Source organism: Desulfofundulus thermocisternus DSM 10259 (genome assembly GCF_000686645.1).
GTDB lineage: Bacteria > Bacillota > Desulfotomaculia > Desulfotomaculales > Desulfovirgulaceae > Desulfofundulus > Desulfofundulus australicus.
In genome coordinates this window covers 1-87,629 of record NZ_JMLG01000003.1, presented here as the reverse complement: position 1 = coordinate 87,629, position 87,629 = coordinate 1, and the positions used below count along the sequence as shown (strand labels likewise).

Sequence of the window (87,629 nt, the reverse complement as noted above, 5' to 3'; positions counted from 1 at the left end):
GCCGGGCCAGGCCCGTGCCGCGGACAGGATGTCCGCGGAGGCCACCTGAACACAGGATGTGTGAATGTGGCCGGTACCCGCCGAAGACCGGAGCCGGGGCCAAAAGGCCCGGCCAGCGAAACGACCGGGAGCGACGAGTAAAACCGGGGCACACACCAGGAGTACTTTGTCGACAGCTTGAGGTTTCGGTGATGCCGAAACTTTTTTTATATTCCGGGTGAAATGCACGCGGATACCCCCCTTGACTTCAAGCCTGACCGGGTTTACAATAGGCCAGAGATTTCAAGGGAGGCGGTAGTACCATGTGCAGGATAGTAATTATTGGTGGTGTGGCTGCAGGCCCTAAAGTAGCAGCACGGGCCCGGAGGCTCATGCCGGATGCTGAGATCACCATTATCGAGCGGGGCCGCCTTATTTCTTATGCCGGCTGTGGTATGCCTTTTTATGTCGGCGGTCAGGTCAAGGACTTTAACCAGTTATTCGCTACATCGTATGGCGTAATCAGGGACGAGCATTACTTCATGAACGAAAAAGGGGTGAAAGTGCTCACCCGTACGGAAGCCAGGTCCATCGACCGGCAGAAAAAAGAAGTGACCATTGTAAACCTGGATACCGGGGAAACCGGTACCATCCCCTATGACAAGCTGGTGCTGGCCACCGGTTCCACCCCGTTTGTTCCTCCTATCCCCGGCCTGGATTTAAAAGGCGTTCACCGGCTTAACCATCCCGATGACGCCAGGAAAATTGTGGAGCAGCTGGATGGGGTAAACGAGGCGGTAATTGTGGGGGCGGGGCTGATAGGTATGGAGGCAATGGAGGCCCTGCTCAGGCGGAAGATCTTCGTGTCGGTGGTGGAACTCAAAGAGCAGATCCTGCCCGGCGTGCTCGACCCCGACCTGGCAGCGGTACTGGCTTTCCGCCTGGAAGAGGAAGGCGTGGAGTTCCACCTGGGCAGGAAAGTAATGCGCCTGGAAGGTGATGAAGAGGGGCGGGTCTGCCGGGTGGTGACCGATGGCGGCACCCTGGATGCCCAGATGGTGATTGTGGCCGTGGGCGTAAGGCCCAACGTGGAACTGGCCAGGGCTGCCGGCCTTACCATTGGGGAAACGGGAGCCATTGCGGTAAACGAATACCTGCAGACCAGCGACCCGGATATCTATGCTGTGGGGGACTGCGTGGAAAACCTGCACCTGGTTTCCGGGCGGAAGGTATACATCCCTCTGGCTTCCACGGCCAACCGCCAGGGGCGGGTGGCCGGTGACAACCTGGCCGGCAGGAAGAGCAGGTTCAAGGGCGTGCTGGGTACCTCCGTGCTGAAGGTATCGGGCTGGAATGTGGGCCGTACCGGCCTGGGCGAGCAGCAGGCCCGGGAGCTGGGATATGATGTGCTCACCGCCCTCAACGCCACCCATGACCGCACCCATTACTACCCCGGTCATGACAACCTGCTCATAAAACTGGTGGTGGATAAGAAGAGCCGCAAGTTACTGGGTGCCCAGGCCATTGGCGGGGGCGACGTCATCAAGCGTATAGATGTGGTGGCCACGGCCCTGTATTTTGGGGCTTCGGTGGACGACCTGTTCGATGTGGATCTGGGTTACGCCCCGCCCTTCAATACTCCCATTGACCCGGTTCAGCACGGGGCCAACATTGCCCGGAACAAGGCGGATGGCCTGGCCAGGACCATCAGCGCCCGGGAGCTTATGGAAAAGCTGGAGCGGGGAGATGATTTTGTCCTCCTGGATGTGCGCACCCCGGAACAGTACGCGTACCGGCATATTGAGGACGAGCGGGTAATGCTGGTGACCCTGGGCGATCTGCGCCGCCGCATTGAGGAAATACCCAGGGACAAGGAGATCGTTACCCTTTGCGCCCTGGGGGTGCGGGCATATGAAGCCATGCGCATTTTAACCGGCGCCGGCTTCAAGGACGTTAAATTCCTGGAAGGCGGCCTGCAGGCCTGGCCCTACGAGCTGGAATAAGTCAGGCAACCGGATATGCAATAGCTGACTAAAGACCCTTCACCTGTGGTGAGGGGTCTTTTTTTGACAATTTTTTGGGGTATAAAAACTTGTCCCTCCAAATATTTATGAACCAGGAAGGGAGGGACAACCATGATCGGTACACCCCTGCTTCGCCCGGTCAGGCCGGCGCAAACCCGGCCCGTGGAGGAAGTATTAACGGTGCTGCCCGTTCAGCTGCGCAACCTGATTACCAGGCTGCCTCCGGAGATCCTGGAACAGCTGGAAGAAATTCGCCTGCGCCAGGGGCGCCCCCTGGCTCTCGGGCTGATTCACCGGGATGCATTTCTCAGCCCGGAGGGCAACCTGGTGAGCGATCCTGAACAGGCCTACCGGGTGAGCGCCGGTGATCTGGAGCGTACCCTTCAGCTTATTACCGGGTCATCCCTCTATGCCCTGGAGGAGGAGTTGCGCAGTGGTTACATTACCCTGCCCGGGGGGCACCGGGTCGGCCTCACCGGGCGCGCGGTAATGGAAGGGGGCCGGGTGAGGACCTTGAAGTATATCAGCTCCCTCAATATTCGCATTTCCCGCGAAGTGCCGGGTCTGGCCACCCCCCTTTTGCCCTACCTGATTGACCGGCAGGTAAAAAGCATCTACCATACCCTGATTTTTTCCCCTCCCCGCTGCGGGAAGACCACCATGCTGCGGGATATCATCCGCCAGCTGAGCAACGGTGTACCCGAGCTGGATCTTCCCGGTCTTACAGTGGGGGTGATCGACGAGCGTTCCGAGCTGGCCGGCTGTTACCGGGGGGTGCCCCAGCGGGACGTGGGGGTGCGCACCGATGTACTGGACGGCTGTCCCAAGGCGGAGGGCATGATCATGCTCCTGCGCTCCATGGCTCCCCAGGTGATCGCTACCGATGAAATTGGAAGGGAAGAAGATATAGCTGCCCTGGAAGAAGTGTTCCATGCTGGGGTAAGGGTACTGGTTACTGTACACGGTGCTTCCCTGGCTGAACTGGCCGTTCGTCCGGCCCTGCAGCATCTTTTTAAGCTAAAGGTAATTCAGCGTTTTGTCCTTCTGGGCCGTTCCCGGGGCGTGGGGACGGTGGAGGACATCCTGGACGGCCGGACCATGCGTTCACTGGGGGTGAGGTGATGCTGAAAATCCTGGGCTGTGTGTTAATTCTCCTGGCCGGTGGCGGGATGGGGGTAACCATGGCCGGTTATTATGCCCGCAGGCCGCAGGAACTGCGCAGCCTGCAGGCTGCCTTAAAGATGCTGGAAACGGAGATTACCTACACTGCCACCCCGCTCCCCGAAGCGCTGGGCCGGGTGGCGGAGCGGGCGGGCCCGCGGGTGGCTTTGCTGTTCAACCGGGCCCGGGAAGAGCTCATGTCACCGGCAGGCTGCACGGCACGTGAAGCCTGGGAGGAAGCGCTGAAGGCTTTTTACCCCACCAGTGCCCTGGCCCCTTCCGATCTGGCTGTTCTTCGCCAGCTGGGACCCGCCCTGGGCATTTCCAGCATGGAGGATCAGAGCAAGCACCTGCGCCTGGCCATGGAACAGCTGGGCAGGGAAATGGCGCAGGCCGAGGAAAAGGCTTCCCGCTACGTTAAGCTCTGGAACTATCTGGGCTTTCTCGGCGGGCTGGCCCTGATTTTGATGCTGTACTGAAAAGGGGGAGCTGCCATGGGTTATGATATCAACCTGATTTTTAAAATTATCGGTATAGGAATTCTGGTCGGTGTGGCCCATTACGTCCTGAAAAATTCCGGTAAAGAAGATTACGCCGTTATTGCTACCCTGGGCGGGCTCGGGATTGTGCTCATCTGGGTGGTACAGCTGCTGGGGGGGTTCTTTGACCAGGTGAGGTCGGTGTTCAAGCTGTTTTAAAGGAGTGGCGCCCGTGGAGATTATGCAGATTGTCGGCCTGGGGATAGTGGCGGCAGTGCTGGCGGTTACCATCCGGCACAATAAACCGGAAATGGCCATGCTCTTGAGCATTGCCACGGGAATCATCCTTTTCATGCTGGTTCTGGGTAAGATTGGCTCGGTGATTGATGTGCTCAGGGATCTTGCTTCCCGGGCCAATTTAAACATGGTTTATCTGGGGACGATTCTTAAAATCGTGGCCATCGCCTACATTGCTGATTTCGGGGCCCAGATTTGCCGGGATGCGGGGGAGGGAGCGGTGGCTTCCAAAATAGAATTTGCCGCCAAAGTTCTCATCCTTGTCCTGGCGGTACCCATAATGATTGCCGTACTCCAGTCCCTCCTGAAACTCGTACCCTGAGGTGATGGGGATGCTCCGGCCCTTCTCGTTAATGGTGCTCTGCATGTTTTTGGTGCTCTGTCCCGCTGCCGCCCTGGCCCTGCCGGAAAGCCCGGCCGGAAGTGCTCCTTCCCTGGAGCCGGCCCTCACGTCACCCGATCTCAGCGGGGTGGAGGATTATATCAACACCCTGGATGCCGAAATTAAGGAAGCCCTGCCCGGATTCCATTTTAAAGAAATGGTTATAAAACTGGTCAATGGGGAACTTGATTTAAGCCCCGGGGAGATTTTAAAAAACCTGCTTTCCTATCTGTTTCGTGAAGTGGTGGCCAACTCCGCCCTCCTGGGTAAACTGGTGGTTCTGGCTGTTATATGCGTGGTACTGCAAAATTTCTCCACCGCCTTTGACCGGGGGACTACCGGCCAGCTGACCCATATGGTTACCTACCTGGTGCTGGTTACCATTGCCATAGGTTCTTTTGCCCTGGCGGTGCAGACGGGCAGGGAAGTGGTGGACAAGATGGTTACCTTCATGCAGGCCCTGATGCCTGTCCTGCTTACCCTGCTGGTGGCACTGGGCGGGGTGGCTACGGCAGCCATCTTCCATCCCGTAATTCTGGTCAGTATCACCTTAATTGGGACCCTGATCAAAAACCTGGTTTTACCCCTGGTATTCTTTTCGGCGGTACTGGGGCTGGTCAGCCACCTTTCCCCCCGCTTTAAGGTTTCCGGCCTGGCGGGCCTGTTGCGGGGTGCTGCCGTCGGGATTCTGGGAATAATGGGGACAGTTTTTCTGGGCCTGCTGGCCGTCCAGGGAGTGGCAGGGGCTGTAGGCGACGGGGTAATCCTGCGCACGGCCAAGTTTTCCATCGATGCCTTTATTCCTGTGGTGGGAGGGATGTTTTCCGATGCCCTGGAAGCGGTGATCAGCTCATCCCTGTTAATTAAAAATGCTGTGGGTATTGCCGGAGTGGTGGCGGTGGTGATGATCATGACCCTGCCGCTGGTCAAGCTCATTTCCCTGGCCTTTATCTATAAACTGGCTGCTGCTTTAATTCAACCGGTGGACGATTCCCAGGTGGTTTCCTGCCTTTCGGACCTGGGTAATAACATAATTCTCATTTTCGCCACTGTGGCTACGGTGGGCCTGCTCTTCTTCTTCGCCATTGCCATTATGGTGGGGGTGGGTAACCTGACCGTCATGCTGCGCTAGGGGGGAGGGATGGTGTGGAGCTTATCCGCCAGCTTGTTCAGAACCTGATCGTTATCGTGGTTCTGGCAGTTTTTCTGGAAATGCTGCTGCCGGCCAGCGACATGCGGCGCTACGTAAAAATGGTCATGGGGTTACTGATTATCGTGGTAGTTTTGCAGGCCATAGGAGGGATAGTCCGGGGGGACTGGCAGCGCCACCTGGAGCCGGCTATAAATGCTGCCCCGTCGGGGGTTCCGGACCTGAAAGAGATTCTGGCCGCGGGGCAGCGTTTGAAAGACGGACAGGAGCAAAAAGCTCTGGAGGAGTACCGCCAGGGCCTTTCCCGCCAGATTGTTGCCCTGGCGGGTTTGAACAGCGAGGTTCAGGTGGTAAAGGCCCGGGTGGAAATTTATACGGATCCCGGGGACAGGCATTACGGGCAGATCCGGGAAGTTTTTCTGTTGCTGGCTGCAGCCCGCCCCCGTATTCAGGAACAGGGTTCCGGTCGGGGTGAGCAACTGGTGGAACCGGTAACCATTGATGTCGGGGAGCGGGCACAGCCGGTTCAGGGAGAGGTAAACGCAAAACCGGGGCCGGAAGCGGAAAAAGCTGCAGCCCGGCTGACCAGGGTGGTGGCCGATTTCTATAACCTTTCACCTGATCAGGTCAAGGTGCAATGGGTGAGTTGATTTAAGGGGGGCTGGTAAAAATGTCTATCTGGGAAGCCTGGAGGAAGTTTCTGGGTAACCGGAAGGAGGGGGATCTTCCGCCGAAAATAACACGCCGTCAGCTTGGATTGCTGGGAGGACTGGTTGCCCTGGGAGTTCTCCTTCTTGTTCTGGGGAGCATCAGTCCACCGGGGAAGGATGGGGTGCCCGCAGGTGAGGAGAACAACCGGGCAGTACAGGAAAGCCCGGCCAAACAGGGGGATGGCTCCACCATGGCGCGCCAGGAAGCAGCCCTTGAAGCAAAGCTGAGGGAAATGCTTGCCCAGGTGGAAGGGGCTGGAGAGGTGAAGGTAACTGTACGCCTGGCCAGTTCCAGCCGGGAGGAGTATGCCGTAAACACCACCACCGGGCGCAAAACCACCGAGGAAAAAGACCAGGCGGGTGGAACCAGGGTCACCAGTGAAGATACCGGCAGCGACCAGCTGGTTTTAATTCGCTCCGGGCAGGGTGAGGTGCCGGTGGTGGAACAGGAAATTGCTGCCCGCGTGGCCGGGGTGCTGGTGGTGGCCGACGGGGCCGGGGATCCCCTGGTGAAGGCCCGGCTCTTCGAGGCCGTGCAGGTGGCCCTGGGTGTTGAGCCGCAAAAAATTCTGGTCTTACCAAGGGAAAGGGGGAAAATTTGATGCGCACCATCCTGATTCAGAAACGAACCCTCCTGGCCCTCCTGATGGGATTGCTGGGGCTGACTTTGCTTGTTCTGGGCTGGCACGGTGCCCCGGAGCCTTTTAAACGGCAGGATGAAGGGGCACCGGTATCTGCCGGGAATATCACTGCCGAACAGGGGATGGCGGATAAAACCTCACCCGGTTCCGGTCCGCGGGTTGCGGATGCTTCCAGCCGGGGTACAGCCTTCTTTGTGGAATACCGCCTGGATCGGGAACGGACAAGGGGGCAGCAGCTGGAACTGCTGCGGGAAATCATCAACAATCCCCAGGCAGCACCTGAAACCCGGAAAACTGCTCAGGAACGGCTGCTGGTTATCAGCCAGAGTCTGGCCCGGGAAGCAGAGGTGGAGAATTTGCTCCGGGCCAGGGGGTTTGGAGATGCTGCCGTATCCCTGGATGGCCGGGGTGCTACCGTGGTAATCCAGGCCAGCAGTATCTCCGCTGAGGAGGCTACCCGCATTGCTGAACTGGTATCCAGAGGGACAGGGGTGGCGGAACAGGATGTGGTAATCATTCCGGTACCAGGTTCCTGATCTAAAAACGTGTTTCAATTCTGCCCCGGGCGGGTCCCCGGGGCTTTTTAAGGCCAGAGTCTACCGGGATGACAATGGGCGAAGGGAGCAGGAGTTTTATCTTATACGTAAAATTATTTAAGTAAAGGTCATACGGGTACGATCACAAAAACAGATACCGGTTGCGGCGGGGCCGCTCCCCGTTCCCGGAAATGAAGGAACGTGTTATTAACTGTCAGGAGAGGGGGGTAGGGAGATGTTAAAAGCAAAAGATATGACCATGGAGCAGATTACCCATACTTTTTGCAGCTGGTGCAAATACAGGCGTGTCAGCCTGGGCCAGACTTACTGGGAGTGCGGCCTGCAGGAAAAAGATCTCCAGGAACGCTGCCCCTACAGGAAGGCAGTGCGCAAAGAGGAAGAAGGGGCGAATTAAAAGGACTTATTAAACATTTCCGCCCGGCCTGGCCCGGCCAGCGAAACGACCGGGAGCGACGATTAAAACCAGGGCACATTCCAGAAATACCTTGTCTATAAACTGATTCCGGCTTTTATGCCGGAAAATCTTTTCCCGGGCGGGACCGCCCAGAGAGGATACTGCTGATCCCGGCGGTGGCCGGTGTGTGGGGGTGTACCGGTGAGGCAGCTTTTTGACGATAAGGCCGGAACTTACGATGAATGGTACCTGACTCCCGCAGGTCGTTTTGTGGACCGGGTGGAAAAGGAGGCGGTGCTGGGCTACCTGGAGCCGCGCCCGGGAATGAGCGTTCTGGATGTGGGTTGCGGGACGGGTAACTATTCCCTGGAACTGGCCCGGAGGAAATTGCTGGTGACGGGCCTGGATATTTCCACGGCCATGCTGGAAAAGGCCCGCGCCAGGGCCCGGGCCGAGGGGCTGCCGGTGGAATTTGTTTGGGGTGACGCCATGCAGCTGCCTTTCCCGGATAACAGTTTCGACGGCGTTATTTCCGTTTCCGCCCTGGAGTTTGTACCGGAACTGGAGGCGGCTCTGCAGGAGGCTTACCGGGTTCTCAGGCCCGGGGGCAGGCTGGTGGTGGGGTTGATTGGCGGGGACAGCAGCTGGGGCCGTTATTACAGGGAGAAGGCGCGCCGGGACCCGGGTAGTGTTTTTAACCGGGCCCGGCTGTATAACCTGAGTGAACTGCGCCGGGCCATGCCGGGTGCCGGGGTTCGTGCCCGGGCGGTCCTTTTCACTCCGCCCGGTTTTGATTATGAGCAGGAGGAAGCGGCCTGGCAGGTAGAACGTGCTGCCGTTGCGGCAGGTCGTGAAGATGGCGGGTTTATCTGTGCGGTATCTTCCAAGATTTAGGACCCCCTCTTTGAGAAGGGGGTTATTGGTTTATTTATCAGAATATTCAGATGTCCAGTTGTTAAATATATTGTATACTTGTGTAAACCCTATTTCCGGAAACTAAAAATTTAAATATAATAACATCAAACCAGTTAAATAAAAAAACCGCAAGTTCAGGTTGTTTTCAAGCAACCTGAGTATTTTTTGTATAGCCATGTTTCTGGGGGAGGTTTCCATGGGTTTAAAGATCACCGATACTACCCTGCGCGATGGTCACCAGAGTCTTTGGGCTACCCGGATGCGCACCAAAGATATGCTGCCCATCCTGGAAAAACTGGATGCGGTGGGCTATCATTCCCTTGAAGTATGGGGCGGGGCCACTTTTGACGTGTGCATGCGTTACCTGAATGAAGACCCCTGGGAGCGCTTGCGCACCTTGAAAAAATACATCAAACGCACCCCTTTACAAATGCTTTTGCGCGGGCAGTCCCTGGTGGGATACCAGCACTATCCCGACGACGTGGTCGAAGCCTTTATCAATAAGATGGTGGAAAATGGTATTGATATCATCCGCATTTTCGATGCCTTAAACGACCTGCGCAACTTTGAAGCACCCATGCGTGTGGCTTCAAGAACGGGGGCACATATCCAGGCGGCGGTGGTTTATACCATCAGTCCGGTGCACACCACCGAACATTACGTGGAGACGGCAGTCAGCCTGGCCCAGATGGGTGCCCATTCCATCTGCATAAAGGATATGGCCGGGCTGCTTACGCCATATAAAGCTTATGAACTGGTTAAACTGATTAAAGAGCGGGTCGGCCTTCCCGTGCAGCTGCACAGTCACTACATCGGCGGCCTGGCCCTGGGGGCCTACCTCAAGGCTGCCGAGGCGGGGGTGGATGTGGTGGATACCGCCTCCGTACCCCTGGCCTTTGGTTCATCTCAGCCTCCGGTAGAAACGGTGGTGCGGGCGCTGCAGGGCACGCCGTATGATACGGGCCTGGATCTCCACCTGCTGTTTGAAATTGCTGCTTACTTTGAGGACCTGCGCAAGTCACTGGGGTACGAGCGCGGGGTGACCCGTATCAACGATATGCGGGTTTTCGAGCATCAGGTGCCCGGCGGGATGATTTCCAACCTGGTTACCCAGCTGGAGGAGCAAAAAGCCCTCCACCGCCTGCCCGAGGTGCTGGAAGAAATTCCGCGGGTAAGGGCAGAACTGGGCTACCCGCCCCTGGTTACTCCCACCAGCCAGATTGTGGGTACCCAGGCCGTGCTGAACGTTCTTACCGGGGAACGCTATAAGCTGATCCCCGGTGAGGTTCGTGCGTATGTTGAAGGGCACTACGGCCGGCCGCCGGCGCCGGTGGATCCGGAGGTGGCGAGAAAGATACTGGGGGATAAAAAACCCATAACCTGCCGCCCCGCCGACTTGCTGGAACCCAAAATGGATAAAATAAGGGAAGAGATTAAGGACCTGGCCAGGTCGGAAGAAGATTTCATTTCCTATGCCCTGTTTCCCCAGGTGGCAAGAAAATATTTTGAGAACCGTAACCGGTCCGCAGATCCTGCCGTGCCGGTTAACGGCAACCAGGGTCCCAAAACCGGTCGCAAGGAGGATGGTACCATGAACTTGCAGGAAATCAAGGAGCTGATTAAACTAATTGACCAGACGGATATTGCCGAGCTGTCTCTGGAGAGTGCAGGGGTAAGGGTGGCCATACGGAAAGCCGGTGCCCAGGGAATTATACCGGCACCGGAAAAGGAAGCACCCCCTGTACCAGTACAGGCCAGGGAAGCGGCGGCGCCGCCGGCACCGGAGCCGGAGAAGAATGTGGATACTTCCGGTCTTACCGTTATCAGGTCGCCCATGGTGGGAACTTTTTACCGGGCCCCGGCTCCGGATGCGCCGCCTTTTGTCCAGGTCGGGGATCAGGTGACGAAAGGCCAGACTTTATGTATTATTGAAGCCATGAAATTGATGAATGAAATTGAATCGGAAGTGTCCGGTGAGATTGTGGATATTCTGGTGGAAAATGGTCAACCGGTGGAGTACGGGCAGGAGCTGTTCTTGATTCGGGAAAAGTAGATGGGTAGGGAGCAGATATGTTTAAAAAAATACTGATCGCCAACCGGGGAGAAATTGCTTTGAGAATCATCCGGGCCTGCCGGGAAATGGGTATAAAAACTGTTCTGGTATACTCCGAAGCTGACCGCGATAGCCTGCCGGTGCGCATGGCCGATGAGGCTTATTGCATAGGCCCGGCCCCGGCATCCAGGAGCTATCTCAACATCACCAATATCATCAGCACGGCCATGGTTTCCGGGGCGGATGCCATTCATCCCGGTTATGGTTTCCTGGCAGAAAACGCCGGGTTTGCGGAGATTTGCGAGAGTTGCGGTTTGACTTTTATCGGGCCACCGGCTTCCGCCATGGAAAAGATGGGGGCCAAGGCTGTGGCCAGGGAAACGGTTTTAAAAGCCGGGGTGCCGGTCGTACCCGGCTCCCCCGGTGTGCTCCGGGATGTCCGGGAAGCCCTTGAAGTGGCTGAAAAAATAGGCTATCCGGTGCTGGTTAAGGCATCTGCCGGTGGTGGCGGCCGGGGTATGCGGGTGGCCCATGAACCCGAGGATTTAATCCAGGCGGTCCAGATGGCCCAGGCGGAGGCCCAGGCGGCCTTTGGCAACGCCCAGGTTTACGTGGAAAAGTATGTGGAGGAGCCCCGTCATATTGAATTTCAGATCCTGGGCGACAGGTACGGCCACATCGTTCATTTGGGAGAACGGGACTGCTCCATCCAGCGACGCAACCAGAAGATGATCGAAGAATCCCCCTCCACGGCTTTAACCCCGGAATTGCGTCAGAAGATGGGCGAAATGGCAATAAAAGCCGCCCGGGCAGTGGGTTACTATAGCGCCGGAACAGTGGAGTTTCTGCTGGATAAACACCAGAACTTTTACTTCATCGAGATGAATACCCGGATTCAGGTGGAGCACCCGGTTACCGAGATGGTTACCGGCATAGACCTGATTAAGGAACAGATACGCCTGGCAGCAGGAGAACCCCTGGGTTATAACCAGGAAGACATTCAGATCCGGGGCTGGGCCATTGAGTGCCGGATTAACGCTGAGGACCCCGCCCGCAATTTTGCTCCTTCCCCGGGGGTAATTACTGCTTACCTGCCTCCCGGGGGCCCGGGGATCCGCCTGGACAGTGCGGCCTATCCCGGGTGGAAGGTGCCTCCTCATTACGATTCCCTGATTGCCAAGCTGGTTGCCTGGGGCCAGGACCGGGAAGAGGCTATTGCCCGGATGCAGCGGGCCCTGGGCGAGTTCGTCATCGAGGGAATCAAGACCACCATTCCTTTCCACCAGCGGGTGCTGCATAACGCCTTTTTCCGCCGGGGTGAAATTTATACCAATTTCATTCAGCGCCGTATTCTGATGGGTTAACTGGTTGCGGATGGCCTTTTTATTTTGATATAATGGGGTGACCAGGGTAAAATGTGACAAATGGAGGGGGTACAAAGCTGTGGAGAATAAGGAAGTTGTGGTACGGGAAGAACAGACCGGATTGGGTTCGATCCGCATTGCCGATGAGGTGGTACGGATTATTGCCGGCCTGGCCGCCACTGAGGTTCCAGGCGTAGCTGGAATGAGCGGTGGGGTGGTTGGCGGTATAGCCGAGATGCTGGGCCGGAAGAACCTGTCCAAAGGCGTCAAGGTGGAAGTGGGCGAAAAGGAAGCGGCGGTAGATCTGTATGTTATTGTCAATTACGGCACCCGCATTCCTGATGTAGCCCTGCAGATTCAGGAGAATGTCAAGAGAGCCATAGAGGCCATGACCGGTTTAACGGTAGTGGAAATCAATGTCAATGTCCAGGGAGTGGCCTTCAGCCAGGAAGGTAAAGAGGAGGAACACCGGGTACGTTAGGGTTTCAAATGGGTCAAAGCGCCACCCGGTTAGCCGGGGGAGGGTATATTTTTGAAGGAAGGCAGCTGGCGTACCCAGGAGTATGCATTGGGAAAGTACCGTTGATTGCGGGGGTAGCCGGGCAATTAGTTCCGGCAAATGAGGGAAATATAAGCGTGGGAGGTTGCGCCTTTGATGGGGCCCTTTGACCGCGGCCTGCTGGTTATCTATACTTTTGTTATAACAGTTGCCCTGGCCTGGGCTGCCGCTGTCGCAGCCGGTTTTATCCCTCCCTACCGGATCTTGAGCTGGCTGGGCACGGTCGCCGGGCGGCCGGAAGTTGCCTTCACTTTCCTGGGGCTGTCAATTTTAGCCGGTGCCCGTCTTTTCTGGGTGGGGGTGCGCCCGCGCCGCCGCCAGGCGGTGGTTCATGAGGCAGCCCTGGGACAGGTGCGCGTTGCGCTAACTGCCATCCAGGACCTGGTGGAAAAGGTGGCCCTGGCACAAAATGGGATACGTGAGGCTACGGCCAGGGTTTACCCGGGTAAAGAGGGCATCCGTATCGGTATCCGGGTGGCGGTTACCCCGGATATAAATATTCCCGCAACTGCCGCCGTGGTGCAGGAAGAGGTAAAGAAACGGGTGCTGGAGGTTACCGGGGTGACGGTGCAGGATGTTGCCTTTACGGTTAGAAGTATATCCGCCCGTAAACCCCGGGTGGAATAAATGGGGTGTTACCAGATGGATGCATATGCCCTTGTGGAACTGTGGAGGAAACATAAAGGTAAGATTACGGGTATCATCCTGGGCCTTGCCTTTGGCTGGTTTGCCATTACCTATGGCCTGTTAAAGGCTGTATTTGTAAGCGCCTGTGTGGTTGCCGGGTACTATATCGGTAAACATCTGGATGAAAGGGTAAACTTTAAGGAGATATTTTCCCGGTTGTTTCAGGAGAGATAAACTTCAGATAACAGGAGGTAGTTTATGGGCAGGAGGCAGGCCAGGGAAGCAGCGCTACAGGTTCTCTACCAGGTGGACGTGGCCCGGATTGACCCTGAAGAAGCACTTGATTACTTACAAAAGATGGCATTTCCGGTTACTGACGATACGAAGGAAAATAACAAACCGGCTTCCTTGAGCTCAAGGGATATGCTTTTTGCTCGTGAACTGGTTACCGGCACCCTGGCCCACCTGAAAGAGTTCGACCTGATTATTTCCCGTTTGAGCCAGGACTGGCCCCTGTACCGTATGGCGGCGGTGGACCGGAATATTATGCGCCTGGCGCTTTATGAAATATTTTTCCGCGAGGACATACCCGGTAGTGTGGCGGTAAATGAGGCGGTGGAACTGGCCAAAACATTTGGGGGTACTGATTCCAGTCGTTTTGTTAACGGCATCCTGGGCCGCGTGGTAAAGGATCCGGCGGCTTTTTATCCGGTGCAAGAAGGGGGTTAAATCCCCTTTTTAATTATTTTAAGATTTGTTCATAAATAACAGCAGGCAGCAGGAATTTAACGCCCCAGCGAGAATTATTAGATAATTGTTTCATAGCGTTTTTATAAATAATATGAATAGCAGAGGGAGGGGGAGGCTTATTAATGTTCAAGATTTTGGATAAACAGGTCTTTTCTCCTGTGATCAAGCAGATGATTATTGAGGCGCCCAGGGTGGCCAGGAGATGTCAGCCGGGTCAGTTTGTTATTTTACGCATTCATGAAGAGGGTGAACGTATTCCCCTGACCATTGCGGACTTTGATCGGGAAAAGGGCACCATTACCATTGTATTCCAGGAAGTTGGCAAAACCACCAGGCAATTGGGAACACTGGAAGCGGGAGATTATATCAGGGATTTCGTAGGACCGCTGGGAACCCCTTCCCACATTGAGAATTTCGGCACGGTCATATGTGTTGGCGGCGGTGTGGGGATAGCCCCGGTATTTCCCATTGCCCGGGCGTTGAAAGAAGCGGGTAACCATGTGATCAGCATCATCGGTGCGCGGACCAGGGATCTCCTTTTCTGGGAGGACCGTATGCGGGAAGTATCCAGCGAGCTTTTTGTGACCACCGATGACGGTTCCTATGTGCGCAAGGGCTTTGTTACCGATGTTTTGAAAGAGGTAATTGAGGATCGGGGTAAGGATAACATCAACCTGGTACTGGCCATCGGTCCCCAGCCCATGATGCGGGCCTGCTGCGATGTCACCAGAGATTACGGAATTAAAACCATTGTCAGTCTGAATGCGCTGATGGTGGATGGTACGGGGATGTGTGGTTGCTGCCGGGTAACCGTGGGTGGCCAGACCAGGTTTGTTTGTGTGGATGGCCCGGAATTCGATGGCCATCAGGTGGATTTTGCTGAACTGGCTCGTCGTTCGGCCACCTTCCGGGCAGAAGAACAGCGGGCACTTGAGCGCCATACATGCCAGTGCGGATGTGGAGGTGGCAAATAATGGCCGAGAAGAAGGAAATAATCCCCAGGAAGCACCCCATGCCTTCCCAGGACCCTCTTGAGCGGATCCGGAATTTCAATGAAGTGGCCCTGGGTTATGACGAGGAAACAGCGGTGGCGGAGGCCAAACGCTGCCTGCAATGTAAAAAGGAGCCCTGCCGGCAGGGCTGCCCGGTGGAAGTGGATATTCCTGCTTTTATCAGGCTGGTAGCCCAGCGGGATTTTGCGGGCGCCATTAAAAAGATTAAGGAAAAAAATGCTCTTCCCGCCGTTTGCGGCCGGGTTTGCCCGCAGGAAAACCAGTGCGAAAAATACTGCACCCTGGGTAAGAAACACGAGCCCGTTGGTATCGGGCGGCTGGAACGTTTCTGTGCCGACTGGGAGCTGGCCCGGGGTGTACAGCCCCAGGAAGTGGCCCCGCCCACTGGTTTTAAGGTGGCGGTGGTTGGTTCCGGCCCGGCCGGCCTTACCTGTGCCGCTGACCTGGCCAAGCTCGGTCACAGGGTAACCATTTTCGAAGCTCTCCACGTTGCCGGTGGGGTGCTCATGTACGGCATTCCCGAGTTCCGTCTGCCCAAGCGGGTGGTGCAGGCAGAAATAGAAAACCTGAAAAAACTGGGAGTAGAAATTGTAACCAATGCGGTGGTGGGCAAGTTTGCCACCGTGGACGATTTGATGGAGGAAGAGGGTTTTGATGCCGTATTCATCGGTACCGGTGCCGGGCTGCCGTATTTCATGAACATTCCGGGGGAAAACTCCTGCGGTGTTTATTCCGCCAATGAATTTCTCACCAGAACAAATTTAATGAAGGCCTATCTCTTCCCCGAGTGGGATACACCCATTAAAGTGGGCAGAAAAGTAGCCGTAATTGGCGGCGGCAATGTGGCCATGGATGCGGCGCGGACCGCCCTGAGGCTGGGAGCGGAGGAATCCTGGATTGTTTACCGGCGCTCGGAAAAGGAGCTTCCTGCCCGTCACGAGGAAGTGGAGCATGCCAAGGAAGAAGGAATCAAGTTTGCCTTTTTAACAAACCCCGTGCGCATCCTGGCCGACGAGAACGGGTGGGTGAAGGGCATGGAGTGCCTGCGCTACGAGCTGGGTGAACCCGACGAGTCCGGCCGGCGGCGGCCTGTGCCCATTCCCGGTTCCGAGTTTGTTATGGAAGTGGACACGGTGGTGGTGGCCATCGGCCAGGCGCCCAACCCGCTGGTACCCAGGACCACCCGGGGCCTGGAGCTGGGTAAAAAAGGCAACATTGTGGCCGACCCGCAAACCGGGGCCACTTCCAAGCCCGGCGTGTTTGCCGGCGGCGATGTGGTAACCGGTGCTGCCACCGTCATCCTGGCCATGGGAGCGGGACGGGTTGCAGCCCGTTCCATCCATGATTACCTGATGAAGAAGAAAGCATGAATATTTGACGATAGCGGCGGTCTATCCGGCAGCCGTTGCTGACTGTGGGGTGGCCGCCGCTGCAAAAAATAAATGGGGAAGCACAGGCTGAATGCTCAGGGTATTTACTGTAAGCGAACTAAATGGTCATATCAAAAACCTCCTTGATAACGATCCGCTCTTGCTGAACCTCTGGGTAAAAGGGGAGATTTCCAACTTTAAACAGGCGGCCAGCGGACACCTGTACTTTACCCTGAAGGATGAATTCAGCACCATTAAAGCGGTGATGTTCCGTTCCCGGGGGCGTCGCCTCCTTTTTACCCCGGAAGACGGGATGTCCGTACGGGTGCGGGGTTATGTTTCCGTATATCCCCGGGACGGTACCTACCAGTTGTATGTGGAAGAAATAGAACCGGAAGGCACGGGTGCCCTTTACCTGGCCTTTGAACAGTTAAAGCACAGGCTGGAAAAGGAAGGCCTTTTTGCCCGGGAGCATAAAAAAAAGCTGCCCCTGTTACCGCGCCGCATTGGCATTGTCACCTCTCCCACGGGGGCGGTACTGCGGGATATGGTCAGAATTATCCGGCGACGCTGGCCGGGGTTGCAGATCGTGTTTGTCCCCGTGCAGGTACAGGGGGAAAGCGCTCCCCGGGAGATAGCCCGGGCCCTGTACTGGCTGAACCGTATGGAGGCCTGTGATGTAATTATTGTGGGCCGCGGGGGCGGATCCCTGGAAGAGTTATGGGCTTTCAACACCGAAGTGGTGGCCCGGAGCATTTTTGCTTCTACCATACCGGTGGTTTCCGCAGTCGGTCATGAAACCGATTTTACCATTGCCGACTGGGTGGCAGATGTACGGGCTCCTACTCCCTCGGCAGCGGCGGAAATGGTGGTTCCGGTCCGGGAGGAAATGGCCCGCTATCTCGGGGTTCTGGAAGGGCGCCTGCTGCGGGCCGTGCGGGAAAAATTGCAATTCTACCGGACGAGGCTGGATAGCTGCTGCCGGAGCAGGGTGTTCCGTTTCCCGGTGGATATTCTCTGCGGCTCCCGGGGGCAGGTGGTGGATGATTTGTACCGCCGCTTGACCCGGGCCATGGAGCAGTACCGCCAGCACCAGCAAAGCCGCCTGGCCCTGCTGTCGGGCCGCCTGCAGGCCCTGAGCCCGCTGGCCACCCTTGCCCGGGGGTACAGCATCTGTACCCGGTTGGACACGGGTATGGTGGTGCGGCAGGCCGGGGAGGTTAAACCCGGGGACAGGGTAAAGGTGGAGCTGCACCGCGGCCGGCTGAGTTGTAAGGTTGAGGAAGCTGTTATGGAGCAGGAAACTGATTAAGGAGCCGGTAATTTTTGCGTCCCGGGAAGGCTCCTGAAAACAGGTTGTAAATGGCAGGTAATAACCAGGTTTCCATACCAGGTTATTTTTAACAGAGAAAATGTAAAAGGGGGAGGCCAAATATGGCAGCGACACTTATTGATGGGAAAAAGGTAGCGGCAGAAATCAGGGAAGAAGTGAAGGCTGAAGTGGCCCGCTTGAGGGAGCAGGGTATAGTTCCCAAGCTGGCCGTGGTCCTGGCCGGTGACGATCCGGCATCCGTGGTTTATGCCCGGTCCAAGGAAAAATCCTGTTCCAATGTGGGCATTGATTTCGAGCTTTTCACCCTGCCCGGCAATGTGCCCGAGGAAGAAATCCTGGCCCTCATCGACCGTTTGAACAAGGACGACAGTGTGCACGGGATTATGATTGAACTGCCCCTGCCCAAGCACATAAACAAGCAGCGGGTGCTGGAGGCTGTATCACCGAAAAAGGACGTGGACGGCGTCCATCCCATTAACCGCGGTTACATCTTAAGCGGTGGGGATGGCTTGTTCCCCGCCACCCCCCAGAGCTGCATTGAAATCATGCTCCGCAGCGGCATCGAGATCAAGGGGAAAAATGCTGTCATAGTAGGCCGTGGCGAAACGGTCGGCAAACCTCTCATCTTTATGATGCTCAACCAGAATGCCACCGTAACCGTTTGCCATACCAAAACCGCTGATCTGGCCTACCATACCCGCCAGGCCGATATCCTTATTGCTGCTGTCGGCAAGCCCAGGATGATCAAGGCCGACATGATCAAACCCGGTGCTGTAGTGGTTGACGCGGGTATCAACCAGGTGGAGGGCGGCATTTGCGGTGACGTGGACTTTGAAAACGCCAAGGAAGTAGCCGGGGCCATTACTCCTGTGCCCGGCGGTGTGGGCAGCCTGACCACGGTATTAATTCAAAAGAACGTGTTAAAGGCCATCAGGCTGCAGGGGAAAATTTAAGGAGGTGTTCCGGATGAGTGAAATTTTTGATTCCTCTTTCCGCAAGATCCTGGCAGTGGCGGCATCGGATGCTCCCACTCCCGGCGGGGGCAGCGTTTCTGCTATGGTGGGTGCTCTGGGGGTGGCCATGACGGCCATGGTGGGAAACCTTACCGTGGGCAAGCCCAAGTTTGCAGACGTGGAACCCCAGGTCAAGGAAATTACCGGTGCGGCTTACTTTATCATGAATAAGCTGGAAAAACTGGTGGCAGCCGATATCGCCGCCTTCGGCAAGTTCATGGAAGTTTACCGGATGCCCAAAAATACTGAGGAGGAGAAAGCCAGGCGGGACGAACTGATGCAGAAGGCCTTGAAAACGGCCACTGACACTCCTATGGAGGTGGCCCGTACCCTCCTGGAGGCCCTGCAGATTACCGAGCGACTGGCCAGGATTGGCAATAAGATGGCCATCAGTGACGCGGGCGTGGCTGCCTATGTGTGTGAAGCAGCCATCAATGCAGTCCTTTTGAGTGCCGACATCAATATTCCCATGATTAAAGACGGGGATTACGTCAGGAGTATCCTGGAGGAAAAAGAAAGGATTGTTTCCGAGGCCAGACGGTTGAAGGATTCTGCTGTCGCCGTTGTCCAGGAAAGAATGAAATAAAGAACATTCTTCCTGCATTTCAGGACAGGCGGGTCCGCCGGTAACAGGCGGGCCCGCTGGCCGTTAGATACCGCCGCCTGATTATCGGGGCGGCGGTCGTTCCCCGCCGCCGGTGCTGGAGACCATGTCCCTCCGGGGAGACTGCCGCCTTTTTGGTTTCTGGTTTTGCGGCCGTATTTACCTGGCTAAAAAAACGTTACCTCGTTTAGCTTGATCCAGCCCAGCAGGTCCAGCAGATCCGCCAGTTGATCAAATAATTGCTTTTGTTCTTCCAGGGAAAGCTCTTCAATTGCCCGTACCAGTTCCTCTACCCGGGACATATTTTCACCCCCCTTACTCATACGATAACCAGGGGCGTTTACCCTGTCAATTGGCCTGTCCTGCGGGCGTACAGGTCTTTGCGCTGCCGTATGTTTGTGGTAAGATAAGGGCCAGGAGGTATGAACCATGCCCGCAACCCGGCCCCGTTACCGGGTCTATTCGGATTTTTTGAAGGAAAAATTCGGGGGCAAGGTTTACAAATTGCCCATTAACCTCCCCGGGACCTGTCCCAACCGGGACGGTACTGTCGGTACCGGCGGCTGCATTTTCTGCGACGAAGAGGGAGCGGGTTTTGAATGCCTGCCCAGCACCCTTTCGGTGGAAGAACAGCTGGCCGCCAACCGGGATTTTTTCCGCAGGCGCTACAAGGCCGATAAATTCATTGCTTACTTTCAATCTTTTACCAACACTTACCTGCCCTTTGACAATTTCCAGAAATATGTGCTGGCTGCTGCCGCAGGGGAAGATATGGTGGGCATTTCTATTTCCACGCGTCCGGACTGTATTACCGACCGGTACCTGGACTTCCTGGATGAGATAGGACAGGAGAAAAACCTGGTCATGGACATCGAGCTGGGACTGCAAACAGTTAACTACCATTCGCTGTTGCGGGTGAACCGTGGTCATACCCTGGCCGAATTTATCGACGCGGTACAGCGCATCAAGAAGAGGAAGCTGGAAATATGCGTTCACCTGATTCTCAACCTGCCCTGGGATGATCCGGTTGATGTGATTGAAAACGCCAAGATTCTTTCCGCCCTGCAGGTCCAGTATGTAAAATTGCATTCCCTCTATGTTGTCCGGGATACAGTACTGGGAGAAATGTACCAGCGCGGGGAGTTTAGCATCATTCCCCTGGAAGAATATGTGGACCGGGTGGTAACGTTTCTGGAATACCTGCACCCCGATATTGTCATTCAGCGCCTGGTGGGCCGCGGACCCTACGACCGGGTGCTCTTCTCCAACTGGGGAGTGAGCTGGTGGCAGGTGAAACAGAGAATCGAGGCCCGGCTGGAGGAACTGGATACCTGGCAGGGGCGGTTATGCGACTATTTGAATGGCCCGGCATTGCGGAAAAGGTTTCCCTGCGAACCATAGTCCGGCAAAGCGGGAAAGCACCGCATGCCGGCTACAAAAGCGAGGTATGGCCATGAAAAAACTGACCTTTGAAGAAGCGCTGGCCAGGCTGGAAGCAGTGGTACGGGAACTGGAAGAAGGACAATTACCCCTGGAAAAATCCCTGGCCCTTTTTGGGGAGGGGATTACCCTGACGCGCTTTTGCCATCAGGAGCTGGAGAAAGCGGAGGAACGAATTTCCATCCTTACCGCCGGTGATAAAGGCGAGCCGGTGTTGAAAGATTACGATCCCAGTCTGGTTGATCTGCTAAATTCCGAGAGGAAGGAGTAATATTTTGGATTTTCTAGCCGAACTGAAAGCCAGGGCAGCCCTGGTGGACCGGGCACTGGATGAATTCTTACCTCCGGAGGATGCGTACCCGCCGGTAATTCACCGGGCTATGCGCTACAGCCTTTTTGCCGGGGGTAAACGGCTCAGACCGGTACTGGTCCTGGCGGCGGCTGAAACGGTGGGTGGAGACCCGGTAAAAGTGTTGCCCGCGGCCTGTGCCCTGGAGCTGATCCACACCTATTCTTTAATCCATGATGACCTGCCGGCTATGGACAACGATGATTTCCGGCGGGGAAAGCCCACCTGTCATCGTGTTTTCGGCGAAGCGATAGCCATCCTGGCCGGAGATGCCCTGCTCACCTACGCCTTTGCTCTTCTTGCCCGGAATGCCCGGGAACAGCTGGCCCCGGTGGAGCGGGTGATACAGGTTATCGGGGAAGTAGCGGTAGCTGCCGGCACTCCCGGCCTTATCGGCGGGCAGGTGGTGGATACCCTGGCTACCGATGATACTGTAGATGCCGCCACCCTGGAATACATCCACCGCCATAAAACCGGTGCGCTGTACCGGGTATCCGTACGGGCAGGAGCCATTCTGGCCGGTGCGGGGGAAAAGCAACTGGAGGCCCTGACTGCTTATGCTGAAAATCTGGGCCTGGCTTTTCAAATCCAGGACGACATCCTGGATGTGGAGGGTGATCCGGTCAGGCTGGGCAAACCCGTGGGCAGCGATAAAAGAAATAAAAAGGCCACCTACCCTGCTTTGTTCGGGCTGGACATGGCCAGGGCCAGGGCGAAGGAAGCGGTGGAGGAAGCTCTTGCCGCCCTTGAGCTGTTTGACGAACGGGCCGGTTTTTTACGGGAGCTGGCCCGGTTTGTAGCTGCGCGGGATTTTTAGAGTTTTATGGAGATTTCAAGTGCTTAAATGACCTTTGGGCGTTTTATATGTTGGTGGCAGGCAATTGTTAACCGGGGATTCTCCTGGAGGTTAGCAGTTCCATTTGCTTTCGATTCCGGGCTTATGTTATAATGCAATTCCAGAGACAAAAATGGGATAAGTGACGCAGTATCCTAGTCAGGTATGCCTTTTTTGAAGACGGGCCTAAAAATCCGTCGCGGGCACATCGATGAAGTTCCTGGTGCTGGCTGCTGACGCCCAGTCGGGGGCTGGTACTGGGAGTTAAGGAGTGAGGGCGAGCCGCAAAGGCATGCGGGCGTGGACCCTTACTCCGCGGAGACCCAAGTGCGTGGGAAAGCTGAAATGCCGTACTATGGCTTGGGGTGTGAACCTGCACGTGGTGAAAGCTGCGTGCAGTGTAGCCTGCCTTGAGTGGCAGCGGTGGATGTCACCGGTAGCCGTTACCTTATAACCCCATGGGCCCAGGGAGAGGTAGCGGCGGACTGAAACCGTTGCTGCAAAAGAGGCTAGAAAAAGGCCATCCTGTCGAGGAAAACTCCTAGGCTGTCCGGTGAATACCGGGGCAGTACGGGGATTGCAGTGTGGTCTAAGTGGTAATCCAGCCCCGGATACGGCAACGTCCCGGAGGCAGCCCGAAGGGGGAACCGCCGGCCTGGCGACAGCCGGTGGCTGCCTGGGAAAACCTGCTGGACCTCAAGCCACAACATTTACCCGTATTGCTGTCACTTGTCCCGCGGTACCTTTTCTCTTTTCCATTACCGTATGGGGTGACTGTATTTGGGAAACAATAAATCTACCGTTTCAGGCCGGTACGTACTTGCGGTAAGTACGGCCTCTTTTTTACTGGCCATATTATTTTTTTGGCTTTCCGAGTTATTATCGGGTAAAGTTAAAAGTCTTTTTTTATCTTTTCTATTTTTAGTTATAATTATACTGATCGGCATAATGGCCGATATAGTGGGTACGGCAGTAGCTGCCGCTGAAGAATCCCCTTTCCACGCCCGGGCGGCCAAACGGGTCCGGGGGGCGAGGGAAGGGGTTTACCTGATCCGGAATGCGGACAGGGTGGCCAATATATGCAATGATGTTATAGGTGATATTGCCGGGACGGTAAGCGGTGCCCTGGGCATTGCCCTGGTTCTGCAAATCCTGCTTCACTGGAAGGGTATCAACCAGATCTTGTTGAATATGCTAGTTACCGCCTTTATTGCAGCTTTTACGGTGGGTGGCAAGGCGGCGGGAAAGCGCATAGCCATTTCCCGGGCCAATGAGGTAATTTTTCTGGCTGGCAAAGTGCTGGCAGCATTCGAGCAACTGACGAAAATTAGCCTGACCGGGAAAAAGGGGCGTGCAACACGTAAATAGGCCGGGTTTGATAAGGAAAGGTGAAAGATGAAGAAGTTGCTTGCCAAAATTAATTCTCCAGCGGATTTGCGTGCACTGGATATTAATGATTTACAGCAGCTTGCTTTTGAAATCCGGCAGGAGATTATTGAAACCGTGGCCAGGAATGGTGGCCACCTGGCTCCCAATCTGGGCGTGGTGGAACTTACCCTGGCTTTACACCGGGTTTTCCAAACCCCCCGGGATAAAATTATCTGGGATGTTGGCCACCAGTCCTATGTGCACAAGCTGGTTACCGGTCGCCGGCCGGTTTTCCATACCCTGCGCCAGTTTGGAGGTATCAGCGGCTTTCCCAGACCTCAGGAGAGTGAACATGATGCCTTCGGCACCGGGCATAGCAGTACCTCCATTTCCGCAGCTTTAGGCCTGGCGCTGGCCCGTGATCTGAAGGGGGACAATTACTCTGTAGTGGCGGTGATTGGCGACGGGGCAATGACCGGAGGCATGGCTTTTGAAGCCTTAAATCATGCCGGTCACCACAAGACAGGCCTGATCGTGGTGTTAAATGATAACGAGATGTCCATTGCCCCCAACGTGGGAGGGCTGGCCAGGTACTTGAGCCGCCTCCGTACCGATCCCATGTATTCCAGGGGTAAGGAGGAGCTGGAACAATTATTAAAACGCATCCCGGCCATCGGGCCGCGGGTAATTAAAGTGGTAGACAGGATAAAGGATTCCCTGAAATACCTGGTAGTACCGGGCATGTTTTTTGAGGAACTCGGTTTTATCTATCTGGGGCCCATTGATGGTCACGATATTCAGACCATGATCAGTGTCTTCCAGCAGGCTAAAGCCACCCGGGGCCCCGTGCTGGTGCATGTGCTTACCCGCAAAGGGCGGGGATACCGGCCGGCGGAAGAGAATGCCGGTAAATTTCACGGTATTGGTCCCTTTGAAATTAAAACGGGCCGGGTAATTAAAAAACCGGGACAGCCACCTTCCTACACCGAGGTATTTGGACGCTCACTGGTGGAACTGGCACGGCAGGATGAGCGTATAGTGGCCATTACAGCGGCCATGCCGTCGGGTACCGGCCTGGATCAATTTGCCGCTGCTTTTCCGGAAAGGTTCTTTGATGTTGGTATTGCCGAGCAGCACGCCGTTACCCTGGGGGCAGGCCTGGCTGCAGGTGGTTTGAAACCCGTGGTGGCTATATATTCAACCTTTCTGCAGAGGGCCTACGACCAGGTACTTCATGATGTTTGCCTGCAAAACCTGCCCGTTACCTTTGCCCTGGACCGGGCAGGCCTGGTCGGCGAGGATGGAGCCACCCACCACGGCGTATTTGATTTTGCTTACCTGCGTTCTATTCCCAACCTGGTGCTAATGGCCCCCGGGGATGAAAACGAACTTCGCCGCATGTTAAAGACGGCCCTGGAATATCCCGGACCGGCGGCACTGCGTTACCCGCGGAGTGCCGGTACGGGATGCCCTCTGGACGAAGAAATCCTCCCCCTGCCTGTGGGAAAGGCTCAGGTGCTGCGGGAAGGGGATGACGTAACCCTGCTGGCAGCAGGCAGCATGGTTTCCGTGGCCGGTGAGGCTGCCATGCTTTTAGAACAGCAGGGTATCCAGGCTGCGGTAATTAACGCCCGGTTTATCAAGCCCCTGGATGAAGAGTGTATCAGCCGTTATGCCCTGCGTACCAGGCGGGTAGTGACCATTGAAGAGCACGTTTTGCAGGGCGGGTTTGGCAGCGCTGTACTGGAACTGCTTGGAGACAGGGGATTGCGTAACGTCCAGGTGGTTCGCCTGGGTATACCGGATGAGTTTATCCAGCACGGTAGCCGGGAAATACTGCTGGCCCGCTGCGGCCTGACCGTGGAAGTGCTGGTTAATACCGTTATCAAGATGCTGGGAGCACACAGGAAAAAAACCAGGGTTAAAATTGGAGTGCAGTGACCATGACCATTGCCAGGCAGCGCCTGGATATGCTGCTGGTGGAGCGGGGGCTTTTCCCCAGCAGGGAAAAGGCCAGGGCAGCCATTATGGCCGGACAGGTGCGGGTTGATGGACAAACGGTGGATAAGCCGGGGCGAATGGTAAATCCTGCGAGCTGGATTGAGGTCACCGGTCGGATGCCTTACGTCAGCCGGGGCGGTTTGAAGTTGGAAAAAGCCATTCACAGTTTTCAGCTTGATTTTACCGGCCGGGTGGTTCTGGATGTAGGGGCTTCCCATGGGGGATTTACCGATTGTGCCCTGCAGCATGGTGCGCGCCTGGTTATTGCCGTGGATGTTGGCTACGGCCAGATGGCCTGGAAACTACGGAACGACCCCAGGGTGGTTCTCTTCGAGCGTACCAACATTCGCTACCTCAAAAAAAGCGAGCTGCCTTGCCTGGCGGATATTGCCGTGGTGGACGTTTCTTTTATTTCTTTAGAAAAGGTTTTACCTGTGCTGCAGGAGCTGACCACCGATAGCGCCCTGGGTGTAGCACTCATCAAACCACAGTTTGAAGCCGGCCGGGACAAGGTGGGGAAAAAAGGAGTGGTACGCGATCCGGGGGTGCATCAGGAGGTTATCTCTGCTGTTTGCCGTGTCATAAATAACCTGGGCTGGGGCGTTCGCGGCCTGGATTATTCACCAATTAAAGGGCCGGAAGGAAATATAGAGTTCTTGGTATGTTTTGATAAGAACGGTCCGGACCGGGTAGATATTCCCTCGACTATTCCGGTGGTGGTAGCCAGGGCCCACGCAGAACTGAACGGGGGCAGTTGAACAAACAGCCATTTGCCGTCCTGCCCTGGCAAAGGAGTGAGCCAATGAGAAACATCGGCTTGGTGGTTAACCTGGGCAAGCAAGAGGTTGCTCCCCTGGTAGAACAAATTATTGACTGGCTGACTGCACGGGGGTGCCGGGTGGTTATGGCCCATGATACGGCCATTGCTCTTGGCCACCCTGAAATGGGCCTTCCCCGGGAACAGCTTGTGCAGATTGCTGAAGTCATGCTGGTGCTTGGCGGTGATGGTACCCTGCTGCGCTGTGCCCGGGAAGCCGCTCCCCGGGGGATACCGCTTCTGGGAATTAATTTTGGTCACCTTGGTTTCTTAACTGAAATCGATGCTCCAGAACTCTGGCCGGGCCTGGAAAAGCTGCTGGCCGGCCGGTACAGCGTTGAGGAGCGGATGATGCTGGAGGCCAGGGTTTTACGGGGAGGCCAGACGGTTCAGCAGGTTACAGGTTTAAACGATGCGGTTATTACCAAGGGAGCCTTCGCCAGGCTTATTTTCCTGGAAACATATGTGGATGAGCATCTTGTGACGACCTACCCCGCCGATGGTTTAATTGTGGCCACTCCTACCGGTTCCACGGCTTATTCCCTATCTGCAGGTGGTCCTCTGGTTACGCCGGAGCTGGATCTGATGGTGGTTACCCCCATCTGCCCCCATTCCCTCTGGGCCAGGCCCCTGGTCATCAAAGCCACCAGCCAGGTTAAGGTGATTATCCGTTCAAAACAGGGAGAGGTCATGTTGACGGTAGATGGCCAGCAGGGTTATAAACTGGAATTCAATGATATGGTGCTCGTCCGGCAGTCGGCTCACCGGGCCCGTTTAATACGGCTGAAAAAACGCAGTTTTTTCTACCTCCTGCGTCAAAAATTGAGTGAAGGTGAACGCCTGAATGGTTTTTAAATGCGATAGTGCCGTGCAATGGGCGCAAGGTTTTATCAGTCCCGTGCTGGTACCGGGTTGTCTGGCGGTGGATGCCACTGCGGGTAACGGCCAGGATACTCTTTTTTTAGCCCGGGGTGTGGGGAGGCAGGGGAAGGTTTTTGCCTTTGATATTCAGGCCCGGGCCCTGGAGAAGACCAGGGAACAGCTGGCCGGGGCGGGCCTGCTGGACCGGGTGACTCTACTGGCTGTGGATCACCGGGAAATGTCCGCCTACGTTCCCGGCGGGGTGAAAGCGGTAATGTTTAACCTGGGCTACTTACCCGGTGGTGACCACCGGATCATTACGCGGCCCGATTCCACCCTGGAAGCCCTGAAGGCGGCACTCTCCCTGCTGGCTGCGGGGGGCCGCATTTCCCTGGTCGTCTATACTGGACATCCGGGGGCAATGGAGGAACTGAAGGCTGTGGAGGAGTTTACCCGGGATCTTCCCCCCCACCAGTATGCGGTGGTGAGGCTGTCCTTCTGGAACCGGTCTTCCAGGGCACCGGTGGTTATTCTCCTGGAAAAGGCAGGTGCTGGAAAGTGAAAGCCCGGCGGCAGAGGTTAATCCTGGAGATTATCCGCCAGCAGGTTATCGAAACCCAGGAAGAGCTGGCGGAGGCCCTGCGGGCAGCCGGGTTTCCCGTTACCCAGGCTACAGTGTCCCGGGATATCCGGGAGCTGGGGCTGATCAAGGTTCCCGCCGAGGGCGGTATTTTTCGTTATGCCGCTCCGGGTGAAGCACCTCCTTTAAAACGGGATGAACGGCTCAAGAGGCTCCTGCGCACTTCGGTACAGCTCATCGATTACAGTGAAAACCTGGTGGTGATTAAAACCCTGCCGGGTGAGGCGCAGGGCGTTGCTTCGGCCATCGATCAGGCGGCCTGGCCGGAAATCATCGGTACCGTGGCTGGCGATGATACCATTTTAGTTATAGTCAAACCCAAAAAAAAGGTTTCGGCAGTGCTGCAGCGTTTAAATGAGCTGGCCAGGGGGTGAGGACGTGCTGGTATCCCTGGATATTCAGGATTTCGGCCTTATTGACCGGCAGAGCATAGAATTCACTTCCGGGTTGAACGTACTTACCGGGGAAACGGGTGCGGGCAAGTCAATTATTGTGGAAGCCCTGCAGGTAGCGCTGGGCGGCAGGGCCTGGACGGAATTTATCCGCACCGGAAAAGATAAGGCCAGGATTACTGCAGTTTTTGAAATTCAACCGCTGGCGGCGCTTAAGGAGAAGCTGGGGACGTGGGGAATTTCGCTGGAAGAAGACGGGATGCTGGTCATGACGCGGGAATTGAGCCGCAATGGCCGCCACACCTGCCGGTTGAACGGGCAGCTGGTTCCCCTGAGCATCTTCCGGGAAGCAGGACAGCATCTTGTGGATATCCACGGGCAGCATGAGAGCCAGTCCCTTTTTAACCCCGACCGGCACAGGGACCTCCTGGACCGGTTTGCCGGGTTATGGTCCCTGCGGCAGGAAGTGGCGGAAATTTATCACCGGTGGCGTGAGCTGTCATCCCGGCTGGAAGAACTCCGCAATAACACCAGGGACCGGCTCCACCGCCAGGACTTGCTGGCCTATCAGGTGCAGGAGATTGATAACGCTCACCTTTCTGCCGGGGAAGAAGAAGCGCTGCTCCAGGAACGGATACGCCTGGCCAATGCCGAAAAGATGACCGTCCTGGCCGGTCGTTGTTATCAGGCCCTGCACGGTGGTGAGGAAGGTTTGCCGGCGGCAATGGATCTGCTGGGTCATGCCTGCCGGGACCTGGAAGAATTGTCCCGGTTCGATCCCGGGCTTACGTCGTTGAGCTCAGTTTTGCGGAACGTTTTATATCAGGTGGAGGATGTGGTGCGGGAGCTGGCCCGGTACCGGGAGGAGCTGGAATTCAACCCCGGACGCCTGCAGGAGGTGGAGGAGAGGCTTTCCCGCATCGGCGAGCTCAAGCGGAAATACGGTAACAGCGTGGAGGAGATCCTGCGTTATCGGGAACAGGCAGCAGCCGAACTGGAAACACTCACCCTGGCCGGGGAAAACATGGCGGCCCTGGAGGAGGAGGTTGAAAGGTGGGCGGAGCGCTGGCAAAGTAAAGCGCAGGAGCTTTCCCTGGCCCGCCGGGAGCAGGCCCGGTTGCTGGAAGAAGCGGTAATGCGGGAGCTGGCCGACCTGGAAATGAATAAAGTTGCCTTCCAGGTGCAATTCGAGGAGCTGAAGGAGGCCTCTGCAGCCGGGCGTGAGCGGGTGGAGTTTCTTATTTCCCCCAACCCCGGGGAACCCTTGCGCCCGCTGGCCAGAATTGCTTCCGGTGGTGAGCTGTCCCGGGTGATGCTGGCCCTGCGCGCCATCCTGGCCGGGGTGGATGAATTGCCAACCCTGGTTTTTGATGAGGTGGATGCAGGTATTGGCGGAAGGACCCTGGTGTCCGTAGCTGAAAAGCTGGCCGGCCTCGCCGGTCATCGCCAGGTGATCTGCGTTACCCATGCCCCCCAGATAGCCAGCTTTGCCCTTACCCATTTCAGCATTTTCAAGGAAGTCCGGGCCGGGCAAACCATAACCCGGGTAAAGAAACTGGATGGGGAGGAACGCCTGGGGGAACTGGCCCGCATGCTCGGCGGACATGAGGCAGATACCCTGGCCAGGGATCATGCCCGTCACCTGCTGGAACAGGCCAGATTAAAAAATGCCCGTAAAAAAAATTGTTAAAGCACTTAAATATTTATTTTTAAATTTTCAAAGCCAGAACGACATCCCAAGCCCATTTACGGGCTTTTTTGTTTTTTAAAAGCAAATAAACCATTGTCGGCACATTTAGTCAGAATAAATGACATTATCTCGGGCTATCTTAAAAATGCACATTATTATTTAAAATTTTATGCCTTATCTGGAATGGAGGTGAGGCAAAATTATCGGGGAGGCGATAAATTCTGAGCAGAAAAAGACTTGTCTTTACCATGGCTGTTTTACTTCTGATAGCGGGTTTTCTGGGTTTAAATATGACCGTTAAGGCTTTATTTATGTCCTTTGGAACAAATGTGGCCATAGGCGACCCCCTCTTACCCCGGGGATTACCCGTAAAATTCTTTAAAGTAAAAATTTTATCCGGGCAGCCCCGGATCACCTGGAATCCCGGCCAGGGTATCGTACCGGTAGCCACCGTTCCCGGAAGGGTGGATATGCAGATTAAACTTCTGGGACTTATTCCCCTGAACCATATGGTGGTCAATGTAGTGCCTGCCGTGAGGGTTGTTCCCGGCGGGCATTCCATAGGCGTCCTGCTTCATTCCCGGGGAGTTATGGTCGCAGGGCATGCCGTTATAACCGACCCGCAGGGTAACAAGCATAATCCTGCTCTGGAAGCAGGGATTTTAAACGGAGATATAATCCTGAAAATAAACGGCCGCCGGGTACAGAGCGAACAGCAGGTGCGCAGTGAAATAAGCCGGTGTGGTCAGACGGGCAGCCCGGTTACCCTGGAAATAAAACGGGGCCAGCGCGTCTTTACCACGCGGCTGAACCCGGTCTTCTGCGCGGAAACAAAAAGATATCGTATAGGGCTTTATGTGAGGGATAGTGCGGCCGGTATTGGCACCCTGACATTTTACGAACCAAAAAGTAAAAAATATGGAGCCCTCGGTCACGTGATTACCGATTTTGAAACAAACCGCCGGATCGATCTTGAAGACGGCCAGATCGTGGAGGCGGTGGTGCAGGGGATCCGTCCCGGTCGCCGGGGCCAGCCCGGTGAAAAAATCGGGTTATTTACCGGCGACGGATTGACAGGGAATATAGAAAAAAATACATCCTATGGAATTTTTGGTTCACTGCGCCAGCCCCTGGCCAACCCCCTCTACCCGCAGCCAATTCCCGTGGCCCTGGTTTACCAGGTGAAGAGGGGCCCCGCTGAGATTCTCACCGTTTTACGGGGAAATCGAATTGGTAGATATTCTGTTGAAATATTACAGGTAATGCCTCAGAACAGGTGGGAAGGTAAGGGTCTGGTGATAAAAGTTATTGATCCCGAGTTATTGCGCCAGACCGGTGGAATTATTCAGGGAATGAGTGGCAGTCCCATCATCCAGAACGGCAGGATTGTAGGTGCCGTAACCCATGTTTTTGTAAACGATCCTACCCGTGGTTATGGTGTGCTTGCCGAATGGATGATCTATGAGGCAAACTTGCTACCAAAAGATAAAAAAGTTGCTTGATCTACAGCTTTTTTCGACTAAGAACCATATTATGTTCCTAGGTAGTCATTTAGTGTCATATATTAACAAAAATAGTAAATAAATTATTTCCTTCGTTAGGAAGGAGATTTTTTTTATGCGTCGAAATTGCCTATAAATACCATTATAGAGAAAATTATTTTATTTGTTCAGGAGGCGGGATTTAATGGTGAAAAAGACCGTTAAGGTGTTAATTGCTGATGATAATCGAGAGTTTTGCGAATTACTCAAAGAATTTATCCATCAACAAGAGGATTTTGAATTAACAGGTATAGCATATAATGGATTAGAGGCCCTGGAGTTAATAAAACAGCAAAAACCCGATATTGTTGTCCTTGATATCATTATGCCTCACCTGGATGGTATTGGTGTGCTGGAGAAGTTGGGAAATACTTCGCCCCGCCCCAAGGTAATAATGCTTACTGCTTTTGGACAGGAAAGCGTAACCCAGCGGGCAGTGGAGCTGGGAGCTGATTATTATATATTAAAACCCTTTGATTTCAGTGTTCTGGCAACGCGTATCCGGCAGCTTGCCGATGGCGTTAATGTCTCCCAGTACATATCTCCAAATAAAACTAAAAATCTCGATGTGGCGGTTACGAATATCATTCATGAGATGGGCGTTCCGGCCCATATAAAGGGATATCACTACTTGCGGGATGCCATCCTGGCAGTAATTAACGAGGTCAACCTGCTGGGGGCAGTGACCAAAGAACTTTACCCCATGATTGCCCAGAAATACCAGACCACACCCAGCCGGGTGGAAAGGGCCATCCGTCATGCCATAGAGCTGGCCTGGGATAGAGGGAACGTGGAAATGATGACCAAGTTTTTCGGCTATACAATAAATTTACAGAGAGGCAAGCCCACCAATTCTGAATTTATAGCCATGGTAGCGGACAAGCTTAGACTGGAGGCTAAAGTAAGTTAAAGCAGCCGGGAACCTGACCTACGGTCAGGTTTTTTTGCGAAACAGGGCCTTTTCTTGACTGGCTGTCACAAAAACTGTAAAATGTTAGAGAAATATTAAGGCGGTGAGATTATATGCACGTCAGGGGTATTGCCCGGGTGGACAAGCGGACGAAACACCTGGTCAAGCGCCTGGGGCCTCATGAAATAGCTGTTATCAACCATCCTGAGCTGGATGATGTGGCTGCCCGTTCCCTGGTGGAAGCCCGGGTACGGGCGGTAATTAATGCTGCCCCCTCTTTGAGCGATAAATATCCCAATCATGGTCCCCTGACTCTGGTCCAGGCAGGTATAATCCTGGTGGATAATGCCGGGGAGGGGATTATGGAACTGGTGGCGGAAGGGCAGGAAGTGGAGATTGTTGATGGCGTGATTTTCTGCCAGGGCCGCCAGGTGGCCTCCGGTCATATTCTCACTGCCGAGGAAATCAAACAAAAAATGGCACTGGCCCAGAAAAATATGGGCAATGTCCTTTCCCGTTTTGTGGAAAATACCCTGGAACATGCTCGCCACGAAATGAGCCTGATCAAGGGCGAGTACCAGCGGCCCTCTTTGCGTACTTCCTTCAAGGGAAGGCACGTGCTAATTGTGGTGCGGGGGCATAACTATAAGGAAGATCTCAGGGCCATTAAGTCTTACATTGATGAAATGCACCCGGTGCTGGTGGGCGTGGATGGGGGCGCCGACGCCCTGATCGAGTTTGGCTACCAGCCCGACGTCATCGTGGGGGATATGGACAGCGTTTCGGATAAAACCCTTCGTTCAGGGGCGGAGCTGGTGGTGCATGCCTATCCTGACGGTCGCGCTCCCGGGTTGCAGCGGATACAGCAACTGGGGTTAAAGGCGGCAATTTTTGCTGCTCCCGGGACCAGCGAGGATATAGCCATGCTCCTGGCGTATGACGGGGGAGCGGAATTAATAGTGGCGGTAGGTACCCATTTTTGTGTGGAGGACTTTTTGGAAAAAGGACGGCAGGGCATGGGGAGCACTTTTCTGGTGCGCCTGAAGGTGGGGTCGGTACTGGTTGATGCCAAAGGAGTGAGCAAGCTTTACCGCAATCGTCTCAAAGCCAGGTACCTGGCCCAGATTGTTCTCGCGGCCCTTTTACCCGCCGGCGTGGTTATTATTATTTCCCCGGCGACCAGGGAGCTTTTGCGCCTTTTATATATCCAGTTCCGCCTGTTGCTGGGGATATAGGTTGGTGGGATGATGATAATAGATTTAAAATATCATATTGCTTCCCTGGTGGCCGTTTTTCTTGCCCTGGGGATTGGCATACTGGTGGGCAGTACCCTGCTCGGGAATGATGCTTTAACCCGCCAGCAAAAGCAACTGGCGGATAAACTCATGTTGCAAATGGAGCAGCTCCGGGAAAAAAACGAAGCGGTGGAAGCACGGGCCAGTGCCCTGGAAATGGACAACGAAAGGCAAAAACAGTTCGAAAAGCAGGTGCTGCCGGTTCTGGTACGCGAGCGTTTGAGCGGCTACCGGCTGGCCATTATCGAAACAAACAGTTATGGATTTCCCGATGATCTTATTGCCACCCTGCGCCTGGCCGGGGCTGAGGTGCAGTCCATTACCACGGTGTTGAATGGTTTTTATATAGATGGCAACAGGCAGGCACTGGAGAAAAAACTGGGCTGGAGTAACCTGACTGATGAGCAACTGACCACCCGCCTGGCTGCGGAAATTGCCCGGGGACTGGTTAAAGGAAAGAATAAGGCAATGGAGGTCCTGGTGGAGGAGGATCTGCTTAAAATCAGCGGGAATTATGGAGTTCCCCTGGATGGTGTGATTATCATCGGCGGCAGCCAGGATCGCAAAATGGTCAGGGTTCAGGCCCTGGATTTGCCCCTGATCGATACTCTCTTGCAATACAAAGTGCCTGTCTACGGCGTGGAAGAAACCGGTGTCCTTTACTCCTATATGCAGGACTACCAGAAAAAACGCATTACTACTGTGGATAATATTGATACCATTCCCGGTCAGGTGGCTCTGGTATATGCGCTTACGGGCAAGCCGGGGCATTATGGCGTTAAACCTACCGCCCAGAAGTTTCTGCCCGAACTGGACGAAGGGGGACAGCCTGCTGATGGAAAAGGAACCAGCGGTATCGGTACTGATTCCCGCCTATAATGAGGCTGGACGGATCGGGGATACGTTGGAGGCTGTTTTATCCATTCCCGAGGTGGCGGAGGTGGTGGTGGTTGATGATGGTTCCACCGATGCCACGGCCGAAATAGCCCGGGCCTGCGGTGCCCGGGTAATCAGTCTTGAGCGCAACAGGGGCAAAGGTGAAGCTTTAAACCGGGGAGTGCCCCTCTGCACCCGGGATGTTATCCTGCTTATAGATGCCGACCTGGGAGCCAGTGCCGTGCAGGCCAGGAAGTTGCTGCTCCCCATCCTGGAAGACGAGGCCGATATGACGGTGGCCTGCTTCCCGGCAGCCAGGCGCAGGGGTGGATTCGGCCTGGTCAAGGGCCTGGCCCGGGCCGGGATCCGGTGGTATACGGGCCTGGTTATGGATGCCCCTTTGTCCGGGCAGCGGGCCCTGAAGCGGGAAGTGCTGCAGCATTTGCTGCCCTTTGCTTCCGGCTTCGGGGTGGAAGTGGGTATGACCATTAAAGCAGCCCGCCTGGGTTTCCGGGTCCGGGAAATTCCCGTGGTTATGACCCACCGGGAAACCGGGAGAGATTTAAAAGGATTTATCCACCGGGGAAAGCAATTCTGGCATGTGGCCAGGGTTCTCTGGCAGGCCAGAGGTTAGTTATAATAATGTCGTTGTAATATACCCTGGTCCATGGCGCGAGGTGTTTTTATGCCCTTGCAGATCACGGCTTTTTCATTTCCGGCTGCCCTGGTTATTACCATTTTTCTGGGAGCCATGTTCACCCGTCTTTTCCTGCCGGGGCTGATGGGGATGATTGTGGAAGCGGGTTTTGTACGCCCGAATTTCAGGGGTGAGGTTATTCCCCTGGGTGTGGGCCTGGTTTTTTCCCTGGCCACCGTGGCTTGTATAGTGATTCTCTACCCGTTTTTGCCGGGTCAGCTCCAGTTTTCCGCCCTGGCTTTTTCCCTGGCCCTGGTTGCCTTCACCTGCCTGGGGCTGGTGGATGATGTGTGGGGCTCCCGCAGGGACAGCGGTTTGAAAGGGCACCTGCGCAACCTCCTGCAGGGAAGGCTGACCACCGGAGCCCTCAAGGCCCTGGCCGGTGGAGGGGTAAGCCTTTTTCTGGCCACAGCAACCGGTCCCCTGGCCTGGGTACCGGTTAATGCTTTAACCCTGGCCCTGTCCGTAAATACCATCAACCTGCTGGATTTGCGTCCCGGCCGGGCGGGAAAGGGTTTTCTTCTGGGTTCCATCCTCCTGTTTGCCGCTGGCTGGGGACAGTGGTCGCTGGCATTCCTGGGCGCACTGGCGGGCAGCGTTATGGCCTACCTCACCGTGGATTTGAAGGCCAGGGCAATGATGGGGGATACGGGAGCAAACGCCCTGGGTGCCGCTCTGGGGCTTACGGCAATATGGGTATTGCCGGATGGTGTTAAGCTGGTTTATCTGGGGCTGCTCATTGTACTGCATGTGGTGGCCGAAAAATATTCTCTCACCGCCCTCATAGCCCGCAGCCCGCTGCTGGATCGCCTGGACCGGTGGGGCAGTGACCGGGAGTAAGCGGGGGTGAGCATTTTTTGTTACAGGGGGTAGGAGAAACGTTATTGCTGTCGAATTGTTTTGCATGGGGTGGTCCCTGATGGGCGCGGAGATGAAGAGAATAACCATTTTCACCGGCCACCTGGGGAGCGGAAAGACCGAACTGGCCATTAATTTTGCCCTTTCCCTGAAGGAACGGGGTTTACCCGCATCCATAGTCGACCTTGATGTGGTAAACCCTTATTTTCGTACCCGTCTGATAAAGGAAAAACTGGAGCAGCTGGGTTTAACTGTAATTTGCCCCCGGGGTGAGTGGATGAGGGCAGATTTACCGGCTCTACCTCCGGACATCCTTGGGGTACTGGAGGATCCGGCCCGGTACGGGGTTTTTGACGTGGGTGGTGATGATGTGGGGGCAACTGTTCTGGGGAGATTCAGGCCCCTGCTGCCTCCCGATGATTACCACCTGTGGCTGGTGGTTAACGCCTGCCGCCCTTTTACCAGGAGTAAGGACGATATTATCAAAATGCTGAAAAGTATCGAAAAAGCCTGCCGCCTGCAGGTGACGGGGCTGGTGAGTAATACCAATCTGGGGGCAGCTACTGGCTGGCAGACCATCCTGGAAGGGCACCAGGTGGTGCAGGATGCGGCCCGCCTTTTAAACCTGCCGGTGGTTATGGTGGCGGCGCGCCGGGATTTGGTGGAGAAGCTGCGGGCTCACCTTCCACCCGGATTTCCTGTGTTTGCATTAAATCTTTTCATGCAGGCTCCGTGGCAGGAGATGTAAGGTATTAGGAGGGAGATCTTTGGCTAGCGCACGGGTTACATTTAGGGAAGAACGCTGTAAGGGATGCGGACTTTGTGTTATTTTTTGCCCGAAGGGTATCATAGCCCTGGCCGAACATATCAACGGCATGGGGTTTCACCCGGCTACTGTTAAGGATCAGAGCAAATGCACCGGGTGTGCCACCTGCGCTCGCATGTGCCCTGATCTGGTGATTGAGGTGGAAAGGGAGGTGACCCGCGTTGGCTAAGGTTCTGATGAAAGGAAACGAAGCTATCGGGGAGGGTGCGGTCAGGGCAGGCTGCCGCTATTTTTTCGGTTATCCCATTACACCCCAGAGTGAACTGCCCCATTATCTGGCCAAACGCCTGCCGGAGGTGGGTGGGGTTTACCTGCAGTCGGAAAGTGAAACGGCTGCCATTAATATGGTCTATGGGGCTGCCGGGGCGGGTGCCCGGGTAATGACCTCTTCGTCCGGCCCCGGTATCAGCTTGATGCAGGAAGGCATTTCCTACCTGGCCGGGGCAGAATTGCCCTGTGTTATTGTAAACATGATCCGGGGTGGCCCGGGCCTGGGCAATATTGCTCCTGCCCAATCGGATTACTTTCAGGCCACCAGGGGCGGTGGTCACGGGGATTACCGGGTGATAGTTCTGGCCCCCGCTTCGGTGCAGGAGATCATTGATTTGATGCGACTGGCCTTTGACCTGGCGGACCGGTACCGCAATCCGGTGATGGTAGCAGGTGACGGCATCCTGGGACAGATGATGGAGCCGGTGGAGCTGGGAGAGGAAGAAGATGTTCAAATTCCCCCCCGGCCATGGGCGGCCGCCGGGCGGATGGGAGGAGAAAAAAAATTAATTAATTCCCTGTATATTGTTCCTGAAGAGCTGGAGCAGCATAACCTGAAACTGGCCCGGAAATACGCCTTGATTGCCAGTAAGGAACAGCGCTGGGAGGAATACCGTCTGGATGGGGCAAGACTGGTGCTGGTGGCCTTTGGAACTGTTGCCCGCATCTGTAAAGCGGTGGTGGACCGTTGCCGGGAAGAGGGTCTGGCGGTCGGGCTCATCCGGCCCATTACCCTGTGGCCCTATCCCCAGAAGGCATTCGAACCGCTGATGGGGAAAGTGGACAGCTTCCTGGTTGTGGAAATGAGCCTGGGGCAGATGGTGGAGGATGTGCGCCTGGCCGTAAATGGCCGTCACCCGGTACATTTCTACGGTCGCTGCGGCGGTATGCTTCCCGTGGCGGCAGATGTGGTTCAGGAAGTGAAAAAACTGTATGGGGGGGAAGGCAATTGATGAAAAAAGTTTTTACCAGGCCCCGGTCGTTGAAGGATATCCCCACCCATTACTGTCCCGGATGCACCCATGGTATTGTCCACCGCCTGGTGGCCGAGGTAATTGATGAGCTGGAGATTTTTGACCGTACCATAGGTGTGGCTCCGGTGGGATGTTCGGTTTTTGCTTATAATTACTTTGATTGCGATATGTTTCAGGCTTCCCACGGCCGTGCCCCGGCCGTAGCCACGGGAATCAAGCGGGTTCTGCCCGACCGGGTGGTCTTCACCTATCAGGGAGATGGTGACCTGGCGGCCATTGGAACGGGGGAGATCGTTCATGCCGCGGCCCGGGGAGAGAAATTTACAGTAATTTTTATTAATAACGCCATTTATGCCATGACGGGGGGCCAGATGGCTCCCACCACACTGCTGGGCCAGAAGACCACCACCACTCCTTACGGCCGGGATAAGGATATCAACGGCTACCCGGTAAAGATATCGGAAATGCTCAGCGTGCTGGATGGTACGGCCTACGTGGCCAGGGTATCCGTCCATGATCCGGCCCATGTGATCAAGGCCAGAAAGGCCATCAAACGGGCCTTCGAAGTGCAACTGGCCGGCCTTGGCTTTTCCCTGGTCGAGGTGCTCTCTGCGTGCCCCACTAACTGGGGATTATCCCCGGCGGAGGCCTTGAAATGGCTGGCTGAAAATATGATTCCCTACTATCCCCTGGGAGAATACAAGAAACCTGCGGAGGTTGGTTAAAATGTATGAGGCGATTTTAATTGCCGGCTTCGGAGGACAGGGGGTCCTATCTACAGGACAGCTCCTGGCTTATGCCGGCATGCTGGAAGGTAAGCACGTATCCTGGATACCCTCCTACGGTCCTGAGATGCGGGGCGGGACGGCCAATTGCGGCGTGACCATTTCCGATTCACCCATCAGTTCTCCGGTGGTTAGCGAACCCACTTCTCTAATTGTGATGAACCGCCCTTCCCTGGAGAAATTTGAGGAAAGTGTGGTTCCCGGGGGATTGCTTCTGGTCAACAGCTCCCTTATTGATATCAAGGCTACCCGTAAGGATATCCGGGTATATTATATACCGGCCAATGAACTGGCCGAAGAGCTGGGCGATGCCAGGGTTGCCGGCAACGTTATTCTGGGAGCATTGCTGGAACTGACGGGAGTTGTTTCCCTGGACGCGGTGGAAAAATCGCTGCGGGAAGTTCTACCCGCGCACCGGCACAAGCTTATTCCCCTCAACCGCCGGGCGCTGGAAACGGGTGCCGCCCTGGTCCGGCGTTCAACCGCCGTCCGGGCGGGGTAAGTGGCTGCTGGCGAAATCAATTATGGAGGGGTACTGATGGTTAATCGGGACAGGATCCTGGCCGAGTTCCTCGAACTGGTTCAGGTGGACAGTGTCAGCGGGCAGGAAAGGGCAATGGCGGACCTGCTGGCGGCCCGTTTGCAAGAACTGGGGCTGGAAGTAGAAGAGGACCGGGCCGGGGCCGAAACGGGAGGAGAAGCCGGTAACCTGATTGCCACCCTGCCGGCCCGGGGTCCGGAACGCCCCCTTTTGCTGGTAGCGCACATGGATACTGTGGAACCGGGCCGGGGCATTAAGCCGGTGGTGGAGAACGGGATTGTCCGTTCGGCCGGGAATACCATCCTGGGGGGCGATGACAAGGCCGGCATAGCGGCCATTTTAGAGGTGCTCCGGGTTATCGTGGAGCAAGAGCTTGCCCACGGCGGGCTGGAAGTGGTGTTTACCATCGGGGAAGAGGTGGGCCTTTTAGGGGCCAAACACCTGGATACCGGCCGGTTGCGTTCCTCGATGGGCTATGTTCTGGATTCCAGCGGACCGGCGGGAACCATAGTGGTGCAGGCTCCCACCCAGGATAAGATCGAGGCGGTTATCCATGGCCGGGCAGCCCATGCGGGGATTAATCCGGAGGATGGAATTAACGCTATTGCGGTGGCCGCCCATGCCGTGTCTCGCATGCAACTGGGGCGTATAGATGAAGAAACCACGGCCAACATCGGGGTAATCTCCGGGGGCAAGGCCACCAACATTGTTCCCGCTTACTGCCGCCTGGAAGGGGAAACCAGGAGCCTGGACGGGGGCAAGTGCCGTGCCCAAACGGCGGCCATGGTGGAGGTCCTCGAAAAAACAGCGGCCCAATTTCATGCCCGGGTGGAGATAACCACCACCACCCTTTACCCCGAGTTCAAACTGGATGAATCCCATCCTGCCGTTGTGCTGGCGAAAAAAGCGGCGGAAAGGCTGGGCCTGGTCCCGCAGCTTATTAAGACCGGCGGGGGCAGTGACGCCAACATTTTGAATTCCCGGGGCATAACCTGTGTCAACCTGGGAATTGCCATGCAAAAGGTCCATACCACCGAGGAATTCATCCGGGTGGAGGATCTGGCTACCAATGCCCGTTATCTCCTGGAAATCATCCGGATGATGACGGCATAGCTACAGGGGCGGGAGGAAAATGATCCGCATACGTACGGGGGAAGTTTTAGCAATTCAGGACAGGCGGCCGGGTCTGACGGAAATCCTGGTCAGGGTGGAAGGTAAGGAAGAGCGGGCCATCAATTATGACCTCCTCACCGGTCCGGTAAAACCGGGGGATATGGTGGTGCTTAATACCACCGCTGTCTATAAAAAGCTGGGTACCGGAGGTACCCATTTTGTTATGGCCAACCTGGCCAGCCCGGTACGTGATGTTTCCCCGCGGGGACATATTATGAAAGCCCGCTATACCCCCTCCCAGGTTAAAGTGCTGGCTGTGGAAGAGGAAGATCATCCCGGAAGCAGCAGCTTCAGGGCGGCCGATTCCCTGGACGGTATTCCGGTGGTTATAGCTTCCCTGCACAGCATGATTGCTCCGGCAGCGGCGGTAATTCACTGGATCACCCGTGGCAGGGCCCGGGTGGTCTATGTAATGACCGATGGAGGTGCCCTGCCCCTTCCTTTGAGCCGCCTGGTATTTCAACTGAAGGAAAAACAGCTCCTGGCGGCTACTGTGACCTGCGGCCACGCTTTTGGCGGCGATTATGAAGCCGTTACGGTATACAGCGGTTTGCTGGCTGCCCGGAGTGTAGCCCGGGCGGATATTATTATTGCGGCCATGGGTCCCGGTATTACCGGCACATCTTCCACTTTTGGCTTTACCGGGCTGGAACAGGGGGAGCTGGTCAATGCCGTACATATCCTGAAAGGACAGCCGGTAGCGGTGCCACGCCTCAGTTTTGCCGACAGCCGTGAACGCCACCGGGGATTGAGCCACCATACCAGGACCGCCCTGGGCCGGGTGGCCCTCGTTCCCTGTACCGTTCCCCTGCCTGTCCTGGGGGATGAAAAGCGCGCCCTGGTGTGGCGGCAGCTCCGGGAGAGCGGTATCCTGGACAGGCACCGGGTGGTCGTTGTGGAAGAAAACCCCACCCGGGAAGCCCTGCGGAGTTACGGGATCAACGTTACCACCATGGGACGGGATATGGATGAGGACCCGGAATTCTTCCTTGCCGCGGGGGCAGCGGGGGCTTATGCCGCCGGACTGTTTTTAAAAAATGCCGCCTCAATGCAGGGAAGCCCTGAGTGTGGTGTGCGGCGTATTCCCGGAGTATGGCAGTAATCATTCTTACCTTACCCACCAGCACAAAACCCTGTTTGCTGAAAAAAATTTGCACCGGCTTTGCCTCCTTCTGACTGCCTCGGGGCGGCTTCCCTTCACCGTTTTGTGCCGGGGCCGGCTGAACTGCGGCGTTGCGGTTTTCACGTCCGGCCCGGCGGGACAGCCGCCCTTCTGGTTTTCTGGCCCGGCAACAGTATCCTGCAACAGGGTACTGTTGAGTTTAAATATATGCCCGGGTATTTAATGGTATAACACAGCTCGAGGTGAGATCTTGGTACCCGTAGTAATCCTTACCGCTAACGCCAGTGGAGCTGCCTGGGCCGGAAAACAGGGCCTGGTGGTCCTGGTGGTGGATGTTATTGACATGTCCACCAGCCTGGAAGCAGCGCTGGATGAGGGTGCGGCGGCGGTTCTGGGAGCCAGCCCGGATGCAGCTGTCCCCCCGGTTCCCGTTGATCCCCTGGGGGTAGGCCGGCTGGCAGGAGAGAAGGCCCGGGAGCTGAATACCGGTGTGGTGGTGATAGCCGAGCCGCGCACCGGGCCCGAGGAGCGCCGCCGGGGGGCCGTTAAAAAGGTTCTCGGTGGCATTGCTGCCGCCGGTGCCAGGCTTGAGGCTGTAATACCCAATCTGGGTGCCGCTGTTGCTGAACTGGCTGACTTCAAAGGAAAGGTGGTGGTGGCAGCCACCGGCTCGGGGGGAGTAGCTTTTGACGCTGCATTAACGGCCGGGGCGCCGGCTGTAATGGCGGGAACGGTGGCCCGGACACGTCACAAGAAAGGCAGGGATCCGGCGATGGCAGCTGCCAGGCGCACCGTAGCAGCCGCCAGAAGCCTGGGTCGGGGTGTTGCCGTGGTTGCCGCCAGCAGCAATTCAGTGGAGGACCTGCTTGCTGCCCGCTACATTTATGACCTTATCCTCGAGCTTTTTTAATTTTCCCCTTCCCCAATCATATACTCCCTTTTCCTGCCATATATATGAGCATGGACAGGTTTGAAGGGAGGGGGAGTTTTGTTCGATGTTTTCCGCCATTCCCTGCGCAGCAACTGGCCCCTTTGCCTGCTGGTATTAATTTTTTTTCTTCTGGGTCTGGTTTGTGGTGCCCTGAACCTCAACTTCCTTTCCCCGGAACAGCTCCAGGAACTTCACGATTACATAGATACATTTATTAAAGAGGCCCGGAATCTAAACCTGGAAGCGGGCCGGGTAGCCTGGGAGGCCATGTACGGCAAGATGCTCGCCGTGGCCGTTCTGTATCTTTTGGGCTTGACGTTTATCGGCATTCCGGTTATTCTTGCTCTTATTTTTTTAAAAGGTTTTGCCCTGGGTTTTACCATCGCCTATCTCAATTATCACCTGGCCTGGAGCGGGTTGCTCCTGGTTCTGGCCTGTATAATCCCGCAGCACGTGCTTTACCTGCCCGCCCTGTTTGTGGCTACGGTAGCTTCTCTTTCTTTTGCCGTTGTGCTCTTTCCCCGTCCCACCAGTACCTGGAGCAGGATCTGGGGTTCCTTCGCCCGTTATACGGCCGTGATGATGGTGGCTCTTGCCGTGGCGGTAGGAGCGGGACTGGTAGAAGCTTTTCTAACCCCCTGGCTGGCCAGGATGGTTGCCGGGATCCTGAATTAAAGAAGGCGAGGGAGGGGAACCGGAAAGATGATGGTTATTATATTTCTAAAATCGTTGAAGCGCAAAATTATGTTCTGCCTGCGTATGCTGGTGGTCCTGGCCATCCTTGCCGTACTCTGCGGGCATATTTACAGCCTGATAAGATCGGGGGGTGCGCTGGACCAGCCCCGGTCCACTTCCCCCGGTACTTCCGTTTACAATCCCACACTTGGTCCCATTGATGCAGGCCGGGGCACGTTTATGGACCGGCTGTTTGATTATCTGCAGGAATATTACCGGGGAAAACATGGTCGTTGATACCTGCTTAAAATTTTAAAAAATAGAAGAAAGGAATTGGTTTTCTTTTGGAGAAAAGTATTTTATGCGACGGCGGTGTTTTGCCCGAGTTCCAGAAAGTGCCGCTGGATTTTATTAACAAATTGTTCTAGTGGAGGGATTTATTTTTGCCAGCCAGGGTTTTCTTGGCCGATATGCGGGCCAAACAGAAGGAAAATCTCCTGGACAAGGTGGAGAAGCTTTTCCGGCAGGCAGGCATGGAAAAGCTTATTGCCCCCAGGGATCTGGTGGCCTTTAAAATTCATTTCGGTGAGCGGGGCAATACGGGATATATACGGCCCCAGTTTATCCGCCGCCTGGTGGACAGGGTTAAAGAGCTGGGGGGGAAGCCCTTTCTTACCGATGCCAACACCCTGTATGTGGGCAGCCGTTCAAATGCGGTGGATCACCTGCAAACAGCCATTGAGAACGGTTTTGCCTATGCCGTGGTCGGAGCCCCCCTGGTCATTGCCGACGGGTTGACGGGCAAGGATTACATTAACGTGCCGGTTAATTTAAAGCATTTTAAAGAAGTAAAAATTGGCAGTGCCCTTGTTCATGCAGATGCCCTTCTGGTGGTAAGCCATTTCAAGTGTCATGAACTGACCGGTTTCGGCGGTGCTCTCAAAAATATCGGGATGGGGTCGGGTGCGCGCAGCGGAAAGCAGATGATGCATTCAGATGTCCTGCCCGATGTGAACCCTGAAAAGTGTGAGGGTTGTGCCAGGTGTACCCGCTGGTGCCCGGCAGGGGCCATTACCCTGTCCAGGGAAACTAAAAAGGCAGTTATCGATCATGAAAAGTGCATTGGCTGCGGGGAATGTACGGTTACCTGCCCTGTAGAAGCCATAGACATTAACTGGAAGACGGAGCCGGAGGCAATCCAGGAAAAAATTGTGGAATATGCTGCCGGGGTGCTGCAAAATAAAAAGGGGAAAGCCGGCTTCATCAACTTCGTAACCAATGTGTCGCCTGAATGTGACTGCGTAAGCTGGACCGACGCACCCATTGTGCGGGATATCGGTATCCTGGCTTCACTGGATCCGGTGGCGCTGGATCAGGCCTGTGCCGATCTGGTTAACGGGGAGAAGGTTTTGCCCGGCTCCCGTTTGGAGGGACGGGAGGTGCAGGATGTATTCCGTGCCCTGTGGCCCCGGGCAGCCTGGGAGCGCCAGCTAACCTACGGGGAAGAAATTGGTCTGGGTACCCGTGAATATGAACTGATAAAAATTTAATGCCTTTAAATGTTCCTGGAACCTTCCCCCTTCTGGTAACGTCTATAGGGATATAAGTGATTAACTTTTAAGATACCAGTGCGGGGAAGGGATCATTTATGGATCAAAAAATCTCTCTGGGCCTGCTGGCAGTGCTGCTCCTGATTATGCTTTTCATTTTGGCGTTAATGCACTCACCGTACCCACCTTTAGAGGATTCCGCGGCCGGTGGGTTGATGCAGGGTATGCTTACCTTCAGGCTCATGATGTGCTGATGTTTGGATACCCGTCCACAGGAACTCTGGTTTTAAGCCAGAGTCCTTTTTGTTTGGGAAACAAGAAGGATTAAAGGACCAGTCGTGGAAATAACAAGGATTAAAAGTTTATACGGGAGCGATAGGCTTTGGAAGATCTGGTTGATGCCTTCATTCATTATCTGGCGGTGGAAAAGGGGCTGGCTCGAAACACTACCAGTTCTTACCGGTTCGATTTGAACCAGTACTGGTTATTCTGCCAGGCCCAGCAGCTGGATCCCCTGAAGGAAGGTCGCGGTGCCGTGATGGCATACCTGCTCAAGTTGAAAAAAGACGGGCGGGCTCCCTCAACTGTATCCCGGCACCTGGCGGCCTTAAAGTCATTTTACCGTTTTCTGGTGCAGGAAGGGGTGATATCCGCCGATCCTACAGCAAATCTGGAGTCGCCCCGCCTGGCCCAGCGGCTGCCGAGGGTTTTAACTCCGGAAGAGGTAGACAGGCTCCTGGCGCAGCCCCGTACCTCCTCGGCTGCCGGCCTGAGAGATAAAGCCATGCTGGAACTGCTCTATGCCACCGGCCTGCGGGTAAGCGAGCTGATCTCTCTGGATCTGGCCGATGTTAATCTGGAGCATGGTTTCGTGCGCTGTTTTGGCAAGGGTTCTAAAGAACGCATAATACCCCTGGGTTCCGTAGCTGCCTTTTATGTATCCGAATACCTCAAACGGGCCAGGGCAAAACTAACCAGGGGCCGCAGTACCCCGGCCCTTTTTATCAACCAGCAGGGGCACCGCCTCACCCGTCAGGGTTTCTGGAAAATAATCAAGAAGTATGCCCGCCAGGGACGCATCACCAAGGTTATCACTCCCCATACTTTACGACATTCCTTTGCCACCCATTTATTGGAAAACGGTGCCGATCTGCGGTCGGTTCAGGAACTCCTCGGTCACGCTGATATTGCCACCACGCAAATATACACCCATTTAACCCGTACCAGGTTGCGGGAGATTTACGATCGCGCCCATCCCCGGGCGCAACGGCAGCAGAAATAAAAGGAGCTGGTTCATTTGCAGGCCATCATCAACCGGCTTACCCTCATTGTTCTTGATAGTGTGGGTATCGGAGAACTTCCCGATGCCGAAAGATATGGAGATAGAGGAAGCAACACTCTGGCCAATACTGCCCGGGCGGTAGGTGGGCTCAACCTGCCCAACCTGGGCCGCCTGGGCCTGGGAAATATCCTGGCAATTGAAGGAGTTCCGCCGGTGAAGCAACCCCTGGCTGCTTACGGGCGGATGGCCGAGGCTTCGGCGGGCAAGGATACCACTACCGGTCACTGGGAAATTGCCGGCTTGCTGTTGGAGCGCCCTTTTCCCGTTTATCCCCACGGCTTTCCCCCGGAAATAATTGAGCCCTTTGAGAAACGCATTGGCCGGCCCGTTCTGGGCAACAGGGCGGCTTCGGGTACAGCCATCATTGAAGAACTGGGAGAGGAGCACATCAGGACCGGGTATCCCATAGTTTATACTTCCGCCGATAGTGTCTTTCAAATTGCCGCCCACGAGGAAGTTATCCCGGTGGATGAGTTATACCGGATGTGCCGGGTGGCCAGGGAGCTGCTCACCGGTCCCCATGCCGTGGGCCGGGTTATAGCCCGGCCCTTTGTGGGAACACCCGGTGCTTTTAAACGGACCGACAGGCGGCGGGATTTTTCCCTTCCCCCGCCTGCACCAACCGTTCTCGATTTGCTTACCCAAAATGGCTATCCCGTCCTGGCCGTGGGCAAAATTGAGGATATCTTTGCAGGCCGGGGCATTACCGAAGCAATACATACTAAAGATAATATGGACGGGGTTGACCGGACCATTGCCTGTATGCGGCGCCTGGAACGAGGGCTGATTTTTACCAACCTGGTAGATTTTGATATGTTATACGGTCACCGCAACAATCCCCGGGGATATGCCGCGGCCCTGGAGGCTTTTGACCGGCGGCTTCCGGAAATTTTAAGTGCGGTCAGGGCCGATGAAGTTTTGATTATTACCGCCGATCACGGCTGCGATCCCACCACCAGCAGTACGGATCACAGCCGGGAATATGTACCCCTTCTGGTTTACGGCCCCCTGGTTGAGCCGGGAGTAAATCTGGGAACCCGGAGCACTTTCAGCGACGTGGCGGCCTCCGTGGCCGAGTTTTTCGGGCTTTCCTATCCCCGGGGAACCAGTTTCGTCCGGGAAGTGGTTATCCGGTAGCACCGGCACCGTCAGGAAAATTATTCTGAGGTGAAAATCATGCGCATGTACGATATAATCCTGAAAAAACGCCAGGGATTGGAACTATCCACGGAAGAAATCAATTTTTTTATCCGGGGATATACGGCCGGGGAGATACCCGATTACCAGGCTGCGGCGTTGTTAATGGCTATTTTCTTTCAGGGTCTGAATTTCCGGGAGACGGCTGACCTTACCGTGGCCATGGCCGGGTCGGGCGATCAGGTAGACCTCTCAGGAATTCCCGGTTGCAAGGTGGATAAACACAGTACCGGCGGTGTAGGGGATAAAACTACCCTGGTGCTGGCTCCGCTGGTAGCCGCTGCGGGGGTGCCCGTGGCCAAAATGTCCGGCCGGGGGCTGGGTCATACGGGGGGAACCGTGGATAAGCTGGAATCCATTCCCGGGTTTAAGGTGAATCTTTCCCCGGATGATTTCATACGCCAGGTCAGGGAGATTGGCGTGGCCATAGTGGCTCAAACGGGCAACCTGGTGCCGGCAGACAAGAAGCTATACGCGTTGCGGGATGTGACGGCCACGGTGGACAGTATTCCCCTGATTGCCTCCAGCGTGATGAGTAAAAAAATTGCGGCCGGGGCAGATGCTATCGTCCTGGATGTGAAGACGGGAAACGGGGCTTTTATGCGGTCTGTGGAGGACGCTTCAGCCCTGGCCCGGACCATGGTAGCCATCGGTCGCCTGGCGGGTAAAAAGGTAGTGGCTCTAATAAGCGATATGGAGCAGCCCCTTGGTTTTGCTGCCGGCAATGCACTGGAAGTGCGGGAAGCCATTGAAACCCTGTCCGGCCGGGGACCATCCGATTTGCGGGAGCTGTGTCTATTGCTGGGGAGCCACATGCTCGTCCTGGCCGGTGTGACATCCCGGGTCGAGGATGGCATAAAGCTGCTGACCGGTTTGCTCGAGCGGGGGCATGCCCTGGCTAAATTCCGGGAAATGGTGCAGGCTCAGGGAGGCGATCCGCGGGTGGTGGATGAACCGGATCGTTTACCGGAAGCCTCGCAAAAGGAGCAGGTAACCGCACAGGAAAATGGGTTTGTGGCGGCCATCCATGCCGAAATGATTGGCCGGGCTGCCATGCTCCTGGGAGCAGGTCGCAAAACCAGGGAAGACACCATCGATCCGGCTGTGGGGGTGGTAGTGCATAAAAAGGTGGGGGATCGGGTTGGCAGGGGGGATGCCCTGGCTACCCTGCATATTAACAGCCGGGAGAATCTGGCCCTGGTCCGGCAGCTGGTTGCCGGGGCTTTTCATCTCAGTACCGCTGCCCCTCCGGCAAGGGAACTGGTTTACAGTGTAATTGGCTATGGGGATAATGATACGGATATCAACCAGTAGTTTTCAAAAAGGAGTGGAGATTCCTTGAAGGATCAGTGGAGGGGCTTTTTTTTCGTGGTTATGGCCGCTTTTTTATGGGGCCTTTCCGGTAATGTGGCCAAATATTTATTTAACCAGCAGGTTGATCCCCTGGATGTAGTGCAGATGCGGCTGTTTTTATCTTTTGTATTTCTTCTTTTTTACCTGGTCGTGGTCCACCGTTCTCTTATTCTGATCAGGAAAGAGGACGTAGCTTACATGATCATTTTCGGTACCTTCGGCGTAACTGCCGTCCAGTCCACCTATCTCCTGGCCATCAGCCAGACCAATGTGGCCACGGCTATTTTCCTGCAGTACCTGGCTCCGGTACTGGTTTTGGGTTACGGGCTTATACGGGGTCAGGAAAAATTAACCTTACCCAGCGGTTCTGCTCTCTTTTTTTCTGTCCTGGGTGGTTTTCTGATGGTTAAGGGCAATCCCGGTGCCGGGCTGGCAGTAAATATTCCCGGCCTTACTGCCGGGCTTGCTTCCGCCGCCACTTTTGCTTTTTATACCCTTTACGGTAAAAAGGGCCTGGCCAGTTATTCCCCCTGGACGTTATTGCTCTACGGTTTTGGCGTGGGCAGCGTGGTATTCAGCTTTTACCGCCTACCATGGCTTACCCTGGCTCACTACTCCTGGCGGGAATGGCTCTTTTTTATTTACATTGCCCTTTTTGCTTCTATCCTGCCCTTTGGCTTTTATTTTAAAGGGTTGAGTTACTTGAGCCCCATCAAGACAAACCTGACCAGCACCCTCGAACCGGTAATTGCCGGTATACTGGCCTACCTGCTGCTCGGCGAGAAATTAACTCCCTGGCAGGTCCTGGGCTGTGTCTTTATCCTGGCTGGAGTAATCTTGATTCAGCTTTCCGGCCTCAGGCCGGTACGAAGCAACTTAAATGATGCTATCGCTAAAACCAGAACCGGTTAGCGGTTATCCCCAGGAAGTCGCATTATTAAATCCCCGGCCTTCCTATATATGCCGGGGATATTTTTTAAATCGTAGTTGACATTTGTCTATAACAGGAATAGAATAGTTATGGACTATAGTTCAAAAGGAGGGAGCCCATGAAAGTAGCTGTTTGTGCCCGGGAAAGCCATATAAATTCCCCGGTGGATCAGCGCTTTGGCCGCTGTCCGTATTTTGTCGTGGTGGACGTGGACAGCGGGGATTGGGAAGGGCTGCCGAATACGGGGTGCCATTCCGGGGGTGGCGCCGGTATTCAGACGGCTCAGTTGCTGGTCAACGCCGGGGTCAAAGCAGTTCTCGTAGACCGGATCGGTCCCAATGCCATGGAAGTGCTGGCCAGGGCTGGCATCCAGGTCTACGAAGGAATTAGCGGTACGGTAAGCCAGAGCGTTGAGGCTTACCGGCAGGGACATTTAAAGCTCCTTAGCCAGCCGAACTCTCCCCGTCATAGTCGTAGAGGAAGGAGCTAGTGTTATGCTTGTTGCCGTAGCCAGCGGTAAAGGGGGTACGGGTAAAACTACTTTGGCCAGCAGCCTGGCTCTGGTAGCCGCGGAAAAAGGGAAGGTCATGTTTCTCGACTGCGATGTGGAAGAACCCAACGGTCATATTATGCTCAAGCCGCGCTGGGAAAAAAAAGAAGCCGTACGGGTTCCGGTACCGGAAATTAACCAGGAGAAATGCACTTTCTGCGGCAGGTGTGCCGAAATTTGTGCCTTTCATGCCCTGGTGGTTCTTCCGCAGGAGGTTCTGCTTTTCCCCACCATGTGTCACGGTTGCGGGGGGTGCTGGCATCTCTGTCCGGCCGGGGCTATTTCCCCCGGGTGGCGGGAAATAGGACTGGTGGAGGAAGGTTCAAGTGAGGGGATCGGCTTTGTCCGGGGCCGGTTGAATGTGGGCGAGGCAATCAGCCCTCCCCTTATCGAAGCAGTTAAGGAGCGGTGCCGGCCGGGGGAGCTGAATATACTTGACGCGCCGCCGGGAACTTCATGTCCGGTGATTCGGACAGTAAAAGGTGCCGATTTTTGCCTGCTGGTTACCGAGCCTACGCCTTTTGGACTTCACGATCTGGAGCTGGCCTGTGAGATGGTGGCCAGCCTGGGAGTGCCCTGTGGGGTTGTGGTTAACCGTTCGGATGGCGACGATCGTCTCATACGCCAGTTCTGCCAGCAGAATAACCTCCCTTTACTGCTCCAGCTACCCCATGACCGGGAGGTGGCCAGGGGTTATGCCCGGGGCATTCCTGCGGTCAAGGTGCGCCCGGAGTGGAAAGAATACTTTGCAGCGCTGCTTTCTTTTATAGAGGAAGGGGGGTGCACCGGTGCGCGAACTGGTGGTGCTCAGCGGGAAGGGAGGCACGGGCAAGACTACCGTCTGCGGGAGTCTGGCCGTACTGGCTCCCGGTAAGGTGCTGGCCGACTGTGATGTGGATGCGGCAAACCTGTACCTGCTGCTGGATCCCGTGGTCAAATCCGCTTCCCCTTTTTATGGCTTGAAGAAAGCTACCATCAACAAGGAAAAGTGCCTGGGTTGCAACCTTTGCCTGCATTTGTGCCGGTATGATGCCATAAGGCCAGGGTTTGTGGTGGACCCCGTTCTCTGTGAAGGGTGTGCCCTTTGTTACCACGCCTGCCCCTGCGGGGCCGTAGAGATGGTGGATCACGTGGCCGGGCATTTATTTCATTCCGAGACCAGATATGGCCCCCTGGTGCATGCCCGGCTGGGTATAGCCGAGGATAACTCGGGAAAACTGGTGGCGGCGGTACGTAAAGAAGCCCGCCGCCTGGCTGAGGAAGAAAAAAAAGAATTAATTATAACCGATGGTCCGCCCGGTATAGGCTGCCCGGTAATTTCCTGCCTCTCGGGAACGGATCTGGTGCTGGTGGTAACTGAACCTACTTTTTCCGGAAAGCACGATCTGGAACGGGTTCTGGATCTGGCTGAGCATTTTGGATGCCGGGCCGCTGTATGCGTAAATAAGTGGGACCTGGAGCCGGAGAATACCCGGGCGGTGGAATCGCTCTGCAACCGGCGCCGGGTTCCCGTGGTGGGGCACCTGCCCTACGATGAAAGTGCAGTGGAAGCAGTTAAAAGAGGCCGGCCGGTTATCCTGGAATGTTCCAGAACCATGGAAAAGGGAATTCTGGCCTTATGGGATCAGCTTAAAGCTCTACTGAATTGAGGTGATAGTTATGCCTGTAAATGATGAAAAATGCAGTACCTGTAAGGACAGGGATACCGGACAATGCGACCCTGAAAAATGTGCGGGGCCTTCCGTACTGCCCCTCAACGAGGCCAGCGATATTAAACGGGTTGTTGCGGTTGTAAGCGGTAAAGGCGGTGTGGGCAAGTCTTCGGTCAGCGCCCTTCTGGCTGTTGCCCTTGCCCGGCGTGGTAACCGGGTAGGTATCCTGGATGCGGATATAACCGGCCCGAGTATTCCCAAGCTTTTCGGGGTAATCGACCGCCCGGAACAATTCAATAAATTTATTTTGCCGGCAAGGACAATAACGGGTATCCGGCTGATGTCGTTGAACCTTCTGCTGCCCCAGGAAGACGACCCGGTAATCTGGCGGGGTCCAATCCTGTCCAGCGCCGTCAAACAGTTCTGGACCGACGTGGCCTGGGGCGAGCTGGATTACCTGATTGTGGACATGCCTCCGGGTACGGGGGATGTACCGCTGACAGTAATGCAATCCCTGCCGCTGGACGGGCTGCTGATTGTTTCTTCTCCCCAGGATCTGGCCATGATGGTGGTAAAAAAGGCTATAAAAATGGCGCGTCTTATTAACGTACCCATTCTGGGGCTGGTGGAGAATATGAGTTACCTGCTCTGCCCCCACTGTGGCGAGAAAATTCAACTTTTTGGTTCGAGCCACGTGGAAGAGGCGGCGCGGAAAAACGACCTGCCGATACTGGCCGTCCTTCCCGTAGATCCGAAATTAACGGAGCTTGGTGATGCCGGGCTTATTGAAAACTACAACGGACCTTCCATGCAGGGCTTTGAGAACCTGGTGGATTTTCTGGACAAAACACTGGATAAAAAAACCAAGGAGCGTGAAAGAGCATGAAAATTGCCCTCCCCAACGATCGTGGTCGGGTAAATCAGCATTTTGGCAGGAGTGAAGAATTTGTTATTTTCGAGATGTCGGGTCAGGAAATTAAAGGCCGGGAAACGATCTCAACTGTTACCCTGCAGCATAATCATGAGGGCCTGGCCGAGTTGTTTAAAAGCAAGGGGGTTGAAGTATTAATCCTCGGCGGTGTGGGCCCCCGTGCCATCCAGGCGCTGCAGCAGTATGGCCTTCGGGTTATTACCGGTGCGAGCGGTAATGTGGAAGAAGTAGCCCGGGCCTATGCCCGGGGAGAACTGGTCAGCCAGGGGATTATATGCAACCATGGTCATGGTCACGGCAATCACTGTCACCACGGTCCGGGGTGCAGCTAAGGATGGTAGAAATAAAGGAGGCTTTTAAACCCCTCCCCAGATTGTTGACAAAGTACTTTGGGGATGTGCCCTGGTTTTACTCGTCGCTCCCGGTCGTTTCGCTGGCCGGGCCATAAGGCCTCAGCTCCGGTCTTCGGCGGGTACAGGCCACATTCACACATCCTGTGTTCAGGTGGCCTCCGCGGACGTCCTGTCCGCGGCCCCGCCTCATCCCGTCGCTTCGGCCTGGCCCGGCAGCGCTCACTCCAGGTCGCTCCTCTGTAAAACCAGGGCACATAAAAAGATTGCCAGCAATCTGAGCAAGGCTTTATAGCCCTCCTCATACTTTAATCGATGCCATGGTTAACCATTAAAACGGATGACAGCGGTCGCCCGCGTGGGCGGCCGCTGTTCCGGTAACTTTGCCGCAAGTATTCAGCCATGAAACATCCCGGGAGGTTTTGTAAATGGACTTTGAACTGGATAAACTGGCTGCCGAACTCCAGAAAGAAGTATGGTCGCAATTCAGCGAAGTGGTAATTGATCATGCAAATAATCCCAGAAACGTCGGCTGCATCGAGGAAGCAGATGGATACGCCAGTGTTACCGGTGTCTGCGGCGATACAATCCAGATCTGGCTGAAGGTTAAAGACGATTCAATCAGCGAAATAAAATTCTGGACTGATGGCTGCGGGACCACCATTGCCGCTGGAAGCATGGTCACCGAACTGGCCAGGGATAAGACTGTGGCCGAAGCCTTGCAGATTACCCCCCGTGATGTGCTGGACGCTCTGGGAGGGCTGCCTGATGAAAGCGCCCATTGTGCTTTCCTGGCGGCAAACGCCCTGCATGAAGCCATAAAAGATTACCGGAAATCTCAGGGCAGGGGTTCAGCGCGGGATTAGAAAACCTTTTTCCGCGTCAGTTCCTCCTGAACATCAACCAGTGCTTCACCGAAACGCTGGAAATGCACCACTTCCCTTTCCCGCAGGAAGCGCAGGGTATCCTTTACGCCGGGATCATCGGTCAGGCGGATCAAATGCTCATAGGTGGTCCGGGCCTTTTGTTCCGCTGCCATATTCTCATGCAGGTCGGTTACCGGATCGCCGGTGGCCTGAACGTAGGCAGCCGTCCACGGAACTCCACTGGCATCCACCGGGTAAACTGCACGGTCATGTTCGGCAAAATAGGCGCCCAGATCTTCCCGGCGCAGCTGTTCCGGTGTGGCACCTTTTAACAGGCGGTAAATCATGGTGCCCACGATTTCCCAGTGGGCCATCTCTTCGGTACCTATATCTGTGAGGAGGCCGCGGGCCTTTCGGGTAGGCATGGTATAGCGCTGGGTTAAGTATCGAACGGCAGCGGATAGCTCGCTGTCAGGGCCACCGTACTGGGCCATTAGATATTTGGCCATGCGCAGGTCGGTTTTATAAACCCTTACCGGATATTCCAGCTTTTTTTCGTAAATCCACATCCTCTCCAGTCCTTTCTAAAATTGAATCTCCCAGGGCCACGGCTCTTCAATCCATCGCCATGGGTATTCACTGGGCGAGAACCCATAGGATACCAGGGGACCATACAGGTGCTCGTAATGGGCCTTTAACTGGTTGAGGCGCTCGGTGACCTGGTTGTATTCGTTTAAAGGTTCCTGTTCTTCGGGATGGGTGTCCAGATAAAGATTGAGCTCTATAGCCGTGAATTCCAGGGCCATAATTTCGTGCAGCAGTTGCAGTTGCCTCGAATCCACTTATTGTCCTCCTTTCCATTTGACTTCAATAAGGATAGGGGCTGTAAAGTTCCGGGAATAGAGTCCCTTTTTCTAGAGCTTCGGCCGGGGAATAGGTTCTGCCGTACCTCTGGGGAGGTACATAGGCCCGGGCCAGCCTGAGCGGGGGATAAAAGCCGGATGTATGGGTTATGGTAGTGGCATCAGCGGCCGTTACTTTTAGTTCCTGCCCCGTTTCTTTTTCTGTGCCCGACATATCCAGTAACCTCCTTATATGGAAAACTATGCATTTATATTAGATAGAGTATGTAACACCCTTTGAGAATGATACTTTAAAACCGGGGCACGTCCCGGAAGCCGCCTTTTCAGGGCGGCCTTAATTTTTTTAAAGCCACCTTTTTGTCAGAAACTAGATCCCGGGGCGACTTATAAATTTCACTTGAACTGTAAACCTTAAGTGAGAACAAAGGCCGGGTGGCTATAAATAACCGGGAAAGCGTTGAGGTGGAATAACGTGCTGCACTTTACCCTGTGCCATTGTGCCCGCATCGTGCTGGCCGCAGTTGTTTTAACTATGGCCATGCAGGCAGCCTTCCCCGCGGCGGCGTCTCCACCAACCGGAGAACTGGCCGGGAAGATAATCGTTGTTGATCCGGGACATGGTGGAGACGATCCGGGTGCAGTGGGATGTCACGGTATTGTGGAAAAAGATGTGGCCATGGAGATCGGCCAGCGGGTGGCGAAGATTTTCCGGCAGGCCGGGGCCCGGGTGGTATTGACCCGGGAGGGAGATAAAGGGCCGGTACCCGGAGAAAAGGGCCTGAAAGCAATTCAAACCCACGACCTGGCCCGGCGGGTGGAGCTGGCCAACCGGTGTGGTGCGCATCTATTTCTCAGCATCCATTTGAATCATTTCTCCGAGGCCGATGAATACGGTGCCCAGGTATTTTACCAAACGGGTTCCCGGGAAGGACAGAAACTGGCCGAGGCCATCCAGGTGGAGCTGAACAGGGACCTGGTGGATTCAGGACGCCAGGCCCTTGCCGGAGACTTTTACGTTTGCCGTAACTCCCGCATGCCGGCGGTAATTGTGGAGGTCGGATTTTTAAGCCATGAGCATGAATCACGGCAACTAACCGATCCCGGTTACCAGGAGCGGGCTGCCCGGGCAATTCTGAAGGGCGTGATTAATTACTTCCGGGGTGGCGAGGGGGAGGTGAAACAGCGTGATTAGAATGAGCCGTCTCTTAATGGTGGTGTTCCTTTTATGCCTGCTGGCCGGTGCCGTCGCTGTCGGTGCGGGTTACCCGGAAACCAGGGATTTTTCCCGGCAGAAGTTGCAGGATAAGGATTATATACCTTTGCAAAGGCAGATGGAAAAGTTTATTCAAACGAGAAAGTCCACCTTTGCCATTTACTTTGAAGACCTTGCTTCCGGGGCCAGTTTCGGTATAAATGCTGATAAACCCATGGTGGCAGCCAGCACGGTTAAACTGCCCATGGCTCTTTACATAAATGAACAGGTTGTCCAGGGCAAAATGCACTGGTACGACCGGGTGACTTATCGTAAAGCCACCGACTACGAAGACGGGTCGGGGGTGTTGCGCTACGAGGCCAGGGACGGGGATACCTATTCCCTCCGCCTCTTGACCAACCTGGCCATTACCATCAGTGACAATGTGGCTTTTCGTATGCTGGCCAGGCATGTGGGCAGGCCGAATTTTTATGCCTACATGAAAGAACTGGGCGGCCGGACGGTTTATCCGGGAGGGAAAAATTTAACCACCGCCCGGGACCTGGCCACCTATGTCAGGGCCACCCTGGATTTTGCCCGGCGCCATCCGCGGGAGGGCCAGCGCCTGCTGGATGACCTGGCTCACCCCTCCTTTCACGTCGGCTTACCCGGGCTTCTTCCCCATCATGTTATGGTGGCCCATAAGGAAGGAGACCTGGACAATGTGGCCAACGACTGCGGGGTAGTTTTTTGCCAGCGGCCATATATTCTGGTGGTATTATCCAGTGGAGTAAAGGATGTCCGGGAGGGTTTTGCCGATATAGCCCGGCTGAGCAGGATGGCCTATGATTTTCAGGAGTCCCTCCCGGCAGCTGAAATATTCCCTGATTACCAGCCGAAACCAAAGAAGTAGGGAGGTTTAAATTGAAATGTTTGCCCGGAGGATATTCTGCACCTTGCTGGCCTGCTTGTTTTTCATGGTTCACGCCCTGCCAGCCTGGGCGGTAAAGGAGAAGGAAGAGGGAACCAGTGGCGGGCTGGAAACCACTGCTGAATCTGCGGTGCTCATGGATGCTCACTCGGGAAGGGTTTTATGGTCCAAGAATCCGGATAAAGAATTGCCCATGGCCAGCGTAACCAAAATTATGACCCTTCTTCTGGCCGTAGAAGCGGTGGAGCAGGGTCAGGTGAGCCTCAAGGATCGGGTGGTGGCCAGTGAAAATGCGTGGGAAATGGGCGGCTCGCAAATTTACCTTGAGCCCGGAGAGGAATTCAGCCTGGAGGAAATGCTCATTGCGGTGGCTGTGGGGTCCGCCAATGATGCCAGTGTGGCTGTAGCCGAACACATCCTGGGTAGCGAAGAGGCTTTTGTGGAAGCCATGAACCGGCGGGCGAAAGAACTGGGCTTAAAACATACTCATTTTGTCAATTGCACGGGTCTGCCTGCCCCGGGACATTATACTTCGGCCTATGATATGGCGGTTATTTTGCGGGAGTGCTTGAAATATCCCCTTTTCCGCCGGATATCCTCCATATACGAATATGACCTGCGGGGCGGGAAATTCAAGCTGTGGAATACAAACAAGCTTCTCAAGTGGTATGAAGGTGTGGATGCCGGTAAAACAGGCTGGACCAATGAAGCCAAATACTGCCTGGCCTCATCGGCGGTACGGGACGGTCTGCGGTTGATCGTAGTGGTTCTGGGTACGCCCGAGCCCAAAAGTCATTTCCGCGAATCCATCAAGCTTTACAAGTATGGTTTTGCCCGGTACAAGGCGGTGAATATTTACCCTGCGGGCGCCAGGGTAAAGTCCATCCCGGTGAGTAAAGGCGTGGTGGACAGGGTGGATGTAGTGGCCAGAGAGCAGGTAACGGTAGTAACGCCGAAAGGGGAAGACCGTGGTCTCAGCACCCACCTGGAACTTCCTGCCTCTGTAACTGCTCCCGTTAAAAAGGGACAGCAGCTTGGTTTCTGTATCGTAAAAAAGGATGGTCGGGAATTGTTGCGCGTGCCCCTGGTGGCCCGTTACGAAGTTAAAAAGGCCAGCCTGCTGCAGCAAATTAAAAAAGTATTTTTCCGCCAGCACAGCATTGGTTAGCAGGTGTCCCGGCAGCAGGGGCACCTTAAAATTTGCATTTCCGAAGAATATATGGTAACATTTAGCAGGAAAATGCTGCCCGCCGTAGAAGTTTAAGTAAAACAGGTAAGGTACCAGAAGTGCGGGGTGAACTGAGTTGGAACTGGATCTGGAAATCAGGCAGGATACCCTGATCGTCCGTCCACAGGGTGAACTGGACCTGGGAGTGGCTGACTTATTACGCCACACCCTGGAAGATTATTTAAACAGGTATAACGTACGCCACCTGGTTTTAAATTTGAGCCGGGTTACTTTTATTGACAGTTCCTGCCTGGGAGTTATTCTTGGGCGTTATAAGCGCCTGGCCAGGGAAGGGGGCAAAGTTTCCCTGGTTGGCCTGCAGCCTCATGTGCACCGCATTTGTGAGCTTTCAGGACTTTTTCAGGTTATGGGTGAATACAGCACCGAAGAAGAAGCCATAGCCAGAGCCGGGTGAGGGGGGATTGCTGTGAAAGTGGTTAACCAGCTGAAAATGGAATTTTTGAGCCTGCCGGCCAACGTGGCTTTTGCCCGGGTGGCTGTGGCCGCCTTTGCTTCCCAACTGGATTTTACATTAAATGACCTGGAAGAAATTAAAGTGGCCGTTTCGGAAGCGGTAGCCAATGCCATTATCCATGGTTACGAAAATTCCCCCACAGGCATAGTAAAAGTACATGTTTCTCTGCTGGAGACAGGAATAGAAATCCGGGTGGAAGATAACGGCAGGGGCATTGCCGATATCAAAAAAGCGCTGGAACCTGCTTATTCCACCGATCCTGAACGCATGGGACTGGGGTTTGTATTCATGCAGTCCTTTATGGACCGCCTGCATGTGGATTCCAGCCCGGCCAGGGGGACCCGGGTGACGATGTTTAAAAACATTAATAACCGGGGTGCAGCGGCCGCTTCCCAGGGGGGGCATTGAGGTGATTGCCCCATGAGTACCCGGTTAGTGGAAATGAATTTACCCCGCTTCCCTCTCCTGGGCGATAAGGAGATGAGGGAGTTATTGCGCCGCGCCCGGGCGGGGGATAAGGCTGCCCGGGAAAAGTTGATTAACTGTAATTTGAAGCTGGTCTTCAATCTGGTCCGGCGCTTTCAAAACCGGGGTTATGAACTGGAGGACCTGTTCCAGATTGGTTGCATCGGTTTAATGAAGGCCATTGATAAATTTGATTTAAGCTATGATGTAAAATTTTCTACCTATGCCGTACCCATGATTGTGGGGGAAATCCGGCGCTTTTTAAGAGATGATAATCCTGTTAAGGTAAGCCGGTCAGTTAAGGAGACCGCCTACCGTATTCAGCAGGCCCGGGAACGCCTGACGGGGCGGCTGGGGCGGGAACCCTCGGTGGGTGAAGTGGCCGCGGAGCTGGGGATATCCCGGGAGGATGTTGTAATGGCCATGGAAGCTGCCCAGGCACCCACCTCCATTTACGAAACTCTCCACCAGGACGACGGGGATCCCATATACCTCCTGGATCAGCTCCGGGATGGAGATGAGGGGGAATTACCCTGGCTGGATCATATTACGGTAAAAGAATTACTCATGTCCCTGCCCGAACGGGATAGAAAAATTATTATCTGGCGCTTTTTTGAGGACAAAACCCAGGCCGATGTGGCCCGCCGGCTGGGCTTATCCCAGGTTCAGGTATCCCGGCTGGAACGCCAGGCTTTAAAAAAACTCAAAGAAATGATGCGCTCCGGGGAAGAGGGGTAACCCCGGGAGTTTTTTTTTCGGAATAAAATACGAGCTCATCGCGGATAATAATTTCAGTGTTAAAAAGTTTATCAAAGGGGAGTGACTTTATGCATATTAAAGTTTCAGAATTAGTGGGTGAATCGCCTAATGGCTGGAAGGCTGCTGTTCAGGCGGCCGTAGACGAGGCCTCCAAAACCATCAGCGATATTGTGGGCGTGGAGGTAGTTAACCTGACGGCCAACGTCCAGAATGGCCGGGTTGTGGAGTACAAAGCCAATGTCAAAATTGCCCACCGGGGCTAAATCAAATACAGAACCTGCCTGTATTTTGCAGGCAGGTTCTGTATTTAGAGCTTTTTAAGTTTTTGGGGAGGGATATTTGGAGGTTTACATAATATGCAGGATTTGGCCCCGGTAAAGTCGAATCTCTCCCGGAGACGGGCCGGCAGGTTTTAATCTTTAAAAATGGCAGGAATTACTGAGGTAATTTTTCAAAATTTTCAACGATACTTCGGAAGAAACCGGGTACCGGCTGTGTGGAACGGGTTGCAGTGTTATAGTTTACATAAACAGTTTCTGCTTTGAGTACCAGCACCTCGCTATTCTCTTTATAAATTTCAAAATCTACCGTAAAGCTTTTATTTCCAATATGGGTAATCCGTACCCCTATTTCCAGTACCTCGTCAAAAAAGGCGGGTGCTTTGAATTCAAGGGTGGTTTTTACCAGAACCATATCCATCTTGCCTTCTCTGGCCAGCTGATTGTAATCCAGCCCGAGGTGCCGGAAATATTCCGTAATGGCTACGTCCAGATAGGTCAGGTAATGGGCATTGAAAACGATTCCCTGACCGTCAATTTCAGAATAGCGTACCCTCAGCCGGTGAAAAAAGCGAAAATCGGAACGCATATTAATTCTCCTGGAAGCTGTTTTGCTAGATTTAGCAAATTAATTAGGTAAATCACTAAAAACCGAAAGTGCTTCGCCGTTGACGAAGCGCCCGGGTGTTTAAATCGTACCATGTATTACAGTTATTATCAATAGTGGGAGGTGATATTACCCGGTAACCAGATGAGGGAAACTGCTAAAAGGACCGGTTAAACGCAGGAAATAGCAGGCATTGAAGGGCATATATGTATCCATAAAATTGAGGGGGGTACCCGGTTGTGCAAAAGAGGTTAATGTCGATCGTGATTATTCTGGTCTTGGGATTGATGGTGTTGAGTACGCCTGTATTTGCAGCATTGACTGCTGCGAGAAATTCCGGGAAAAGTTTGACCACCAGCCGGCTGGTGGTTAAATTTAAGGCCGGTACAGAGAAAAACTTAAAAGAGAAAGCGCATATGCGGCACGGCGGCAGGGTGGTAGATGAGATTCCCGCCCTGGACGTTCAGGTGGTGGAAGTACCTGCGGAAAAAGTAATGGAAAAAGTTAAGGAATACCAGGGGGAAGAGATGGTGGAGTTTGCAGAGCCCGACTTTGTGGCCACCGCCCTGGAAATTCCTGACGACCCATGTTTTTACAGGCAGTGGGATATGCATAACACCGGCCAGACGGGGGGTTTGCCCGATGCTGATATAGACGCACCGGAAGCCTGGGATATTACGTCCGGCCGGCCTTCGATAAAAATCGCCATTCTGGATTCCGGTATTGACCAGGACCACGAGGACCTGGCAGATAAAATAATTTCCAACGTAAATTTTACAACCAGTCAATCGGTGGATGATTTCTTTGGCCATGGTACCCATGTGGCCGGAATTGCCGCTGCTGCCGGTAATAACAATAAAGGTATTGCAGGCACGGCTTACAACGCTTCCCTGATGAATGTGAAGATACTCGATGATACGGGGAACGGTTACTATAGCTGGATTGCCGGGGGAATTGTCTGGGCGGCAGATCACGGGGCCAAAGTAATTAACATGAGCGTGGGGGGTACACAGCCGTCCAGGCTTCTTAAGCTGGCAGTCGACTATGCCTGGTTAAAAGGTGCCGTGCTGGTTGCGGCAGCGGGAAACGCCGGCACCAGGCAGCCTTTTTACCCCGCAGCCTATAAAAATTGCCTTGCTGTGGGCGCCACTGACGCCAGTGATCAAAAGGCCTATTTTTCAAACTATGGCAGGTGGGTAAGCGTAGCAGCTCCTGGTGTGAATATATTTTCAACCCTCCCCAATCACCCCAGCGTAATAGGTAATTACCTGGGCGTTACCGGCTACGGTACGCTGGACGGCACTTCCATGGCAGCGCCGCATGTTTCCGGCGTGGCGGCACTGATCTGGGCTACAAAATACGGCACCAGCAACGTGGCAGTAAGGGAACGAATCGAATGTACAGCCGAACGTATTACGGGAACCGGCAATTATTGGACCTGCGGGCGGGTGAATGCGTATAACGCTGTAAAGCCGGCAGCCAGAGAACCCGGTTCTGCTGCTCATTGAGGTGATGGTCCTTGCGCATGAAGGACATCATGACCCCCGGGGTACCGGCTTTAAAGCCGGGTGATTCTTTAAGGCGTGCGGTAGAACTGTTCTTTCCACCATACTCATCCGGGGGGAAAGCGGGACGGGCAAGGAACTCTTTGCCCAGGCCATCCATGCCGCCAGCCCCAGGCGAAACGGTCCTTTTATCAAGGTCAATTGTGCAGCCATTTCCGAACATTTGCTGGAATCCGAGTTTTTCGGTTATGCTCCCGGTGCTTTCACCGGTGCCCGTAAAGGGGGTAAGCCGGGCCGGTTTGAGCTGGCTCACGGGTGCTCAAAAAGCCGGGGGAACCTACCGGAGGCGCCTGGGCGAGGCGGAACGGGAAGTGATCATCTCGGGCAATAAAACCAGGGCCGCGCAGTTGCTGGGTATCAGCCGTTCTGATCAGATCGCCTGATACACAGCCGGGTAACCATTTTTGCTTTTGTGCTTCTGTACCGTAGGAGTGGATATAGGGCACGACAATATCGCTGTGCAGGGGAAACAGGATAAGGGTGCCCGCCCTGGCCAGCTCTTCGGCAATTATAACCGAGTATTCAAATCCCGCGCCGGTACCGCCGTACTTCTCCTCCACCCACGGGCATAAATAACCGTTTTCCCCTGCTTTTTGCCAGATCTCCCGGGGTATCCGGCCCTCCTTTTCCCATTGCAGGTAGTGAGGGGCGATTTCCTTCTGCACGAACTTTCTAAAACCGTCGCGAAAAATTTTATAATCGCCGGAATCAAGGTTCAGGGCCACTATTACAACCCCCCGGTAACCCGTAACACTTCCCCGCTGATGTAGTCAGCCAGGGGAGAGGCCATGAGCAGGATGGCGCCGGCAGCTTCTTCGGGAGTGCCGGGGCGGCGCAAAGGGATGGTGGACATGAACATCTGGCGCATGCTTTCCGGGATACCGATGGCTACCTCTTTGCCCTCCCGCCTGATGGCCTCCCCTTTTTCCTTGGCCTGGGTAAGGCGGGTATCGATAAAGCCAAAGGCCACGGTGTTCACGCAGACGTTGAAGGGTCCCCATTCCTTGGCCAGGGTCTTGGTCAAACCTACCACGGCAGCCTTGGCGCTGGAGTAATTAACCTGTCCCGCGTTTCCGTCCAGGCCGGCAATGGACGAGATATTAATGATCTTACGCGTTTTTACCGGCTGTCCGGATTCCCTTTCCTTTTTGGCCGCATCCCTTATATAGGGGGCGGCGGCCCGGATAATGCGGAAAGGGGCGGTGATATGCACTTTAAGCATGGCTTCCCACTGTTCATCGGTCATCTTGTGAATGACGCCATCCCAGGTGTAGCCAGCGTTGTTGACAATGACATCTATGCTGGGGCCAAATGCTTCCACCGCCGTTTGGATAAGCTTCTCCGCAAAGCCGTCGGCGGTGACATCCCCGATGCAGGCCACGGCCTGGCCTCCTCCGGCCCTGATTTCCTCCACCACTTCCATGGCCGGGGCTTCATCCAGATCGCTTACCACCACCCGGGCACCCTCCCGGGCGAAGAGCAGCGCCGTAGCCCGGCCTATTCCCCGGCCTGCTCCGGTGATAATGCAATTTTTATCTTTGAGCATGAGTTCCATTTTTCAAAAACCTCCCGGCTTTAGCCACAGGTTTAAAGATGTGTGCTCTTCAGCGGCAGCGCTGCCTCAAAGGAACCTTTAAGTTTAACTTCACCTTTTTCATCCGCAGCGATCACCTCGCCAACTACAAGGCCGCAACCATTTTCGATCCGTTTTTCCACCACCCTGCCGGTAACTGTAATTTTATCTCCCGGCCTGGTCATGCCCGTAAAGCGTACCGCCAGGCGCCTGAGATATCTGTTGGGCACCCAGCGCGTAACGGCCTGGCCCGCAAAGCCCATGATCAGCATGCCATGGGCGATTACACCGCCCGTGCCCGCCTTCTGCCCCACCTCATCCACGTAGTGCAGGGGGTTGAAGTCGCCCGATGCGCCGGCGTATCTGACCAGCTGGACCCTGTCTACAGGCGGCCTGGTAATTGGGGGCAGGGACTGGTTTAGCTCAAAATCCTCGTAAAAGACAGGGGTTTCCATCTGTTTCATTTCACCTCCGGCATCCATGTTTGGCCTATTTTCTTTCGATAATTGTATGGCGTGAGGAGAGAACGAGCTCACCCTCCTGGTTGAAATATTCGGTTTCCAGAATGAAGAGGTACATTTTACCTTTATCAATAATCCGGGAGAGCCTGCAGACGGCCTCAATCCGGTCGCCGGGGCAAATTTCCTTGAAATAACGGTATTCCTGTTCCCCGTGCAGGACTTTAACCGGATTTAACTGTAGTTTGCTGCATAATGTGGTGAAGTCCATGCCGCCCCACAGGTCTATGCAGGTGCCGAAGGTGGGCGGGGCGATGATATCCCGGTAGCCACGGGCGCGGGCGTATTCTGGATCGGTATACAGCGGGTTGTCGTCGCCAATGGCCAGGACCAGTTCCCTGATTTTACCCCTTTCTACCAGATAGGTGAAACGGCAGAGTTCCCGGCCCACCAGGTTTTCACGGCTGCTCACTTTTTTCACCTGCTACGAACCTCCTGGGTCTGGCCTTCCAGTAGTAATTGTGGATGCCGCCCGCCCGGTAGAGCCGGCGGAAGGTCATCTCCACCTCCATGCCGATCTCCACCCTGCCGGGGTCACAATCGGTCATTTCGCAGAGCAGGCGCCCGCCCCCTTCAAAATCAACGACGGCAAATACTACAGGGGGGTCCTGGGAAAATGTCAGGTGGTCGATGGTGTAAGTGGCAATACGGGCGCTGAAATCGGCAAAGCGGTAGGGAGCCATTTCATCTCTGGCCTGGCAGTGTACGCAGACCCTCTGGGCGGGGATCTGCGGGGTGCCGCAGCGATTGCAGCGGCTGCCGTAAAAGGCCAGGTTTCTTCTGGCGTTTCGCCACATGGCCGGGGCCGAGGGACGATCCGGATCGGGCCGCCTGGGGGGCTCGAAATCCAGCATATTTTTCCAGCGCAGGTAGGTGAGATAGTTCATGGTATTTTTCTTTGAGGCCAGGTGGCCGCTGACCCCCCGGCGGGGTGAAAAGTCCTTTATCTTCTCCGTAGCCCTGAATAAAATGGCCTCGGCGCCTTCGCCAAAGGTTACCATCAGGATGCGGTCGCCCGGTTCGGCTTCTTCCAGAGCAGCGGCCAGCAGAAGGGGTGCATGAGCCGCCCCGGCCAGGCCCACCCTGTCAAAAAGGCCGTCCTGGGTCTGGTCCTGCCGGAAGCCCAGGGCAAGGGCCATACCTGTGTGGTACCGGGGAGAGGGCGCGTACAGGGCGATTTTTTTGATATCCGCAGGGGTTAGTTGTAGCTTTGCTGCCAGGGAGGCAAGAGCCCTGGTGACCAGCGGGGCGTAACCCCGCGATGTTATGAACCGTTCTTCCCAGGTACGCACGTAGCGATCTTCTGCCTCCCTCCACTGGGTCAGCACATCCCCCGCCACGCTGCACCACCCTTCTATTTCGGCAAGCACATTTTCCGTTCCAACCACAAAAGCTGCCGCGGCGTCGCCAAACAGCTGCTCAAAATGCCCTTTGGCTGCCGCCGGCCGGCAGTCCGCCACTGCCACCAGGACACTGCCGCCATCCGCCCTGGCTGCATCTGCAGCAGCCAGCAAAGCGGTGGAACCGGCGCGCAGGGTGGAAGTGAAATCGGCAGTGCGTACATTTTCCGGAGCATCCAGGGCAGCGGCCACAGTGGTGGCCGATTGTTTTTCCCGGTAGGGAGGGGTGGTGGTGGCGAAATAAACACCGCTCAGGGCTGCGGGGGACAGGCCGTTCAGACAGTCCCGGGCGGCTTCCACGGCCATGGTGACGCTATCTTCGTCGTAATTGGCCACGGCCTTTTCCCCTGGAGGTGCCGGCTCGCCAAAGGCTTCGGTCAGTCGCCGGCGATCCAGGCGGTTGAAGGGGATATAAGCGCCGTAGGCGGTTATGCCTGCCATTGCTCAACCTCCTTTTGATCAGGTTATTTGTTTAATACGTTAATTCCAATCAGGCTTATACAAACTTCCTGTTCGTAAATTCTACACGCAAATCGCATGCCAAAACCGGGCGACCGGTCCCCCCATCCCGGCCAGCGTCCCGTCCAACCCTTTGTTTACCCGGTATGGTCACCGGTACCGCTACAAATCGATGTACCGGGGCGTGCACAGTGCCTTGCCGGGGGCAGAGGCGTTTTGTTCCCTTCCTGCGAGGGTGTTGTCTTGTTCCGAAAACAGGACAAATGTACCGAAAACGGGACGGTTGCCGGTTTAAATCGCAGAATTTTCAACCCGGTTTTCCGGCCTCTGTTCTCAGGCATGCACTTTGCACCTTAAGGTGTGAAAGCGGGGCGGAAGCCAGCCACTGCCCTTTAATTTGGAGTACGCTACAATACATGGGAGGTTTTTCCTGGCGCATAATCGTCAGGAGGCAGGGAAACTATAACAACCGGAGGTGAAATGGATGGCCGAGGTCAAGGATTCCCAGCCTCTGGAAATACAGAAAAGAGAGTACCAGAAGATGGTCCAGGAAGTTCAGCCACGGCCAACCGTGGGGCGCAATGTTTTCTGGGCTTTTGTTGTCGGTGGTTTGATCTGTGTCTTAGGGCAACTGCTTTTAAACTTTTTCCAGGGGCGGGGGCTCCCTTTAACGGAAGCGGGAGCCGCTACCTCCACGGTACTGGTTTTTCTGGCGGCTCTGCTTACAGGATTGGGTGTTTATGATGAAATAGCCAGGTTTGCCGGCGCCGGCTCCATCGTGCCCATCACCGGCTTTGCCAACTCCATGGTTGCTCCGGCCATGGAATACCGGGGAGAAGGGCTTGTTTTGGGTGTGGGAGCCAGGCTTTTCACCGTTGCCGGGCCGGTGCTAGTTTTTGGCATTGTCACGGCCTGGCTGGTAGCAGTGTTGTATTATTTCTTCCGGTAGGAGGTGAAACCTTTGCCGGCACCCAAAAAGAACGGTCTGCAGACCGTGTGGTTTCAAAATCCACCGGTAATTATTTCTACGGCCACTATTGTGGGAAGCAAGGAAGGCCAGGGGCCTCTGGGACATACTTTTGACAAAGTGGTGGAGGATAATTATTACGGGGAGGATACCTGGGAAAAAGCGGAACGGCGTATGCTCAAGGAAGTCATGCAGAACGCCATCCAGCGGGCCAACCTCCAGCCGCAGAACATAGACTACCTGCTGGCCGGCGACCTGTTGAACCAGATCATTAGCGCAAATTTTGTCGCCAGGGATCTGGGTATTCCCTTCCTGGGCCTGTACGGGGCTTGTTCGACCATGTATGAGGGACTGGCCCTGGGGGCCATGCTCATTGATGGTGGTTTTGCCGATTATGTGCTGGTAGGGGTGTCCAGCCATAATTCCACGGCTGAAAGGCAGTACCGTTATCCCACAGAACAGGGTGTCCAGCGCCCCCTGTATGCCAGCTGGACAGTAACCGGGGCGGCAGCAGCGGTGCTGGCCCGCCAGGGTAGTGGGCCCGTAATTACCCATGCCACCATCGGCAAGGTAGTGGACTTGGGTCAGAGCGACCCTATGAATATGGGGGCGGCCATGGCCCCGGCAGCCGCCGACACCATGGCCCGTCACCTGATGGATACCCGGCGCCAGCCTGCCTACTACGACCTTTTTATCACCGGCGATCTGGGGACCTACGGGAGGGAGCTGGCCCTTAAGCTGATGCAGCAAAAGGGTTACGACATCTCCGACCGGTTCAGTGACTGCGGGATCTTAATTTATTCTCCCGAACAGGATGCCCATGCGGGAGGTAGCGGCTGTGCCTGTGCCGGTGTAGTTACCTGTGGTTACCTGATCCAGGAAATTAAGGCCGGCCGGTTAAAGCGCATCCTGGGGGTGGCCACCGGTGCCCTGCTCAGCCTTTGCAGCTACCAGCAGGGAGAAACCATTCCCGGCATTGCCCATGCCGTAGTCATAGAAGGACGGTGAGCTACAGCATGATGTTTTTGAAAGCCTTCATCGTCGGTGGTTTGTTATGTGTGGTTGCCCAGCTTCTGATGGACCTGACCAGCCATAAGGTTACCCCTGCTCACGTGCTGGTGGGTTTTGTCACAGCGGGTGCTATTTTAAGCGCCCTGGGGTTATACCAGCCGCTGGTGAACTGGGCCGGAGCGGGAGCGACGGTGCCCTTGAGCGGCTTCGGCCACCTGCTGGCGCAAGGGGCCATTGGAGGGGTAAAAGAAAAGGGACTTCTGGGGGCATTTTCCGGAGGAGTGGCCGCTACCGCGGCCGGCATAACTGCGGCAGTCGTTTTTGGTTACCTGGCGGCTCTGGTCTTTCGACCAAAAGGATAGGAGTGGATTTTATGACCCAGCAAATGGCAGATACAGGTCAACAGGCGGTGGCTACCGGCAATAAAACGCCGGTGAAAAAACGGCTGGAGGAAAACACGGAATTACTGAAAAAGACCCTGGGTATAGGGGAAAGTTTTGATATCATCCTGCGTGAATTGAACATTGGTGGGGTAAAGGCGGCCCTGGTCTTTGTGGACGGGCTGACCAACGACCAGATTTTTACCCTTGTCCTGGAACACCTGGCCGAGCTGGAGCGTGAAGGTATGACCATCAATACCTTCCGCAAGCTTTTCTACCGCCATGTCCCCTACACCGAGGTCAGCGAGGTGGGGTACCTGGAGGACGTGGTGGAAAAGGTACTTTCCGGTCCCCAGGCACTGCTTATTGACGGGGAAGAAAAGGCCATTATAATTGATGCCCGGATTTACCCGGTTCGTCAGCCCGAGGAGCCGGACCTGGAAAGGGTGGTGCGGGGTTCCCGTGATGGTTTTACCGAAACGCTGGTTTACAACACGGCCCTTATTCGCCGTCGTCTCAGGGATCCCAGGCTGCGGATGGAAATCCTCCAGGCAGGTAACAGGTCCAAAACAGATATAGTTGTTTGCTTTCTGCAGGATGTGGCCAATCCTGATCTGGTGGACAGCGTGAAGGAAAAAATTAAAAGCATCGATATTGACGGCCTGCCGATGGCGGAAAAGGCGGTGGAGGAATTAATAACACCCGGTAGTTACTGGAATCCATTCCCCCGGGTACGTTATACCGAACGGTCCGATGTGGCGGCCATGCACCTGCTGGAGGGCCACGTTCTGGTGCTGGTGGACACTTCCCCCAGTGTGGCCATTCTCCCCGCTACATACTTTCATCACCTGCAGCATGCCGAGGAATACCGCCAGAGCCCGGCAGTGGGCGTATGGTTGCGGACAGTGCGCTTTGTGGGCGTGGCCATATCCATATTTCTGTTACCCCTGTGGTTGCTGGCCGCCCTTCACCCCGAGTTACTGCCCCCGGCTTTAAAATTCATTGGTCCAAAGAAGATTGGGGCCATTCCTCTAGTATTGCAGTTTATTATTGCCGAGTTTGCCGTGGATATGGTCAGGCTGGCCACCATTCATACCCCCACGGGCCTGTCGGTGTCCGTAAGCTTGATTGCTGCCCTGCTCATCGGTGATATTGCCGTGTCCGTGGGTCTATTTGCCCCGGAAGTAATTTTATATACAGCGATTGCCGCCACGGGGATCTTTCTTACTCCCAGTTACGAGCTTTCCCAGGCCAATCGCCTGGTGCGCCTTTTCTTGCTGGCGGCGGTGATTGTGGCCGGCCTGCCCGGCTTTATCCTCGCCGTTCTGATCACCTTTGCTTTTCTGACGGCTACCAGATCTTTCGGGGTTCCCTACCTGTGGCCACTGATTCCCTTTAACTGGATGGCGATGAAAAAGGTGCTGGTGCGTTCCCCTGTGCCGGTGGACAACATCCGGCCCAGCATCTTAAAACCGCGGGACAAATACAGACAGAGTGTACCCGAACCGGCCCGAAAACGTTAAGTAAGTCCCCAGGCCGGGGACTGTTTTATTTTTTGTCCGGCGGGTCATAATAAAAGTTGTTAAAACTGGGAAGGAGTGAGCGGCAGCTTGAAAATAGGCATTCCCAGAGCGTTACTGTATTACTACTATATACCTTTATGGCGTACCTTTTTTGAAGCCCTGGGATTGGAGGTGGTCATTTCCAGGCCAACCACGAAAACAATTTTGGAATCCGGCCTGCGGCACACCGGCGATGATGTTTGCCTGCCTGTAAGGGTGGCCTTCGGGCACATAATTGATTTGAAAGACCGGGTGGATGTCCTTTTCCTGCCCCGCCTGGTAAGTATCGCCCGGCGGGAATATGTCTGCCCCAAATTCCTTGGTTTTCCCGACATGGTCAGGCAGGGTATTTCCGGGCTGCCACCTCTTATTGAAGCGGATCTCAACCTGTACCGCAGGGACAGCCTTTATCCCTTTTTCTCTGCCCTGGGTCGTAATTTCACCAGTAACCGGTTTGCTATTTACCTTGCCTGCAGGCGGGCCCAGCAGGTTCAGGCCCGTTATGTGCAGCTGCTGGAAAAAGGGTTTTTTCCGGAAGAAGCCCTGGCCATATCATACCGGGGAGCTTCGGAAGAAAAGCGGGAGCCTGCTCGCGGGTGGCCCCGGGTGGCTGTAATTGGTCATCCTTACAATATTTACGATCCCTATATCAGCATGAATCTCCTGTCCAGGCTGGCCCGGAGTGGGGTGCACGTTTGCACTGCCGACAATCTCCCGGAAACCCTGGTCCGTGAACATGCTGCCAGGTTGCCCAAGCACCTCTTTTGGAGCCTGGGCCAGCGCATGATTGGTGCCACCTGGCATTACCTGCAACGGCCGGATGTGGACGGTATCATCCATGTGGCTTCCTTCGCCTGTGGTCCGGATTCCCTGACCGGGGAACTGATTTCCCGGGAGGTGAAAAGGCGGGGAAAACCCTTTCTCAACCTCACCCTGGATGAACACTCGGCGGAAGCAGGGGTGGTAACCCGCCTGGAGGCTTTTCTGGATATGATGAGGCGCAGGCCGCTTCTCCAGGTGGGAGGGAATGGGAGATGAAAGTTACTTTTCCTCATATGGGACGTATGTGGATATGCCTGTCAGCCATGCTGGAATATCTGGGGGTAAATGTGGTGGTACCCCCGCCCACCAGCAAGCGCACCCTGACCCTGGGTGCCCGGCATGCTCCGGAATTTGCCTGTCTTCCTCTCAAATTGAATCTGGGTAATTTTATGGAAGCGGCGGAACAGGGAGCGGATACCATTCTCATGGCCGGCGGGTGCGGCCCCTGCCGTTTTGGTTATTACGCCCAGGTGGAACACGCCATCCTGGAAGATCTGGGCTATAATTACCGCCTGGTAGTACTGGAACCGCCCCGAAAGCACATCGGGGAACTGTTATCCAAGATCAAGTATATCACCGGCCACAGTTCATGGCGGGAAGTTATAAAGGGCATTTATTTTGGTTATCAAAAAGCCCGGATGGTGGACGACCTGGAAAAACAGGCCCACTTCCTGCGCCCACGGGAAGTTCAAAGGGGCAGCGCGGACAGGGCGTTTAAGCGGGCCCTGCAGGAGGTTATTGCAGCCAGGGACCCGCAGGATCTGCCGAAAGTGCGGGAAAAAGTGCGCAGGATTATGGGCGCTGTAGCCGTGAAGCCCCGGCCGGTTCTGCGGGTGGGGATTGTAGGGGAAATCTTTACCCTTTTGGAGCCTTTCGTTAACTATGATTTGGAAAGAAAGCTGGGCTACCTGGGTGTGGAAACCGACCGGTCCATTTATTTAAGCGAGTGGATTAACGATCATCTTTTCCTCGGGCTGGTGAGGGGGCAGCGCAGCCGCAAGGAAGCCTGCCGGGCGGCGGCCCCGTATTTAAATCATTTTGTGGGGGGACACGGGCAGGAAACTGTGGGCAGCGCGGTTATTTACGCCCGGCAGGGTTATGATGGGGTGATCCAGCTTCTCCCCTTTACGTGCATGCCCGAAATAGTGGCCCACAGCGTGTTACCCGGAATAAGTAATGAGCTGGGCATTCCTGTTTTGTCCATCACTGTGGATGAACAGTCCGGGGAAGCGGGGCTGGTTACCCGCCTGGAGGCTTTTGTGGACTTGCTGGCCAGGAGAAAGGGAGTGGTTGTGCAATGAAGGGGTATCTGGGTATTGATGTTGGTTCCGTAAGCACCAATCTGGTTTTTCTGGATGAGGAGGGCAGGGTGAGGGAAGCTATTTACCTGCGTACCCGCGGGCAACCCATTAATGCCTTACAGGAAGGGTTGCGGCAGCTGGCCGGGCGTCTACCTGAAAATACGGGTATTCTGGGGGTAGGTGCTACCGGCAGCGGGCGTTTTCTGGCCGGCATAATTGCCGGGGCCGATGTGGTTAAAAATGAAATTACCAGCCATGCCGTGGCTGCCTCTACCCTGGTACCGGGAGTGCAAACTATACTGGAGATTGGAGGGCAGGACTCCAAAATCATTATCCTGCGCAACGGTGTGGTAACCGATTTTGCTATGAACACTGTATGTGCCGCCGGTACCGGTTCTTTCCTGGACCAGCAGGCGGCCCGCCTGAATATTCCCATTGAAGAATTTGGCCAGCTGGCACTGCAGTCAACGGCTCCGGTACGCATAGCAGGCAGATGTGCCGTTTTTGCGGAATCGGATATGATTCACAAGCAGCAGATGGGCTACAGTTTGCCCGATATCCTGGCCGGCTTATGTGAAGCTCTGGTTCGCAACTACCTGAACAACGTGGGTAAAGGTAAGGAAATCCTTCCACCGGTTGTTTTCCAGGGAGGGGTGGCGGCCAACGCCGGTATGCGGCGGGCGTTTGAGCAGGCGCTGGGCTGGAAAGTATATGTCCCCCCCCATTACGACGTGATGGGTGCCGTGGGAGCGGCCATCCTGGCCCGGGAAAAGATGGCCGGTGGAGGCAGCACTCGCTTCAGGGGATTCGGTGTGGCCGATACCAACTTTAAGGCTGGGGGATTTACCTGTGAAAATTGCCCCAACCTCTGTGAAGTGGTGGAGATTACCTGTGAAGGGGAAATAGTTGCCCGCTGGGGGGACCGCTGCGGCCGCTGGTCCGGTTCCCTGGGGTATCAGGATGAGGAAATAAGAAATGCTGTATGAAAAAGGGACGGTTAATTTAAAAACCGTCCCTCTCTGCAGTTATGCCCGTACAGTCCAGTTGTAGCCATTATTGTTATCCCAGTTATTGGCGGAATCCTTGAAGCAGAAGGACATCAGGCTGTTCTGCATGCGCAGGGTACTCTCCCAGCCCCGGGGAGTACGCTCCATTTTAATGGTGCTGACATTTTGCCAGTTTTGCGGATCACCGAACCCGCAGTGCAGGTAAACCTGATCGGCACCGCTTTGGGCTAAAAGACCGTTGTAAATAATGTTTACCTCATTGAAGCCGGCGGGCCTCACCTCAACTCCTTTGGGAGTATCGGACCATCCCTGAATCAAAATAAGCACCTCCTTTAGTTTTTAACCTGCCACTTTTAGATTCCCCCTTGATTATTAGGGTATACCCGGTCATTTCTTCCTGCCATGGTAACACTTTTCGTCTTTCCAGTTATGTCAGTATTCCTGGTTTCCGGCAGGAATTAAGCATATGCTGGCGAAGTAAATTAGGGTGCGCCCGGAGCGCAATAATTAAATAATTATAACAATAATTATAACAGGAGGAGCAGAGAAGAGATGAGCGAAACCAAAATTCTGCTTTCGGAACAAGAACTACCGGTATGCTGGTACAACATCCAGGCCGACATGCCCCGGTTGCCCCGGCCACCATTGCATCCGGTTACCGGTAAGCCAGTGGGGCCGGATGATTTGAAAGCAATCTTTCCCATGTCCCTGATTGAACAGGAAATGAGCAGGGAGCGCTGGATTGAAATTCCAGAAGAGGTAAGGAACATTTACCGCCTGTGGCGCCCCAGCCCCCTGTTCCGGGCGCACCGGCTGGAAAAAGTTCTGGATACGCCGGCCCGGATTTTTTACAAATACGAGGGAGTGAGCCCGGCCGGCAGCCATAAGCTGAATACGGCTGTGCCCCAGGCATATTTTAACAAAAAGGAAGGCATTAAAAGACTGACCACAGAAACGGGAGCAGGCCAGTGGGGTGTGGCCCTGTCCCAGGCATGTAATTTTTTTGGCCTTGAATGCACGGTATATATGGTTAAGGTTAGCTACCAGCAAAAACCTTACCGCCGCTCCATGATGGAAATATTTGGCGCTGAAGTTTATGCCAGCCCCAGCGAGCACACTGCTGCCGGTCGTAAAATCCTCAGCAGTGAGCCGGATTCACCCGGTAGCCTGGGCATTGCCATCAGTGAAGCGGTGGAGGATGCTGCCGGTCGCGAGGATACCAATTATGCCCTGGGCAGTGTGCTCAACCACGTCCTGCTGCACCAGACGGTAATTGGACTGGAGGCCAGGGAGCAAATGGCCACGGCCGGGTACTACCCGGACGTGGTCATTGCCTGCTGTGGTGGCGGCAGCAACTTTGGCGGGCTTGCTTTTCCTTTTGTCCACGACAGGCTGGTGGAGGGGACAAAGGTGCGGCTGGTGGCTGTGGAGCCCAGCGCCTGCCCCACGCTAACCAGAGGTCGCTTTGCTTATGATTTTGGCGATGTGGCCGGATTGACGCCCCTTTTATCCATGTACACCCTGGGTGCTGAATTCATACCCCCTGGAATTCACGCCGGGGGGTTGCGTTACCACGGCGATTCCCCCCTGGTAAGCCAGCTGGTACACGATGGCATTGTGGAGGCGCGGGCTTTTAACCAGACCGATGTTTTCAAAAGTGCCGTCATGTTTGCCCGCTCGGAAGGAATCGTACCTGCTCCCGAGTCGGCCCATGCCATCGCCTGTGCCATTCAGGAGGCCCTGGCCGCCAGGGAGGCCGGGGAGGCCAGAACCATTTTGTTCAATTTAAGCGGCCATGGTCTGCTGGATCTCCCTTCCTATGACGCCTACCTGGCCGGCAAGCTTAAGGATTATCCCCTGCCGGAGGAAGAACTGGCCAGATCGTTAGCCCGGCTTCCCGGGGTAAACAGGGAATAATTTTCGGTGCGGGAAAGATACTGTTGACAGCACCCGATGGCCGTGTTACAATGGGACAAAATTGCATATAATACGCCTCATCTCCTTTGGAGGTGGGGTAGAGGTTGCGGGCAACAAGAGTATCCTGGTGAAGAAACCGGGTTTTCAATGAAGCCAGGGGAAAGGGTTGTCCGCCGAAGTTCAACCGGTGCCCGGAACGGTTGGGCTGGGCCGTCACCGAACAGGTGCCGGACTGTCACCCGGTGGTTGCCCTGCTGCCGGGTGGAGCGCTATCTCACCAGGGAGAGGCTTGATCATGAGCATAAGACGGCCCCTTGCCTGGGATGCCGTCTTATTATTTTATTTGCCTTATATAAAGTTTGCTAAAGCCTCATTGGTTACATTCGAGGGGATTGAATCCGGTAGGAGGTTTTGTTATGAAGCTGCACGGTACCATGACCGTTAACAGCCGGGGTCATCTGGAAATTGGTGGCTGTGACACTGTGGAACTGGCATCTACTTTTGGTACCCCCCTTTATGTAGTGGATGAAGAATTATTCCGGCAGAACTGCCGGGAGTATTACCGGGCCTTTACTGAGAAATATGGTGCCGAAGTCATTTATGCGGCCAAAACGCTGCTCACCCTCGCCATCTGCCGCCTGGTGGAGGAAGAAGGCCTGGGAATGGATGTGGTTTCCGGCGGCGAATTGTATACTGCCATCAAGGCCAGGTTCCCCATGTCCCGGGTTTACTTCCACGGGAACAATAAATCCAGCGAGGAGCTGCGTCTGGCCCTGGAAGCACGGGTAGGGCGCTTTATGGTGGATAATCTTTATGAGCTGGAAATGCTCAACCGGCTGGCCGGTGAGATGCGGACCAGGGCGGATGTAATTCTACGCCTGACTCCGGGCGTTGAGGCCCATACCCATGAGTATATTAAAACCGGCCAGATAGATAGTAAATTCGGCCTGGTTATTGATAACGGTCAGGCCCTGGCCGGAGTCAGGCGGGCCCTGGAGATGGAAAACATTATCCTTCATGGCCTGCATTGCCATATCGGTTCCCAGATTTTTGAGCTGGACTCATACGCCCACGCTGCGGGGATAATGATGGACTTTGCCGCCAGGGTAGCCAGGGAAACGGGCTGGGCGCCGGCTGAGCTGGATTTGGGAGGAGGCCTGGGGATTTATTACGCTGAAGGGGACGAACCCCGTCCTGTTGCCGAATATGCCGATGTAATTATGCGGGCCGTCCGGGAAAAAGCCCTGGCCCACGGTCTTCCCGTACCCCGGGTTATCGTTGAACCCGGGCGTTCCATCAGCGGCCCCGCGGGTACCACCCTGTATACCGTGGGGGCGGTAAAAGACATCCCCGGGGTGCGCAAGTATGTGGCTGTTGATGGAGGTATGGGAGATAACCCCCGCCCGGCCCTGTACCAGTCCCGTTACGAAGCCTGCCTGGCCAACAAGGCTGCTGCACCGGCGGAAGAAGTGGTTTCCATTGCCGGTAAGTGCTGCGAGTCCGGGGACATGCTTATATGGGATATTGCCCTGCCCAGGGTTGAACCCGGGGACATTCTGGCCGTCAGCTGTACCGGCGCTTATAACTACTCCATGTCCATGAATTACAACCGCCTGCCCAGGCCGGCCATGGTCCTGGTCAGGGACGGGCAGGCCGATATCATTGTAGAGCGGGAAACTTATGAAGACCTCCTGCGCAATGACGTCATTCCGGAAAGGTTGCGCAGGAGCAGGCGTTTGAATGTGGCTTCCGCGCGCTAAAAGGTTTTCATTCCGGCACCCTGAAGGGGTGCTTTTTAATCGGGCCGGCCTTGAAATTGTTGTTGGCCGGAAAGCTGCCAGGCATGATATAATCTAATGATAATGCAGCAAGAAGACCGGGGGAGTGGAGCCGGCAATGGATATTATTACCACCCACAGCAATACGGATCTGGATGCCCTGGCCGCCATGGTGGGGGCGCAAAAGCTTTATCCCGAAGCCGTCATGGTCTTCCCGGGTAAGCTTTCCAGGAATGTGGAAGAATTTATGGCCCTGCATAAGGACGCCCTGACTATCTCCAGCCTGCGGGATATTCAGCTGGACAGGATACGGCGGGTGATACTGGTGGATACCAAAAACCCCAGGCGGCTGGGCAAGCTGGCGGAGATAGTCAACCGTCCCGGGGTGGAGGTGCATATTTACGACCACCATCCCCGGGCGGAAGGTGATATCAGGGGGACGCTGGAAGTGGTGGAAGCGGTGGGAGCCACTGCTACCCTGCTGGTGGAGAAAATAAAGGAACACAATGTGCCCCTGAATCCCCTGGAGGCAACAATTCTGGCCCTGGGTATTTATGGTGACACCGGTTCCCTGGTGTTTACCAGCACAACTCCCCGGGATGTGGCGGCAGTGGCCTTTCTTCTGGAAAAGGGGGCCAATCTGGGGGTGGTGGCCGAGTTTCTCGGCCGGCCCCTGACCGAGGAGCAAAAGTCCCTGTTAAAGTCCCTGTTGATTTCGGCCCGCCGTTACCAGGTAAACGGGGTCAAAGTGCTGCTGGCTACTGCTTCGGTGGAAGAATTTGTGGTGGGCCTGGCCCTGCTTACCCATACCATTTCCGAAATAGAAAAACTTGATGCTGTATTTACCGTGGTGGAAATGGAAGACCGGGTATATATAGTGGGCCGCAGCAACGTGGCTCAGGTGGATGTGGCCGAAATTGTGGCTCCCTTTGGGGGTGGTGGCCACCCGGCGGCGGCCTCGGCCACAATTAAAGGGGCCCCCCTTGACCAGGTGGCCAGGACGCTCATGAAAATCATCCGCCAGAAGGTGCGTCCTCCCCTTACGGCGGCAGGGATTATGTCCAGTCCGGTTAAAACTGTAACTCCCGAAACTACCATCAGAGAAGCCGGGCGCATCATGATGCGCTACGGTCACACGGGTCTGCCGGTGGTGAAAAATGGCCAGCTGGTGGGTGTAATATCCCGGCGGGATGTGGAAAAAGCCAATCTCCATGGCCTGGGACATGCCCCGGTGAAAGGTTTCATGAGCCAGAATGTGGTCTGGGTTACTCCCGATGTTCCTGTAACCGAGGTACAGCAATTGATGATCGAGCACGATATCGGGCGCGTTCCCGTAGTAGCGGAAGGCAGGCTGGTGGGTATTGTATCCCGGACCGATGTCCTGCGCACCCTGCACGGCGGGGATTTACCCTCCCGTTACCGGACCATTTATTCCGGCCACCTGGCAACTGCCGGAACAAACATTTCCGAACTCATGCGCCAGGTGCTGGCTCCCAGGGAATGGGAGATAATGCGCCGGGCGGGAGAGACTGCTGCCCGCCTGGGTTGCCGGGTTTTTGCGGCTGGCGGGGTGGTACGGGATATTCTGCTCCAAGCGGGAAATCTGGACATCGACCTGGTGGTGGAAGGGGATGGTATTGCCCTGGCCGGTGCCCTGGCCGGTGCTTATGGCGCTCAGGTACGTGCCCACCGCCGCTTCGGCACGGCGGAAGTTCTTTTTCCCGATGGTTTTAAAGTCGATGTAGCTACGGCACGGGTGGAATTTTACGAATACCCGGCGGCCCTGCCCCGGGTGGAAAGTTCCTGCCTGCGCCATGACCTCTACCGGCGGGACTTTACCATCAACGCCATGGCCGTAGACCTGAACGGGGAAAATTTTGGTGATTTAATTGATTTTTTTGGCGGGCGACAGGATTTACAGCAGGGGTTAATCCGGGTATTATATAATTTGAGTTTTATCGAAGATCCCATCCGCCTGTTGCGGGCTGTGCGTTTTGAACAGCGTTACGGGTTTAAGATTGAACCGCAGACTTTAAAGCTGATGGAGGAAGCGGTGCGCCGGGAAGTTCTCACCCGGGTTTCCACCGAACGTCTGTGGGAGGAGTTAAAACACATCCTGCTGGAAAAGGAAGCCGGGAGAATGCTGGAGCGCCTGCATCAGCTGGGTATGTGGCCCTTCGTTTTTCCGGGGGTAACATACTGGGAGGTTCAGCCGGTACTGCATGATCTGGGTGCGGCCATGCAGGCGCTGGATGAATGGGGTTTTGCCACGGGGCATGACTCCTGGCTTTGCTATTTTATTGCGGTCCTGCACTGGAGTAGCCCGGAAACCGCCAGGGCGCTCTGCGAGCGCTATCATTTAAGCAAGCGGCAGGCCGGTAAGGTTGTATCCTCCCTGTCCAGCTGGCAGCAGGTTCTATCATTGCTCAGCCGGCGAGGTGAAGTGCGCAACAGCGAGCTGGCCCGGGGCCTTCTCCTTCTGCCCCCGGAGGCCTATCCCCTGATTTTAACCCTGCTGGACGAGGAGTGGTTGAAAGAGCGCTTCCGGCAGCTGCTTTTACTGCTGAAGGAGAGCAGGCCGTCGGTGGATGGTAATTTCATCAGGAGCCTGGGTTACCGGCCCGGCCCTGTTTTCCGCAGGGCGCTGGATGCGGTTTGGCGCGCCCGGCTGGATGGCCTGGTGAAAAACAGCGAAGAAGAAAAGGCGTTTGTGAAAGAATTTTTGAGCCGCCATTATGGAGAGGGTCCCCATGATTAACCTTCCCAGTTTATATGAAATGGCCCTTATGCTGCCGGGCATTATTTTGGGACTTACCTTCCATGAGCTGGCCCACGGCTGGGTGGCCGACCGGCTGGGAGATACCACTGCCCGCTACCAGGGCCGCTTAACCTTAAACCCCCTGGCCCATGTGGATGTCATTGGTTTGATAATGCTTTTTATCGCTGGTTTTGGCTGGGCGAAACCGGTGCCGGTCAACCCCTATAATTTTCGCGGTGATATGCGTCGCGGTTTAATGCTGGTTTCCCTCGCCGGACCGGCTACCAATATGTTGCTGGCAGTGGCCGGGGCAGTGGCGCTGGGCCTGGGGGCCTGGAAGTTGCCTTACGGGCAGGAGATTGTTATAAATATTATTCATATCAACGTCATCCTGGCTGTTTTTAATCTCCTGCCAATTCCCCCTCTGGATGGGTCGAAGATACTGGCCGGTGTTCTGCCCGGCCGGCAACCATGGCTGTATATGCTGGAAAACTACGGTATAATAATTCTCTTACTGCTGTTATTTACCGGTATTATCGGGAAGGTGCTCAGGTGGATTATTGTCCCGCTGTATGAAGTCCTCCTGGGTCTCGCCAAAGCCATTGCCTTACTGGTAGCTTAATGTTACAGGGAAAATGTTACAGGAAAATGGAAAGGAGATCTGTACCAATGGCCACGCAGAGAATTTTAAGCGGCATGCGTCCTACGGGCCGGTTACATATCGGCCACCTGAGCGTGCTGGAAAACTGGGTTGAGATGCAAAGGGAAAACCAGTGCTTCTTTTTTGCCGCCGACTGGCACGCCCTGACCACGGCTTTTGAACATACAGAAGGAATTAAAGAAAATATCCGGGAAATGGTCACCGACTGGCTGGCCGTGGGGCTCGATCCGGAAAAAAGCGTGATCTTTATTCAGTCGGATGTTCCGGAGACTGCCGAACTGCATCTCCTATTTTCCATGATTATTCCCCTGGGCTGGCTGGAGAGGGTGCCCACTTACAAGGATCAGGTGCAGCAATTCAAGCAGCAGGGCAGGGACATCATGACTTACGGTTTCCTGGGTTATCCCGTTTTAATGGCGGCGGATATTTTACTTTACCGGGCTGACGCGGTGCCCGTGGGAGAGGACCAGCTTCCCCACCTGGAACTGTGCCGGGAACTGGCCCGGCGTTTTAACCACCTCTACCGTCCTGTTTTCCCCGAGCCCCAGGCCAGGCTGTCCCGTGTTCCCGTGCTTCCCGGTGTGGATGGACGAAAAATGAGCAAAAGTTATGCCAACGATATAGGTTTGATGGCCGAACTGGATGAAATCAGGCGGCGGGTTAATGCCATGGTTACCGATCCGGCGCGCATCCATAAAACCGATCCCGGCCACCCGGAAGTTTGTGTGGTACACAAGTACCACGGTATCTATACCGGCCACCGGCTGGCGGAAATTGAAGAGGAGTGCCGGGCGGGCCGGGTGGGCTGCGTGGCCTGCAAGAGGTTGCTGGCCGAGTCACTGGAAGCTGTCCTGGCTCCCTTGAGGGAACGACGGCTCCAGATTGCTGCCCGTGAGGGTTATGTCGAGGAAGTGCTTGCTGAAGGCGCCCGCCGGGCCAGGGCGGAGGCAGCCAGAACCATGTCTTTAGTCCGCGAAGCCATGCAAATTTAGATACATGATTTCCCCCCTGGCGGTAAAGAATATGCCCCAAAAGGGGGTATTTATTTTGCGCAGGTTGTTGCTGATTATGGCTGCACTGGTTTTGATTGGGGGTATGGCCGGCTGCACGGCGGCCAGGAAACCGGCGCCGGAACAGCCCAGAACCGTAATAATACCGGAAGCCACCAGAGTTTCCTTTGAAAAGATTGACCTGGCGAAAGCACCGGCCGAGGTTAAGGATGTGGCCAGGACCCTGGAGAACACCGACGCCAGTACATGGGTGCGGGCAAATAATAACCTGTACCTGCTGTTCAGTACGAGTCCCCGCAACAGGATGTACAGGGCAGAGGTAACTGAAATTCAACAGCGCAATCCCAGGGCGGACTTCAGCTGGCTGGATGTTAAAGCCAGGTACGTCAGGCAAGCAGCTGCCAGTGCTCCAGTTCTAACAGTGGTACGGGTAGGGAAGCTGGACCGGCCGGTAAACGGCGTTGCTTTTCAATTTTCCCGCGAGAAAGGACAGCAGGCCGGTCAAGCAGGTGGACCGGGGCCGCAGCCGGCTGCCAGGCCTGCTCCGGCAGGAACCCCGGAACCAGCTGCCGTGACGGGGGGCGAAGCAGTAATAAGTGAGCCTTCCCCGGATCAGGAAACTACCAGCCCGGTAAAGGTGGTGGGGAAGGCCAGGCACTCCGCCGGGGAGGTGCGGGTGCGCCTGGTGGATGAGAGGGGTACTGTCCTGGCGGAAAAATCCCTTTCCGTCGGGAAGGAAAGTTTCACCGAGTTTGAAACTTTACTCAGCTACAGTCCTCCTGCTTCCCCCAGGAAAGGATTTGTGGAAGTGGCCGCTCCGGGCCAGGATAGGGAACAAAGCCTGGCCCGGGTACCGGTAACCATGAAGTAATATTTAAAGGCTTTCTGTGCACCGGCAGCCTTCGGCTTGCCGGTTCTTTTTTTCTCCTTGATTCCCTTTTACATACATTTGAGGGATGGCGGGAAAATATGACCGGTGGTGTTTGGTGTGTGGCTATGGTGGCTGGTTGTAATCTTTCTTTTACTGGTGGGCCTGTTTACAATGATCCCTTTAAAACTGGAATTTTATTACTGCCGCCGGGATCATGACCGGCGCCTCCTGCTGTTGATCAGGACCTGGTTCAATATAAAATACCAGCTGCTTCCCGGAAAAAATCCGGCCGGACCGGCATCTTTAATCTCATCCGGCCGCCTGATGGAATGTATTCGCCTGGGCCTTGAGATCTGGCCTGCCCTGAAGTTTTTATTACGCCGTACCAGATTGTGCCGGCTTGAATGGCGGACCCTGGTCGGCCTGCCCGATGCCGCTCATACCGGTATGGTTGTGGGAGGGCTGTGGTCCCTCAAAGGAACTGTTTTAACGGTTCTTTACCGGCTGGTCAGCAAAAAGTCCGCCCTGCCCGAAGTAGCCGTCATACCCCATTTTACCGGTTCATCCTTCGGGCTGTTGATTCACTGCATATTTACCTTCCGCCTGGGCCATATTATGGTTACAGCAGTAAAGCTGGCCTGTTTAACGGGCCGCCAGGGCTTAAAAAGAATCTTATCTTTTATAGACTCCTTCAAGGGGTGAGGTACAGGTGCCGGAACATCCAATCGAAGGTTTAATGAAAACGGCCATGGAAAGCATCAAGGAAATGGTAAATGTGAACGTGGTAGTGGGCGATCCCGTGGAGACTGCCGACGGGACAGTTATTATACCGGTTTCCCGGGTGGCCTGCGGCTTTGGTGCCGGTGGTGGGGAACTGGAAGCCCAGGGCCGCCAGAAGCAGGAGGGTGAGCAGCTGCCATTTTTTGGCGGCGGAAGCGGGGCTGGAGTATCTGTCCAGCCGGTGGGTTTCCTGGTGGTGGGCCAGGGTCAGGTCCGCCTGCTGCCCGTGGATGGTAATGCTGTGGTGGATCGCCTGATAGATCTGGCTCCCCAGCTGGTTTCCCAGATACAGGGTATGTTTAAGCGGGAAGGCAAGAACCAGGTAACCATGGTTCCACCACCACCGCCCCCGGGAGGAACTGTCCCTACTTTATAATTAATTTTGAGGGACCCTCAGCACTGAATGAGTATACAGGTCAAACATGATTAATACATATTTATAAGTCCCGTCCGGAAGGGCGGGCTTTTTTGGTTTTCCGGGCTGTGGCGGGTATGGTCGGGTTTACTTTCTGGATAGGACCTTTTTACTAGCAAAAGCGGCATGAGTAACTATTTTGGTAAAAATAAGTGGTTTAAAAGAAAATTAAGAGATCAGTGATTTCAGGAGGAAATTGCTCGGAAAATATCGAACCTAGCTAAGTTAAGCCGAATTAAGGCGTGAGATTTGAACGAGTACAGGTATACCCGTATCGGGGCCATTGATCTGAGGTTTTGACAAGGGCAAAACCGTGACCCGGCCTTCCTGGTAAGGTATGGTTTGGAGGGACTATTATGTGCGAAATCATCGAGAAGCAGATCGAGCGCTATGAAACTTTGCTGAGGGAGATGTGGACTGCGTCAGCGAAGTACCTTGGGACGTTTTCTGTGAACCTTTTGGTGGAAAGGGTTGTGTGGGAGGTTTCGCTGGAGTATAGGGAAATAGAACTGCTGCAGTACGACCAGAATGGGATATCGTGCGCAGGGATAGCGGTCAGTTTGAAGAAAAACCCGGACTTGCCGGTCGATGATATGTTCGTGAAGTTTATCAACAGGTATTTGGAAATACTGGCCAGGCTCCTTGGTCATGGAAAAACGGAGAAAATAGCGAAGAGGCTGAACGAAGAATTTGGCAGGTTTCCTTTTGACTTCAAGGGGGGGGAATGAGAGATGGATAAATTGAAAACGGGCATAAAGAATCTTGATCATATCCTTGATGGCGGCATACCTGTATATTCACTGAACATCGTTTCTGGCTCTCCGGGTAGCGGAAAGACGATATTTGTCCAAAACATAATATTTAACAGCGCGAGGAACGGCCTCAAAAGTCTATACCTGACCACTATATCGGAATCCCAATTCAAGATGGTAAGGCACCTGCAGGAGTTTGAGTTTTTCTTGGATGATGTTTTGGGGGACAAGGTTATTTATGGCGATTTGGGAACTGTTCTGCGCAAACAGGGTACGGACAAGGGGCTAGAATACCTGTCTCAAATGATCAAAAAACATCGGCCGAATATAGTTGTAATCGATAGTTTTAAGGCCATAAGAGACATCTTCCCGGACGAGAAAACTTTTAAGGCTTTTGTTTTTGACCTGGCTGCCGCTCTCTCGATATGGGAGGTCACTGTATTTCTCGTCGGCGAATATGAAGAACAGGAACTGACCCGCTTGAGCGAATTTGCCGTTGCCGATGGGATTTTTCACCTTTACGGGCAGGAAGAAAAGCGGTTTCAAAAAAGGTATTTGCGTATTCTGAAGATGAGGGGGACCAATTTTGAGCAGGGGGAACACCTGTTTCAAATTAGCCATGCTGGAATAGAAGTGTACCCGAGAATGAAGCCGGAGGGTATTGAACTCCAGTATGAGGTAAGGTCGGGGAGAAAGGGATTCGGGATCACGCGCTTGGACGAAATGTTGTGTGGTGGGTTAATCGAAGGGACGATCACGCTCATTTCCGGTAGTACAGGTACGGGTAAAACCGCATTGGCCCTTAAATTTTTACTGGAGGGGGCGGAGAGAGGCGAAAAAGGACTGTTCCTTTCTTTTGAAGAGTCTGTGGCTCAACTTCAGAATACTGCCCGTCACCTGGGATGGGAGATAGATAAATACCTGGCAGATGGTCGACTCGATATCAAGTTTATTTCTCCTATAGAACTGGACGTAGACAAGCACGCTTTTGAAATACTGGACATGGTCAGGGAAAAGAAGGTAGAGAGGTTAATCATCGACAGCATTTCTGCTTTTGAAAGCAGCGTTTCTGATCTACAAAAGTATAAAGATTATCTATGGGCGATGGCCCAGCAGCTCAAAAAGCAGCACGTCACCCCCATCTTCACGGTACTTAACGAAAACCTTTTTTCACCAATGGTAGTAACGAAAACCCAGATTTCCTTAATAGCCGATAATATAATTTTTTTGCGGTACGTGGAAGATGGTTCAAGCATCAAGAAAGTTATTGGCATACTTAAAGCCCGCGGGAGCGACCACGACAAGGCACTGATGGAGTACGAGATTACCAAGAACGGGATAAATATTCTCGGTAAATTAGATAAAGCAGATATGTTGAGATGAGGTGCCTAAATGTCCAATAACCTTCTTCTGAGCATTTCGCTAAAATACTGGCAGGATTTTCAGGATACGCTGGCCAAGGTAATGGATGCCAATATTTACATCTTTGATGTAAATGGGGCCTCTTTTTCCCGCTTCAGCCGGCCCGTTGAATTATGCCAGGAGGTAAACAAAGGCGAAAAGATCTGCAACGAAAAGTGCATCCGTTTTTACAAGTCTGCTCTCCGTTCGTTAGAAGATAAAGGCATACTTACCTGTCCTTACGGGATAAGACTTTATGCGTACCGCCTGGGCACCTACGCCCAAAAGATAGGGTTCCTTGTCATTACCCCTACCAGGATCAGAACCGAGGTGAGTGGCGAGGAAGAAAATATTTTTTTGACCAAAGTGCACAGCATTTACCAGACCATAAATGAGGTTCTTAAGGCTATCCTGGAAAAAAATCTGTTAGGGTTACGGAGGCTTGAACTGAACAGCATCTACGAAATCAGCCGCCTGCTGACATCAACCGTTGAACTGGACAAGGTTTTGGATCTTATCACAAATTCTTTAATCATAATTTATAAGGCCGATCTTAGTTTTGTCGGCCTTCGCGAGGGTGATAAAATCAGGATAGCCCAGGCTAAAGGTGAATACGGCCACCTATTGATTGGTAGGGAATGGCCGATGGTCCAGCCGCTGATTGAGCAGGTTTTTTCAAAAGTTGAGCCGTCATCTCTGAGTATTGAGGAATTAATGACTCTACCGGGCCTCACCGGTTTAGAGGTTGCTCCCGGGAATGAAATTGTGATTTATCCCCTCTGGACTGCTTTGGGTGCCGTCGGGATGTTAGGTATAGTGGTTCCTGTTTCCCTGGATGACGACGGTAGCAGAAACCTGCAGATATATGCGAACTTCGCTGCTGTAGCCCTGGCCAATGCGACCCTTATACGCCGCCTGGAAAGAGAAGCCGAAACCGACTTTATGACCGGTTTCTTTAATAAGCGTGCCCTGCGAAATATGCTGGTTCAAGAACTTGAGAGGGTAACAAGGTACAGCACACCCCTGTCGGTTATTTTACTGGATATCGATGACTTCAAGAGTTACAATGACACCTTTGGCCACTTGGCCGGCGATATAGTGTTGCAGAAGACAGCAGAGATAATAAAAAACTCCATCAGGCTGGTGGATATTGCGGGCCGCTATGGAGGCGAGGAATTTGTAATCATTCTTCCGGGGACAAAAAAGGAAGGTGCTGCAAGAGTGGCAGAAAGAATACGGAAATCTATAGAGATTTACCCTTTCCCGCACCGCCGGGTCACGGTGAGCCTCGGCGTAGCCTCGGCCAAAAGAAATGATTCCGTTGACTCGCTGCTTGCAAGGGCGGATCAGGCCTGTTACCAGGCGAAGAGGCAAGGGAAAAACCGCTTCTGCTTGGACCCATCGTAAAAATATTCCCTTGATACGAGAACAACCCCCTGGGGTTGGATGAAATAGACCTCTGACCGAAGCTATAAAAATGAGAGGGGTATTGACATTGTCCGGAAAACTTAAGGGTGCAGAATTCGGTGAAGACGAAGCTCGCTTTTTGAGCGTCCTTCGTGAAAGCCTTGACCTTGCCATGGACCGGGGTCTGGAGGAAAGTAAGCGTCAAATACAACCCACCTTGGCATAATACCCAAGTTTAAGGGATAATCTTCCTCAGATAAAAGCTCGATGAGGAGGATTTTTTCTTATGACCAAAGCCGAACGGGAAGCGCTATGGGAAACCCGAATAGCCGAATACAAGATGAGTGGGCAAAGCGTCAGAGAATGGTGCGCCGCCCATGAAGGCATCAGCCCCAGGCAGTTATGGTACTGGCTGCGAAAGTTTAAAGACCGGAACGGAGTTACCCCAGGAAAATCAAATCGGTGGCTGCCGGTGGAAATAAGCAACCAGTCATTTATAGAAGAGGACCATACTTTACTGGTCAAAATAGGACCGGCCAACATCGAGGTTA

Annotated in this window: 98 protein-coding genes, 1 pseudogene and 1 riboswitch; of the genes and pseudogenes, 88 read left to right on the top strand and 11 right to left on the bottom strand. The window is 54.7% G+C overall.

The features are described from left to right. Positions 1 to 302: 302 nt before the first annotated feature. The 22 genes from BR83_RS0104480 (at position 303) to BR83_RS0104360 (ending at position 19,357) form a co-directional block, all read left to right on the top strand. Complete coding sequence (locus BR83_RS0104480) at positions 303 to 1,982, top strand: FAD-dependent oxidoreductase (protein ID WP_027356068.1); 1,680 nt, start codon at positions 303 to 305, stop codon at positions 1,980 to 1,982. A 132-nt stretch (positions 1,983 to 2,114) separates the two neighbouring features. Further along, on the top strand, positions 2,115 to 3,125 hold the full coding sequence (gene spoIIIAA, locus BR83_RS0104470) for a stage III sporulation protein AA (RefSeq protein ID WP_051617887.1): 1,011 nt from the start codon (positions 2,115 to 2,117) through the stop codon (positions 3,123 to 3,125). Beyond that, on the top strand, positions 3,125 to 3,643 hold the full coding sequence (spoIIIAB, locus tag BR83_RS0104465) for a stage III sporulation protein SpoIIIAB (protein WP_027356066.1): 519 nt from the start codon (positions 3,125 to 3,127) through the stop codon (positions 3,641 to 3,643). The genes spoIIIAA and spoIIIAB overlap by 1 nt, the downstream gene beginning before the upstream one ends. A gap of 15 nt (positions 3,644 to 3,658) precedes the next feature. Next, positions 3,659 to 3,862 carry a stage III sporulation protein AC gene (gene spoIIIAC, locus BR83_RS0104460; protein ID WP_027356065.1) on the top strand — a complete coding sequence of 68 codons (204 nt, stop codon included), beginning with the start codon at positions 3,659 to 3,661 and terminating at the stop codon, positions 3,860 to 3,862. Positions 3,863 to 3,875: 13 nt separating this feature from the next. After that, positions 3,876 to 4,262 carry a stage III sporulation protein AD gene (gene spoIIIAD, locus BR83_RS0104455; protein ID WP_027356064.1) on the top strand — a complete coding sequence of 129 codons (387 nt, stop codon included), beginning with the start codon at positions 3,876 to 3,878 and terminating at the stop codon, positions 4,260 to 4,262. A gap of 10 nt (positions 4,263 to 4,272) precedes the next feature. Further along, entirely contained in the window at positions 4,273 to 5,454 is a 1,182-nt protein-coding gene (gene spoIIIAE / locus BR83_RS0104450) for a stage III sporulation protein AE (protein WP_027356063.1), read from the top strand. Positions 5,455 to 5,468: 14 nt separating this feature from the next. Then, positions 5,469 to 6,122, top strand: a complete 654-nt coding sequence (spoIIIAF, locus tag BR83_RS0104445; RefSeq protein WP_027356062.1) for a stage III sporulation protein AF — start codon at positions 5,469 to 5,471, stop codon at positions 6,120 to 6,122. A gap of 20 nt (positions 6,123 to 6,142) precedes the next feature. Beyond that, positions 6,143 to 6,784, top strand: coding sequence for a hypothetical protein (locus BR83_RS17380; RefSeq protein ID WP_027356061.1), 642 nt, complete (start codon positions 6,143 to 6,145; stop codon positions 6,782 to 6,784). Continuing rightward, the gene (locus BR83_RS0104435; protein ID WP_051617883.1) at positions 6,784 to 7,359 is read left to right on the top strand and encodes a SpoIIIAH-like family protein; all 576 of its coding nucleotides are present in this window, start codon (positions 6,784 to 6,786) and stop codon (positions 7,357 to 7,359) included. The genes BR83_RS17380 and BR83_RS0104435 overlap by 1 nt, the downstream gene beginning before the upstream one ends. A 235-nt stretch (positions 7,360 to 7,594) precedes the next feature. Then, complete coding sequence (locus tag BR83_RS0104430) at positions 7,595 to 7,774, top strand: hypothetical protein (protein WP_027356059.1); 180 nt, start codon at positions 7,595 to 7,597, stop codon at positions 7,772 to 7,774. Between the two features lie 201 nt (positions 7,775 to 7,975). After that, on the top strand, positions 7,976 to 8,668 hold the full coding sequence (locus tag BR83_RS0104425; protein WP_027356058.1) for a class I SAM-dependent methyltransferase: 693 nt from the start codon (positions 7,976 to 7,978) through the stop codon (positions 8,666 to 8,668). A 217-nt stretch (positions 8,669 to 8,885) separates the two neighbouring features. After that, positions 8,886 to 10,742, top strand: coding sequence for an acetyl-CoA carboxylase biotin carboxyl carrier protein (gene accB, locus BR83_RS0104415; RefSeq protein WP_027356057.1), 1,857 nt, complete (start codon positions 8,886 to 8,888; stop codon positions 10,740 to 10,742). Positions 10,743 to 10,759: 17 nt separating this feature from the next. Then, the gene (gene accC / locus BR83_RS0104410) at positions 10,760 to 12,106 is read left to right on the top strand and encodes an acetyl-CoA carboxylase biotin carboxylase subunit (RefSeq protein WP_027356056.1); all 1,347 of its coding nucleotides are present in this window, start codon (positions 10,760 to 10,762) and stop codon (positions 12,104 to 12,106) included. A 79-nt stretch (positions 12,107 to 12,185) separates the two neighbouring features. Further along, a complete protein-coding gene (locus tag BR83_RS0104405) occupies positions 12,186 to 12,587 on the top strand; it encodes an Asp23/Gls24 family envelope stress response protein (RefSeq protein WP_051617881.1) in 402 nt (133 codons plus the stop codon). A 174-nt stretch (positions 12,588 to 12,761) separates the two neighbouring features. Then, on the top strand, positions 12,762 to 13,292 hold the full coding sequence (amaP, locus tag BR83_RS0104395; RefSeq protein WP_027356053.1) for an alkaline shock response membrane anchor protein AmaP: 531 nt from the start codon (positions 12,762 to 12,764) through the stop codon (positions 13,290 to 13,292). Between the two features lie 15 nt (positions 13,293 to 13,307). Then, positions 13,308 to 13,526 carry a DUF2273 domain-containing protein gene (locus tag BR83_RS0104390; protein ID WP_027356052.1) on the top strand — a complete coding sequence of 73 codons (219 nt, stop codon included), beginning with the start codon at positions 13,308 to 13,310 and terminating at the stop codon, positions 13,524 to 13,526. Between the two features lie 24 nt (positions 13,527 to 13,550). Then, positions 13,551 to 14,021 carry a transcription antitermination factor NusB gene (gene nusB / locus BR83_RS0104385; RefSeq protein WP_027356051.1) on the top strand — a complete coding sequence of 157 codons (471 nt, stop codon included), beginning with the start codon at positions 13,551 to 13,553 and terminating at the stop codon, positions 14,019 to 14,021. A gap of 143 nt (positions 14,022 to 14,164) precedes the next feature. Beyond that, complete coding sequence (locus BR83_RS0104380) at positions 14,165 to 15,016, top strand: sulfide/dihydroorotate dehydrogenase-like FAD/NAD-binding protein (protein WP_027356050.1); 852 nt, start codon at positions 14,165 to 14,167, stop codon at positions 15,014 to 15,016. After that, positions 15,016 to 16,425, top strand: a complete 1,410-nt coding sequence (gltA, locus tag BR83_RS0104375; RefSeq protein ID WP_027356049.1) for an NADPH-dependent glutamate synthase — start codon at positions 15,016 to 15,018, stop codon at positions 16,423 to 16,425. Before BR83_RS0104380 ends, gltA begins: the two co-directional genes overlap by 1 nt. Before the next feature lie 91 nt (positions 16,426 to 16,516). Continuing rightward, entirely contained in the window at positions 16,517 to 17,737 is a 1,221-nt protein-coding gene (gene xseA, locus BR83_RS0104370) for an exodeoxyribonuclease VII large subunit (RefSeq protein WP_027356048.1), read from the top strand. 122 nt (positions 17,738 to 17,859) lie between these two features. Beyond that, entirely contained in the window at positions 17,860 to 18,711 is an 852-nt protein-coding gene (locus tag BR83_RS0104365; RefSeq protein ID WP_027356047.1) for a bifunctional 5,10-methylenetetrahydrofolate dehydrogenase/5,10-methenyltetrahydrofolate cyclohydrolase, read from the top strand. 13 nt (positions 18,712 to 18,724) lie between these two features. Then, positions 18,725 to 19,357: a cyclodeaminase/cyclohydrolase family protein gene (locus BR83_RS0104360; RefSeq protein WP_027356046.1), complete on the top strand. Its 633-nt coding sequence runs from the start codon at positions 18,725 to 18,727 to the stop codon at positions 19,355 to 19,357. Between the two features lie 185 nt (positions 19,358 to 19,542). Here the strand turns inward: BR83_RS0104360 and BR83_RS17735 are convergent, their stop codons facing one another. After that, positions 19,543 to 19,677: a hypothetical protein gene (locus tag BR83_RS17735; RefSeq protein ID WP_259497953.1), complete on the bottom strand. Its 135-nt coding sequence runs from the start codon at positions 19,675 to 19,677 to the stop codon at positions 19,543 to 19,545. A gap of 127 nt (positions 19,678 to 19,804) precedes the next feature. Between BR83_RS17735 and BR83_RS0104350 the strand changes: the two genes are divergently transcribed. The 38 genes from BR83_RS0104350 to BR83_RS0104155 all read left to right on the top strand — a co-directional run bounded on the left by BR83_RS0104350 (position 19,805) and on the right by BR83_RS0104155 (position 53,965). Further along, positions 19,805 to 20,776, top strand: a complete 972-nt coding sequence (locus tag BR83_RS0104350) for a tRNA modification radical SAM protein MnmL/YtqA (RefSeq protein WP_027356045.1) — start codon at positions 19,805 to 19,807, stop codon at positions 20,774 to 20,776. A gap of 46 nt (positions 20,777 to 20,822) precedes the next feature. After that, positions 20,823 to 21,086 (top strand): exodeoxyribonuclease VII small subunit, encoded by a 264-nt coding sequence (gene xseB, locus BR83_RS0104345; RefSeq protein WP_027356044.1) that lies wholly within the window; start codon positions 20,823 to 20,825, stop codon positions 21,084 to 21,086. A 4-nt stretch (positions 21,087 to 21,090) separates the two neighbouring features. Next, positions 21,091 to 21,981, top strand: coding sequence for a polyprenyl synthetase family protein (locus tag BR83_RS0104340; RefSeq protein ID WP_027356043.1), 891 nt, complete (start codon positions 21,091 to 21,093; stop codon positions 21,979 to 21,981). Positions 21,982 to 22,947: 966 nt separating this feature from the next. Continuing rightward, the gene (locus BR83_RS0104335) at positions 22,948 to 23,367 is read left to right on the top strand and encodes a hypothetical protein (protein ID WP_322786308.1); all 420 of its coding nucleotides are present in this window, start codon (positions 22,948 to 22,950) and stop codon (positions 23,365 to 23,367) included. A gap of 27 nt (positions 23,368 to 23,394) precedes the next feature. Continuing rightward, a complete protein-coding gene (dxs, locus tag BR83_RS0104330) occupies positions 23,395 to 25,308 on the top strand; it encodes a 1-deoxy-D-xylulose-5-phosphate synthase (RefSeq protein WP_027356041.1) in 1,914 nt (637 codons plus the stop codon). 2 nt (positions 25,309 to 25,310) lie between these two features. Next, complete coding sequence (locus tag BR83_RS0104325; protein ID WP_027356040.1) at positions 25,311 to 26,126, top strand: TlyA family RNA methyltransferase; 816 nt, start codon at positions 25,311 to 25,313, stop codon at positions 26,124 to 26,126. 44 nt (positions 26,127 to 26,170) lie between these two features. Continuing rightward, entirely contained in the window at positions 26,171 to 27,040 is an 870-nt protein-coding gene (locus BR83_RS0104320) for an NAD(+)/NADH kinase (protein ID WP_027356039.1), read from the top strand. Beyond that, positions 27,030 to 27,608 (top strand): tRNA 5-(aminomethyl)-2-thiouridylate-methyltransferase MnmM, encoded by a 579-nt coding sequence (locus BR83_RS0104315; RefSeq protein WP_027356038.1) that lies wholly within the window; start codon positions 27,030 to 27,032, stop codon positions 27,606 to 27,608. The genes BR83_RS0104320 and BR83_RS0104315 overlap by 11 nt, the downstream gene beginning before the upstream one ends. Next, complete coding sequence (gene argR / locus BR83_RS0104310) at positions 27,605 to 28,060, top strand: arginine repressor (RefSeq protein WP_027356037.1); 456 nt, start codon at positions 27,605 to 27,607, stop codon at positions 28,058 to 28,060. The genes BR83_RS0104315 and argR overlap by 4 nt, the downstream gene beginning before the upstream one ends. A 4-nt stretch (positions 28,061 to 28,064) precedes the next feature. Next, positions 28,065 to 29,768: a DNA repair protein RecN gene (gene recN, locus BR83_RS0104305; RefSeq protein ID WP_027356036.1), complete on the top strand. Its 1,704-nt coding sequence runs from the start codon at positions 28,065 to 28,067 to the stop codon at positions 29,766 to 29,768. Positions 29,769 to 30,079: 311 nt separating this feature from the next. Beyond that, positions 30,080 to 31,270 (top strand): SpoIVB peptidase, encoded by a 1,191-nt coding sequence (gene spoIVB / locus BR83_RS0104300; protein ID WP_242839621.1) that lies wholly within the window; start codon positions 30,080 to 30,082, stop codon positions 31,268 to 31,270. A 184-nt stretch (positions 31,271 to 31,454) separates the two neighbouring features. Next, a complete protein-coding gene (spo0A, locus tag BR83_RS0104295) occupies positions 31,455 to 32,219 on the top strand; it encodes a sporulation transcription factor Spo0A (RefSeq protein WP_027356034.1) in 765 nt (254 codons plus the stop codon). A 113-nt stretch (positions 32,220 to 32,332) separates the two neighbouring features. Further along, positions 32,333 to 33,454, top strand: coding sequence for a putative cytokinetic ring protein SteA (steA, locus tag BR83_RS0104290; RefSeq protein ID WP_027356033.1), 1,122 nt, complete (start codon positions 32,333 to 32,335; stop codon positions 33,452 to 33,454). Between the two features lie 9 nt (positions 33,455 to 33,463). After that, positions 33,464 to 34,393: a copper transporter gene (locus tag BR83_RS0104285; RefSeq protein WP_027356032.1), complete on the top strand. Its 930-nt coding sequence runs from the start codon at positions 33,464 to 33,466 to the stop codon at positions 34,391 to 34,393. Further along, positions 34,350 to 35,024 carry a glycosyltransferase family 2 protein gene (locus BR83_RS0104280; protein ID WP_027356031.1) on the top strand — a complete coding sequence of 225 codons (675 nt, stop codon included), beginning with the start codon at positions 34,350 to 34,352 and terminating at the stop codon, positions 35,022 to 35,024. Before BR83_RS0104285 ends, BR83_RS0104280 begins: the two co-directional genes overlap by 44 nt. Before the next feature lie 51 nt (positions 35,025 to 35,075). Beyond that, entirely contained in the window at positions 35,076 to 35,927 is an 852-nt protein-coding gene (locus tag BR83_RS0104275; protein WP_034634496.1) for an MraY family glycosyltransferase, read from the top strand. Between the two features lie 79 nt (positions 35,928 to 36,006). After that, a complete protein-coding gene (locus BR83_RS0104270) occupies positions 36,007 to 36,693 on the top strand; it encodes a hypothetical protein (RefSeq protein ID WP_027356029.1) in 687 nt (228 codons plus the stop codon). 19 nt (positions 36,694 to 36,712) lie between these two features. Further along, the gene (locus BR83_RS0104265) at positions 36,713 to 36,940 is read left to right on the top strand and encodes a 4Fe-4S binding protein (protein ID WP_027356028.1); all 228 of its coding nucleotides are present in this window, start codon (positions 36,713 to 36,715) and stop codon (positions 36,938 to 36,940) included. Further along, complete coding sequence (locus BR83_RS0104260) at positions 36,933 to 37,994, top strand: 3-methyl-2-oxobutanoate dehydrogenase subunit VorB (protein WP_027356027.1); 1,062 nt, start codon at positions 36,933 to 36,935, stop codon at positions 37,992 to 37,994. Before BR83_RS0104265 ends, BR83_RS0104260 begins: the two co-directional genes overlap by 8 nt. Beyond that, positions 37,994 to 38,740: a thiamine pyrophosphate-dependent enzyme gene (locus BR83_RS0104255; protein ID WP_027356026.1), complete on the top strand. Its 747-nt coding sequence runs from the start codon at positions 37,994 to 37,996 to the stop codon at positions 38,738 to 38,740. Before BR83_RS0104260 ends, BR83_RS0104255 begins: the two co-directional genes overlap by 1 nt. Position 38,741: 1 nt before the next feature. After that, on the top strand, positions 38,742 to 39,302 hold the full coding sequence (locus BR83_RS0104250) for a 2-oxoacid:acceptor oxidoreductase family protein (RefSeq protein WP_027356025.1): 561 nt from the start codon (positions 38,742 to 38,744) through the stop codon (positions 39,300 to 39,302). Positions 39,303 to 39,338: 36 nt separating this feature from the next. Continuing rightward, positions 39,339 to 40,454, top strand: a complete 1,116-nt coding sequence (locus tag BR83_RS0104245) for a M20/M25/M40 family metallo-hydrolase (RefSeq protein ID WP_027356024.1) — start codon at positions 39,339 to 39,341, stop codon at positions 40,452 to 40,454. A 19-nt stretch (positions 40,455 to 40,473) separates the two neighbouring features. Next, a complete protein-coding gene (locus BR83_RS15055) occupies positions 40,474 to 41,616 on the top strand; it encodes a DUF3866 family protein (protein WP_051617879.1) in 1,143 nt (380 codons plus the stop codon). 271 nt (positions 41,617 to 41,887) lie between these two features. Next, positions 41,888 to 42,547, top strand: a complete 660-nt coding sequence (locus BR83_RS0104230; protein WP_034634493.1) for a hypothetical protein — start codon at positions 41,888 to 41,890, stop codon at positions 42,545 to 42,547. Positions 42,548 to 42,625: 78 nt separating this feature from the next. After that, complete coding sequence (spoIIM, locus tag BR83_RS0104225; RefSeq protein WP_027356021.1) at positions 42,626 to 43,243, top strand: stage II sporulation protein M; 618 nt, start codon at positions 42,626 to 42,628, stop codon at positions 43,241 to 43,243. A gap of 27 nt (positions 43,244 to 43,270) precedes the next feature. Further along, the gene (locus BR83_RS0104220; RefSeq protein ID WP_027356020.1) at positions 43,271 to 43,540 is read left to right on the top strand and encodes a hypothetical protein; all 270 of its coding nucleotides are present in this window, start codon (positions 43,271 to 43,273) and stop codon (positions 43,538 to 43,540) included. Positions 43,541 to 43,686: 146 nt separating this feature from the next. Then, entirely contained in the window at positions 43,687 to 44,793 is a 1,107-nt protein-coding gene (locus BR83_RS0104210) for a DUF362 domain-containing protein (RefSeq protein WP_027356019.1), read from the top strand. A 98-nt stretch (positions 44,794 to 44,891) separates the two neighbouring features. Continuing rightward, complete coding sequence (locus tag BR83_RS17120; RefSeq protein ID WP_157832962.1) at positions 44,892 to 45,047, top strand: hypothetical protein; 156 nt, start codon at positions 44,892 to 44,894, stop codon at positions 45,045 to 45,047. A gap of 128 nt (positions 45,048 to 45,175) precedes the next feature. Then, positions 45,176 to 46,075 (top strand): site-specific tyrosine recombinase XerD, encoded by a 900-nt coding sequence (gene xerD, locus BR83_RS0104200; RefSeq protein WP_027356018.1) that lies wholly within the window; start codon positions 45,176 to 45,178, stop codon positions 46,073 to 46,075. A gap of 15 nt (positions 46,076 to 46,090) precedes the next feature. Beyond that, on the top strand, positions 46,091 to 47,272 hold the full coding sequence (locus BR83_RS0104195) for a phosphopentomutase (protein ID WP_027356017.1): 1,182 nt from the start codon (positions 46,091 to 46,093) through the stop codon (positions 47,270 to 47,272). 39 nt (positions 47,273 to 47,311) lie between these two features. Next, on the top strand, positions 47,312 to 48,646 hold the full coding sequence (locus tag BR83_RS0104190; RefSeq protein ID WP_027356016.1) for a pyrimidine-nucleoside phosphorylase: 1,335 nt from the start codon (positions 47,312 to 47,314) through the stop codon (positions 48,644 to 48,646). A gap of 24 nt (positions 48,647 to 48,670) precedes the next feature. Continuing rightward, positions 48,671 to 49,597, top strand: coding sequence for a DMT family transporter (locus BR83_RS0104185; RefSeq protein WP_027356015.1), 927 nt, complete (start codon positions 48,671 to 48,673; stop codon positions 49,595 to 49,597). Between the two features lie 137 nt (positions 49,598 to 49,734). Then, positions 49,735 to 50,106 (top strand): NifB/NifX family molybdenum-iron cluster-binding protein, encoded by a 372-nt coding sequence (locus BR83_RS0104180; RefSeq protein ID WP_027356014.1) that lies wholly within the window; start codon positions 49,735 to 49,737, stop codon positions 50,104 to 50,106. Between the two features lie 4 nt (positions 50,107 to 50,110). Beyond that, positions 50,111 to 51,040: a nucleotide-binding protein gene (locus BR83_RS15050; protein ID WP_084327066.1), complete on the top strand. Its 930-nt coding sequence runs from the start codon at positions 50,111 to 50,113 to the stop codon at positions 51,038 to 51,040. Further along, positions 50,955 to 51,815, top strand: a complete 861-nt coding sequence (locus BR83_RS0104170; RefSeq protein ID WP_027356013.1) for an ATP-binding protein — start codon at positions 50,955 to 50,957, stop codon at positions 51,813 to 51,815. The genes BR83_RS15050 and BR83_RS0104170 overlap by 86 nt, the downstream gene beginning before the upstream one ends. A gap of 10 nt (positions 51,816 to 51,825) precedes the next feature. Next, positions 51,826 to 52,704 (top strand): Mrp/NBP35 family ATP-binding protein, encoded by an 879-nt coding sequence (locus tag BR83_RS0104165; RefSeq protein WP_027356012.1) that lies wholly within the window; start codon positions 51,826 to 51,828, stop codon positions 52,702 to 52,704. Beyond that, positions 52,701 to 53,081: a NifB/NifX family molybdenum-iron cluster-binding protein gene (locus tag BR83_RS0104160; RefSeq protein WP_027356011.1), complete on the top strand. Its 381-nt coding sequence runs from the start codon at positions 52,701 to 52,703 to the stop codon at positions 53,079 to 53,081. The genes BR83_RS0104165 and BR83_RS0104160 overlap by 4 nt, the downstream gene beginning before the upstream one ends. A 446-nt stretch (positions 53,082 to 53,527) precedes the next feature. Beyond that, a complete protein-coding gene (locus tag BR83_RS0104155; protein WP_027356010.1) occupies positions 53,528 to 53,965 on the top strand; it encodes an iron-sulfur cluster assembly scaffold protein in 438 nt (145 codons plus the stop codon). Here the strand turns inward: BR83_RS0104155 and BR83_RS0104150 are convergent. The 3 genes from BR83_RS0104150 to BR83_RS15045 are packed head-to-tail and all read right to left on the bottom strand — an operon-like array spanning position 53,962 to position 55,042. Continuing rightward, a complete protein-coding gene (locus BR83_RS0104150; protein ID WP_027356009.1) occupies positions 53,962 to 54,534 on the bottom strand; it encodes a manganese catalase family protein in 573 nt (190 codons plus the stop codon). The two genes, BR83_RS0104155 and BR83_RS0104150, sit on opposite strands and share 4 nt — an antisense overlap. Positions 54,535 to 54,549: 15 nt before the next feature. Further along, entirely contained in the window at positions 54,550 to 54,807 is a 258-nt protein-coding gene (locus BR83_RS0104145; RefSeq protein ID WP_027356008.1) for a spore coat protein CotJB, read from the bottom strand. Positions 54,808 to 54,832: 25 nt separating this feature from the next. After that, positions 54,833 to 55,042 carry a spore coat associated protein CotJA gene (locus BR83_RS15045; protein WP_034634492.1) on the bottom strand — a complete coding sequence of 70 codons (210 nt, stop codon included), beginning with the start codon at positions 55,040 to 55,042 and terminating at the stop codon, positions 54,833 to 54,835. A 258-nt stretch (positions 55,043 to 55,300) separates the two neighbouring features. On the opposite strand from BR83_RS15045, the gene BR83_RS15040 reads away from it, so the two are divergent. The 7 genes from BR83_RS15040 to BR83_RS0104100 all read left to right on the top strand — a co-directional run bounded on the left by BR83_RS15040 (position 55,301) and on the right by BR83_RS0104100 (position 60,141). After that, entirely contained in the window at positions 55,301 to 56,020 is a 720-nt protein-coding gene (locus tag BR83_RS15040) for an N-acetylmuramoyl-L-alanine amidase (RefSeq protein WP_051617877.1), read from the top strand. Position 56,021: 1 nt separating this feature from the next. Then, entirely contained in the window at positions 56,022 to 56,933 is a 912-nt protein-coding gene (locus tag BR83_RS0104125) for a serine hydrolase (protein ID WP_242839624.1), read from the top strand. A gap of 16 nt (positions 56,934 to 56,949) precedes the next feature. After that, positions 56,950 to 58,119: a D-alanyl-D-alanine carboxypeptidase family protein gene (locus BR83_RS0104120; RefSeq protein WP_027356005.1), complete on the top strand. Its 1,170-nt coding sequence runs from the start codon at positions 56,950 to 56,952 to the stop codon at positions 58,117 to 58,119. Positions 58,120 to 58,255: 136 nt separating this feature from the next. Next, positions 58,256 to 58,594, top strand: coding sequence for an anti-sigma F factor antagonist (gene spoIIAA / locus BR83_RS0104115; RefSeq protein ID WP_027356004.1), 339 nt, complete (start codon positions 58,256 to 58,258; stop codon positions 58,592 to 58,594). Positions 58,595 to 58,606: 12 nt separating this feature from the next. Next, on the top strand, positions 58,607 to 59,062 hold the full coding sequence (spoIIAB, locus tag BR83_RS0104110; protein WP_027356003.1) for an anti-sigma F factor: 456 nt from the start codon (positions 58,607 to 58,609) through the stop codon (positions 59,060 to 59,062). 12 nt (positions 59,063 to 59,074) lie between these two features. After that, entirely contained in the window at positions 59,075 to 59,857 is a 783-nt protein-coding gene (sigF, locus tag BR83_RS0104105) for an RNA polymerase sporulation sigma factor SigF (protein WP_027356002.1), read from the top strand. An 89-nt stretch (positions 59,858 to 59,946) separates the two neighbouring features. Beyond that, positions 59,947 to 60,141, top strand: coding sequence for a dodecin family protein (locus BR83_RS0104100; RefSeq protein ID WP_027356001.1), 195 nt, complete (start codon positions 59,947 to 59,949; stop codon positions 60,139 to 60,141). A gap of 172 nt (positions 60,142 to 60,313) precedes the next feature. On the opposite strand, the gene BR83_RS0104095 is transcribed toward BR83_RS0104100, so the two are convergent. After that, positions 60,314 to 60,745 carry an acyl-CoA thioesterase gene (locus BR83_RS0104095; RefSeq protein ID WP_034634490.1) on the bottom strand — a complete coding sequence of 144 codons (432 nt, stop codon included), beginning with the start codon at positions 60,743 to 60,745 and terminating at the stop codon, positions 60,314 to 60,316. 257 nt (positions 60,746 to 61,002) lie between these two features. Here BR83_RS0104095 and BR83_RS15035 point away from each other — a divergent pair, with 257 nt between their 5' ends. Both BR83_RS15035 and BR83_RS17545 read left to right on the top strand, forming a co-directional pair. Continuing rightward, positions 61,003 to 62,271 (top strand): S8 family serine peptidase, encoded by a 1,269-nt coding sequence (locus BR83_RS15035; RefSeq protein ID WP_157832961.1) that lies wholly within the window; start codon positions 61,003 to 61,005, stop codon positions 62,269 to 62,271. A gap of 94 nt (positions 62,272 to 62,365) precedes the next feature. Beyond that, positions 62,366 to 62,584 (top strand): annotated as a pseudogene (locus BR83_RS17545) (sigma 54-interacting transcriptional regulator); the annotation flags it as partial. Here BR83_RS17545 and BR83_RS0104085 read toward each other — a convergent pair. From BR83_RS0104085 to BR83_RS0104065, 5 genes are read right to left on the bottom strand one after another with little or no spacing between them, the layout of a single operon-like run. Next, on the bottom strand, positions 62,532 to 63,053 hold the full coding sequence (locus BR83_RS0104085; RefSeq protein ID WP_027355999.1) for an acyl-CoA dehydrogenase family protein: 522 nt from the start codon (positions 63,051 to 63,053) through the stop codon (positions 62,532 to 62,534). The pseudogene BR83_RS17545 and the gene BR83_RS0104085 overlap by 53 nt on opposite strands. Positions 63,054 to 63,055: 2 nt before the next feature. Further along, a complete protein-coding gene (locus BR83_RS0104080) occupies positions 63,056 to 63,883 on the bottom strand; it encodes an SDR family NAD(P)-dependent oxidoreductase (protein ID WP_027355998.1) in 828 nt (275 codons plus the stop codon). A gap of 32 nt (positions 63,884 to 63,915) precedes the next feature. Continuing rightward, positions 63,916 to 64,365 carry a MaoC/PaaZ C-terminal domain-containing protein gene (locus BR83_RS0104075; RefSeq protein ID WP_207640172.1) on the bottom strand — a complete coding sequence of 150 codons (450 nt, stop codon included), beginning with the start codon at positions 64,363 to 64,365 and terminating at the stop codon, positions 63,916 to 63,918. A gap of 25 nt (positions 64,366 to 64,390) precedes the next feature. After that, positions 64,391 to 64,840, bottom strand: coding sequence for a MaoC family dehydratase N-terminal domain-containing protein (locus tag BR83_RS0104070; RefSeq protein ID WP_207640171.1), 450 nt, complete (start codon positions 64,838 to 64,840; stop codon positions 64,391 to 64,393). Then, the gene (locus tag BR83_RS0104065; protein WP_027355995.1) at positions 64,818 to 66,260 is read right to left on the bottom strand and encodes an OB-fold domain-containing protein; all 1,443 of its coding nucleotides are present in this window, start codon (positions 66,258 to 66,260) and stop codon (positions 64,818 to 64,820) included. The genes BR83_RS0104070 and BR83_RS0104065 overlap by 23 nt, the downstream gene beginning before the upstream one ends. Before the next feature lie 502 nt (positions 66,261 to 66,762). Here BR83_RS0104065 and spoVAC point away from each other — a divergent pair. The 7 genes from spoVAC to BR83_RS0104030 all read left to right on the top strand — a co-directional run bounded on the left by spoVAC (position 66,763) and on the right by BR83_RS0104030 (position 73,307). Further along, entirely contained in the window at positions 66,763 to 67,227 is a 465-nt protein-coding gene (gene spoVAC, locus BR83_RS0104060) for a stage V sporulation protein AC (RefSeq protein WP_027355994.1), read from the top strand. Between the two features lie 12 nt (positions 67,228 to 67,239). Beyond that, entirely contained in the window at positions 67,240 to 68,253 is a 1,014-nt protein-coding gene (spoVAD, locus tag BR83_RS0104055; protein ID WP_027355993.1) for a stage V sporulation protein AD, read from the top strand. Positions 68,254 to 68,264: 11 nt separating this feature from the next. Further along, positions 68,265 to 68,618 carry a stage V sporulation protein AE gene (spoVAE, locus tag BR83_RS0104050; RefSeq protein ID WP_407637321.1) on the top strand — a complete coding sequence of 118 codons (354 nt, stop codon included), beginning with the start codon at positions 68,265 to 68,267 and terminating at the stop codon, positions 68,616 to 68,618. A gap of 11 nt (positions 68,619 to 68,629) precedes the next feature. Further along, positions 68,630 to 70,159, top strand: coding sequence for a spore germination protein (locus BR83_RS0104045; RefSeq protein WP_242839620.1), 1,530 nt, complete (start codon positions 68,630 to 68,632; stop codon positions 70,157 to 70,159). Positions 70,160 to 70,246: 87 nt separating this feature from the next. Beyond that, the gene (locus tag BR83_RS0104040) at positions 70,247 to 71,236 is read left to right on the top strand and encodes an acyl-CoA dehydratase activase-related protein (RefSeq protein ID WP_034634488.1); all 990 of its coding nucleotides are present in this window, start codon (positions 70,247 to 70,249) and stop codon (positions 71,234 to 71,236) included. Then, a complete protein-coding gene (locus BR83_RS0104035) occupies positions 71,233 to 72,321 on the top strand; it encodes an acyl-CoA dehydratase activase-related protein (RefSeq protein WP_027355989.1) in 1,089 nt (362 codons plus the stop codon). Before BR83_RS0104040 ends, BR83_RS0104035 begins: the two co-directional genes overlap by 4 nt. Continuing rightward, on the top strand, positions 72,318 to 73,307 hold the full coding sequence (locus BR83_RS0104030; protein WP_027355988.1) for an acyl-CoA dehydratase activase: 990 nt from the start codon (positions 72,318 to 72,320) through the stop codon (positions 73,305 to 73,307). Before BR83_RS0104035 ends, BR83_RS0104030 begins: the two co-directional genes overlap by 4 nt. A gap of 39 nt (positions 73,308 to 73,346) precedes the next feature. Here the strand turns inward: BR83_RS0104030 and BR83_RS0104025 are convergent, their stop codons facing one another. Then, the gene (locus BR83_RS0104025; protein WP_322786306.1) at positions 73,347 to 73,655 is read right to left on the bottom strand and encodes a carbohydrate-binding protein; all 309 of its coding nucleotides are present in this window, start codon (positions 73,653 to 73,655) and stop codon (positions 73,347 to 73,349) included. 225 nt (positions 73,656 to 73,880) lie between these two features. On the opposite strand from BR83_RS0104025, the gene BR83_RS0104020 reads away from it, so the two are divergent. From BR83_RS0104020 to tnpA, 12 genes are all read left to right on the top strand, one after another. Further along, entirely contained in the window at positions 73,881 to 75,245 is a 1,365-nt protein-coding gene (locus BR83_RS0104020; RefSeq protein WP_027355986.1) for a TrpB-like pyridoxal phosphate-dependent enzyme, read from the top strand. Between the two features lie 90 nt (positions 75,246 to 75,335). Beyond that, positions 75,336 to 75,525, top strand: a riboswitch (Lysine riboswitch). Between the two features lie 136 nt (positions 75,526 to 75,661). Further along, a complete protein-coding gene (gene lysA, locus BR83_RS0104015) occupies positions 75,662 to 77,005 on the top strand; it encodes a diaminopimelate decarboxylase (protein WP_027355985.1) in 1,344 nt (447 codons plus the stop codon). Between the two features lie 136 nt (positions 77,006 to 77,141). Further along, positions 77,142 to 79,781, top strand: a complete 2,640-nt coding sequence (locus tag BR83_RS0104005; protein ID WP_027355984.1) for a CBS domain-containing protein — start codon at positions 77,142 to 77,144, stop codon at positions 79,779 to 79,781. Further along, positions 79,774 to 80,403, top strand: coding sequence for a site-2 protease family protein (locus BR83_RS0104000; protein ID WP_027355983.1), 630 nt, complete (start codon positions 79,774 to 79,776; stop codon positions 80,401 to 80,403). Before BR83_RS0104005 ends, BR83_RS0104000 begins: the two co-directional genes overlap by 8 nt. 47 nt (positions 80,404 to 80,450) lie before the next feature. Then, entirely contained in the window at positions 80,451 to 81,434 is a 984-nt protein-coding gene (trpS, locus tag BR83_RS0103995; RefSeq protein WP_027355982.1) for a tryptophan--tRNA ligase, read from the top strand. A 55-nt stretch (positions 81,435 to 81,489) separates the two neighbouring features. Then, positions 81,490 to 82,323 carry a Gmad2 immunoglobulin-like domain-containing protein gene (locus tag BR83_RS0103990; RefSeq protein ID WP_157832960.1) on the top strand — a complete coding sequence of 278 codons (834 nt, stop codon included), beginning with the start codon at positions 81,490 to 81,492 and terminating at the stop codon, positions 82,321 to 82,323. Between the two features lie 117 nt (positions 82,324 to 82,440). Further along, the gene (locus tag BR83_RS16340) at positions 82,441 to 83,025 is read left to right on the top strand and encodes a DUF2953 domain-containing protein (RefSeq protein WP_027355980.1); all 585 of its coding nucleotides are present in this window, start codon (positions 82,441 to 82,443) and stop codon (positions 83,023 to 83,025) included. 7 nt (positions 83,026 to 83,032) lie between these two features. Beyond that, on the top strand, positions 83,033 to 83,479 hold the full coding sequence (gene ytfJ / locus BR83_RS0103980) for a GerW family sporulation protein (RefSeq protein ID WP_027355979.1): 447 nt from the start codon (positions 83,033 to 83,035) through the stop codon (positions 83,477 to 83,479). Between the two features lie 395 nt (positions 83,480 to 83,874). Next, positions 83,875 to 84,246, top strand: a complete 372-nt coding sequence (locus tag BR83_RS0103975; protein WP_027355978.1) for a hypothetical protein — start codon at positions 83,875 to 83,877, stop codon at positions 84,244 to 84,246. A gap of 3 nt (positions 84,247 to 84,249) precedes the next feature. Next, positions 84,250 to 85,653 carry an ATPase domain-containing protein gene (locus BR83_RS0103970; protein WP_027355977.1) on the top strand — a complete coding sequence of 468 codons (1,404 nt, stop codon included), beginning with the start codon at positions 84,250 to 84,252 and terminating at the stop codon, positions 85,651 to 85,653. 9 nt (positions 85,654 to 85,662) lie between these two features. Continuing rightward, complete coding sequence (locus tag BR83_RS0103965; RefSeq protein ID WP_027355976.1) at positions 85,663 to 87,078, top strand: GGDEF domain-containing protein; 1,416 nt, start codon at positions 85,663 to 85,665, stop codon at positions 87,076 to 87,078. A 286-nt stretch (positions 87,079 to 87,364) separates the two neighbouring features. Beyond that, a partial coding sequence (gene tnpA / locus BR83_RS0103955; RefSeq protein ID WP_027355975.1) for an IS66 family insertion sequence element accessory protein TnpA occupies positions 87,365 to 87,629 on the top strand: 265 nt, incomplete at its 3' end.

What these genes read in the sequence shown, in the direction of transcription:
- BR83_RS0104095 (WP_034634490.1), bottom strand. Translation starts at nt 60,745, where the DNA reads ATGCGTTCCGATTTTCGCTTTTTTCACCGGCTGAGGGTACGCTATTCT.
- BR83_RS0104435 (WP_051617883.1), top strand. Translation starts at nt 6,784, where the DNA reads ATGCGCACCATCCTGATTCAGAAACGAACCCTCCTGGCCCTCCTGATG.
- BR83_RS0104030 (WP_027355988.1), top strand. Translation starts at nt 72,318, where the DNA reads ATGAAGGGGTATCTGGGTATTGATGTTGGTTCCGTAAGCACCAATCTG.
- BR83_RS0104125 (WP_242839624.1), top strand. Translation starts at nt 56,022, where the DNA reads ATGAGCCGTCTCTTAATGGTGGTGTTCCTTTTATGCCTGCTGGCCGGT.
- spoIVB (WP_242839621.1), top strand. Translation starts at nt 30,080, where the DNA reads ATGTCCTTTGGAACAAATGTGGCCATAGGCGACCCCCTCTTACCCCGG.
- BR83_RS0104390 (WP_027356052.1), top strand. Translation starts at nt 13,308, where the DNA reads ATGGATGCATATGCCCTTGTGGAACTGTGGAGGAAACATAAAGGTAAG.
- spoIIIAA (WP_051617887.1), top strand. Translation starts at nt 2,115, where the DNA reads ATGATCGGTACACCCCTGCTTCGCCCGGTCAGGCCGGCGCAAACCCGG.
- BR83_RS0104270 (WP_027356029.1), top strand. Translation starts at nt 36,007, where the DNA reads ATGGGCGCGGAGATGAAGAGAATAACCATTTTCACCGGCCACCTGGGG.
- BR83_RS0104325 (WP_027356040.1), top strand. Translation starts at nt 25,311, where the DNA reads ATGACCATTGCCAGGCAGCGCCTGGATATGCTGCTGGTGGAGCGGGGG.
- xseB (WP_027356044.1), top strand. Translation starts at nt 20,823, where the DNA reads ATGGCCATGAAAAAACTGACCTTTGAAGAAGCGCTGGCCAGGCTGGAA.
- BR83_RS0104000 (WP_027355983.1), top strand. Translation starts at nt 79,774, where the DNA reads ATGATTAACCTTCCCAGTTTATATGAAATGGCCCTTATGCTGCCGGGC.
- accC (WP_027356056.1), top strand. Translation starts at nt 10,760, where the DNA reads ATGTTTAAAAAAATACTGATCGCCAACCGGGGAGAAATTGCTTTGAGA.
- BR83_RS17120 (WP_157832962.1), top strand. Translation starts at nt 44,892, where the DNA reads ATGGATCAAAAAATCTCTCTGGGCCTGCTGGCAGTGCTGCTCCTGATT.
- nusB (WP_027356051.1), top strand. Translation starts at nt 13,551, where the DNA reads ATGGGCAGGAGGCAGGCCAGGGAAGCAGCGCTACAGGTTCTCTACCAG.
- BR83_RS0104480 (WP_027356068.1), top strand. Translation starts at nt 303, where the DNA reads ATGTGCAGGATAGTAATTATTGGTGGTGTGGCTGCAGGCCCTAAAGTA.
- trpS (WP_027355982.1), top strand. Translation starts at nt 80,451, where the DNA reads ATGGCCACGCAGAGAATTTTAAGCGGCATGCGTCCTACGGGCCGGTTA.
- BR83_RS17380 (WP_027356061.1), top strand. Translation starts at nt 6,143, where the DNA reads ATGTCTATCTGGGAAGCCTGGAGGAAGTTTCTGGGTAACCGGAAGGAG.
- spoVAC (WP_027355994.1), top strand. Translation starts at nt 66,763, where the DNA reads ATGGCCGAGGTCAAGGATTCCCAGCCTCTGGAAATACAGAAAAGAGAG.
- BR83_RS0104075 (WP_207640172.1), bottom strand. Translation starts at nt 64,365, where the DNA reads ATGAAACAGATGGAAACCCCTGTCTTTTACGAGGATTTTGAGCTAAAC.
- steA (WP_027356033.1), top strand. Translation starts at nt 32,333, where the DNA reads ATGCACGTCAGGGGTATTGCCCGGGTGGACAAGCGGACGAAACACCTG.
- BR83_RS0104315 (WP_027356038.1), top strand. Translation starts at nt 27,030, where the DNA reads ATGGTTTTTAAATGCGATAGTGCCGTGCAATGGGCGCAAGGTTTTATC.
- BR83_RS15045 (WP_034634492.1), bottom strand. Translation starts at nt 55,042, where the DNA reads ATGTCGGGCACAGAAAAAGAAACGGGGCAGGAACTAAAAGTAACGGCC.
- BR83_RS0103975 (WP_027355978.1), top strand. Translation starts at nt 83,875, where the DNA reads ATGTGCGAAATCATCGAGAAGCAGATCGAGCGCTATGAAACTTTGCTG.
- spoIIIAE (WP_027356063.1), top strand. Translation starts at nt 4,273, where the DNA reads ATGCTCCGGCCCTTCTCGTTAATGGTGCTCTGCATGTTTTTGGTGCTC.
- spoVAE (WP_407637321.1), top strand. Translation starts at nt 68,265, where the DNA reads ATGTTTTTGAAAGCCTTCATCGTCGGTGGTTTGTTATGTGTGGTTGCC.
- BR83_RS0104250 (WP_027356025.1), top strand. Translation starts at nt 38,742, where the DNA reads ATGTATGAGGCGATTTTAATTGCCGGCTTCGGAGGACAGGGGGTCCTA.
- BR83_RS0104245 (WP_027356024.1), top strand. Translation starts at nt 39,339, where the DNA reads ATGGTTAATCGGGACAGGATCCTGGCCGAGTTCCTCGAACTGGTTCAG.
- BR83_RS0104335 (WP_322786308.1), top strand. Translation starts at nt 22,948, where the DNA reads ATGGCCGATATAGTGGGTACGGCAGTAGCTGCCGCTGAAGAATCCCCT.
- BR83_RS15055 (WP_051617879.1), top strand. Translation starts at nt 40,474, where the DNA reads ATGATCCGCATACGTACGGGGGAAGTTTTAGCAATTCAGGACAGGCGG.
- accB (WP_027356057.1), top strand. Translation starts at nt 8,886, where the DNA reads ATGGGTTTAAAGATCACCGATACTACCCTGCGCGATGGTCACCAGAGT.
- gltA (WP_027356049.1), top strand. Translation starts at nt 15,016, where the DNA reads ATGGCCGAGAAGAAGGAAATAATCCCCAGGAAGCACCCCATGCCTTCC.
- spoIIIAC (WP_027356065.1), top strand. Translation starts at nt 3,659, where the DNA reads ATGGGTTATGATATCAACCTGATTTTTAAAATTATCGGTATAGGAATT.
- BR83_RS0104035 (WP_027355989.1), top strand. Translation starts at nt 71,233, where the DNA reads ATGAAAGTTACTTTTCCTCATATGGGACGTATGTGGATATGCCTGTCA.
- BR83_RS0104100 (WP_027356001.1), top strand. Translation starts at nt 59,947, where the DNA reads ATGCATATTAAAGTTTCAGAATTAGTGGGTGAATCGCCTAATGGCTGG.
- BR83_RS0104280 (WP_027356031.1), top strand. Translation starts at nt 34,350, where the DNA reads ATGGAAAAGGAACCAGCGGTATCGGTACTGATTCCCGCCTATAATGAG.
- BR83_RS0104120 (WP_027356005.1), top strand. Translation starts at nt 56,950, where the DNA reads ATGTTTGCCCGGAGGATATTCTGCACCTTGCTGGCCTGCTTGTTTTTC.
- BR83_RS0104380 (WP_027356050.1), top strand. Translation starts at nt 14,165, where the DNA reads ATGTTCAAGATTTTGGATAAACAGGTCTTTTCTCCTGTGATCAAGCAG.
- amaP (WP_027356053.1), top strand. Translation starts at nt 12,762, where the DNA reads ATGGGGCCCTTTGACCGCGGCCTGCTGGTTATCTATACTTTTGTTATA.
- BR83_RS0104155 (WP_027356010.1), top strand. Translation starts at nt 53,528, where the DNA reads ATGGACTTTGAACTGGATAAACTGGCTGCCGAACTCCAGAAAGAAGTA.
- BR83_RS15050 (WP_084327066.1), top strand. Translation starts at nt 50,111, where the DNA reads ATGCTTGTTGCCGTAGCCAGCGGTAAAGGGGGTACGGGTAAAACTACT.
- BR83_RS0104065 (WP_027355995.1), bottom strand. Translation starts at nt 66,260, where the DNA reads ATGGCAGGCATAACCGCCTACGGCGCTTATATCCCCTTCAACCGCCTG.
- spoIIIAB (WP_027356066.1), top strand. Translation starts at nt 3,125, where the DNA reads ATGCTGAAAATCCTGGGCTGTGTGTTAATTCTCCTGGCCGGTGGCGGG.
- BR83_RS0104180 (WP_027356014.1), top strand. Translation starts at nt 49,735, where the DNA reads ATGAAAGTAGCTGTTTGTGCCCGGGAAAGCCATATAAATTCCCCGGTG.
- BR83_RS0104190 (WP_027356016.1), top strand. Translation starts at nt 47,312, where the DNA reads ATGCGCATGTACGATATAATCCTGAAAAAACGCCAGGGATTGGAACTA.
- BR83_RS0104045 (WP_242839620.1), top strand. Translation starts at nt 68,630, where the DNA reads ATGACCCAGCAAATGGCAGATACAGGTCAACAGGCGGTGGCTACCGGC.
- sigF (WP_027356002.1), top strand. Translation starts at nt 59,075, where the DNA reads ATGAGTACCCGGTTAGTGGAAATGAATTTACCCCGCTTCCCTCTCCTG.
- BR83_RS0103965 (WP_027355976.1), top strand. Translation starts at nt 85,663, where the DNA reads ATGTCCAATAACCTTCTTCTGAGCATTTCGCTAAAATACTGGCAGGAT.
- BR83_RS0104430 (WP_027356059.1), top strand. Translation starts at nt 7,595, where the DNA reads ATGTTAAAAGCAAAAGATATGACCATGGAGCAGATTACCCATACTTTT.
- BR83_RS0104350 (WP_027356045.1), top strand. Translation starts at nt 19,805, where the DNA reads ATGCCCGCAACCCGGCCCCGTTACCGGGTCTATTCGGATTTTTTGAAG.
- BR83_RS0104275 (WP_034634496.1), top strand. Translation starts at nt 35,076, where the DNA reads ATGCCCTTGCAGATCACGGCTTTTTCATTTCCGGCTGCCCTGGTTATT.
- BR83_RS0104285 (WP_027356032.1), top strand. Translation starts at nt 33,464, where the DNA reads ATGATGATAATAGATTTAAAATATCATATTGCTTCCCTGGTGGCCGTT.
- dxs (WP_027356041.1), top strand. Translation starts at nt 23,395, where the DNA reads ATGAAGAAGTTGCTTGCCAAAATTAATTCTCCAGCGGATTTGCGTGCA.
- BR83_RS0104360 (WP_027356046.1), top strand. Translation starts at nt 18,725, where the DNA reads ATGAGTGAAATTTTTGATTCCTCTTTCCGCAAGATCCTGGCAGTGGCG.
- BR83_RS0104255 (WP_027356026.1), top strand. Translation starts at nt 37,994, where the DNA reads ATGAAAAAAGTTTTTACCAGGCCCCGGTCGTTGAAGGATATCCCCACC.
- BR83_RS0103970 (WP_027355977.1), top strand. Translation starts at nt 84,250, where the DNA reads ATGGATAAATTGAAAACGGGCATAAAGAATCTTGATCATATCCTTGAT.
- BR83_RS0104365 (WP_027356047.1), top strand. Translation starts at nt 17,860, where the DNA reads ATGGCAGCGACACTTATTGATGGGAAAAAGGTAGCGGCAGAAATCAGG.
- BR83_RS0104165 (WP_027356012.1), top strand. Translation starts at nt 51,826, where the DNA reads ATGCCTGTAAATGATGAAAAATGCAGTACCTGTAAGGACAGGGATACC.
- xseA (WP_027356048.1), top strand. Translation starts at nt 16,517, where the DNA reads ATGCTCAGGGTATTTACTGTAAGCGAACTAAATGGTCATATCAAAAAC.
- lysA (WP_027355985.1), top strand. Translation starts at nt 75,662, where the DNA reads ATGAAGCTGCACGGTACCATGACCGTTAACAGCCGGGGTCATCTGGAA.
- BR83_RS0104005 (WP_027355984.1), top strand. Translation starts at nt 77,142, where the DNA reads ATGGATATTATTACCACCCACAGCAATACGGATCTGGATGCCCTGGCC.
- BR83_RS0104020 (WP_027355986.1), top strand. Translation starts at nt 73,881, where the DNA reads ATGAGCGAAACCAAAATTCTGCTTTCGGAACAAGAACTACCGGTATGC.
- BR83_RS0104160 (WP_027356011.1), top strand. Translation starts at nt 52,701, where the DNA reads ATGAAAATTGCCCTCCCCAACGATCGTGGTCGGGTAAATCAGCATTTT.
- BR83_RS0104220 (WP_027356020.1), top strand. Translation starts at nt 43,271, where the DNA reads ATGATGGTTATTATATTTCTAAAATCGTTGAAGCGCAAAATTATGTTC.
- BR83_RS0104150 (WP_027356009.1), bottom strand. Translation starts at nt 54,534, where the DNA reads ATGTGGATTTACGAAAAAAAGCTGGAATATCCGGTAAGGGTTTATAAA.
- BR83_RS17735 (WP_259497953.1), bottom strand. Translation starts at nt 19,677, where the DNA reads ATGTCCCGGGTAGAGGAACTGGTACGGGCAATTGAAGAGCTTTCCCTG.
- BR83_RS0104080 (WP_027355998.1), bottom strand. Translation starts at nt 63,883, where the DNA reads ATGGAACTCATGCTCAAAGATAAAAATTGCATTATCACCGGAGCAGGC.
- BR83_RS0104320 (WP_027356039.1), top strand. Translation starts at nt 26,171, where the DNA reads ATGAGAAACATCGGCTTGGTGGTTAACCTGGGCAAGCAAGAGGTTGCT.
- spo0A (WP_027356034.1), top strand. Translation starts at nt 31,455, where the DNA reads ATGGTGAAAAAGACCGTTAAGGTGTTAATTGCTGATGATAATCGAGAG.